Below are 115,343 nucleotides of genomic sequence, written 5' to 3' on the forward strand. Positions count from 1 at the left end.
CAAATGCCGGGAACTGTTAAATCTGGCTCTTTCCAGATGCTGTCAATCAACAAATGTGATAATTGTTAGGGGAAAGCTTCTTAATGCAAAATTTACTCTTGACAAGAGGTCACTTCATAACAGCGAGAGGAGTTTTATAAGAAACTAGCTCAGAAATATCCTTCTTGTCTATGCAAAGATCTGCTTAAACATGACATATCTCAGTCGGGAGAATTTGAAAAAGTTCTGAAGTCAGGATTACTTTTTGATTTTTGTCCATTACTGGTTTCTGATATTATAGAGATTTTACAAGAGATATAATGTGTGAAGTTTAACAATCGGAAATTGAAAAATATCGGAGGAATCTTAAATGAGTAACCAATCAGTATACACACGTATAAACCAGCAGCTCCGGAACCTGCTTGGTGCAACACCTTATCAGATTACTCAGCTTGCCAATGCATCTGCTCTTCTGGCGCAAAGCCTGGAAGATATTAACTGGGCGGGATTTTATCTTATGGAAGATGGTAAGCTGATTCTAGGGCCATTTCAGGGAAAGGTTGCCTGTATGGAGATCAAGATTGGAAGTGGTGTGTGCGGCACAGCGGTGGCAAGAGATGAGATTATGCTGGTGAGGGACGTGCACCAGTTTCCAGGACATATTGCCTGTGACAGTGCTTCGAATTCCGAGATTGTCCTTCCAATACATAAGAACGGGCATGTGATAGGGGTGCTGGATATTGATAGTCCGATTCTGGCAAGATTCGATGAAACGGACCGAGAAGGACTAAGTGAATTTGTGAGGATATTAGAGGAGAAGCTATAAAAATATGAAAACTTGTTTATGCTGTGGAGAGAAAATCTGTAAAGTAATCATAGGTGGCTGTTCTACGGGGCTAAAAGTGTAATAGAGGGAGCGTTAAATATACATATAGGACGGGCAAATAATGATTCTGTTCAACTCATCATGGAATTCTTCAAATAAATAGCCATTGTAGAATTATGCAGATTATGTTCAGATTTTGCTAAGCAAATGTCGCATTTATTGAACCTTATCTATAAGAGTGATAGATTGAATCTATAATAAATCTATAGAAGGGGGAATATTATGTTATCCGTTGTACAAACAATTAATGCCTATCTTTCAGATTACATTCTGGTATTTCTTCTTGTAGCTGTAGGATTATGGTATTCTATCAAAACAAAGTTTGTTCAGGTTCGGTATCTTGGGGCAGGACTGAAAAAAATCTTTGGTGATTTGTCATTCAAGGGTGGAAAACATGGTGGAGGAATGAGCTCATTTCAAGCCGTGGCAACAGCGATTGCAGCTCAGGTAGGAACGGGCAATATTGTAGGATCTGCAGGAGCTATCCTTACAGGTGGACCGGGAGCAATCTTCTGGATGTGGATAATCGCTTTTCTTGGAATGGCGACAATCTACGCAGAAGCAACGCTTGCCCAGAAGACAAGGATTACAGATGCAGATGGAAATATCCAGGGAGGTCCGGTATACTACATAACTACTGCTTTTAAAGGTGGACTCGGAAAGTTTCTGGCAGGATTTTTTGCAATTGCCATTATTCTTGCGCTTGGCTTTTTCGGTTGTATGGTACAGTCGAATTCCATTGGTTCTACTATTGAAACGGCATTCGGTATTCCGTCATGGATCGTGGGAGTTGTATTGGTCATCATCTGTGCGTTTATCTTCATGGGCGGTGTAGATCGTCTGGCATCCGTCACAGAAAAACTGGTTCCGATTATGGCGGCTGTCTTTCTGCTGGGTGCACTTGGGGTGTTGATCGTTCGTATTAAATATGTACCAGCGACATTTGCCATGATTTTCAAGTATGCTTTTGCACCGCAGGCAATTATTGGCGGCGGAGTTGGAGCAGCCCTGAAGGTAGCGGTGAGTCAGGGAGCAAAGAGAGGACTTTTTTCCAATGAAGCCGGTATGGGTTCTACGCCTCATGCACATGCACTTGCTCAGGTAAAGACACCGCATGAACAGGGGACGGTTGCTATGGCAGGTGTATTTATTGATACATTTGTTGTATTGACACTGAATGCACTGGTAATCATCTCCACATTGTATACGGCAGACGGTCCTTTGGCAGGAGGATATACAGGTTCCGTGGTAGATTCTCTCAATAAGGCTAACCTGGCACAGACAGCGTTCGGAGTCGTATACGGAGAAAAAATAGGTGCAGCATTTGTAGCAGTATGTTTGTTCTTCTTCGCTTTCTCAACGATTCTTGGATGGAATCTGTTTGCCAAGATTAATGTTAATTATCTCTTTGGCACAAAAGCAACGAAGCCATTTATGCTGATCGCGCTGGTGTTTATTTACCTGGGAACGGTAGCATCTAATGATCTGGTATGGGAACTTTCGGATATGTTCAACCAGTTGATGGTACTGCCAAATGCTATTGCACTGTTTGCATTGACGGGGATGGTAGTAAAAAGTCTTGGCAGTATAACTTCCAAGAATAAAAAGTAGACATTCTGAGAGAACAAAAAGCGATATTCAGGTATAATGATATGCCGGATATCGCTTTTTGTTTGCAATAAATTACGTTCTAAGAGAATGAAACCATTAATATGATGGTAAAATATATTTACAAACAATTAAATTAATGGTTTAATAGAAAAAGGAGGGATGCAATATGAATGAAAAGAATTATATTACTCCAGATGCGGTTGCTGGTGAAGAGATTAAAAATGTAAGAAACAGTCTGGGACTTACACAAAAAGAATTTGCCAATTTGATTGGCTGTTCCAAACCCACCGTTGAAAGATGGGAGACATCAAGCAGTCCTGTAAAAGGACCAATCGTGCTTCTGTTACAATATCTGAAAGATGATCCGGGGTATATTCAGAAGATAGAAGTTCCTTCAAAAGCATATCCTCTTAGGCTCTGGTACATGCATGATCAGACAGTATGTACAATTATTGATGTTGATGAGTCAAGACAGAGAATTCGAATTAAAAATTATGCAAAGCATATTATGTTTCGTGCATTTGGGAAGATAGAGGATCCGGATTATGATATGTATATGGATTTTATAGAATCCAGATGTTTCCCAAGAAGTAGAGATAAGATGAAGCTAATATTACAGGATCTGGATCTGCCGTTTTATGACCCATTGATGATCATAGAAAAGACGGAAGGAAGGATGGCAGAAGACCATTTCTGGATTCGAATTGAGAGGTAAAAAATGGTTGAATTATTTGAGCAGGACATGAAAACGAATGACAGACAGTCCTCCAAAGGAAATCAATTAAAATGGAAGAACAGAGGAATCTGGTATAAGGCAGATTATACAGGATATGAAGGTCTTGCAGAGTATGTAATCTCCCATTTGCTTGAAAAGTCGACTCTGGATTCTGAGGAATACGTTTTGTATGAATTAGAGCAGATGAAATACAAATCCACAGTTTACAATGGGGTAAGAAGCAAGGATTTTTTGCGAGAGGACTGGCAGATTATTACGCTGGAGCGACTTTTTTACAATTATTTTGGAGAAAGTCTTTATAAAGCAATATATCGGATTACAGATTATGAAGACCGGATGATTTTCCTGGTTGAGCAGATAGAAAGAATTACAGGTCTGAAAGAATTTGGAAAGTATATGAATAAACTATTTACACTGGATGCTCTTATTCTAAACGAGGATAGACATACACATAATATTGCAGTGCTGATGAATTCGCAAGGTGAGTTTGCATATTGCCCGATCTTTGACAATGGAGCAGGTCTGTTGTCAGATACGGCTATGGAATATCCTCTTGGTGAAGAAGTAGTGGTATTGATGCAGGATGTCAAAGCTAAGACGATATGCGAGGATTTTGATGTACAGTTAGATGTTTCAGAGAAATTATTCGGAGAGAATCTGAAGTTTCGTTTTTCGCATAAAGATATGGAAAATGTAATTGCAAATGTGGATATCTATTCGGAGGAAGAGAAAGGAAGAGTCATGGAGATTCTTCGGTTTCAGATGCGAAAGTACCAATATTTACAACAAGTATAAGAAATAAGCTGTCCTGAGGGAATATTAGAAATAATGGCGGAAGCATAGCACAGATAAGGTTATGCTTCCGCTGATTTATTTTTATTGCTCTGTATTCATACCCCGTCTTCTTATTCCTGCAAATATAGAACCGGAGATATTATGCCACACACTGAAGATTGCGCCGGGCAGTGTTGCCAGTGGATTGGCCGCAAAGTTGGCGGTTGCCAGAGACACAGCAAGTCCGCTGTTCTGCATGCTGACTTCGATGGCGATTGCGGTGGTGCGGGAATACTCTACTTTCAACAGCTTGGCGGCCAGAAGACCGATCCCCATACCGAAGAGGTTGTGGAGCATAACGACACCCAATACGAGAACTCCACAGCTTACAATCTTTTCTGCGTTGTTTGCTACGATACCGGAGATGATCATTACAATGGATACGACCGATATTAGCGGCAATATGTCGGAGATCTTCTGAATCTGCTTTCCGAACAGACTGCGCAGCAAGATTCCCAGAAGCACCGGAATCAGGATTACTTTTACAACGGACAGAACCATCGCCCAGAAGGAGACTTCGACCCAGGCGCCGGCAAGGCCGTATACCAGAAGCGGCGTCATCAGCGGTGCGGCCAGAGTGGATACGATGGTCATACCTACGGAAAGCGCCACATCTCCGCCGGCAATATAAGTGATTACATTACTTGCGGTGCCTCCCGGACAGCATCCGACAAGAATGACTCCGATGGCCAGATCCTGCGGCAAGTGGAATACGACTGCCAGAATCCATGCCACAAGAGGCATAACCGTATATTGTGCCACGCATCCGATGATGACTTCTTTGGGGCGAGAGAACACGACCTGAAAATCACCCATATGGATGGTCAGCCCCATGCCGAACATGGCAACGCCAAGAAATACAGAGGTATATCTAGTTGTCCATGCGAATCCGTCCTGCCAGAAAAATGCAAGTACGGAGAAAAAGATAATGATGACTCCAATATACTTCGTCAACAGGGAACTTAATTTGCCTATTTTATTCACGATATTTTCCATGGCTTAAACCTCGTAGCTGAAGTTATCGATCAGACGGGTCTTTCCAATGTAGACTGCCATGGCTACCAGTACGTCTTTTTCAACTTTTTCGACCGGCTGCATCGTCAGTGCATCTACCATGGAGACATAGTCGATTCTTGCCAGAGGTTCTGCTTCTATGATGGCACGCATCTCTCCAAGGACTTCGCTGGCATTTGCCTGTGGATGGATCACGTCCATTCCGCGGTGGACAGCTTTTGACAGGCAGAGTGCGGCTTTTCTTTCTTTTGCGTTCAGATAAGTATTTCTGGAGGATTTTGCAAGGCCGTCTTCTTCGCGGACGATCGGGCATCCGACGATCTGGATGTCAAAATTCAGATCCTGGACCATTTTCCTGATGATGGCAAGCTGCTGTGCATCCTTTTGCCCAAAATAAGCTTTGTCCGGTGTTACGATATGGAACAGCTTTGACACGACGGTGCAGACGCCTTTGAAATGAATCGGCCGGGTCTTTCCGCAGAGTGTCTCGGAGAGCAGGTCAATACTTACGAACGCATGTGGGTCATGGTACATCTCTTCCGGTTCTGGATTGAAGATTAAGTCGGCACCCAGACTTTCGCACAACTCGCTGTCTCGCTTGAGATCACGCGGATAGGCCTCTAAGTCTTCGTTTGGTCCGAACTGTGTCGGATTGACAAAGTCTGAGACTACAACGATATCATTTTCTTCACGGCATCGTCTGATCAGACTTGCATGTCCCTCATGAAGGAATCCCATGGTCGGAACCAGTCCGATGCTTTTCCCTTCCTGCTTCCATGCTTTGACCAGTTTTCTGGTTTCTTCCACTGTTTTTGTTACTTTCATGTTACATTCTCCTCTTTCTTGTATGAATTCGAAGATAGCCTCTTGCTGAGTTCGCCTTTGTATCACAAAAAAAGCACCTTCAGGGTATAGTACGACCCTGAAAATGCTGAATGATTATATCCTGTGGTATTTCCGGAGTCTTATTTCTTTCAAATATAAGCTCTTTAAATTGCCATGATATGGAATTGTGAAACATTGGTAAATCAGACAGAGTATAGTTTTGTTGCCAAATACTATCTCCGCCATCATTATAGAATTATTGTCTGGCCATGTCAATCAATCCCTGATACATTCTTTGGGTTGTTGGAACTGGAACATTAAGTTTTTTTGCTTCTCGTACAATATATCCACTGAATGTCTCTAATTCGGACATTTTTCCATTACAGATATCCCGCTGCAGGGAACTGGTGGCATCTTCCGCAAGCTCGTGGTAGAATCTTCGGATGATAGAATCAATATGAGCCTGTGTTACATGGACGTGCCTGGCTAATGCAACTTGATAAGCTTCATTTACCAGATCTTCATATTCTTTTGCTTTTACAGGATCGTTCCGAAGCTGGCCGATGGTGTTGTTATAATAGGCAGTTGTGACATTGTATGCGCAGTTTAAGATATATTTTCTCCAGATAGCCTGTTCAATATCAGGAGCAACTTTGTGATCAATATTGGCGCCGGATAAAAGGTCAGATACTGCCTGTACTGCCTGCTGCTGTGCAGCATCTGCATGAGGAATGCCGATATACAGGTTGGCGAAATCCCCTTGCTGTGTGATGGAGTAATCAGCGTTTGCAAAGGCTACGATATAGATAAGGGAATCTACAACAATGCCTTTGTGCAGAATACTTCGGATCCGGTCACCGGGATCTACGCCATTCATAACGGGAATGATCACTGTATGATCGGTTACCGCATGCTCCATACTGTGGCATACATCTTCCAGAGAGTAATTTTTTACACATACAAAGATATAATCCTGTTCTTCAAGATCTTCAATGGTCGTTACTTTTTCTGGCATTACGGTTATCTCTCCATGATAGTCGCTGTGGAGTGTCAGGCCGTTCGTCTGTAAGGATTCCAGACGCTGTCCTCTTGCTGCGAATGTAACATGTGGATAATGTTTTCCAAGCATACCGGCCATATATCCACCGACACCGCCGATGCCGATGACTGCAATTTTTTTATTTTCTGTCACTTCTTGATTCATATACCTTCCTCCCTGTCAATCGATTCATCTGTCATTTATTGTACTACAATGCCGATGTTGATGTACAGAAAAACATGAATTTGCTATATTGTGGAGTTTTTGTTCTTGTATGGAAGGTGTATTCCCGAATTGAAAGAAATAAGAATTAATGGTATGATAAATACATCTTTTATGAAAATAGTTCGTGACAGAAAGTAGGTTGAAAGATGATGACAAAGAAAGTAATTGTAGCCGGACATATTTGTCTGGATATTACACCGTTATTCCCAGAGCAAAAGGTTGAGAATATCGCAGATTTTCTGCTTCCGGGAAGATCAATAGAGACGAAGAATGTGGATGTACATACAGGTGGAGCAGTAGCGAACACTGGACTTGCCATGAAGATTCTGGGGGCCGATGTGTCTCTGATGGGTAAGGTGGGAGATGATCCATTTGGAGAGATGGTCCTAAGCATATTGAAGAAATATGATGCGGATCAGGGGATGATCGTTGCACAAGGAGAGGCAACGTCGAGTTCGATTGTCCTGGCAATTCCGGGGATTGACCGGATGTTCCTGCACAATCCTGGCGCGAATCATACATTCCAGCCGGAAGATATTCCAGAGAAGGACTTAGAGAAAGCTGCATTATTCCACTATGGATATCCATCGGTCATGGCTTCTATGTACAGAAATGAGGGAAGCGGTCTGGTCAGGATGATGAAGAAGGTTAAGGAAGCAGGAGTTGCCACCTCACTGGATCTGGCGGTGGTTGATGAGAATTCAGAGGCAGGAAGAGAAGATTGGAATAAGATTCTTAAGAAAGTGATTCCTTATGTGGATTTCTTCATCCCAAGTGTGGAGGAATTGTGTTTTATGCTTGATCGAAAGCTGTTTGCACAATGGAGAGAAAGAGCAAAAGGAAAAGAGATCACTTCTGTGCTGGATATAGAAAACGACGTAAAACCATTGGCTGATCTTTGCATGTCTTACGGAGCGAAAGTATTATTGATTAAGTGTGGAGCGACTGGAATGTATTACCGCACAGCTGAGAAGGATGTGCTGCAGCAAGTTGGAACGCGGGTGGAACTGGATCTGGAACAATGGGCTGACAAAGAAGGATTCGAGAAGAGCTTTGTGCCGGAATGTGTTCTGTCCGGGACAGGCGCAGGTGATACCAGTATAGCAGCATTCCTTACGGCTGTGCTGGAAGGAAGTTCACCTAAGGAGGCTGTTTCGCTCGCAGCGGCGGAAGGTGCTTCCTGTGTGACTGCATTTGACGCATTGGGAGGAATCCGCACACTGAATGAACTGCGAGAGAAGATTGCAGCAGGATGGGAAAAATACTAGAAGAGGTAGATAGGACATGAAGATTCCTAAGGAAAACAGACACAGAATTGTAATCATGCTGATTATATGTATTCTATTTCTGGCGCTTTTGACGGGAATCAGCGTTTTTCTGGAAAATAAACTGGAGATCAGAGAAAAAACAAGAGTAGATGATACCATATATCAGAAGCATATTGTTATGATCAGCGAAGAGCCGTCTGAGGAATTCTGGCTCTCCATCTATCAAAGTGCCAGAGAGGAAGGAAAGAAACAAGGAATATATATTGAAAATTTTGGAGAAAGACTTGTAGAAGATTATTCGACAGAAGAACTTTTTGAGATGACGGTCGCGGCGAAGGTTGATGGTATCATATTGAAAGCAGATGGAGGGGAAGGGCTGACAGGGCAGATAAAGAAGGCGGCAAAGGCTGGAATCCCTGTTATGACAATTCTGTCGGATGTGCCAGACAGTGAAAGAATCAGTTTTGTCAGCGGCAATGACTTTGCGACCGGCGAGTTGTATGGCGATGAGATTATTGAAGAGGTAGAGAATATATCGAATGAGCTGGGAAGAAAAGTAAGAGTTTCTGTGTTAGTTGATTCCAATAGAGAGCAGACGGCCCCGAACCTGATCTACTCGGGTATCCATGAAGCAACGGCTTCTGTCAGTGATAAGATGGAGTTTTCTGCAAGTGTCATTGATAATTCCGGCAAGTTTGAATCAGAAGAGACGGTAAGAAACCTGCTTCTGGATTCGGAACCGCCGGATATCCTGGTGTGCTTAAGTGCGGTAGACACGATCAGCGCCTATCAGAGTGTGGTGGATTATAACCGTGTAGGTCAGATCGTGATTGTAGGATATTATTCTTCGGAAGATACGTTGGAAGGAATTCAGAAAGGAATCATCAAGTCCAGTGTATTGATTAATGCACAGGATTTGGGAAAAACAGCTGCACAGGGAATGAGTGAGTATCTTGAAAAAGAATATGTGAATGAATATCTTACGGTTACACCAACGTTGATTACCAGAGAGAATGTGAAAGATTATATGGAAAAGGACGAATAATAGCAGATGAAAAGGAAGAGATCCATTCGTACAAAACTGTTGGAAGTGTTTGTAGTGATCATGGTGTTAGTATTTGTGCTGAATATATACTTGTCCTACAATCAAAATAGAACAGTTCACCAGATTGACAGTGTATACAGTAATAATATACAGTTGAATGATCTGTCGAATACGCTGGATGGGATTCAGTCGGCACTTTATCAGTATCTGAATACAAAGAGTTCAGATCAGCTGGAGGATTTTTACTCTTATACACAGGATTATAATAATATGATTGGTCAGTTGAATCACCAGACTGTGGACGACGACAATAAATTGATGGAAAAAAATATATATAATATGTCCCTGACTTATCTGGAAAAAGCGGATGATGCGGTAGAAGCAAAACGAGGACGTAACGTCAGCAAATATAATGACGATTATGGCGAGGCAAAAAGACTGTATGATTATCTTCAATCGTGTATTAACAGCTTGAATACATCGGTCTTTCTTGAAAGTTCTAATAATTATTCACTGCTGCGCACCTCACTGACATATTTGACCGGAATCAGTATGTTCCTGTTGTTTGCCGCGCTCTTGATTGCATTTACATGGATTTTTATTATGACAAGAAATATTACAAGACCATTGATCCAGCTTGCAGATGCGGCAAATGAAATTGCAAGAGGTAATATGGAAGTCGATTTCCCCATCGTGGAGACTGGGGATGAGATCACGACGGTGGCAAAAGCATGCAACAAGATGATAGACAGTATCCGTGTATATATTCAAAAGACAAAGGAAAATTATGAACGTGAAAATAAATTGATTGAGAATGAACTGATTATGAAGAATGAGTTGAAAGAAGCTCAATTAAAGTATCTTCAGGCACAGATCAATCCTCATTTTCTTTTTAACAGTCTGAATGCAGGAGCGCAGCTTGCCATGATGGAAGGGGCAGAAAAAGCATGCCTTTTTATTGAGAATATGGCAGATTTTTTTCGCTATAATGTACGAAAGATTGACAAGGATACAACGCTTCGGGAAGAGTTGAAGCTGGTAGATAATTATGTGTATATATTGAATGTAAGGTTTTCTGGCGACATTCATTATAGTAAGCAGATTGATGAGCGGTTCCTGGATACGGTCATGCCCAGTATGATTATCCAGCCTTTGATTGAGAATGCTGTCAACCATGGAATCCGTGAGATGGAAGGAAAAGGACGGATACAAGTAAGCGTATATAATAACGATAAAAATGTATGTATCAAGGTTGCGGATAATGGAGTTGGTATCGATCCGGAGATTGCGGATAAGATTCTCCGTGGAGAGAGTGCTCACAGCAACAGTGAGAGAGATTCGGCGGGAATTGGTATGGACAATGTCATCAACCGATTGCGCCGATATTATAATATGGAGCATGTGATTGATATTCGCAGGAGAGAGAATGGCGGTACAGAAGTAATATTATATATACAGAAGAGAGAGGGAGGAAAGAAAAATGATGCGGATCTTGATCTGTGACGATGAAGGAATTGTCCGGCAATCCCTGGAATTCATAATTCAAAAAAGCTTTGGTGATAAATGTGAAGTAGAATCGGCAAAAAACGGAAGAATGGCAATTGAACTGACAGAATCGTTTCACCCGGATATTGTATTGATGGATATTCAGATGCCTGGAATTAACGGGATTGAAGCGATGCAGGAAATCCGAAAAGAAAATAAAAATATTGTATTTATTGTGCTTACTGCTTATGACAAGTTCGAGTATACACAGAAGGCTATCGATATAGGGGTGATGTCTTATCTGACAAAACCGATCAACAGAGATACTCTTACAGAGACACTTAGAAAGGCAATGAAGCTGGTAAGAGAGCGGAAAGAGAAGGTACGAAATGACCTAAAGATTAAAGAAAAGCTGGAAGTTGTCATTCCGATGATTGAAAATGGCTTCGTATACAGTGTGTTGTTTGACGGACCGGGGAAGGAGATGAATCAGAATTATCGGGAACTTTTAAATATTGATACAGATTATGGATATGCGATGGTCATAGAATGTGGAGATGAGCTCCATAAAGGTGTGTTGTCCAATACTTTGGGTGCCGGAATCCGTCTGCAGAAGCATTATATGGTGATGCGGGAGATGCTCAAAGAGACGACCGGAGGAATTGTAGGTGCACTGATGGCCAATAAGGTGATTGTTCTGGTGCCAAGTGAGTTGGAGAAAGAAGAATATGATGAAAGGGTTGTTAAGATTGATAACATTCGAGGCATGCTGAGAAAGCTGGAGCAGCAGCTGGATCTGAAGTTCAAAGCAGGAATAGGCTCGGTGAAGAGATGGAATGAGGTCAATGAATCGTATCAGGAGGCACTGGATACAGAACGTCAAGGTGTTGGAAAAGTTACACATGCAAAGGATATGCCTGTGACTTGTGTATATGAAGAAGGATACCCGTATGAATTGGAAAAAGAACTTTTTGCTGCTATAGAAGAAGGAAATCGGGAGAAGACCAGAGAACGAAGCAAAGAGTTTGCTCTGTGGATGAAAAGCCAATCGGCAGAGATTACTGGAAGTATTCGTCTGAAAACAATAGAATTTGTACTGTGGGCAGAACATCTTGCATATATGCAAGGAGGAATGATGTATCGCTTCAGAGCCAGGGATGGATATTGGGAAAGCCTGATCTCTTTTCAGACCTATGATGAATTGACAGGATGGTTCGTGAAGAAAATGGAAGATGCGAGCAGCCATATCGCTATGAAGCAGCAGGAAAAGACGAATAGCGTAGTCGAAAAGGCCAAGGAATATATTGTAGAACATTTTTCCAAAGATTTATCTCTGGAGGAGATGGCCAAGGAACTGGGGATTAGTCCTTATTATCTGAGTAAGCTGTTTAAAGAATCGGAAGGCGTGAATTACATAGATTATCTGACAGGACTTCGAATAAAATATGCAAAAGAACAGTTGAATAACAGTGATAAAAGTATCAAAGAGATCTGCCATGAATCAGGATATGGTGACCCGAATTATTTTAGCCGTATATTTAAGAAATGGACAGGAGTAACTCCTACAGAGTACCGGGAAGGGAGATTGTCATGAAGAAAAGATGCATTGCAGTTCTGATGTGTATCATATTAACGGCAATGATGCTTAGCTCTTGTAATACGAAGGATCAGCATGAGGATAAAAATGAAAGTGAAGAAGAGAAGGAATTAAGAATCGGAATCACATTTGACACATTTGTGCTAGAGAGATGGACGAGAGACCGTGATGTGTTTGTGTCGACCGCGGAGAAGTTAGGGGCATCCGTTGATGTCCAGAATGCCAATGGAGACGTAGAAAAGCAGAAAGAGCAGATTCAGAAGTTTATTGAAGATGATATGGATGTGATCGTCATTGTGGCAGTTGACTGTTTTGAGATAACAGAAGAGGTGACAAAGGCCAGAAATGCCGGAATTGATGTTATTTCTTACGACCGATTGATTCAAGGATGTACAACGGATCTATATATTACTGTAGATAACGAAGCAGTTGGAGAACTGATGGCTGAGACAATGAACGAAAATCTTCCTGAAGGCGGTAACGTAGTCATGCTCTGTGGACCGGAGATGGACACCAATTCTGCGGATGTGGTGACGGGATTTAAGAAAGGAATCGGGGAAAGTAATCTGACGGTGGTGAAAGAGATATATGTGAAGTCTTGGACTCCGGAAAACGGATTCGCGGCAGCGAACGAAGCACTGTCTGATGCGGAAGATGTAGATGCAGTCATGTGTGGGAACGATGGCCTTGCGGGTTATGCAATCAAAGCATTGAGTGAGAAGCAGCTTGCGGGAAAGGTGGTTGTGACTGGACAGGATGCGGACTTGGAAGCCTGCCAGAGGGTAGTAGAAGGTACACAGACAATGACGGTATACAAACCGATTGAAAGGTTGGCGAAGGTTGCGGCTCAATGTGCAGTTAAGATGGCCAAAGGGGAAGCTGTGGTCGGAGAGGAAGTAGGAAGAACCGCAACGAAAAAGACACAGGATGGATATGAGGTTCCGTATTGGGCATTGCCTCCGATTGCCGTGACCGCAGAAAATATGGATGATGTGATCATTGATCTTGGGTTCCATCTAAGGGATGAAGTGTATCTGAATGTAGATAAATAAAAATAGCCTAGCATATTTTTAAATTGAGGATAGCGCAAAAAAGTGCTACCCTCAATTTTTTTGCCCGGTAACTTTCTGAATTTGTGCGAGCCTTTGCAAACATGTCCTGTCTGATAGTTGTTATAGTAATAATATCAAATAAATCGAATGGAGGAAAAAACTATGAAAAAAAGATTCAAAAAGCTGGTATCAATCGGACTTGTTGCAGTGATGGCATTCTCACTTGCAGCTTGTACAAGTGGATCTGACAGCTCAAGCTCAAGCGAAGAGAAAGAGACTTCTGCTGGAAGCGGTAAGATTGGTGTGGCAATGCCTACAAAAGATCTTCAGCGTTGGAACCAGGATGGCGAGAACATGAAGAAACAGTTAGAAGAAGCTGGATACGAAGTTGACTTACAGTATGCAAGTAACGACGTTGCAACACAGGTTTCTCAGGTTGAAAATATGATTTCTGGTGATTGTGATGCATTAGTGATCGCTTCTATCGATGGAGAGTCTCTTGGAACACCACTGAAAGGAGCTGAAGAAAAAGGAATCCCGGTTATCTCTTATGACCGTCTGATCATGAACTCTTCTGCAATTTCTTATTACGCAACATTTGACAATTATCTGGTAGGTCAGAAACAGGGCGAATATATTGTAGAAGCTCTTGATCTTGACAATGCAGATGGCCCATTCAATATGGAAATCTTCACAGGTGACCCTGGTGATAATAACTGTAACTTCTTCTTTGGTGGTGCTATGGACGTTCTTCAGCCATACATCGACGCTGGAAAATTAGTTGTTCAGTCTGGACAGGTTACAAAAGAAGAGTGTTCTACAGCTGACTGGTCAACAGAAAAAGCACAGTCAAGAATGGATGCAATCCTTGCTTCTAACTATGCAGACAAAGACCTTGACGTAGTTCTGTGTTCTAACGACTCTACAGCACTTGGTGTTGAGAACTCTCTGGAAGCAAACTACAATGGTGAATGGCCAATCATCACAGGACAGGATTGTGACAAACCAAACGTTAAGAATCTGGTTGCTGGAAAACAGTCTATGTCAGTATTCAAAGATACACGTAAACTTGCAGAGCAGACAGTTAAGATGGTTGATGCTATCATGAGCGGCGAAGAAGCTGAGACAAATGATAACGAGACATATGACAATGGAACAGGTGTCATTCCTTCTTACCTTTGCGAGCCTACAGTTGTAACAATCGACAACTACGAAGAGATGCTGCTTGATTCTGGATATTATACAGAAGCTGATATCAAATAGTTAGTAAGAAGTAAGCGTGAACGGGCAGGCGGGCAGATGTCCGCCTGCATTTTTGAAAGAAAGGGAGGGACACAATTGGCTAAGATTTTATTGGAAATGAAAAATATTACCAAGACTTTCCCCGGTGTAAAAGCACTTGATAACGTTAATCTGCAGGTAGAAGAAGGAGAAATCCACGCTCTTGTTGGAGAAAACGGAGCCGGTAAGTCAACCCTTATGAATGTATTGAGCGGTATCTACGCATATGGTACATACGAAGGTGACATTATTTATAACGGAGAAATCTGTAAATTTCATAATATTAAGGACAGTGAGGCAAAGGGAATCGTTATCATTCACCAGGAGCTTGCATTAGTTCCGGAGATGACGATCGGTGAAAATATGTATCTGGGCAATGAGCAGGGTAAGAAATTCGCCATTGACTGGAGCAAGACGTACGGAGAAGCGGATAAATATCTGAAACGAGTGGGATTACAGGAATCTTCCCGTACTTTGATCAAAGATATCGGTGTTGGTAAACAGCAGCTTGTTGAAATTGCAAAAGCACTTGCAAAAAATGCGAAACTATTAATCTTGGATGAGCCTACTTCTTCTCTGAATGAGTCAGATTCTCAGGCACTTTTGGATCTGATGCTGGAATTCAAGAAGCAAGGTATGACTTCGATTATTATCTCTCATAAATTGAATGAGGTTGCTTATGTAGCAGACAAAATTACAGTTATCCGTGACGGTTCCACGATTGAAACGCTGGATAAAAATAAAGATGTCTTTACAGAAGACCGAATTATCAAGGGAATGGTAGGACGTGAGCTTACAGACCGTTTCCCGAAGAGAGAGAATAAAAATATAGGCGAGGTGGCACTGGAAGTAAAGAACTGGACAGTGCACCATCAGGTATACACAGACCGTAAGGTCGTAAATAATGTATCAATGTATGTAAGAAAAGGAGAAGTTCTGGGAATCTCCGGTCTGATGGGTGCCGGACGTACAGAGCTTGCTATGAGTATCTTCGGAAAGAGCTACGGCAAGGATATCTCCGGTGAATTATATATTCATGGAAAAGAAGTAAAACTGCATTCCGTTCAGGATGCCATTGAACATAAGATTGCATACGTTACAGAAGACAGAAAAGGAAATGGATTGATCTTAAGTAATCCAATCCGTGTGAATACAACACTTGCAAATCTGGCAGGTGTAAGCAGTCACGGTGTCATTGATAAAGATAAAGAGATTGCCGTGGCAGAAGAGTACAGAGTAAAATTAAAGACAAAATGCCCGAGTGTTGAACAGAACGTAGGAAACTTAAGTGGTGGTAACCAGCAGAAAGTTCTCCTTGCAAAATGGATGTTCGCTGAGCCGGATGTTCTGATATTGGATGAGCCTACCAGAGGTATCGACGTTGGTGCAAAATACGAGATCTACTGTATCATCAACGAATTGGTAGCGGCGGGCAAATCCGTAATTATGATTTCTTCTGAGCTGCCGGAAGTTCTTGGAATGTCAGACCGAATTTATGTTATGAATGAGGGACGTATTGCAGGAGAATTAAGCGGCGAAGAAGCAACTCAGGAACTGATTATGGCAAGTATTTTGAAATCAAGCAAAGGAGAATAAATTATGAAGAGTGCGAATATTTCTACATTTTTAAAGAAGTATACAATGGTCATTGTACTGGTCGTTGTTACTTTATTCTTCACCTGGAAGACAGGCGGAAGAATGTTACTTCCACAGAACGTAAATAACCTGATTTCTCAGAATGCATATGTATTCATTCTTGCAACAGGTATGCTGCTCTGTATCCTGACTGGTGGTAACATCGACTTAAGTGTCGGTTCTATTGTATGTTTTGTAGGTGCCGTAGGTGCTACATTCATGGTAAATAAAGGAATGAATGTATTTGTGACCATCATTATTATGTTGGCTACTGGTCTTGCAATTGGTATATGGCAGGGCTTCTGGATTGCATATCGAAGAATACCTCCATTTATTGTAACTCTGGCAGGTATGTTAATGTTCCGTGGACTTTCCAATATCGTTCTGGACGGTTTTACAATTGCACCAATGCCGGAGAATTACCTGGCACTGTTTAATATGTACATTGTGGATTTCTTCCATGGTGACGGACTTAATATTACCTGTCTGTTGTTCGGTATCATTGTTGCGTTAATCTTTGTGGCAGTTACCTTCCGTGGAAGAGCAACAAAAGTGAAAAAAGGATACGCAGTAGGTCCTGCAAGCAGTGATATCATCAAATGTGCGATCATCAGTTTAGTTATCGTAGCATTTGCATGGAGACTTGCACAGTACAAAGGTATTCCGAATATCCTTCTCTGGATTGTAGTCATCGTATTGATCTATGGTTATATTACATCCAAGACAACGATCGGACGTCATCTGTATGCGATCGGTGGAAATGAAAAAGCAGCAGAACTGTCCGGTATCAATACGAACAAAGTATATTTCTTTGCATATGCTAACATGGGACTTCTGGCAGCAGTTGCAGCAATGGTAGTTATTGCCCGTCTGAATTCTGCAAACCCGACTGCAGGTGATGGCTACGAGATGGATGCTATCGGTTCCTGTTTCATCGGTGGTGCATCTGCATACGGCGGAAGCGGAACAATTCCTGGAGTTATCATCGGTGCTACTCTGATGGGTGTTATCAACTTAGGTATGTCTATCATGGGTGTAGATGCTAACTGGCAGAAGGTTGTTAAAGGTGCAGTATTACTTGCAGCTGTAATCTTCGACGTAGAATCTAAGAAACGTGCAAAATAATCTATAATAAATCTATTTTTTACAGGGACGTGGGCCTAAAAAGCTTACGGCCCTGTTTTTGACCCGAAAATTGTGTATAATATATGGTGTTAGTGTCAAAAGCCCACGACATCTTATATGAAAAACTATACATAATTGTAGGAGAAAGATAGAAACATGAAGAAAGTCGGGAGAATCAAATAATTCTCCCGACTTTGCAATACCCATTATTTTTCTAATAATTTCTTAGTTAATTTTTTAGCCTTCTTTTTACATTTGCCACAGGATTTGCTAACCTTGGTGGCCTTTTTGACTTCTTTAAATGAAGAGGCACCCTGATCTATGGCGCGGGCGATATCACCTTTGGTTACCTTATGACAAGGGCAGATAATCTTATCTGGATTCATATTAAAGTACCAGAGAAGGAGCTGAATATACACGTGCTCCAAGCTCGCTATCCAGCATATACAGGCTCTTCGGATCGTCTCCGAATAACTCGAACTTCTTAACCAGATTATCAGCATTCGTCTCTTCCTCGCCCTGCTCCTTAACGAACCAGTCTAAGAACTGCATGGTACGGAAGTCTTTTACAGAATAAGCCGCATCATAAATCGTATGAATCAGGCTGGTCACATACTGCTCATGCTTCAATCCTTCCGCAAGAACAGCCTTAGCACTTACCAACTCAACAGCCGGCTTGTCAATCGCTTCCAGTATAATCTTCTCCCCATTATTCTGCAGATACTGGATGAAAAGCATCGCATGGTCACGCTCCTCCTGCGCCTGGATCTTATACCAGTTACCAAATCCGTCCAATCCCTGGTCATAGTAATAGTTCGAAAAATCCAGGTACAAATATGCAGAATACAATTCCTTATTCACCTGCTGATTCAGCAATTCTACAACCTTTTTGTCCAACATGATAATATTCCCTCTTTCTGCTAATATTTATTTTCTTAAATAATAGCAGATTTTTTGTGCAAATTCCATATGGGGACGGGGGTTTTTTCATTTTCCTCCGTCCCAGATTAAAATATCCCTGTCCCCAATTCGATTTACCGTGTCACTTATTATAATTGAATTACCAGGAGGCAGTTGCGCAAGTGGAAGATATGATGTAAAATTGTCGGTATCTGGAAGTTGCACAAAAATTGTTGGAAGAATCTTAGTAGAAAGGAGCTGTGAACACATGCCTAATACAGAAGGTGCCTTGACAAAAGGTCCTATCTTGAATGTCCTGACCAGACTTGCATTGCCGATTATGGCTTCGGCTTTTTTGTCAACGGCCTACAGTATCATGGATATGGCCTGGGTCGGGCAGCTTGGCGGAGAAGTGCTTGCCGGAGTCGGCGTTGGCAGCATGTATATCTGGATGTCTCAGGGAGTGGTAACACTGCCGCGGATGGGCGGGCAAGTCTATATGGCGCAGGAACTGGGACGGGGGAATCGCAGAGAGGCGCAGGCATATGCGGCAGCTGCGATACAGTTATGTGTAATCTTAGGCATACTTTTCGGGCTGGTATGTGGGTTTTTCACAGAGTCTTTGGTGTCGTTTTTCCAACTGGAACATCAGGATGCAGTGAATGCGGCACATATCTATATTAAGATTGCCTGTGGATGGATTCTGTTTTCCTTTTTGGGGCTGGTGCTAACGGGCCTGTATACTGCACAGGGGAATTCCAAGACCCCCTTGAAAGCGAATTTCACAGGGTTAATGCTGAATATGTTATTGGATCCGGTCTTGATTCTGGGACCGGGGCCTTTCCCGGCACTGGGAGCTGCGGGGGCGGCAATCGCAACCGTTCTGTCCCAGATAGTCGTGGTGGGGGTTCTGGCAGCAGGCATGCGGCTGGACAGATCCGAGGCAAATGTTCTGAGAAGTGTAAATTATATCCGTAAGATAGATGCCTCCTATATGAAACGTGTATGCCTGATTGGTGGCCCCAGTGCGATTCAGGGGGTGGTCTACTGCATGATCTCCATGCTGCTTTCACGGATGGCAGGAATTTTTGGGGATATTGCAATCGCGGTTTTGCGAGTGGGTGGTCAGGTAGAGTCCATATCATGGAACGTTGCAAATGGATTTTCATCCGCGATGAACGCATTTGCGGCACAAAATTATGGCGCAGGGAAGATGGACCGCGTCAGAAAAGGATACCGAATATCTGTGATATCTGTGCTCGTCTGGGGAGGCCTGATCTCAGTAGTATTTCTTCTGTTCCCGAGAGAAATCTCCAGTATCTTTTTCCATCAGCCTGATGAGATTGTCATGTCTTCCCATTATCTTATGATTATAGGACTGGGAGAGGCATTTATGTGTCTGGAATTGATGTCAGTGGGAGCAATCTCAGGGCTTGGGAATACAAAGCTTTGCAGTATTATCAGCATAACATTTACCGCGATTCGCCTGCCGATTGCATGGATACTCTGTAAGACCGCGCTTGGATCAGATGGAATCTGGTGGGCATTTACCATTTCCAGTGTGCTGAAAGGGTTGATTTTCTGGAAAGCATTTTATGTAGAGACGTCCAAAAAGGAGCGTTGTCTTCACGAAAATTCTTCGGCTGGGAAGTAAAAGGTTGTGACAAAGATAGAATTGTGTTAATATAATAGAAGCAAAATAGCAAATATCAGTAAGTAAGAGAGGTGAGATTATGGACGGTAGTAGTGGTCGAAGTACAGACAAGGTATTCATATATTGTCAGAATTCCTGCGGCTATGGCCCGTTCGTATTCTGACTGATTTTGTTGTGAGAATTTATAGATGTATAGAACAGATGTAAGATATATGAGTACCATTGTCCGTTTCTAAAACTGTACTACATTGGCGCAAGGCGAGTGTGGAGCATGTCGTATTATAACTGACAATGGTATTTTTATGCCCATTTTTACTTATTATATGCTGTCTCCATGGCATTTGTATAAGGGTTATAGGTTGTCATGGCTTCTCTCCTTCGCTGCATTATTTGTCGCTGCGCATCAACTGGCTACAATGGTAGAAGCATTTTTCAAAGAAATCAATAGGTGCTTTCAAAGACAAGAAAATTTATTTATTTAAGCAAAAATGCTTAACAGAAGAAGGAATAGAGGGTAATTGCTTAAAATAATTAAGTGTTTACATTCGTTGACAGAAAATCTTCAAGATGTTATGATTTTACATATTATTTTTATAGTAGAAACAGATAGAAGAATGCAAAGATGCAGCCGGAAGACAGGCTGTGTCTTTTTTTGTTTTATGAACAGGACGCAGGTCTTTGTGCAGAATAATATCCTCAGGAAGGTATCAGAATATGAAACATCACGAATTGGATCCGGTGGACAGGACAATACTAAATATATTACAGAAAGAAGCGAAAAAGCCATTGAAGGAAATTGCAGAGTAGGTGTATCTGTCTACGCCTGCTGTCTCTGCAAGAATTGAAAAGATGGAACGGGAGGGATATATTCTGGGTTACCAGGCACAGGTTAATCCGCTGGCTCTGGGCTACCATATCAAAGCGCTTATCCATCTTGAGGTTCCGCCGGAAGATAAGGAAGAATTTTATCCATTTGTGAAGGCATGCCACAATGTGATCGAATGTAACTGTGTAACAGGAGAGTATTCGATGGTGCTAGAAGTCTTGTTTCCGGATACGGTTGAATTGGATCAGTTTATTGGAGAACTACAGAGGTTTGGACGGACAAAGACTTTGATCGTGTTTTCTACATCTGTAGAGCACCGGGGAATTGATGCTGAAAAAGAAATAAGAGGTTAGAAAGAGCTATATTTTGAATGTTTTGCAAGTTTTGAAATGGGAAGTTGCATATCAAAACGAAAAAGTCAGCTTTTCAACAATGTAAATACAATAAAAATGCAAGTATATATTGACATTTTTTCAATATATACGTAAAATAGCAGATAGTGACGCTACGAATGAATGAAGATACAGGAGGGAACCCCGATGACACCATATAGTCAGTTGAGTAAAGAAGAGTTATTAGCATTAAAAAGTGATCTGGAGCAGCAGTTTGAAGATATAAAGGGCAAGGGCCTGAAGTTAGATATGTCTCGAGGCAAACCGTCAAAAGCACAGCTTGATCTGAGCATCGGAATGATGGACGTTTTGACCAGTGAATCAGATCTGGTAAGTTCTGATGGCGTAGACTGCAGAAATTATGGAGTTCTCTGCGGAATCAGTGATGCAAGAAAATTATTGGCAGACATGTCTGAGGTGCCGGAGAGAAATATTCTTATCTATGGTAATTCAAGTCTGAATGTTATGTTCGATACCGTATCACGTGCTATGACACATGGTATTATGGGAAGTACTCCATGGTGCAAGTTAGACCATGTAAAATTCCTGTGTCCAGTACCAGGATATGACCGCCACTTCGCAATTACAGAATTCTTCGGAATTGAGATGATCAATATTCCGCTTCTGGAGACCGGACCGGATATGGATATGGTAGAGAAATTAGTAGCTGAGGATGATTCCATCAAAGGAATCTGGTGTGTACCGAAGTATGCGAATCCAACTGGAATATCCTATTCCGATGAGACGGTAAGAAGATTTGCAAGATTGAAGCCGGCTGCAGAGGATTTTCGTATTTTCTGGGACAATGCATATTCCATTCATCATCTTTACGATGATAAGAGAGATGTGATCCTTGAACTGTTAAATGAATGTATTAAGGCAGGTAACCCGGACATGGTTCTGAAGTTCATCTCCACTTCCAAGGTGTCATTCCCAGGATCCGGAATCGCCGCACTGGCAGCTTCTGAGGCAAATATTGAAGACGCAAAACAATATATGAAGTTCCAGACGATCGGGCATGATAAGCTGAATCAGCTGCGCCATGTACGCTTTTTCAAAGATATGCCGGGTATGTATGCACATATGCGTAAGCATGCGGATATCCTTCGCCCGAAGTTTGAGAAAGTAGAAGAAGTTCTGGAAAAAGAACTTGGCGGACTCGAGATTGGTACATGGACGAAACCACTTGGCGGATACTTTATCTCCTTTGATGCGATGGAAGGCTGTGCAAAAGCAATCGTTGCAAAGGTGAAGGAAGCAGGGCTTGTCATGACAGGTGCCGGTGCAACGTATCCATACGGAAAGGATCCAAAAGACAGCAATATCCGTATTGCACCATCTTTCCCGACGGTTGAGGAACTGGCAGTGGCAGCAGAGATCTTTGTTCTTGGTGTAAAACTGGTAAGTATTGACAAGTTATTGAGTGGAAAAAATTAATAGAAAGTTATTGAGAATATTATCCAGTAAAGAAACGGGTATTTATATTGACAGGATAATTAAAATTTGATATCCTCTGGGAAGTTAGAAACAACTAACTACCCTGGGGGATATTTTTGTGCAAATATTTTTTTACACACGAGTTAGCGATAACTAATTATCAATAATATGCAAGGAGAGAAGTGATGAAAAAGAGATGATGAAAAATCCAATAAAAATAATCTGGATGGCAGCAGGTGTGGTATTTCTGGGGATAGGAGCAGTAGGTGTTGCACTTCCGGTGCTTCCGACCACGCCGTTTTTATTGCTTGCTTCCTTTTGCCTGGCAAAGGGATCAAGAAGACTTCATGAATGGTTTGTAGGAACCAAATTATATCAGAACCATCTGGACAGCTTTGTAAGAAACAGAGCGATGACACTTAAGACCAAGCTAGGGATACTTTTCCCGGCATCTGCAATGCTTTTGCTGGCATTTGCGGCGATGCAGAATGTCTATGGCAGAGGATTCATCCTGTTTTTGATTCTATTCAAATATATCTATTTCTTTACATGCATCCGCACGATCAGGGAAGGGGCATAAAGGATAAGATGTCAGCAAAGAATAGTCAGCAAAAACGAGAAAAAGAAAAACAAGTTATAGATCAGATGATTGCCATATATTGCCGAAAGAATCATCGGCATCTGCACAAGGAGAATGGATTATGCAGTGCATGTGAAGAATTACGACGCTATGCAAGGATGCGGGTGGATCGCTGCCCATTCATGGAGACGAAGACTTTCTGCAATCAGTGCAAGGTTCATTGCTATCAGCCAAAGATGCAAGAAGAGATTCGAAAGGTCATGCGCTTCTCGGGACCGCGAATGCTTCTGTATCATCCGGGGATGGCAATCTGGCATATGATCAGTACGTTAAAGGGTTAAATATAGAAAAAGGACTTGCTTTTTGGCTTGTGGTATGGTACACTATCCTAGCGAATGGAAGTAGGTCTTTTTTTTATGCCTAAAATTAGGGTAGCCTCGCAAGCTACCAAGTAACAAGTTAATTTAGACAAACAAAGCGAGGTGGAAGTTGTGCGTACAAGAATCACATTGGAATGTACAGAATGCAAACAGCGTAACTACAACATGACGAAGGATAAGAAAGCTCATCCGGAACGCATGGAGACTAAGAAGTACTGTAAGTTCTGCAAGTCACACACATTGCACAAAGAAACAAAATAGTCGCTGCAAAGGAGTGGGTGTCATGAGCGATAAGACGCAGAAGAAAAGCTGGTTCAAAGGTCTTAGCAGAGAATTTAAGAAAATCATTTGGCCAGATAAGATGACAGTAGCAAAGCAGACGGCAGCAGTTGTTTCTGTAACCGTAGTTCTGGGTGCGATCATTGCGATCATTGATTTTATTGCCCAGTACGGAGTGGATTTATTAGTAAGATAACTGATAATCTGCACGCAAGAAAGGTGAGTTTATGTCAGAGGCAAAATGGTATGTAGTTCATACTTATTCTGGGTATGAGAACAAAGTAAAAGCCAACATTGATAAGACAATTGAAAACAGACATCTGGAAGATCAGATTCTGGAAGTTCAGGTGCCAATGCAGGATGTCGTTGAGATGAAGAATGGTGTCCAGAAGGCGACGCAGAAGAAGATGTTTCCAGGCTATGTTCTGATTCACATGATCATGAACGATGATACATGGTATGTTGTCCGCAACACAAGAGGTGTAACTGGGTTCGTAGGACCGGGATCTAAGCCGGTTCCGCTTACGGATGCAGAGATGGCATCGCTGGGAATCAGGGAAGAGAATATTGTCGTAGATTTTGAAGAGGGCGATACTGTTCAGGTAATTGCCGGTGCATGGGCAGATACAGTTGGAGTTATCCAGTCTATGAACATGCAGAAGCAGAGCCTTACCATCAATGTTGAATTATTCGGCCGTGAAACACCGGTTGAAATAAGTTTCGCAGAAGTTAAAAAGATGTAACTGCTATAAGCAGTGCACGGGTTACATTATTGGCTGCAGGGGAGCTCGCTCACCGACAGACATATAATGAAAACCGTATAGGGCGACAGCCCTCAGCGAGATGAAGCGCAGCGCAATCGAGCTGGCACTGTGGAATAAGTAAAACAAAAAAGTGGGAGGGACAAAGATTCCCGGGAGTACCACAAGGAGGTAATTAAAATGGCAAAAAAAGTAACAGGTTATATTAAATTACAGATTCCTGCCGGAAAAGCTACACCGGCACCACCGGTTGGTCCAGCACTTGGTCAGCACGGTGTAAATATCGTTGAATTTACAAAGCAGTTTAATGCAAGAACTGCAGATCAGGGAGATTTGATTATTCCTGTTGTTATCACAGTTTACAATGACAGAAGCTTCAGCTTCATCACAAAGACACCACCGGCAGCTGTTTTGATTAAGAAAGCCTGCAACATCAAATCTGGTTCAGGCGTTCCGAACAAGACAAAAGTAGCTACGATCACAAAGGAACAGGTAAGACAGATCGCAGAGACAAAGATGCCAGACTTAAATGCAGCAACAATCGAGAGTGCTATGAGCATGATCGAAGGAACATGCCGCAGTATGGGTGTTAAAGTTACTGAATAAACGTGTAAACAAGAATCGTGGGAGGGTTATCCCGACATTACCACAAGGAGGTTATTTAGATGAAAAGAGGAAAGAAATATGTTGAAGCTGCAAAAGCAATTGACAGAGGAACTCTCTATGATGTTGCAGATGCAGTGGCATTAGTTAAAAAGACTGCAGTAGCAAAATTCGATGAGACTATCGAAGCTCATATCAGAACCGGATGTGACGGACGTCACGCTGACCAGCAGATTCGTGGAGCAGTTGTACTGCCACACGGAACAGGTAAAAAAGTTCGTATCTTAGTATTCGCAAAGGATGCAAAAGCTGAAGAAGCTAAAGCAGCTGGAGCAGATTACGTTGGAGGAATGGAACTGATCGAGAAGATCCAGAAAGAAAACTGGTTTGAATTCGACGTTGTTGTTGCTACACCAGATATGATGGGTGTTGTAGGACGTATCGGTCGTGTACTTGGACCAAAAGGTCTTATGCCAAACCCAAAAGCTGGTACAGTAACAATGGATGTTACCAAAGCAATCCAGGAGATCAAAGCTGGTAAGATTGAGTACAGACTTGACAAGACAAACATTATCCATGTGCCATTAGGAAAAGCTTCATTTACTGAAGAACAACTTGCGGACAACTTCCAGACGCTGATCGATGCAATCAACAAAGCAAGACCTGCAGCAGTAAAAGGCCAGTTCTTAAAGAGCGTGGTTCTTACTTCTACAATGGGACCGAGCGTAAAAGTTAACCCATTAAAGCTTGTTTAAGAGATTGAAATAATCGAGTATATATGATGCCCCTGCCTATCGGCAGGGGCATTCAGACTGTAGACAAAGTCCCGGATGATAGTCCGGGCTTTTCTTATGTTTTAGTTATCCACAATTCTTTTTTAGAGAATTAATTTATCAAGAAAAAAGTGTATGTTATCCACGCGATAGTTTTATGTTGTCTATTCCCTTCATGGTATAATAATCTTAACAGGAGGGATTGCTTATGATGACAAGAGATGCTGATAAAAAAGAGAACAAATGCTCATGTTTTGTATGGATGACATGGTTCCTAGAGACCATCTTCTCCGAAAAATTGACAAAGCAATTGACTGGAACTTTATTTATGACTTAGTAGAAGATAAGTATTGTGCAGACAATGGACGACCAAGTTTGGATCCTGTCTTATTAATTAAAATCGTATTTATTCAGTATCTTTATGGGATTCGAAGTATGCGCCAGACAATCAAAGAAATTGAAGTAAATGTTGCTTACCGATGGTTTCTGGGTCTTGATATGTTAGATGGAGTCCCTCATTTTTCAACGTTTGGGAAAAATTATACACGCCGGTTTAAAGATACTGATCTGTTTGAACAGATTTTTTCGTATATCTTAGAAGAATGTATGAAACATCATCTAGTGGACACTTCTATTATTTTTGCAGATGCTACTCACGTAAAAGCTTGCGCAAACAGCAAAAAAATGAGAAAGCGGATTGCAAAACAAGAAGCTCTCTGGTATGAGGAAGAATTACAAAAAGAAATCAATGAAGATAGAAAAGCACACGGAAAAAAACCTTTAAAAGATAAAGATGATCATAACCAAACTCCACCTTCTACAGGCGGGAATCCTTCTAATGAAGAAGATGCCCTCCCGGAAGGAGCAAAAACACAAAAATGCAGCACAAGTGACCCAGACAGTGGGTGGTTTCGTAAAGGAGAACATAAACATGTTTTTGCATATGGGATTGAAACTGCTTGTGATAAACATGGCTGGATTCTGGGATATTCCATTCACCCTGGAAATGAACATGATAGCCGGACATTCAAGACACTTTATGACAAGCTACTATCATATCATCCGGAAATGATGGTCTTGGATGCAGGATATAAAACCCCGGCAATCGCACATCTCTTGATAGAAGACCAGATTGAACCATTGTTTCCATACAAATGTCCGCAAACAAAGAAAGGCTTCTTCAAGAAATATGAGTATGTATATGACGAATACTATGATTTGCGTAAAGAAACCATAGAGCGGATTTTCGGAACCGCAAAAGAACAACATGGTTTTCGATATACACAATATAAAGGAAAAGCGCGAATGGAAATGAAAGTCGGGCTTACATACGCATGCATGAATTTAAAGAAGCTGGCAAAAATCCTGGCAAAAAAGGAGCAGAAAGCATATGATATGTTGCACTCTTTAATAAAAGAAACGAGAAATTCCATTCATACAGAAAAGTTGGTGCTGGAGTTAAACTCCAGCACCAACTTTGTCTACAGTCTGAAATGGGGACGTAGTATTTTTCAAAAATACTACGTCCCCATTTGAAAAATTAACGGCTATAGTCGGAATATGGGCCGCTGAAAACGTGTCTTAAGTAAGCTACTGAATTTTTTGCGTCTACATCCAGCATTGCTTCGTCTTTGCAGAGGTCTCTCCAGACTTTGATGTCGCTTCCGACCTCTCCGCCTTTTAATACGAATGGCTCCATGACTACGTTCTTATCGTAACCGATGCGGCGAAGTGCCTGACCGATTTCAGCCCAAGGCATATTGCCTTTGCCAGGGCAGCGGCGGTTATTTTCGCCAACATGGAAATGTCCGAGTTTATCCCCAGCTGTCAGGATGGCATCAATCATGCTATCCTCTTCAATGTTCATGTGGAAGGTGTCGAGCATGACTTTTGCTGCAGGGACATCTACTTCTTCTACGAATTGTACGGCCTCTTTTGCTGTGTTTAACAGATAGCCTTCAAAGCGGTTCAAGACTTCCAGGCAATAGTCGACACCACATTCTCCGGCGATTTTGGCTACGGTACGAACATTTTTTACGCTACGTGCCCAATCGCTTTCTTTGTCAATTGGTTTGGAGTAATCCACTGGCCAGTAGGAGTAAATACCTCCGCCGATCGTGTGGATATCCATATATTCCAGCTTCTTTAAAATATCTGTGTAGAAGCTGATGGCATTTTTAATGACAGCCTCATCGGCAGAACCAAGATTCTCTGAAGCAGAAGGACCATAGCCTGCAGTTAAAATGACATCCTGAGCTTTTGCTTCGGATTTCAGGTCATCCATCTCTGCTTTGGTCATATCCTTGAGGGCAGCGCAGGAAATCTCTAATATATCAAATCCAAGAGATCTGACTTTTTTGATGTATTTTTTATAATCTGCAGCCCACTGCTTCTCCCAGTAAGCGAAATAAATTCCGTATTTCATGAAATATCCTCCTTTCTCGGTTTGAAAAAATTATTTTGTTACATATTGTTGCGCGAAATCTATTCTAATCATACTTTTTAAAAATGTATTTGTCAATATTGCTAATAAAGTTCTACAATTCAGTTGAGTAACAATGCGTAATATTATGCAATTTACACAAATACAAAAAGAGTTGCACAAACAATAGAGAGTAAAGTTACGTAAAACAAAAGAAATATTTACTTATCGATTAAAATTTGTTACTATAAATACTATAAAAATAAAAGGAAATGCATAGTAAGTCCGAGTGAGGGAGGGATCGCACATGAGAAATAAAAAAGCATTTTCAATTCGGGATATTGCTGCGCAGGCAGGTGTATCTACGGCTACTGTTTCACGTATTTTGAATCAGAAGGGCGGCTATTCCGGCGAAACAGAACAAAAAGTGTTGAATATTGTGCGGAACAGCTCTTATGAGCTTACGGATAAGACACGAGAAAAAGTCGTTGGGGTACTGATTCAGGATATTACGAATGAGTGGTTTACGAGTGTGGCGGCAGATCTGGAAGAACAGTTATATGAGAAAGGATATGCAGCATGTATTTATACAACAAGCGAGAGCATACACAAGACAGACTGGTACTTTGATGAGTGTATGCGGAGACGGTTTGCCGGGATCATCATTGTATCGCCGACGCCGGAAATTGCCAGAAAAGCCAGAAATGCGAATATACCGATTATTTTCATTGACCGGACCCCTGTCCGCAAGGAGGATATCATCAGTGTAGAATACGACCATTATCTGGGTGGATATATGGCGACAGAGCATCTCATACGAAAAGGTTGTAAAAATATTATGTTTCTAGGAAAGGAGCAGGATAATCCGGCTGTCGGAGCGAGACTTCGGGGGTATCTGGATGCTTTGGATGATTATAAGCTTCCGCAGTCAGAAAAGCTGATTGTTGCACTTAATGATAACTATCATCTGTATGATACGGCATATCGGCTTACCTATTATCTGCTGAAAAAGAAGCTGAATTTTGATGGAATCTTCTGTACCAATGACTTAAGAGCTTTTGGGGCATTGCAGGCGCTTCAACAAAATGGAATCAGAGTTCCGGAAGAAGTGAAGGTGATCGGTTACGATGATATTTCTCTGGCAAGGCAGTGTTATCCAGCGCTGACGACGATCCGGCAGAATACGGAAGAACTGGCAAGAAATACCGTTCAATTACTGATGCAGCTCCTGTTTGAGCCTGAAACAGTAAATCATTCACATGTGGTGCTTCCGGTCTCTCTGGTGGAAAGAGGAACGGCCTGAGAATCCGTACAAGCTTAAATGAATTTCAGAAAAATACACAGGAAACGGGAAAAACATTTGACAAACAGAAGATTCGATGCTATGATAATTATCAGTGACTGCCGAAGACAGCAGGTGCGAAAGCGTAAGTATTACAATCGCCTGCCGAGGAAAGTTAGATTCGAATTTGTGAATTATAACGCCTCTGTGTCTTTGGACATAGGGGTGTTTTTTGAATATTCCTTATAAGCAGTCGGACAAATAATATAAGGAGGTGCACCATTCGTGGCAAAAGTTGAATTAAAACAACCAATCGTACAGGCTATTGCAGATGACATCAAGGATGCAGCAAGTGTTGTATTAGTAGACTACCGCGGATTAACTGTTGCTCAGGATACAGAACTGCGTAAACAGTTAAGAGAAGCAGGAATCATCTACAAAGTTTGTAAAAACACAATGATGAAGAGAGCTTTTGAAGGAACTGATTTCGCAGCTTTAGACGAACACTTGGAAGGACCAAGCGCTATCGCAATTTCTAAAGATGATGCAACAGCTCCGGCAAGAATCCTTTGCAAGTTTGCAAAAGATGCAAAAGCCCTTGAATTAAAAGCAGGTGTGATTGAAGGTACAGTATACGATGTAGCTGGACTGACAGAATTGTCCAAGATCCCATCAAGAGAAGAGTTACTGTCCAAGTTACTTGGAAGCTTACAGTCACCTATTACAAATCTTGCTCGTGTTCTTAACCAGATCGCAGAGCAGGGCGGCGCTGAGAACTGTGTAGCAGCAGCTCCGGCAGAAGAAGCTGCAGAGGAGTAGAGCACTTATCGAGGTATTTTCGAGATTAGTGCGAACCCGTTCTTTGAACTTAGCGAGGTGTTATCGAGCTTAGTGAAAAGAACTTCATTTAAGAATTAAAAAAATAAAACAAAAATGGAGGAAAATAAAATGGCAAAATTAACAACAGCTGAATTTATTGATGCAATCAAAGAATTATCAGTATTAGAATTAAATGACTTAGTAAAAGCATGTGAAGAAGAATTTGGTGTTTCTGCAGCAGCAGGTGTAGTAGTTGCAGCAGCAGGCGGAGAAGCTGCAGCAGCAGAAGAGAAAGATGAGTTCGATGTAGAGTTAGTATCTGCAGGCGCATCTAAGGTTAAAGTAATCAAAGTTGTTCGTGAGATCACAGGACTTGGATTAAAAGAAGCTAAGGCAGTAGTTGACGAAGCTCCGAAGGTAGTTAAAGAAGCTGTTTCTAAGGCAGAAGCTGAAGAAATCAAAGCTAAACTTGAAGCTGAGGGTGCAGAAGTTAACCTTAAATAATCAAAAAGATGATTTTTCAAAGAGCTGTTCCAATTGGAATGGCTCTTTTTGTCTTTTTAGAAGAAGTGTTGTAAAATCAGAAAAATGGCTTGACAAACCCAATTTCAAATGATAATTTAATAATCAGTGATAGCATGTTACTTGTTTTTTTGAAAAACGAGGCATTAACTATACATAAATGTAAAAGATATTTATGTGTGTTAGTGCCTTTTTTTATACCATTTTTTATGGAATCTACTCTCTTACTGATGTACATAGATGTCTGAACGCAAAAAGGAAAAGGAGAAAAAAGATGAAAGACAAAGTTTTTGGTGTGCTACAGCGCGTGGGAAGATCCTTTATGCTCCCGATTGCTATCCTGCCTGTAGCCGGACTGTTACTGGGAATCGGTGGTTCCTTCAGTAACGCAACGATGCTCGCAACATATGGATTGGACGGAATCCTGGGTGAGGGAACCGTATTTAACGCCATTTTTCTGGTTATGAAGGATGCGGGAAATATTGTTTTTACGAATCTTCCGATTATATTTGCCATGGGTGTGGCGATTGGTATGGCGAAGAAAGAGAAGGAAGTTGCTGCTCTTGCGGCTGTTATCGCTTTCTTCATCATGCATGCATCCATTGGTGCGATGATTGAGATTGGCGGCGGAGCAGAGACCTTGCTGAATGGAGCGACAACATCTGTATGTGGAATTACATCTCTTCAGATGGGAGTGTTCGGAGGTATGCTCGTAGGACTTGGAGTGGCAGCTCTCCACAATCGTTATTACAAGATTGAATTGCCGCAGGTTCTTTCGTTCTTCGGCGGTACAAGATTTGTTCCGATCGTGTGTTCTTTGGTGTACACTGGAGTTGGTATCGCAATGTACTTTATATGGCCTGTTGTGCAGAGCGGAATCTACGCAATCGGTGATGTGGTATTGAATTCTGGGTATTTTGGAACCTGGGTCTATGGATTGATGGAACGTCTGTTGATTCCGTTCGGTCTGCACCATGTGTTCTATCTTCCGTTCTGGCAGACGGCATTAGGCGGCACACTAGAAGTTGCAGGACAGACGATTGAGGGTGCACAGAACATTTTCTTTGCACAGCTTGCAGATCCTGCGGTAGAGCACTTTGCAGTGTCTGCGACAAGATTTATGTCTGGTAAGTTCCCACTTATGATTTTCGGACTTCCTGGAGCAGCTTTGGCAATGTACAAAACAGCGAAACCGGAGAAGCGCAAAGAAGTAGGAGGCCTTCTGCTGTCAGCAGCGTTGACATCCATGCTGACAGGAATTACAGAACCATTGGAATTCACTTTCTTGTTTGTAGCACCTCTTTTGTATGGAATTCACTGTGTGTTTGCAGGACTTGCGTATATGTTGATGCACGTCTTTCATGTTGGAGTGGGAATGACATTCTCGGGCGGACTGATTGATATGTTCTTGTTCGGTATTCTTCAGGGAAACGCGAAGACCAATTGGATCTGGATCGTAATCGTGGGAATTGGATACTTTATTGTATATTACTTCCTCTTTGGTTTCCTGATTCGAAAGTTGGATCTGAAGACACCGGGAAGAGATGACAGTGAAGAAGTGAAGTTATATCGAAGAAGTGATGTGGAGGCAAGAAAGAAAGGGGAAGGTTCAGCGACAGGAACTGCTGTAGATGAATTGTCACAGACAATCTGTCAGGGTCTTGGAGGCAAGAAAAATATCTCAGATGTGGACTGTTGTGCTACCCGACTTCGCTGTACGGTCTATAAAGCGGAACTGGTGAATGACGCACTCTTGAAATCAACAGGAGCATCTGGAGTCGTTCATAAAGGAAATGGAGTACAGATTATCTATGGACCGAGAGTTACAGTTATTAAGTCTAATCTGGAAGATTATCTTGAGACAGCACCAGATGAAGAATATGTGGCTGATGTTCAGGAAGAGACGGTAAAAGAGAACCAGAATGAAGAAAAAGAACAGAAAGTTGTGAAGACGATCACCATCTCCAGCCCGGTAACGGGTGTGGCGGCTGATCTAGGGACGGCACCGGATGAGGCTTTTGCCGGAAGAATGATGGGCGATGGTGCGGTTGTGACACCGAAGGATGCATATGTGTGCGCACCGGAAGACGGAGAGGTGTGCTTTGTGTTCGAGACGAAGCATGCGGTTGGATTCCAGACAGATTCTGGAATTGGTCTTCTGATTCATATGGGAATTGATACCGTTAAATTAGAAGGAAATGGATTTGAAGTGTTAGTCGAGAACGGACAAAAGGTGAAAAAGGGTGAGCCGATGCTTAAGATGGATCTGGATTACCTGCAGGCAAATGCACCATCTATGGCATCACCGGTACTTTGTACGGAACTGGAGGAAAATCAGAAGATCCGCCTGTTGAAGGAAGGCGAAATTCAGGCGGGTGAACCGCTTTTTGCAGTGGACTTCTGCGAATAAAGAGAAAGTGTGAGTGGGGAAAAGTATGTACAGGATAAAAAAGGTGTTGGATCATAACACGATCATAGGAATTCAGACCGAGAATCATCAAGAATATCTTATTATGGGCAAGGGAATCGGTTTTGGAAAAAAGGTGAGTGAAAGAGTGGAGGCAAGAGAAGAAGATGCCATCTATTCTCTTCAGGCATCCACAGATCGTGGAGATGCCCGTGAACTGGTGAAAGAGATCTCGCCGGAATGTCTGGAGATTGCGAATGAGGTTCTGGATGAGGCAGAGAAAATATTTGGCAAGATTGACAGAAGTATACTTTTCCCCATGGCAGACCACATTGAGTTTGCAATAAAGAGAATGAAAAACGGTGAGCAGATCAGCAATCCGTTAACAGAAGATATCCGAATTCTGTTCCATATGGAATTCAAGGCTGCAAGCTGTATTGCACCGATCCTGGCAAGAAAAATGAATCTTCGGATCGATGAAGATGAGGTGGGCTATATTGCACTTCATATTCATTCGGCGATTGAAGATGAGAAAGTGTCGCAGGCTATGCAGATGGCGCGCGCAGTCCGGGAATGTATTTCGCTGGTGGAAGAAGAGATTGGAAGGCCAATCGATGTCATGTCGCTGTCTTACAATCGTCTGATGAATCATATACGATATATGGTTGCAAGGGCAATCAGTGGAGAGCAGCTTAAGGTGAACATGAATGATTACATGGGAATTAAGTTTCCACAGGCTTTCCGGACAGCGAAGGTTATCTGCGAGCGGGTTGGAAAAAGTCTGAAGTGTAATCTAAGTGAAGTGGAGATCGGATATCTGGCCATGCATATTGAAAGAGTAACAAGTGATGAACGAGAAAGTTCTGATAATAAATAGGAAAGAATAAAAACAAAAAGGAGATTAAAATTATGAAGACATTTAATTACGTTATTACAGATGAAGTGGGAATCCATGCAAGACCGGCAGGAATGTTGGTAAAAGAAGCAAAGAAATATGAATCACAGATTATGATCAAAAAAGGAGACAAGCAGGCCGATGTCAGAAAACTGATGATGTTGATGGGCATGGGGGTAAAATGTGGCGAAGAAGTCACTGTAGAAGTTAACGGCGCAGATGAAGAAGAGGCATGCGCAGCAATGGAAGCATTTTTCAGGGCAAACTTATAATCAGAAAAGACCAGAGGTAGCAGAGATGGAAGTTTATCAGGGAAAATCAATATTGAAAGGCATTGCCATAGGCAAGCTCTTCTTCTACCAGAAGGGAGAACAGTCCGTAAAGAGAGAGAAGATCCAGGATACTGCAGCAGAGCTCCGGAGATATGAAGCGGCACGGGAAGAAGCGATCGCACAGCTGAATGTTCTGTATGAGAAAGCAGTCAAAGAGGTAGGAGAGGTCAATGCAGCTGTCTTCGAGGTTCATGCCATGATGCTGGAAGATGATGACTATGTAGATTCTATAGTAAATATCATCGAAACACAGCAGGTCAATGCAGAATTCGCGGTTGCGACGACTGGGGATAACTTTGCTGCAATGTTTGCAGAGATGGATGATGATTATTTTAAAGCCAGAGCAGTGGATGTCAAGGATATATCCGAACGGCTTGTGAATGTCCTGAGTGGGAGAAATAATGGTGGGGATCTGGGAGCAGAACCTGTCATCGTTGTGGCGGATGACCTGGCACCAAGTGAGACGGTGCAGATGGACAAGGAGAAGCTGTTAGCATTCGTTACCCGCTATGGTTCTTCTAATTCGCACACGGCAATTCTTGCAAGAACCATGAATATCCCGGCGCTGATCGGAGTAGAGATTCAGGAAGACTGGAATGGAAAACTGGCAGTAGTGGATGGCTATGAAGGAAAACTATACATTGAGCCGGAAGAAGAAGTGCTTACAAAGATGCAGCAGAAGCAAAGAGAAGATCTGGAAGCCAGAGAATTGTTAGAGCAGCTCCGGGGAAAAGAAGATGTAACCCAGGATGGAAAGAAGATTCGTCTGTATGCGAACATTGGAAGTGTGAAGGATGTTGCTGGGGTGTTGGCCAATGATGCGGCCGGTATCGGCCTATTTCGAAGTGAGTTTTTGTATCTGGAAGCTGACGATTATCCGGATGAAGAGGCACAGTTCCAGGCATATAAGACGGTTGCAGAAAATATGGCGGGCAAAAAAGTGATTGTCCGGACGCTTGATATCGGTGCGGATAAACAAGTGGATTACTTCCATATGGAAGAAGAAGAGAATCCGGCTATGGGCTATCGTGCGATCCGCATCTGTCTGGATCGACCGGAAATATTCAAGACTCAGCTGCGAGCCCTTCTTCGTGCAAGCGCATATGGCAATATTGCAATTATGTATCCGATGATTATCTCCGTCGATGAAGTGAGGCAGATCAAGGCGATTGTAGAAGAGATTAAGCAAGAACTGGATACAAAAGAAATTCGTTACGGAGAAGTGGAGCAGGGGATTATGATAGAGACGCCGGCAGCGGTCATGATCAGTGATCTGCTGGCACAGGAAGTTGACTTCTTCAGTATCGGAACGAACGATCTGACACAATACACACTTGCGATCGACCGCCAGAATATGAAACTTGATAATATCTACGATGCACACCATCCGGCAGTGCTTCGTATGATTCAGACAACCATAGATAATGGACACCAGCATGGCTGCTGGGTAGGTATCTGCGGAGAACTTGGCGCAGATATGACATTGACAGAGACGTTCCTGAAGATGGGAATCGATGAACTGTCCGTATCACCATCATTCGTATTACCGATCCGTAAATTAATCCGGCAGATACGTCTGTAGCAGGGAGGAGGGGCGGGGTTTTTAAAAACCTCCGCCCCTTTTTTGAAAAAATAAAAAAAGTGATTGACAAGCTCGAAAAGTTTATGATATAGTAAAAAATGCGCTATTGTGGAAAGTTATACCGTGATATCGTTCGGAATCTAGTTAAAATATAAATGAGGAGTGAAACGTCAATATGGAGAAAAACAGAATTCGTCCTATCAAAAGTGGAAAAAGTTCACGCATGAGTTATTCCAGACAAAAAGAAGTTCTTCAGATGCCTAACTTGATCGAAGTCCAGAAGGATTCCTATCAGTGGTTCCTGGATGAAGGGTTGAATGAAGTATTTGATGATATTTCCCCGATTACTGATTACAGTGGTCATTTAAGCCTGGAATTTGTTGATTTCACTTTGTGTGAAAAAGACGTGAAGTACACAATCGAAGAGTGTAAAGAGCGTGATGCGACTTACGCGGCACCATTAAAAGTAAGAGTAAGACTTCATAACAAAGAGACAGACGAAATCAACGAGCATGAAATCTTCATGGGAGATCTGCCGTTGATGACCAGTACAGGTACGTTTGTAATTAATGGAGCAGAACGTGTTATCGTAAGCCAGTTAGTGCGTTCCCCAGGTATCTATTATGCAATTGCACATGATAAAGTAGGTAAGAAACTGTATTCATCTACTGTTATCCCGAACCGTGGTGCATGGCTGGAGTATGAGACGGATTCCAATGACGTTTTTTATGTACGTGTAGATAGAACAAGAAAAGTACCGATCACCGTGTTGATTCGTGCGCTGGGAATTGGTACAAATCCAGAGATTGTTGAACTCTTTGGAGAGGAGCCGAAGATCCTTGCAAGTTTTGAGAAGGATGCGGCTACAAACTATCAGGAAGGTCTTCTGGAATTATATAAGAAGATCCGTCCAGGCGAACCGTTGGCAGTGGACAGTGCAGAGAGTCTGATTACCAGTATGTTCTTTGATCCTAGACGTTATGACCTTGCAAAAGTAGGAAGATATAAATTCAATAAAAAGCTGGCTCTTAAGAACCGTATCTCTGGTCAGGTGCTGGCAGAGGATGCTGTGAGTCCAATTACAGGAGAAGTAATTGCAGAAGCCGGAACTAAGATTACCAGAGAACTGGCAGATCAGATTCAGAATGCAGCCATTCCATATGTATGGATCGAAAGACCGGAAGAAGAGAGAAATATTAAGGTTCTTTCTAATATGATGGTTGATCTTGCAGCAATCGTAGATATTGATCCGAAGGAAGTCGGAGTTACCGAACAGGTATATTATCCGGTTCTGGCAGGTATCTTGGAAGAGACCGCCGGTGATGTTGATGAGCTGAAAGATGCGATTAAGAGAGATATCCATGATCTGATTCCAAAGCATATCACAAAAGAAGATATCCTGGCATCTATCAACTACAATATTCATCTGGAATATGGTCTTGGAAATGATGACGATATCGACCACCTTGGCAACAGACGTATCCGTTCCGTAGGTGAGTTGTTACAGAATCAGTACAGAATAGGTCTTTCCAGACTGGAAAGAGTTGTCCGTGAAAGAATGACAACCCAGGATCTGGAAGGTATCTCACCACAGTCACTGATCAATATTAAGCCTGTTACAGCTGCTGTGAAGGAGTTCTTTGGTTCTTCTCAGTTGTCACAGTTCATGGATCAGAACAACCCACTGGGTGAGTTGACCCATAAGAGACGTCTGTCTGCTCTTGGTCCAGGTGGTCTGTCAAGAGACCGTGCCGGATTCGAGGTTCGAGACGTTCACTATTCACATTATGGAAGAATGTGCCCGATTGAGACACCTGAAGGTCCGAACATTGGTCTGATCAACTCTCTTGCCTGCTATGCGAGAATCAACCAGTACGGATTTATTGAGGCACCATATCGTAAGATTAATCATGATGATCCGGCCAATCCGGTCGTAACAGAAGAAGTTGTCTATATGACAGCTGATGAAGAAGATAACTATCATGTAGCACAGGCCAACGAGCCGTTAGATGCAGAAGGACATTTCATCCATAAGAATGTATCCGGTCGTTACCGTGAAGAGACACAGGAATATGAAAGAAGAATGTTCGATTACATGGACGTATCTCCAAAGATGGTGTTCTCTGTTGCTACAGCATTGATTCCTTTCCTGGAAAATGATGATGCGAACCGTGCGCTGATGGGATCCAACATGCAGCGTCAGGCAGTGCCTCTTATGATGACAGAAGCACCAGTTGTAGGTACCGGTATGGAAGAGAAGTCTGCGGTTGACTCCGGTGTATGTGTTGTTGCAGAAGCAGGCGGCGTTGTAGAACGCTCTACTTCTACAGAGATCACCGTTCGTCAGGACGATGGAAGTCTTAAGAAGTATAAATTAACCAAGTTCCTCAGAAGTAACCAGAGCAACTGTTATAACCAGAGACCGATTGTATTCAAGGGTGAACGGGTAGAAGCCGGTGATGTAATTGCTGACGGACCATCTACATCTAATGGTGAGATGGCTCTTGGTAAGAACCCTCTGATCGGATTCATGACCTGGGAAGGTTATAATTACGAGGATGCGGTATTATTAAGTGAAAGATTAGTACAGGAAGATGTCTATACATCTATCCACATTGAAGAATATGAAGCAGAAGCACGTGATACCAAGTTGGGACCAGAAGAGATCACTCGAGACATTCCGGGTGTTGGTGATGATGCCCTGAAGAATCTGGATGAGAGAGGTATCATCCGTATTGGTGCAGAAGTACGTGCCGGAGATATTCTGGTTGGTAAAGTAACTCCGAAGGGAGAGACAGAACTGACTGCAGAAGAGAGACTGCTCCGCGCAATCTTCGGTGAAAAAGCACGTGAAGTAAGAGACACTTCCCTGAAAGTGCCACACGGAGAATATGGTATCGTTGTTGATGCAAAGGTATTTACAAGAGATAATGGTGACGAACTGTCTCCGGGAGTGAACCAGTCTGTTCGTATCTATATTGCACAGAAGAGAAAGATCTCTGTTGGTGATAAGATGGCCGGACGTCATGGTAACAAGGGTGTCGTTTCCCGAGTACTCCCTGTAGAGGATATGCCGTTTTTGCCAAACGGACGTCCTCTGGATATCGTGCTGAACCCATTGGGTGTGCCTTCACGTATGAATATCGGACAGGTATTGGAGATCCACCTGTCTCTGGCAGCAAAAGCATTAGGATTTAACATTGCAACACCGGTATTTGATGGTGCAGATGAAAATGATATTATGGATACACTTGACCTGGCAAATGATTATGTAAATTTAAGCTGGGAAGAGTTCGAGGCAAAGCATAAGGAAGAATTGCTTCCAGAAGTGCTTCAGTATCTGTCCGACAATAGAGATCACAGAAAATTATGGAAAGGTGTTCCGATTTCCAGAGATGGAAAGGTTCGTCTGCGTGACGGAAGAACCGGAGAATATTTTGACAGCCCGGTAACTATCGGACACATGCATTATCTGAAACTGCATCACCTGGTTGATGATAAGATCCATGCACGTTCAACCGGTCCTTACTCACTGGTTACACAGCAGCCGTTAGGTGGTAAGGCACAGTTCGGTGGACAGCGTTTCGGTGAGATGGAGGTATGGGCACTGGAGGCCTATGGTGCATCTTACACATTGCAGGAAATCCTGACTGTGAAGTCAGATGATGTTGTCGGCCGTGTGAAGACTTACGAGGCAATCATTAAGGGTGAGAATATCCCAGAGCCAGGAATTCCAGAATCCTTCAAGGTATTGTTGAAAGAATTACAGTCTCTTGGATTGGATGTACGTGTACTGCGTGATGACAATACAGAAGTAGAGATCATGGAAACTGCCGATATGGGTGAAACTGATTTCCGCTCATTAATTGAAGGAGACAGAAGGTACCATCAGGATGATGATCTTGGGGCACATGGTTACACAGAACAGGAATTCCAGGGTGAAGAACTGGTAGATGTGGAAGAAGAGCCTGAAGATGATGACTTCGATATGGAATTTGAAGAAACTGATGACTATGGATATGACGATATGTCAGATAATGAATAGGAAGGGGTGCCAGTATGCCAGAAAACAATAAGGAACAAACATATCAGCCAATGACTTTTGATGCAATCAAAATCGGTTTGGCATCGCCTGAGAAGATTCTGGAATGGTCAAGGGGAGAAGTTACAAAGCCTGAGACAATTAATTATAGAACCTTAAAGCCAGAAAAAGACGGCTTATTCTGTGAAAGAATATTTGGACCTAGCAAAGACTGGGAATGCCACTGTGGTAAGTATAAGAAGATCCGCTATAAAGGTGTAGTCTGCGACCGCTGTGGTGTTGAGGTCACCAAAGCAAGTGTGCGTCGTGAGCGTATGGGGCATATCGCCCTTGCTGCTCCGGTATCACACATCTGGTACTTCAAAGGAATTCCAAGCCGTATGGGTCTGATTCTTGACCTGTCTCCGAGAACTTTGGAGAAGGTACTGTATTTTGCTTCTTATATCGTATTAGATAAAGGGGAGACAGATCTTCAGTATAAACAGGTGTTGTCTGAGCAGGAATATCAGGAAGCGAGAGAAAAATGGGGCAGTGCATTCCGTGTAGGTATGGGTGCGGAATCCATCAAAGAGCTCCTGGAAGCAATTGACCTGGATAAGGAATACAAAGAATTATCTGAAGGACTGAAAGGTGCAACTGGACAGAAGCGTGCAAGAATCGTAAAACGTCTGGAGGTCGTAGAAGCTTTCCGTGAGTCTGGAAATAAGCCGGAGTGGATGATCATGACAGCAATTCCGGTCATCCCACCAGATCTTAGACCAATGGTTCAGCTGGATGGCGGACGTTTCGCTACCTCTGACCTGAATGATCTGTACCGTAGAATTATTAATAGAAATAACCGTCTGAAACGCCTGCTTGAATTAGGCGCACCAGATATTATCGTTAGAAATGAGAAGAGAATGCTGCAGGAAGCTGTAGATGCTCTGATCGATAACGGACGTCGTGGACGTCCGGTTACAGGACCTGGTAACAGAGCTCTGAAGTCCTTGTCAGACATGCTGAAAGGTAAGTCCGGACGTTTCCGTCAGAACCTTTTGGGTAAACGTGTTGACTATTCTGGACGTTCTGTTATCGTCGTAGGACCAGAACTGAAGATTTATCAGTGTGGTCTTCCAAAAGAAATGGCAATTGAGCTGTTCAAACCATTCGTCATGAAAGAACTGGTTCAGAACGGAACTGCTCATAACATTAAGAATGCCAAGAAGATGGTAGAAAGAGTACAGCCAGAGGTGTGGGATGTACTGGAAGATGTTATCAAAGAACATCCGGTTATGCTGAACCGTGCCCCCACACTGCACAGACTTGGTATTCAGGCATTCGAGCCAATCCTTGTAGAAGGTAAGGCGATTAAGCTTCATCCATTGGTATGTACTGCATACAATGCCGACTTCGACGGAGACCAGATGGCTGTCCATCTTCCGTTATCTGTAGAAGCACAGGCAGAATGCCGTTTCTTACTGCTGTCACCAAACAACCTGTTGAAACCATCTGATGGTGGACCGGTTGCCGTTCCTTCACAGGATATGGTACTTGGTATCTATTATCTGACACAGGAAAGACCTGGGGCAAAAGGAGAAGGAAAAGCATTTAAGAGTGTGAATGAAGCAATCCTTGCTTATGAAAATGATGCCCTGACGCTTCACTCACGTATCAAAGTACGTGTATCTAAGACAATGCCAGATGGAACTGTGAAGACAGGAACCATTGAATCTACACTGGGAAGATTTATCTTTAACGAAATCATTCCTCAGGATCTTGGATTTGTAGACCGTGAAGTAGAAGGCAATGAATTACTGCTGGAGATTGATTTCCACGTAGGTAAGAAGCAGTTAAAACAGATCCTTGAAAAAGTTATTAACACCCATGGATCCACTGCAACCGCAGAAGTTCTGGATGCAGTAAAATCCATCGGTTACAAATATTCCACCAGAGCGGCTATGACCGTATCTATCTCAGATATGACGGTACCTCCGCAGAAGCCAGAGATGATTCAGAAGGCACAGGATACCGTGGATAAGATCACAAAGAACTTCAAGCGTGGTCTGATCACAGAAGAGGAGCGTTACAAAGAAGTTGTTGAGACATGGAAGGCAACGGATGATGCTCTTACAGAAGCACTGTTGTCTGGACTTGATAAATACAACAATATCTTCATGATGGCCGATTCCGGAGCCCGTGGTTCTGACAAGCAGATCAAACAGCTGGCCGGTATGCGTGGTCTGATGGCTGATACAACCGGTCGTACCATTGAGTTGCCTATTAAGTCAAACTTCCGTGAAGGTCTGGATGTATTGGAGTACTTCATGTCTGCTCATGGTGCTCGTAAAGGTCTGTCCGATACAGCGCTTCGTACCGCCGATTCCGGATACTTGACCAGACGTCTGGTTGACGTATCACAGGAACTGATCATTCACGAAATGGATTGTGTGGAAAAGGGTGCTGAGATTCCAGGAATGTATGTAAAAGCGTTCATGGATGGTAATGAAGAGATTGAAAGCTTACAGGAGCGTATTACCGGACGTTATCTGTGTGAAAATATCGTAGATAAAGATGGCAACATTCTTGTAAAAGCGAACCATATGGTAACACCAAAGCGTGCAGAGCTGATCATGAAGAAAGGTGTGGATGAGAACGGGGAACCACTGAAGAAGATCAAGATCCGTACGATTCTGACCTGTAGATCTCACAATGGTGTTTGTGCAAAATGTTACGGTGCTAACATGGCAACCGGTGAGCCGGTGCAGGTTGGTGAAGCAGTAGGTATTATTGCGGCACAGTCTATCGGTGAGCCTGGTACACAGTTGACCATGCGTACATTCCATACGGGTGGTGTAGCCGGTGATGATATCACACAGGGTCTTCCTCGTGTCGAAGAGCTTTTCGAGGCAAGAAAGCCGAAGGGTCTTGCAATCATCACAGAATTTGCAGGAAGAGCCACCATTAATGATACAAAGAAGAAACGTGAAATTATTGTAACCAATAACGAGACCGGAGAGTCAAAAGCATACTTGATTCCTTACGGATCAAGAATCAAGATTCAGGATGGTGTAGAGTTAGAGGCCGGAGATGAATTGACGGAAGGTAGTGTGAACCCACATGATATCCTTAAGATCAAGGGTCTGAGAGCTGTACAGGATTACATGATTCAGGAAGTGCAGCGTGTATACCGTCTGCAGGGTGTTGATATTAACGATAAGCATATCGAGGTCATTGTACGTCAGATGCTGAAGAAGGTTCGTGTGGAAGAAGCTGGTGATACAGAATTCCTGCCAGGAACTAATGTAGATAGACTGGAATTTGAAGATGTGAACGCGGCATTAATTGCAGAAGGTAAAGAGCCGGCAACAGGAGAGCAGATTATGCTTGGTATTACAAAAGCATCACTTGCAACGAACTCCTTCCTGTCAGCTGCATCCTTCCAGGAAACAACGAAGGTACTGACAGAGGCAGCAATTAAGGGTAAGATCGATCCGCTGGTTGGTCTGAAGGAGAACGTAATCATCGGTAAGCATATCCCGGCTGGTACAGGTATGAGAAAATATCGCGATATCAAGCTCGATACAGAGATGTCCATGGATGATGAAATTATGTTAGATGAAGACATGGATGATATGGAAGAAATGATTGATTTCGTAGAAGAATAAAAGATAAAAAGCGAGAAGCCATAAGGTTTCTCGCTTTTTTTGTGGAATATCGATGAGCCAAATACCGATCCTATTTCGTTATTGATAAATCTTATCGTTAACAATATTGACAATCGGTATCAATAAGAATATAACTCCAATGTAAATGATAATCAGTATCAAATCAAGAGGGATGAAATATGAGCCAGGAAGAAAAGGTTGAAGAAGTAATCAGCCAGTTGAAAGAAAAAGGTTATCGAATTACAGATCAGAGAAAGATGTTGCTTCGTATTATTTTGGCAAACGAATGTTCCTCCTGCAAAGAGATATATTTCGCCGCAAAGAAAATTGATGACAAGGTGGGTATTGCTACCGTCTATCGGACAATACAATTGCTGGAGGATATGGAACTGATTCATAAAGAAATGGTAGTGCGGATATAAGAGCCAAATAAGGAAGAAGGAGTGATTATGATGCCACTGACAATGTTAGGTTCAGGCGAAACCGCTTCGATTAAAAGAATCGGCGGACATGACGAAGTGAAAAAATTTCTGGAAAATCTGGGATTTGTGACAGGGGAACAGGTGAAGATTGTGTCGAGTAATGGAGGCAACATAATCGTTCAGGTAAAGGACTCCAGAGTTGCAGTAAGTAAAGGGATTGCGAATAAGATTATGATATAGGAGGAGAAGAGAGGATGCAGACATTAAGAGATGTGAAATGTGACCAGAACGTAAAGGTCGTGAAACTGCATGGTGAAGGAGCAACAAGACGCAGGATCATGGATATGGGAATCACAAAAGGAACAGGAATTTATGTCAGAAAGGTTGCGCCATTGGGGGATCCGGTGGAAGTGACTGTTCGAGGATATGAACTTTCCCTTAGAAAAGCAGACGCAGAGATGATTGAAGTAGAATAGATGAGTCGTACAGGAGGAATGAAAATGGGAGTAAGAATTGCACTTGCCGGTAATCCTAACAGTGGAAAAACAACATTATTTAATGCACTTACAGGCTCTAATCAGTTTGTGGGTAATTGGCCAGGAGTAACCGTAGAGAAAAAAGAAGGTAAGTTAAGGGATAACAAAGATGTCACCGTCATGGATCTGCCGGGAATATATTCCCTGTCACCGTATACACTGGAAGAAGTAGTGGCAAGAAACTATCTGATTACAGAACGCCCGGATGTGATATTAAACATTGTAGATGGAACCAACCTGGAACGTAATTTATATCTGACTACACAGTTGATGGAGCTTGGAATTCCAGTAGTGATGGCAATCAATATGATGGATGTGGTGAAAAAATCTGGTGACCAGATCAACACGAAGGAGCTTTCTGAAAAACTGGGATGTGAAATTGTAAGCATATCTGCTTTAAAAGGAGAAGGTGTAAAAGAAGCCGCAGCGAAAGCAGTAAAACTTGCAGAAAAGAAAGCATCTGCACCAGTCCATGAATTTGCAGCGGAAGTAGAATCCGTGTTAGATGAGATTGAAACCGTGCTGACGAATGTGCCGGAAGAGCAGAAGCGTTTCTATGCGATCAAACTTTTTGAGCGTGATGACAAGATTCAGGAACAGTTAAAACAGGCGCCTGATGTTGAAAATATTGTTGCAGCAGCTGAGAAAGCGTTTGACGATGATGCAGAAAGTATCATTACAAATGAGCGTTATGCATACATATCTTCTGTGATAGGTGACTGTCTGAAGAAGGCAAATAAAGAGAAGTTGACGACATCTGATAAGATTGACAGAGTCGTTACGAACCGTTGGCTTGCACTTCCTATTTTTGCTGTCGTTATGTGGATTGTGTATTATGTATCCGTTACAACAGTAGGAACTTTCGTGACGGATTGGACCAATGATGTGCTGTTTGGTGAGATCATTCCGCCGGCAATCGAAAGCTTCCTTGTAAGCATTAACTGTGCAGACTGGCTGCAGGGATTGATCCTGGATGGTATTGTAGCCGGGGTTGGAGCAGTGCTTGGATTCGTACCACAGATGCTTGTATTGTTCATCTTCCTGGCATTCCTGGAATCTTGCGGATATATGGCTCGTATAGCGTTTATCATGGACAGAATTTTCCGTAAATTTGGTTTATCCGGTAAGTCCTTCATCCCAATGCTGATTGGTACCGGATGTGGAGTTCCTGGAATTATGGCCTCTCGTACAATTGAAAATGAGCGCGACAGAAGAATGACGATCATGACGACAACTTTCATCCCGTGCGGAGCAAAATTACCGATTATTGCATTGATTGCAGGTGCATTGTTTGATGGAGCATCCTGGGTTGCGCCAAGTGCATATTTTGTGGGAATCGCTGCAATTATCTGCTCTGGAATCATTCTGAAGAAGACAAAGATGTTCGCGGGAGATCCGGCACCGTTTGTAATGGAGCTTCCTGCATATCATCTTCCAACTGTAGGAAATGTCCTTAGAAGCATGTGGGAAAGAGGCTGGTCATTTATCAAGAAAGCAGGTACCATCATCTTACTGTCTACGATCTTCGTATGGTTTACTTCAAACTTCGGCATTGTAGACGGACACTTTGGTATGGTAGATGATTTGAGCCAGGGATTTTTGGCAAATATCGGAAAAATCTTTGCATGGATATTCATTCCGCTTGGATGGGGAGACTGGAAAGCAGCCGTTGCGGCAATTACTGGTCTGGTAGCAAAGGAAAATGTCGTGGGTACATTCGGTATCCTCTATGGATTCGCTGAAGTAGCAGAAGATGGTTCTGAGATCTGGGGCACTCTGGCAGCAAGTATGACAACGATCGCAGCATATTCCTTCCTGGTATTCAACCTGCTGTGTGCACCTTGCTTTGCGGCAATCGGAGCGATCAAGCGTGAGATGAACAGTGCAAAATGGACCTGGTTTGCAATCGGATATCAGTGTGTATTTGCTTATGCAGTGTCATTGTGTATCTATCAGTTTGGCTCTCTCTTCACTGGTGGAGGAGTTGGAATTGGAACGATTGCAGCGGTTCTGGTAGTTATCGGATTCCTCTATCTGTTGTTCAGACCGTATAAAGAGAGCACTTCACTGAATATGAACATATCCAGCGTCAAGGCAAGAAAAGCAAAGGCATAATAAGAGGATTATTTAGATAGAAAGAAGGAGATTCTATGGCATTAGCAGTAAGCAGTATCGTGTCAACAACAATTGTAGGAGCTGTATTATTAGTAATTGTTGCGCTGATTATCAGAAGTATGTGGAAAAAGAAAAAATCAGGCGGAGGATGTGGCTGTGGGTGTAGCGGCTGTTCTGGACAGTGCCAGGGGAAAGATCTGGAGAAGGATAAGTTATAAGTGAATTATATCTTAAGAATAGACAGATGAAGCAGGATTATTATGATCCTGCTCCATCTGTCTGTTCAGTTAAAGTTTGGTTAGCATTCAGATGAATACAAAGACGTGTATCTCCCGGTGAGCTTTCAACAGATATTCCATATTCTATTCCTTCATATAATCGAATTTTATTATGAATATTGATAATTCCAATTCCTTCGGATCCATTAAATGAGGCATTGATATCCGCCGGGGCGTCTTGTGTCAGTATCTTATTCAATTCTATTAATATATTTTCATCAAATCCAATTCCATTGTCTTGCAGAAGAATATAAAGTTCTGAGCCTTTACGGTAAGCAGATATCTGAATCATTCCATTGTTCTCGATAGAATCCAATCCGTGAAAAATAGCATTTTCTACAAGTGGCTGAAGAATCATCTTAGGAATCAGACATTGCTTTGTATCATCATGAATATCCAGACTGTAGGAGATACGATCTTGAAACCGTACCTGAATCATGTAGAGATATTTATCAATAATTGTCAATTCATCATTCAGAGGGACCAGAAATGCTCCTTTAATAGAGTAGCGAAAAAGATCTGCCATATTAGTACATATTTGTGCAACCTCGGGTATGCCATGGATTAAAGAGATGCCTCGCATACATTGAAGCATATTATATAAAAAATGTGGATTAATCTGGCTTTGATAGGCATAAATCTGAGTCTGCTTTTTACTGATCTCCATTTCATAAAGCCGGGCCTGCGAAGTGATATTTTTTTGATTCAGTGAAGCGATTCTTGTAAGAAGAGCATTAATATGGGAAGCAATAGAGCCGATCTCATTATTCAGTTTTGTGTGAAGCTGAAGTTCGTGCTGCATATAATCGGTAGACTCGATTGCTTCGTTCAATTGATGAATCGGTTTGATAATTATATGGTGAACGGCAATTGAAAGATAAAGGATGCAGAAAAAGAGCAAAAATGCCAAGGCAATCAATAATTCGGATTGTTCGTCTTTGAATAGATGTAATTGCTCATTATAAATGGTGCCGGTAACAGACAGATTCGTATTCGGTATGTTTTCGATTTCATAAAAAAGTTCTTGGGTTGTAGCCTTAGAGAAGGAACTTTCGGGACTATTTGAATATAATATATTGCCTGTTGTGTCATCTGTGATATTTAGAGACATATCTGTTGTCGAGTTCACAAGCTGGTTCAAAGTATCTGTTTTACAGATAATAGCAATATTACCAAGATGTTTTCCAAAATCTTTTGAAAAAGTTGTCATATATATTGGGCTGAAATAGATCATATAAGGCGTATTTGTGACAGGTTGGATATAGAACTCAAAATAACTTTCGGTGTTTCTTTGTTCATCCATAAAATGTTCAACCGTAAAATCTTCCATATCAGCAGGAATATAACTGACCATACTTGTTGGAGAGTTCTTGTCCCAGACTATGATATCTACAAGACCAGGCGTATAGGAGTGTGCCATGCCGATCAAGGTGGAGAATGATTGCCGCTGTAATTGATGCGTATCTGTAGATGCACTTAACAGATAAGACTGGGTTTCTTCTTGCGAAGCAAATATAGTGGAAGTTTTTTTCATGCTGGTAGTCATGGAAACAATATTTATCTTGACATTCTCAATTGTTGAAGAGCAATATCCCTTTAAATTCTCAGTTTGTTCATCTAGCATCTGAAACATCGTATAGCTGCTGAATGCCAAAATGATAAGAAGATTCCGTATCTTTTCAATTGTGGTTTTACCTCTTACAGTGCCTGGGTTAGTGGCAACCGGAATTTTTTCTTTTATTAATGGGTGGAACGAATATCTATTTGCAAGTACTTTTATGAAAAGTTATGAGAACTGGACATTGCCTGTTGGTATTGCCAGTTTTCAAGGACAGTATACGACGAATTGGGGAACGCTTATGGCGGGTGCAGTTCTGATTACAATACCAGTTGTAATTTTGTTCTTGCTTTTGCAGAAGCATCTGGTAAGTGGAATGACTGCCGGTGCCGTAAAACAATAATGATAATGAAAGAAGGAAAAGAATATGGAGATTAAGCAGGTTCGAATGGGAATTGTTGGGGCTGGAACATGGGGCGAGACACACGCTTCAATCTATGCAGAGCATTTGTTCGCAGATCCAGTCGCTATCTGTGATATGAATGAACAACGGGCAAGGGAGATTGCAGAAAAATATGGTATTAGAAAAGTATATACAGATTATCATGATCTGGCAGCTGATGAAGAAGTAGATGCAGTTGCGATTGTAACCCCGGATTTTGCACATGCAGATATTGCTGTGGCAATGGCAGATGCAAAAAAGAATATTTTGATAGAAAAACCATTGGCAACGACAAGGGAAGACATTGCAAGAATCTGTGAGGCAGTGGAGAGAAATCAGGTACGCTGTATGGTGGATCTGCATAACCGCTGGAATCCTCCGTTCAATACGGCAAAACAAGAGATCTCTTCGGGTAAGTTAGGAAAGCCGTATACTGCCTATATTCGGCATAGTGATGTGAAGTGGGTAGCTACAGATATGCTTTCGTGGGCATCAAAATCATCTATTTTATGGTTCCTTGGAAGTCATAGCCTGGATTCGCTTAGGTGGCTGCTCGATTCAGAAGCAAAAAGAGTATACTCCGTAAAAAAAGAAGGAATTTTGAAAGAACTGGGAGTGGATACTCCAGATGTGTATTTAACAACGATTGAATTTGAAAATGGTGCAATCGCACATATGGAAAATGGATGGGTTACACCAAATGGAAATCGGAATATCAATGATTTTCGATGTAGTGTAATGTGTACAGAGGGAATGATCAGTTTGGATCTTTCCAGTCATAATCTGATAGAAGAAGTGACTGAAGAAAAGGCAAGTGTACCTGATATATTGGTGTCTAATATGGTCTTTGACAGGTGTAAAGGTTTATCGTATGAAAGCATCCGAGATTTTGTTGATCGTTTAGTAGATGGAAGAGAATTTCGTGTGACATTAGAAGATGCAAGAAAGACCGCATTGGCTATTATCGCTATACATGAATCAGCAGATACAGGAGTGCCGGTTGATATCGAATATTAACTTGATTATCTCACAATATAGTTTGTTTTTTGCTTTGTAAAGAAGGGGAGAGTTCATCTTCTCTTCTTTGCAGTTGCGATGTGTTTATTATAGAAGGAATATGTTAAAATAGATATCAGAAAGGGGTGGCCTACATGATTGACGGACATATTCATTATGCCAAAAGTATTGGTTTGGATAGATTACAGCATGTAATCCAAAAGTATCATTTCTCAGCAATTGCACTCCAGTGTATTCCAGGAGGAAATGGAATGGCTGTTGAGCAGGATGCATTTGAATTCAGGAAGAGCTGCAAAATTCCGGTGTATATATTTGGAGGCCTGGATCGGAGAATATATAGTCTACATCCTGATCGGATGCAGGAGGCGCTTCTTCAGGAAGCGGACAGGCTTATGAAGATCGGGTGTGTTGGAATCAAGATGCTGGAGGGAAAGCCGAATGTACGAAAGCAATATCCGATCCCAGATTTTGACAGTGCATTGTGGGAAGATTATTGGGAGTATCTGGAAGAAAAACAGGTACCTGTGTATATGCATGTGAATGATCCGGAGGAGTTCTGGAATCCGTTAGAAGTGTCAGAGTTTGCGAAAAAGGCTGGGTGGTTTTATGATTCCACTTATATCAATAATGAAGAACAGTATCGACAGATTTTGCAAGTGTTGGAAAATCATCCGAAGCTTCGCATTTTATTTCCACATTTTTTCTTCCTGTCTAAGCAGCTTGACCGACTTTCGGAGATATTAGACCGGTATCAGAATGTTTACATAGACATTACACCAGGAATAGAATTGTATTATAATCTGTCAGCACAGCAAGAGAAGGCAAAGCGATTTTTTGACAGATATCAGGAGCGGATTTGCTTTGGTACGGATATTGGCGCACGTGCAGTGATAAAAAAAGAACCCACATTTCTTTCTATAGAAGAGTGTGAATCCAGAATGCATCTGATTACGGGATTTCTTGAGACAAAAGGACCATATATTTTGAAACCGGATGGATATTATGTGGCGGGAAATGAGGAACGGCAGATGTGCAGCTTAGGATTACAGGAAGAAATCCTTGACAAAATATATGAGAAGAATTTTTTGAGATTTGCAGCAAAATGATGATAATGTAGAAGATAAATTGACTTTTTTTGTACAACAGTCTATAATAATCTCTAGTAGAAATCGGCAGAGATGGTCTGCCGGTTTCCTAACGTTTAATATTTAATATTAGAAAGGTTGGGGAAAATAATGGACCAAAACAAAGTGGCAAGAGTATTAAAATCAATGGAGGAACATGAGATCCCACAGATGATCGTATCAGATCCAGTGGCTATTTTCTATCTTACTGGAAAATGGATTATCCCAGGAGAAAGATTATTAGCATTATATCTGAATGTAAATGGCAATCATAAACTGGTAATTAATAAGCTGTTCCCACAGGAGAAGGATCTTGGAGTAGATCTTGTATGGTATGATGACATCGAAGACGGTGTTGAGATCTTAAGCAGATTTGTAGAAAAAGATAAAGTTATGGGTATCGACAAGACATGGCCGGCAAGATTCTTGATTCGTCTGCAGGAGCTGGGCGGAGGAAGCAAGTTTGTAAATGGTTCTCCGATCATCGACTATATCCGTATGGTAAAAGATGAAAAAGAACAGGAATTGATGAGAGAATCTTCCAGACTGAATGATATCGCTATGGAAAGATTAATCCCATGGGTTGTAAAAGGATTAACAGAAAGAGAACTGAATGCTAAGATTCGTGAGATTTATAAAGATCTTGGATGTGAGGATGTATCTTTTGATCCAATTACAGCATACGCAAAAGGTGCTGCAGATCCACATCATGTAACAGATGATTCCAAGGGAAAACGCGGTGATTGTGTAATCCTTGATATCGGAGCATTCAAAGACAACTATGCATCTGATATGACAAGAACAGTATTCATCGGTGAAGTATCTGACCGTGCAAGAGAAATCTATGATATCGTTGTAGAAGCTAACAGACGCGGTATCGAAGCTGCAAAACCAGGCAACAGAATGTGCGATGTTGACCTCGCTGCAAGAAATTACATAGAAGAAAAAGGTTATGGACAGTACTTTACACACAGAACCGGACACTCCATCGGTCTTGAAGATCATGAATTCGGTGATGTATCTTCTGTAAATGAAGATATCATCCAGGTTGGACAGTGCTTCTCTGTAGAACCAGGTATCTATATTGCAGAAGAAGGTATCGGTGTTCGTATCGAAGATCTTGTTATCATTACAGAAGATGGATGCGAAGTATTGAACAGCTTCACAAAAGATCTGATCGTAGTACCAGAAGAGTAGAATATCAGAGAGTATTATTAAAGAGCAGTCACTTGGTTGACTGCTCTTTTTGAAGTTATAGAGATAAAATTGTGAATTACAATTAATATAGCCCTGCCACTTTGCATCCCAGTAATACAAGAACGAGCAGGATACTTGGCTTGGCAATCTTACTTCCATTTTTCATAACAAGACCGGCTCCGATATATCCGCCCAACATATTGCAGGCGGCAGCGGCAAGACCGAGTGGAACCAGGACTTGTCCGTTGAATAAAAATACAACCAGCGAAGTAATATTTGTCGTCAGGTTGATGACCTTAGCCTGCGCGTTGGCTGTCTTAATACTTAATTTTGCAAATATTGTAAATGCAATGATCAGAAATGTTCCGGTTCCGGGGCCATAGAAACCATCATAACAACCAATGATAAAAGCAGCGAGTGTAGCTGTCAGGTAAGTACGTCGATCCAGTGTAATCTCGTCAGATCCTTCATCGTTGAACAGCTTCTTATTCAACACCAGGAAAGCGGATATGGGAAGAATGATAATTAACACATAAGATAATATTTTCTCCGGAATCATCAGGGAAAGATGAGAACCGATGAATGAACCGATAATTGCTGCAGCCACAGAAGGTATGGATAATCTCAGATTGATCAGACGATTGCGGGCAAATCGAAAAGTAGCAAGCGCCGTCCCAAAAGGAGAAGACATTTTATTAGTAGCCACTGCGGTGTGAGGAGGCAGCCCTGCAATCAGATAAGCTGGCAGAGAGATTAATCCCCCACCGCCGCCGATAGCATCCACAAGGCCTGCAAGGAATACGAGAGGACAGACGATTGCAAAAGTGTATATTGACAATTCCATGATAGGTTCCTTTCTATTGTAAAAATCTTACAAATCATTATTTTATAGTAAGAACACAGTAGAATCAAGCAGATATTATAGTCGTGAAAAAGTTCACATTTTATCAGGGTTATGTTACAATAACATACAAGCGAATTTTTTGAAACACAAGATCAGGAGGATAGGAATATGAACAGGGAACAAGCACATGATATCTTAATGAAATATATGAAAGGTGAGAATTATATTACCCATTCGTATGCGGTGGAAGCAATTATGAAGGGACTGGCGAAACGCCTTGCACCGGATGAAGTAGAATATTGGGGAATCGTAGGTCTTCTTCATGATCTGGATGAAGAGCAATGCGACTGGCAGCACGATCTGAGCGTGCATGGACCAACATCTGTAGAGATTCTGAAAAAAGAGGGAATTGATGATAAGGTATTGTTTGATGCAATCTGTGCACACAATCCAAAGAGTGGAGTAAAAGCAAAGACGAATCTTCAGTACGCAGTTCTGGCGGCAGACCCAATGAGTGGATTTGTGAAAGCTGTCGCACAGATTTATCCGGATAAGAAGATTGCAAGTGTAAAGCACAAATCCGTAATGAAGCGTTTTAATGAAATGCGGTTTGCAAAGGGTGCTAACAGAGATTATATGGAAGCGATTGAGTTTACCGGACTTAGTCTTGATGATTTAATTGACGTTGCGTTAGAAGAGATGGGCGCAATTGCAGATGTATTGGGATTATAATCAGAGATCCATGAAAAAAGTGATATTTACATTGCTGGTGATTCTGTGGATGGCTGTAATCTTTTCTTTTTCTGCAAAACCAGCGGATCAGTCTGAAGAGATGAGCCAGTCTGTAGGACGTAAGATTGGTGAGCTGTTTGAACCAGGCTTTGAAAAGTGGCCGGAATCCGAACAAATGGCTTATGCAGAACGGATTGACTATCCGGTCCGCAAATGTGCCCATGCTACAGAATATATCATTCTGGGAATTCTACTTATGGCAGTGGGTGAGAGTTATCGTATTGGCAAGAAGTTTCGGCTGGCTTTCGTGATTGGCGCAGCCTATGCCTGCAGTGATGAGATTCATCAGTTGTTTGTGCCCGGACGAAGCGGACAGGTCACAGATGTGTTGATTGACTGCACAGGATTGTTGGTCGGAATTATATTAGTACTGTTGATTCAGCACATATACAAATATATAACAAGAAACAAAAAACAATAGTGAAAAAATGTAAAAACCCTTGACAATAAGGGAAATTCGTAATAAACTGATTGAGCGTGCATTGGAATGCATAGTATTTTTTTGCGCGTAAATATTTACACATTAAGCAACTTATTATAATCGTAGGAGGTGAAAGAGAATGCCAACATTTAACCAGTTAGTAAAGAAAGGACGTCAGACATCTGTAAAGAAGTCTACAGCTCCAGCGCTTCAGAAAGGGTATAACTCTTTAAGAAAGAAGAGTATCGATGCATCTGCTCCTCAGAAGAGAGGCGTATGTACAGCAGTTAAGACAGCTACACCAAAGAAGCCTAACTCAGCACTTAGAAAGATCGCCAGAGTACGTCTTTCTAACGGTATCGAAGTAACAAGCTACATCCCGGGTGAAGGACACAACCTTCAGGAGCATAGCGTTGTTCTTATCCGTGGAGGAAGAGTAAAAGACCTTCCAGGTACAAGATATCATATCGTTAGAGGTACACTTGATACAGCAGGTGTTGCCAAGAGAAGACAGGCACGTTCTAAATACGGTGCTAAGAGACCAAAAGACGCTAAAAAATAATGCCTGAACAGTTAGTGAATGCGAGTGATAAACGAAGCATGAACTTAATGTGAGGGTAGTTCTTCGGAATGTAATGACGAGGAACTTCAGTATCTAATGTAGTCACAAACAGAACTATGATTAAGTAAGTTGCAGGTATATAGATTGTATGCCCAGCACTACACAGTATCATTAGAAAGACACATGTGAGTACCGATGAATTAATCAGAATGTTTAAGGAGGGAAGAACCGTGCCACGTAAAGGACATACTCAGAAAAGAGACGTATTAGCAGATCCATTATACAACAGCAAAGTGGTAACAAAACTTATCAATAACGTTATGTTAGACGGTAAGAAGGGTGTAGCACAGAAGATCGTATATGGAGCTTTTGAAAGAATCGCAGAGAAATCCGATAAGCCGGCAATCGAAGTGTTCGAAGAGGCTATGAACAACATCATGCCAGTACTTGAAGTAAAGGCAAGACGTATCGGAGGAGCGAACTACCAGGTACCAATCGAAGTCAGAGCTGACAGAAGACAGACTTTAGCACTTCGCTGGCTGACATTGTATTCTCGTAAAAGAGGAGAGAAGACAATGGAAGAAAGATTGGCAAATGAAATCCTTGATGCAGCTAACAACACTGGCGCATCAGTGAAGAAGAAAGAAGACATGCACAAGATGGCTGAAGCAAATAAAGCATTTGCTCACTATAGATTCTAGGAGGCAACAATGGCTGGAAGAGAATATCCATTAGAGAGAACTAGAAATATCGGTATTATGGCACATATTGATGCTGGTAAGACCACACTGACAGAGCGTATTCTTTACTATACCGGTGTTAACTATAAGATTGGTGATACTCATGAAGGTACTGCTACCATGGACTGGATGGAACAGGAGCAGGAAAGAGGTATCACAATTACTTCTGCAGCTACAACATGTCACTGGACACTGGAAGAAAACTGCAAGCCAAAACCGGGTGCATTAGAGCATCGTATCAATATCATTGATACCCCAGGACACGTTGACTTTACTGTTGAGGTTGAACGTTCACTTCGTGTACTGGATGGTGCAGTTGGTGTGTTCTGTGCTAAAGGTGGTGTTGAGCCGCAGTCAGAAAACGTATGGCGTCAGGCTGACACATACAACGTACCTAGAATGGCATTCATCAATAAGATGGACATTTTGGGTGCAGATTTCTACAATGCCGTTGAGCAGATTAAGACAAGACTTGGAAAGAATGCAATCTGTCTGCAGCTGCCAATCGGTAAAGAGGATGACTTTAAAGGAATCATTGATTTGATGGAAATGAAAGCTTACATCTATAATGATGACAAGGGTGATGACATTTCTATCGTAGATATTCCGGAAGATATGCAGGATGATGCAGAACTCTATCGTTCAGAGCTGGTAGAGAAGATCTGTGATCTGGATGATGATCTGATGATGGAGTACCTTGAAGGTAATGAACCATCTGTTGAAGATATGAAGAGAGTACTGAGAAAAGCAACTTGTGAATGTACAGCAGTTCCGGTATGCTGTGGTTCTGCTTACAGAAACAAAGGTGTACAGAAGATGCTGGATGCAGTTATCGAGTATATGCCTGCTCCAACAGATATTCCACCAATTCAGGGTGTTGATGAGGATGGAAATGAAATCGTAAGACATTCTTCTGATGAAGAACCTTTCTCAGCTCTTGCGTTCAAGATTATGACAGACCCATTCGTTGGTAAGCTGGCATACTTCAGAGTTTACTCTGGTACAATGAACTCCGGTTCTTATGTACTGAATGCAACAAAAGGTAAAAAAGAACGTGTTGGACGTATCCTTCAGATGCATGCCAACAAGAGAGCCGAACTGGACAAAGTATATTCCGGTGATATCGCTGCAGCAATCGGATTTAAGTTCACTACAACAGGTGATACGCTTTGCGATGAGCAGCATCCAGTAATTCTGGAGTCTATGGAATTCCCAGAGCCGGTTATCGAGCTCGCTATCGAGCCAAAGACAAAAGCTTCCCAGGGTAAACTTGGAGAATCTCTTGCAAAACTGGCAGAAGAAGACCCGACATTCCGTGCACATACAGATCAGGAAACAGGTCAGACGATCATCGCTGGTATGGGTGAGCTTCATCTGGAAATCATCGTTGACAGACTTCTTCGTGAGTTCAAGGTAGAAGCTAACGTAGGTGCTCCTCAGGTTGCTTACAAAGAAGCATTTACAAAACCAGTTGACGTTGACAGCAAATACGCAAAACAGTCAGGTGGACGTGGACAGTACGGACACTGTAAAGTTAAATTTGAACCAATGGATGTTAACGGTGAGGAGACATTCAAGTTCGAGTCTACAGTCGTAGGTGGAGCTATTCCGAAGGAATATATCCCAGCTGTAGGAGAAGGTATTGAAGAGGCTATGCAGTCTGGTATCCTTGGAGGATTCCCGGTTGTTGGTGTTAAGGCTAACGTATACGATGGTTCTTACCACGAAGTCGATTCAAGTGAAATGGCATTCCACATTGCAGGTTCTCTTGCATTCAAGGATGCTATGAAGAAGGCATCTCCGGTACTTCTTGAGCCTATTATGAAGGTTGAAGTAACAATGCCGGAAGAGTACATGGGTGATGTTATTGGTGATATCAACTCACGTCGTGGACGTATTGAAGGTATGGACGATCTTGGCGGTGGTAAGATTGTTCGTGGATACGTTCCATTGTCAGAAATGTTTGGATACTCTACAGATCTTCGTTCCAGAACACAGGGACGTGGAAACTACTCAATGTTCTTCGAGAAATATGAGCCAGTTCCGAAATCTGTACAGGAAAAAGTATTATCAACCAAAAATGATTAATTAAATGTTAAAAAGGCTTGAAAAACCGTATGATTTGAAATATAATCAGAGATAGCCGAGCAAACGTAAATTATTAAATATGCCTTTGAAGGCGCTATAATAAGGAGGATATTCAAAATGGCAAAAGCTAAATTTGAAAGAACAAAACCACATTGTAATATCGGTACCATTGGTCACGTTGACCATGGTAAAACAACTCTGACAGCTGCTATCACAAAAGTTCTGTCTGAGAGAGTAGAAGGAAACGCTGCTGTAGCATTCGATAACATCGATAAAGCTCCAGAAGAAAGAGAACGTGGAATCACAATTTCTACAGCTCACGTTGAGTATGAGACAGCTAATCGTCACTATGCACACGTTGACTGCCCAGGACATGCTGACTACGTTAAGAACATGATCACAGGTGCTGCACAGATGGATGGAGCTATCCTTGTTGTAGCTGCTACTGATGGTGTTATGGCTCAGACAAGAGAGCACATCCTGCTTTCTCGTCAGGTAGGTGTTCCTTACATCGTTGTATTCATGAACAAATGTGATATGGTTGACGATGAAGAACTTCTTGAATTAGTAGAAATGGAAATCCGTGAACTGTTAGACGAGTATGAGTTCCCAGGAGATGATACTCCAATTATCCAGGGTTCTGCTCTGAAAGCTCTTGAAGATCCATCTGGAGAATGGGGCGACAAGATCATGGAACTTATGGATGCTGTAGACAGCTACATTCCAGATCCACAGCGTGCAACAGATCAGCCATTCCTTATGCCTGTAGAGGACGTATTCTCTATCACAGGACGTGGAACAGTTGCTACTGGTAGAGTAGAGCGTGGTGTTCTTCATGTATCTGACGAAGTAGAAATCGTTGGTATTCACGAAGAGACAAGAAAGACTGTTGTAACAGGTGTTGAGATGTTCCGTAAGCTTCTTGATGAGGCTCAGGCTGGTGATAACATCGGTGCACTTCTTCGTGGTATTCAGAGAACTGAAATCGAAAGAGGACAGGTTCTTGTTAAACCAGGTTCAGTAACATGCCACAGAAAATTCACAGCTCAGGTTTACGTTCTGACAAAAGATGAAGGTGGACGTCATACTCCATTCTTCAACAACTATCGTCCACAGTTCTATTTCAGAACAACAGACGTAACAGGTGTCTGCAACCTTCCAGAAGGTGTAGAGATGTGTATGCCTGGTGATAATGTAGAGATGACAATCGAACTGATTCACCCAGTTGCTATGGAGCAGGGACTTCGTTTCGCTATCCGTGAAGGTGGACGTACTGTAGGATCAGGACGTGTTGCTACAATCATCGAGTAATACAATCTGAATATAGATTTGTTATCGTAAGATAACGTTGTGTCCAAACGTAAGATACCCGTAGAACTTCGGTTCTACGGGTTTTTCTGTTGCCTGGAAATATATAAAAGGGCGGAAAAGAATAACGAACAGCGTAGAAAAACGGTTGCCGGGAGAGTATCCTGACAACCGTTTGTGATAACAGAATGATAACAAAATCTTAAATTAAACCAACTAAAGAACTTTCGTGAAGTATTGCAGATGGATTATATTTTTCTATAAGTGAATTTATAATTAGACGATTTCCGGCACTGATTTTGGGACTTAATGTAATTTCCATTTGTGCGTAAGCATTTTCGTCTAGGGTTAGATCATAAAAAGGAAAAGTTTGTTTGGCTTGACCAAGTAAAATCTTGGTACTGGTTGTTTGAAATTCTTGAATTGATTTATCAACTGCCTGATTTAGATTTAGAGGCATGAGTAATAAAATATATCGCCATTCGTGTTGGAAGGCCCAATGGATATTCTTATGCTTACCAAGATTACCTAAAGCAATACTAAATTTATCACCGTCTTGGGTTAATAACTTAGGATATAGCTTGTCTGAATCAGAAGTATATTCAACTTTATGTAAAATGTTATTACCCAATGCTCCAGGAGCTATAAATCCGTTTTTGAGCATATCTGCAATAGGAATTATAGATTTTAAATAAGATCCATTTGAATTATCAGTTACCGTTTGATGTGTAACCTCCGATATTGACGAAGGTGTATTTTCAAATTCTTTAAATGGATTTGCTTTTAATTTAATTCTTACTCCGGAACTTAGAGAACTATACATTTTCCACATAGGGATATTCTCTGTTTCATCATCAGTCCAAGAACTTATATAGCAAAATTGACCAGCATTTTTTAAATCAAATGCTTCTTTTTCTTGAAGATCATCCATTTGATCTAAGGAAGTTAATCTAAACGTGTGGTTTGCTAAAATTAATGCAAGAGTTTCAATACTTGTATAATGATATAAATAATCAGGTGTGTTTTGCAAAATGATTCAATACCTCCTTATGTCAGATTATATGTCTTGATGTCATTGCCTTCAGTACCCTTCTTAACGATGGTATGACAACCTATCGTGGTTCCCATAGCACGCAGTTTCCATTCATCCTGGGTAGCGTTCAACTTATCTAGTTCTGCCTGTCTTTTATCTTCATCTTCAATAGCTAATATTTCAGCTTTTTCCTTTTCATAGACATTTTTAAATTGACACCATTTCCTGAAAAAGTCCTGCATTGTAGGATTTTCGAATGTCAGTGCAACCTTCTGCTCAGGTGTTTCAGCAAGTGAGAGGTTCACCGAATCATCAATAGAAAACAACAGAGAGAGTACATCTCCGACTGTTTCAATATTAAAATCCAGAAAAACACTTACATTTAATCCCAGTGCAGTTGCAATCTTTTCTAACTGATCCGGTTTCGGATTCCGGATTCCCAGTTCATATTTTCTGATTGTTCCTACGTTAATGCCGGACAGCTCGGCTAACTGTATCTGACTGTATCCTCTAAATTCCCGGAATGCCCGGATTTTTTTGCCAACCATAATGCTGCCTCCTTAATAATATTTGTGCTTCTATTCTAGCACAAAAGTGAATGATACAAAAGAGTGAGATTTAACAAATTGCCGATACGCAAGCAATAGGTATGGAATGGAAAAAATAAATTCGCAAATGTTTATTGACAAATTCACAAAAGTGAATTATTATAAGAGAACAACGAAAGAGTCACAAAAGTGACTGGAAAGGAGGACGCTATGAGAACTAATTATATGATGACTGTTGATGATGTCATGGAAGAATTAGGCGTGAAACGCAGTAAAGCATATTCCATTCTGAAGCAGCTTAATGATGAACTGGCAAAGGAAGGATATGTGGCAGTTCGTGGAAAGATTCCACGTCCCTACTGGGAAACAAAATTTTATGGATGCTCTCAGAGAGCAGTGTGAAGGAGGTTTTAAGATGTCAGCTTACAAGGACAAAACACAGGGAACCTGGTATGTGAGCTTCAGCTATATTGACTGGACAGGTAAGAAAACGCAGAAGCTGAAAAGAGGGTTCAAGACAAAGAAAGAAGCATTGAATTATGAAAAGGAATTCATAAGAAAGACTGCAGCGGATATGAAAATGGAGATGAACAGTTTTATTCAAGTCTATTTTGAAGATAAAAAGAATGAACTGAAAGAAAATTCAATCCGTAACAAGCAGCACATGATGAACAAGCACATTGTTCCGTATTTTGGAACAAGAAAAATGAATGAGATCACACCGGCAGAGATTATCCAGTGGCAGAACACCATTCAGGAAAAAGGTTACAGCAAGACTTATGAGCGTATGATTCAGAATCAGTTAAATGCACTGTTTAATCATGCACAGAAAATTTACAATCTGAAGGAAAATCCATGTAAGAAAGTAAAAAAGATGGGGAAATCGGATGCTAATAAGCTGGAATTTTGGACGAAAGCAGAATATGACAGCTTTATCGCCGGGATTGAGCCAGAGAGTGAGGATTATCTGATATTTGAAATCCTGTTCTGGACAGGAATCAGGGAAGGAGAACTTCTGGCATTGAGTCTTTCAGACTTTGATATGAGTGGTAATCTTTTGCATATCAATAAGACTTATAACCGGATCAGGAAAAGAGATGTGATTGATACTCCAAAAACAGAAAATTCAGTCCGTACCATTGATATTCCTAATTTTCTTAAAGAAGAGGTGCAGGAGTATGCGAAGAAGCATTATGGATTTCCGGAAAATCAGCGGTTATTTCCGATTGTGGCGAGAACACTGCAGAAACGGCTTAAGAAGTATGAAGCATTGACCGGTGTAAAACCAATCAGAGTGCATGATATCCGTCACAGCCATGTAGCATATCTGATTTATCAGGGTGTAGAGCCACTGATCATCAAGGAAAGACTGGGGCACAAAGATATTCAGATGACATTAAACACTTATGGTCACCTGTATCCGTCACAGCAAAAAAAGGTAGCTGAGATGTTGGACAACAAACGTTAAATATGGAGGAAAAGACACATGAAAACAAAGAAAGTAGTCAGAAAAATATTTGATACGCTCAATTATAGTAAGAAGCTGAAGATAAGTTCCATTTTACCGGATCGAGATTCGGATTATGCGATTCTTCTTGAATTAGAGGATGGAAGCAAATTTGAAATTATCATTATCCCAACAAGGAGATTCGTATAAGGAGTGGAACTATGGCTACTAACAGACAAAAAGAAAAAGCCCAGACAAAATATCTGAGCAAGTTCTCTGATAATCAGATTCACTGATATATCATCTTGGCAGATTCAGTATATCACGAATTGAACGATACAACAATTCCCGAATATCTGTTCATCAGAGACTTGTCCGGAGGGGCAGGAGGTAGAAGTGACATTATTTGAACAGGTAAAAGAATGTGTGACAGCCAGACAGGCTGCGGAGCATTACGGGATTAAAGTAAAAAGAAATGGAATGGCGTGTTGTCCGTTTCATAAAGACCGACACCCAAGTATGAAGGCCGATAAAATATATCACTGCTTTGCATGTGGAGTGGGCGGTGATGCGATAGATTTTACAGCAAGGTTATTTGGAATATCACAGTATGAAGCTGCGAAAAAGATGATAGAAGATTTTGGACTGGATATAAAAATCGAAGACAGAAACAAATACAAAAGGATGCACCAAAGCAGGAATACTTTGATATCAAAGAAACCTAAAGTTGTGATGATCAGAGAAAAACTGGAGCAGTGGTTGAAACATGCAACAGACGTGCTGATCAGATATCTGAAATGGATTCAGTTCTGGAAAGAGATTTACAAACCAGAACCAGATGAAGAGTGGCACGAATTATTTACGGAGGCATTGGCAAATGAAAGAAAGATAAATGACTATCTGGACGTGCTGATGTTTGGAACAGGAGAAGAGATTGTAGAGTTTTTCAAGATGAAGAGAAGGGAGGTTGAAAAAATTGAAGAAAGAATTAACGAATATCAGCGAGAAGTCCTTGATGGAATTAGAAGATATTGTGAACGAGGAAATGCTTACAACAGAAGATGTCAATAATATGTTGGAGCATACGGATAAAGGAAGAACAAAGCAGACAATTAGAAATTGTGTAACCGTACTTCAAAATGATCCGGTATTGAAAAAAGCGATTAAACGAAATGAACTTTCTGGAAGGATGGACATTGTAAAAGAGGTTCCCTGGGAGCGGAGGAATAACAGTCCTACGGTTACAGATACTGATGAAAATAATTTGAAGATGTATCTGGAAGAAAATTATGAACTGACAAGTGAGCGTGTGATCAAAGCAGGAATAGATATTGTTTCCAATGAAAATAAATATCACCCAATTAGAGATTATCTGGAGAGTCTGGTCTGGGACGGAATTCCAAGAATAGAAAATATGCTTCCACATTTTCTGGGAGCAGAAAAGAGCAAATATACAATCGGAGTAATGAAAATGCACATGCTGGCAGCGATTTCAAGAATTTATGAACCGGGAATAAAATATGATATTATGTTGTGTTTGGTTGGGAGTCAGGGAGCCGGAAAGTCCACATTTTTCAAATATCTAGCGATAAAAGAAGAATGGTTCAGCGACAATCTGGATCATTTGGATGATGAAAATATTTACAGAAAACTGCAAAATCACTGGATTATCGAAATGGGAGAAATGAAGGCAACTATCACAGCAAAGAATATTGAACAGATAAAATCGTTTCTGAGCAGACAGAAAGAAACTTATAAAGTACCTTATGAAGTTCACCCGGAAGACAGACCGAGACAGTGTGTATTTTGCGGTACTTCAAATGATTTGAATTTCCTTCCGCTGGACAGAACCGGAAACAGAAGATTTGCTCCGGTGATGACAGATATGTCGAAAGCAGAAGTTCATATTCTGGACAATGAGGCAGAGAGCAAAGCCTATATCGAACAGGCTTGGGCAGAGGCAATGGTACTGTATCGACAGGGAAATGTGTTCTTAGGATTTACAAAGGAAATTGAGGAAGAGGCAAAGCGTCTGCAGAAAGAATTTATGCCGGAAGATACCAATGCCGGAATCATACAGGAATTTCTTGATGACTACGATGACGATTATGTATGTACAAGAATTCTGTTCGATGAAGCGCTACATCGAACCGGAGAAATGAAACAGTGGGAAGGTAAAGAAATTGCCAATATTATGAACAATGCGATTGTAGGCTGGAAACCACATGGTACACATCGATTCGGAAAGGAATATGGAATACAGCGGTCATGGAAACGGATGAAAGATTCGGTGAAGAAAGATAAAGACGGATTTATAGAAGTACCGGAACAGTTGGAAATACCGTTTGAGTAAAGATTATTGTAAACGATGTAAACGGAACTTGAAGAAAAAACTTAAAACGTTAACTTTTAAAATCTTTTGAACTCCGTTTACAAATTTCGTTTACAGACTGGAAAGGAGCAGAAAATGATGAAACAGGGAAGATTAGGATATAACAGCAGCAATGGAAGATATGGATTATTATCATCAGATTTATGGATTGATACAGGATTTCACTGCGGAGAAGGACTGGAAGTGCTGGTAGATGATGAATGGGTACAGACCAGAATGGAGATGAATCTGGCAAGAGAATGGTATCTGGTGGGAACACCTTATTGTGGAGATTTGGAATATGTGCAGGCGAGGATACCAGAATAAACAGATCTATGATCCACTTCGGTCGGTGCAGAACAGACGTCCATAAGGACGTTATGCCCCCGGCAGGGCGCAAGGGGACTTTTGATGGACGGTACGGCTGTCGAAAGTGCTTTTGCGTTACTTTTGACAAAAGTAACAAAACCGCCGTATCCGGCGAAAATTTCTTAAATATCGCCATAACTGGCGTAAATAAAAATTATGTGCCATGTCTGGCACTCGAGTAGAAAAGAGGTGAGAAAATTTATGATGAAACGGACAATCAGTGGCATGATCGGAGCCGGTTCACTGGCTCATAACAGACGGGATTTTGTAGCAGAAAATGTAGATCCGGACAGAGTGCAATTGAACATTTGTTATAAGAATGAGAATCTGAAAGAAGTTTATAAGGAACTGTTTGACGATGCTACGGAGAGATACAATGTCGGGAAAAGAAAGGACCGGCAGATTGCAAATTATTATGAAAAAATCCGACAGAGCAAACAGGAAAAGTTGTTCCATGAAGTGATATTCCAGATTGGAAATCGAGAGGATATGGCAGTGGGAACAACAGAAGGAAATCTGGCTGTAAAGGTATTGGACGAATATATGAAAGATTTCCAGAAGCGGAATCCGACACTTCGGGTATTTAGTTGCTATCTGCATCAGGACGAAGCTACTCCGCATCTGCATATTGACTTTGTTCCTTATGTGACCAACTGGAAGGGAAAAGGAATGGATACCAGAGTTTCACTGAAGCAGGCATTGAAAAGTCTTGGATTCCAAGGTGGAAATAAGCATGATACAGAACTGAATCAGTGGATAAATCATGAAAAAGAAGTGCTGGCAGAAATCGCAAAGCAACATGGAATTGAATGGGAACAGAAAGGTACACATGAAGAGCATCTGGATGTTTACAATTTCAAGAAGAAAGAGCGTAAGAAGGAAGTGCAGGAACTGGAACAGAAAAAGGAATATCTGACAGCGGAGAATGAAGGATTGACTTCTCAGATTGCGGACGCAAGGGCAGATATTAAATTACTGGAAGAAGAAAAAATTCAGTTCCAGAAAGATAAAGAAACAGCGGAAAGACGTGCTGAGAAAGCAGAAACGGAATTGAAAAAACTGGAGGACAGAAGAGAATTCCTGCAACCGGTGATGGATAATGTCAGTAAGGAAATAAAAGAATATGGAATGATCAAAACATTTTTGCCGGAAGCTACAGCATTGGAACGTGCGGTAACTTATCGGGATAAGAAAATAAAACCCTTGTTCATTGAAATGAAGAATAAAATTGGTGCGATGGCTGCACAGGTTAAAGAACTTACCAGAGAAAGAGATAAGTGGAAAAGTAAGTTTCAGAAGAAAAAGCAGGAGCACGAGAACACTAAAAAGGAACTGGCAGAAGTTCAGAAGGATTATCAGAAATTATCCGGTGAGAAAGAAATTCTGCAGGGAATTGCAGACAGATATAACCGACTTTTACGCATGTTGGGGAAAGATATGGTAGAACGACTGGTGCAGGACGATATCCGGATGCAGGCGGAACTTGAAGCGAAAAAGCAGAAAGAACAAATGCCGAAAAAAATAAGTGATCGCATACCATGGGCGAAAGAACAAAATGAAGAATACAATGCACAGATAAAAAAGAACAAAGCAAAATACAGAGGAATGGAGTTGTAAGAATATGAAGAAACAGATTTATGATGAAAAGAACGGACTGAGCTACACATTGCATGGAGATTATTATCTGCCGGATCTGGAAATCAATGAGGAAGAACCTACATATGGGAAATATGGAATAATGCGAAAACAGTTTCTGAAGGAACACAGGAGTGCAAGGTATCAGTATCTGGTACTTACCGGGAAATTGACGGAGCATTTGAATCAGGTCGATAAAGAAGCGAGAGAAAAAGTTGAAATGCTGGTGGAACAGATGGCTGAGCAGTGGGGCGTGACAGAAAAACTGAAGATGCAGGATCAGATGGAATGGGTTAGGAAAATGAATAATATTCGTAGCAGAGCAGTAGAGATTATAGATGTAGAATTGATTTGTGTTTAGGAGGACAAAGCGGCAGATATAATGTTAAAAGTAATTGCGTGCGCACGCATATTGTATTATAATACTGGTGGTTAGGAGGAATATATCTATGAAACTATTAAAATGGCTTTCAGTAACAGACCGATTTTACAAAATCTATTTGGATAAACAGCTTGCCCCCTTTGGAATCAACAACAGCCAATATATGTTTTTGATTAAAATCTGTCGTTCGCCTGGCATTTTACAGGATTCTTTAATGGATATGTTTTATGTTCATCCGAGCAATATTGTACGGACAGTTGCGGCATTAGAAAAGCAGGGAATGATTATGCGTTCCCCAAATGATAAGGATAAGCGGACGTGTAAGCTGTATCCTACGGAACGTGCGCTGTCTGTAATTGATGAGATACAGACGGTATGTGAAAAGACAGAAGCTCTTTTATTGCAAGGCTTCAGGGAATCTGATAAAAACCTCTTTATTGATTTGCTGATTCAGGCAGGTGAAAATATTACAGCGGAACTCCGTATAGAAAGAAAGGGGGATGAATTTAATGACTGAGAATCCCCTAGGATATGAAAAAATTTCAAAACTGTTGAAAGATTTTGCCATTCCCAGTATTATGGCGTCTCTTGTCGGCTCAATCTACAATATTGTGGATCAGATTTTTATTGGTCAAGGGGTCGGTTATCTGGGAAATGCAGCAACCAATGTTGCCTACCCGTTCTCTACCATCTGCCTTGCTATTGCACTGCTGGTTGGAATTGGCAGTGCTTCCCGTGTTTCCCTCTGTCTTGGACGCAAAGAGCCGAAAGCTGCCGCTAAAGCAGCGGGAAATGGTATTGTTCTGATGGGGATTTTCGGAATTATTTATTTGTTGGTTGGTGAAGCTTTTCTGTCTTTGCTCCTAAAGGCATTTGGGGCAACGACAGATGTATTTCCATATGCAAAGCAGTATGCCAGCATAACATTGATTGGAATGCCGTTTCTTATTGTAACGAATGGTATGAGCAATTTGATTCGAGCAGATGGAAAACCAAAGTATTCAATGGTTTGCATGGTTATGGGAGCTATTATCAATACCATTCTTGACCCTATTTTTATTTTTGCTTGCGATTGGGGGATTGCCGGCGCAGCTTGGGCAACAGTTATTGGGCAAATTTTTTCCTTCATACTCGCACTCCGTTATCTATGGCGTTTCCAAACAATCCATTTTGAAAAAGAGTCGTTTTTATTGGACATCAAAGAAAGTATGAAAATTTGCAGCATGGGAATCAGCAGCAGCTCAAACCAGATTGCAGTTACCGTGATTCAAATCATTCAGTACAATTCGTTGACTTATTACGGCGCATTAACAAAATATGGAACAGATATTCCATTAGCTGCTTGCGGAATCGTTATGAAAACAAATGCCATAATCCTTGCGATTGTTGTAGGAATCTCGCAGGGAACACAGCCGATTATCGGCTTCAACTATGGGGCAAGGCAATACCATCGTGTACGGGAGGCTTACCTGCTTGCGGTAAAATGGAACCTTGTTGTTTCCACAATTGCTTTCATCGCATTTCAATTTTTCCCGCAATCTATCATTTCGCTATTCGGAGATGGGGACGAGCTGTATTTTGAATTTGCTGTTTTGTTCATGCGTACCTATCTTTTCATGGTGTTGGTAAATGGTGTGCAGTTGCTTTCTTCCAGTTTTTTTACCGCAATAGGAAAATCGTTAAAAGGTGCTCTGTTGGCATTAACAAGGCAGACCTTTGTGTTGATTCCGCTTACCCTGCTGCTCCCGCTTCGTTTCGGAATTATGGGAGTATTGCTTGCGGGACCTGTTGCTGATTTTTCAGCGTTTATGCTATCTGTTGTACTGGTGGGTATAGAATTAAAAAAACAAAAAAATGACATGTAAACAACAGCCCTATGTGAAAACATTCTTTTTCCGCCGTTAAGTAATCAAGAAGCAAAAACTTAAAAACCGTTGCGATAAATTTTATAAATTTAGTAGGATAATATTTAGAAGTAAGGATTGAGAAAAATATGGAAACTATAAAATGGGTTCTATGTCCTATCTGTGGAAATAAAACCCGAACGATAATGCAAGAAGATACCGAATTAAAGAACTTTCCACTCTACTGTCCGAAGTGTAAACAGCAAACACTTAACTGATCTTGCAAAACGGAGAAAAACAGTAATTATAGCAACACATAATGCTAATATTGCAGTTGGCACACTTCCGTATATTAGTATACTAAGAACTCATGAGAATGGAGTATATAAAACGTATATTGGTAATCCTTTTTATGATGAACTTAGAAATATAAATGATGAAACAGACACTAAAAACTGGACTCAAGAAAGTATGCATACTCTTGAGGGCGGTAAAAATGCATTTTATGATAGGAAGGATATTTATGAATCAGGAAAGTAAAGTGATTAATGTACATTTGGAGAAAAGAGAAAATAAAGATTATTTAGTATTTGGCTTTGAAGAAGTTGCAGAAGTATGTCTTAATGATGATGAGAGTCAAAATAATTTGAAAAGTATATTTGTAAAGTTACTTACGGAGATTACAAAGTATCCAATTGAATTACAGTTTTTGGAAAAACCAGAATATAAAACAGGATTATATATAGATGTGTGTAAAGAATATATAAAAGATTTAAATAAAGAGATTACGAATGTAAGAAAAAATATGCCAGAAAAACTAAAAATACAGTGATAACACCATGATAACAAAAATTCCGGAAAACCACACGGACACAACGGAAAATCCGGATTTTTCCACACAAATCACATAAAAAATCACTATTCGTATACCGCAATACACCGGTCTGATATCGTGAAGGTGGTAGAACAGTTGGATCAGGCCGTGTTGCTACAATCATCGAGTAATCATAGCTTGTTATCATAATTGATAAGTAATTTAACCCCAGAAGTTTCGACTTCTGGGGTTTTTTATCAAAGGGAGAATAATTTTGGATATAAATACTATTTTATTTGATTTGGATGGAACTTTACTTCCGATGGATCAGGAGAAGTTCGTAAATGGATATTTTAAGATGCTTGCTGCAAAACTTGCTCCTTATGGCTATGAACCACAACAGTTGATCAATGCGATCTTAGCAGGAATAAAAGCTATGATTAAAAATGATGGCAGCCAATTGAATGAAGATGCTTTCTGGAAGAGATTTGTTGAAATATATGGGGATAAGGTCCTTGCAGACAAGCCTGTTTTTGAAGACTTCTATAAGAATGAATTTCAGGATGCCCGTTCATTTTGCGGATTTAATCCAAAAGCTGCAGAGACCGTCCGTTTGTTGAAAGATAAGGGATACCGAGTGGTACTTGCTACCAATCCGCTGTTTCCATCCATAGCAACAGAAAGCAGAATTCGATGGGCAGGGCTTGAACCGTCAGAGTTTGATCTATACACTACTTATGAAAATACATCCTATTGCAAACCAAATCTGGATTATTATCGTGATATTTTGAAGCGAATCAATTGTAGACCAGAGGAGTGTCTTATGGTAGGAAATGATGTGGGAGAGGACATGGTCGTAGAGGCACTGGGAATGCAAGCCTTTTTGCTTACAGATTGCCTGATCAATACACAGAAGAAGGATATTACGGCTTATCCCCACGGAAGTTTTGAACAATTACTTAGCATGCTTTGATTTTTATAGTTAATGAAAGCGACTGATGTTTATCGCATCAGCCGCTTTTGAGTTTATAACATCAACCCCATAACATACAGATCGAAATATTCGCCATTGATCAGGGTAGTATTCTTTAAACGTCCCTCAATTTCAAAACCGAATCTTTCGTATAATTTTACAGCCACTTCGTTATCACAGCGTGTGTCTAACTGAATTCTGGTGGTAATTCCATTTCCTTTACAGAAATCAATCAACTGACGGATAATTTCGCTTCCGATTCCTTTTGCCTGGTATTTCTTCGCAACAACGATGCCAAGTTCTCCTTGATGACGGGCCTTTATCTTATTTCCTGAATGAATGGTTCCAATTTCGGCGATTTCATCCCCATCCATTGCAAGAATCATGATGCTGGCTGGCTGTTCTTTTGTAGACAGAATGTCTTCTTTCTGACCAGCCTCATCCATAGGATATTCATCCTTTTCAAAACTCAAGAATGTCGTTTCTCCACCAACGTAATTGTAGAAATCTACAATCTTTTTTGCATCCTCAAGCTCTGTTCCCGATATACAATGTGTAATGTACTTTCCATATGTTTTCCCTCCTAATGCATATTGCTTCCTAACAAGATTACAGGATATTTTCTGGAAAGCTGCAATTGAATTCATATAGGATAGAAGATATAATTATGAATAGAATAAAGAGGTGCAAATTGTATGGATAAATGTAACATTAGGGGAGAAATAAATCCGGAAATTCTAATAATTGGAGCTGCGATTCTGGATATACTTGTACGACCGGTTGGTGTGGACGTTTTCCGCGTAGGATCTTATAATGCAGAAGATATTCGAATGTCTGTAGGGGCAGATGCACTAAATGAAGCAACTATCCTGGCTAAAATGGGAAAACGTGTGGGCCTGGAGACTGTAATTGGAAAAGATAAAGCGGGAAAGTTGATACTAGATCATTGTCGGGAACAGGGAATTCTGTTAAGAGCTGATAGTGTAAGGGAAGGATTATCGACAGGAATTAATGTGGTTCTGGTGGAAGAGGATGGAAGACGTAGCTTTTTGACGAATCCTCATGGAAGTCTTCGGAAGCTTCGGTTGGAAGATATTCCTGTGCCGTTTCCAGAAAGTGCGAAGATTGTATGTTTTGCCAGTTTATTTGTTTTCCCAGAAATAAGAACGAGAGAATTAGAGATTTTATTTGCACAAGTGAAAAAGCAGAATAAGATTCTATGCGTAGATATGACAAAATGCAAGAATCATGAGACGGCAGAAGAGATGGAACCAGCGCTTAGATATGTGGATTATCTATTTCCAAACGATGAAGAAGCGCTGCTTCTGACTGGGCAAAAATCAGTAGAAGAATCGGCAGAGGTGCTTTTGAATGTTGGAGTAAAACAGGTAGTTATTAAATGCGGTGCAAGAGGATGTTATATCAGAACAGCGCAGGAGAAAATGTGGATTCCAGCAGCAGAAGGCGTGAAATGTGTGGATACCACAGGCGCAGGAGACAGTTTTGCGGCTGGATTTATCTATGCTCTTTCCGAAGGACAGAATCTGGAAGGCTGTGCACGGTATGCTAATATATGTGGTGGTAAAGCGGTAGAAGTTATTGGCGCCACTGAATGGATAACTGAACGGATATAAGAAAGGAGGCGTGCAAATTGGAATATACACATGAAATTATTATGCCTAATGATGATATCCCTTTTAAAATGTTCCTATTCGAAGGAAAAGATGGTAATTACGTGCGCCAGAAACATTGGCATAGATCTGTAGAGATATTCGCACTGTTTGAAGGAGAACTGGAATTCTACATTAACGAAATTCGTTATCCCCTGCAGCCCGGAGAATTCATGCTGGTCAATTCCAATGAGATTCACTCTATCCTGTCACCGAAAAAGAACCAGACAGTCGTTCTTCAGATACCACTTGCTACCTTTGAGAAATATTACACCGATGAACGCTTCATATATTTCTCCCATAGCTCCAGACTTCAGGATGAAGAAGTCATGCGGTTGATTCGAGAAATGTATCTTGCCTATCAAGAGAAAAAATGCGGGTATGGGCTAAAAGTACAGAGCCAGTTCTATATGCTGGTCTATCTTCTGGTGACAAAATACCGAAAAACAGAAGTGAATGAAGACTTAATACGTCACAATAAAAACCTTAACAAACTATCCGCAATCACAAGTTATATGAAAGAAAACTATAAAAAAGAATTATCACTGGAAAGCCTGGCAAAAACCTTCGGATATTCTCCGACATATCTGTCAAGAATGTTTCAGAAATACGCCAAGACCAATTATAAGACATGCCTGGACAATATCAGGCTAGAACACGCGACAAAGGATTTGATGAATACAGAGATCACAATCGGAGAGATTGCATTCAACAACGGATTCGCTAACAGCAAAGCATTCGCAAAAGTATTTCAGGCGAAATACGGCATGCTGCCAAGTGAGTTTAGAAAGTGTAAAATGGGGACGTAGTACTTTTACAAAGTACTACGTCCCCATTTTACACTTTCTACCTCAAAAAGGACAAGAATTTGCCATAAACAGGCTAATTATTTGGTTGTAAGATCAAAAAAAAGTTGATAAAATGACATTAAGAAACATGAGGAAAATAAACAAAGAAAAGAGGAGAGATAGTATGGAGATTCGGAAGGTAACAGATGCATCTTTTGGTGTCTATGGAAAGGTACTGGAGGGGTATGATTTTTCTGGGCTTTTGAAGGAAATGGAACATACTCCATGTCCGATGGACGAAGTAATCTATGTTCCGTCTGTGGAAGGCCTGGAAGCGCTGGCTGTGGCAAAGGATCTGACTGAGAGCGAATATGGCGGATTGCCAATTCAGATTGGGTACTGCAATGGCAATAATAAGAAGTTGAATGCAGTTGAATATCATCGTTCTTCAGAAGTAGATATTGCTGTAAACGATTTGATTCTTTTGATCGGAAGACAGCAGGATATTGAAGCTGATTTTACATATGACACTGCAAAGATTGAGGCGTTCTATGTGCCGGCAGGTACAGCAGTTGAATTATATGCAACAACTCTTCATTATGCACCATGTTCAGCAGGAGAAGACGGATTCCGTTGTGTAGTTGTATTGCCAAGGGATACAAATCTTGAATTGAATTTCACGCCTGGCAAAGATGGAGAAGATAAGTTGATCACTGCAAGAAATAAGTGGCTCATCGCCCATGAAGATGCCAAGATTGAAGGTGCCTTCAACGGATTAAAAGGCGAGAACATCACACTGTAGAAGATTATCAGAGAATAAAAGCAGAAACAAAAAAATTAAAAAATAAAAAAGGTAAAGGAGCGTAATTATTATGAATAACATGCCAGAATTAAAAATCGGAGTTGTAGCAGTAAGCCGTGACTGTTTCCCAGAGAGTCTTTCTGTAACAAGAAGACAGAATTTGATGAAAGCTTATACAGAAAAATATGGTTCAGAAGGAATCTATGAGTGCCCAATCTGTATCGTAGAGAGTGAAATTCACATGGTACAGGCTTTAGAAGATATCAAAGCAGCAGGATGTAACGCATTAGTTGTATATCTTGGAAACTTCGGACCAGAGATCTCTGAGACATTACTTGCAAAACATTTTGACGGACCAAAGATGTTCATTGCAGCAGCAGAGGAATCCGGAAATAACCTGGTTCAGGGACGTGGAGATGCATACTGCGGAATGCTGAATGCAAGTTATAACTTACAGCTTCGTAATATCAAAGCATACATCCCAGAATATCCAGTAGGAGATGCTGAGGATTGTGCAGATATGATTCATGAATTTGTACCAATTGCAAAAGCAATCGTAGGTTTAAGCAATCTTAAGATCATCAGCTTTGGACCAAGACCGCTGAACTTCTTAGCATGTAATGCTCCAATCAAACAGCTTTACAACCTGGGCGTTGAGATTGAAGAGAACTCTGAGCTTGACCTGTTCGAAGCATTTAATAAACATGCCGGAGACGAGAGAATCCCTGCAGTTGTAAAAGAGATGGAAGAAGAACTTGGCGCTGGAAATAAGAAACCGGAAATCCTTGCAAAACTTGCTCAGTATGAGCTGACATTGAAAGATTGGGTTGAGGATCACAGAGGATATCGTAAATACGTTGCAATTGCTGGAAAATGCTGGCCTGCATTCCAGACACAGTTTGGATTCGTTCCATGCTATGTAAACAGCCGTCTGACTGCACAGGGAATTCCAGTATCTTGCGAAGTTGACATTTATGGTGCATTAAGTGAGTTCATCGGAACTGTAGTAAGTAATGATACTGTAACACTTCTTGATATCAACAACAGTGTACCAAAGGATATGTACGAAGAAGATATCAAAGGAAAATATGACTACACACTTCAGGATACATTTATGGGATTCCACTGTGGAAATACAGCATCCAGCAAATTATCTTTCTGCGAAATGAAGTACCAGATGATCATGGCAAGAGCACTTCCAGAAGAAGTAACACAGGGAACTCTGGAAGGAGATATCAAGCCAGGAAATATTACATTCTTCCGTCTGCAGAGCACAGCAGATAATAAACTCCGTGCTTACATTGCTCATGGTGAAGTGCTTCCAGTTGCAACACGTTCTTTCGGAGCAATTGGTGTATTCGCAATTCCAGAGATGGGAAGATTCTACCGTCACGTACTGATCGAAGGAGGATTCCCACATCACGGAGCAGTTGCATTTGGACATTTCGGAAAAGCATTATTTGAAGTATTCAAATATATCGGTGTTCCAGTAGAAGAGATTGGATACAATCAGCCGGCAGGCGTAAGATACCCAACAGAGAATCCTTGGAGATAATCACAGAAGGATATAGGAGGAAATCGTATGTTGTATATCGGAGTAGATCTCGGAACGTCAGCAGTGAAACTGTTGCTGATGGATGGAGATGGAAATATTAAGAAAATTGTTTCAAAAGAATATCCGTTATTCTTCCCACATCCAGGCTGGTCAGAGCAGAAACCAGAGGACTGGTTTGCACAGTCTATGGAAGGAATCAAAGAACTGACTGCAGAATGCAATAAAGAAGAAGTTGCAGGAATCAGTTTTGGCGGACAGATGCACGGATTGGTAGCATTGGACGAGGATGACAATGTCATCCGTCCGGCTATTCTGTGGAATGACGGAAGAACAGGTGAAGAGACGAATTACCTGAACGAAGTGATCGGTAAGGATAAGCTGTCTGATTATACCGCCAATATTGCATTTGCAGGATTTACAGCTCCGAAGATCCTCTGGATGAAGAAACACGAACCGGAGAATTTTGCAAAGATCAGTAAGATCATGCTTCCGAAAGATTATCTTGCATATAAGTTGTCAGGTTCCTTTTGCACGGATGTATCAGATGCATCAGGTATGCTTCTTATGGATGTGAAGAATCGTTGCTGGTCGAAAGAAATGATTGATATCTGCGGCATCACAGAAGAGCAACTTCCAAAATTATATGAAAGTTATGAAGTCGTAGGAACCCTGAAACCTGAGATTGCAGCAGAGTTAGGATTTTCCACAGATGTAAAGGTTATTGCCGGAGCAGGAGATAATGCAGCGGCAGCAGTAGGTACTGGAACTGTTGGAGATGGAATGTGTAATATTTCTCTTGGAACCTCCGGAACTATCTTTATTTCCAGCAAGAACTTTGGTGTAGATGAGAATAACGCTTTACATTCATTTGCCCATGCAGATGGTAACTATCACCTTATGGGATGTATGTTAAGTGCTGCATCCTGCAATAAGTGGTGGAATGAAGAGATTCTGAAGACAAAGGATTTCGCAGCAGAGCAGGCTGGAATTACAAAATTGGGTGAAAACAATGTATTCTATCTTCCATACCTGATGGGAGAGCGTTCTCCACACAACAATCCAGATGCAAGAGCAATGTTTATCGGAATGTCTATGGACACCACCAGAGAAGATATGACCCAGGCAGTGCTGGAAGGTGTTGCTTTCGGTCTTCGTGATTCTCTGGAAGTTGCAAGAAGCCTTGGCATTAAGATTGAACGTACCAAGATCTGCGGCGGCGGTGCAAAGAGCCCTCTCTGGAAGAAGATGATCGCCAATATCATGAATCTGAAGGTGGATGTCATCGAAAGTGAAGAAGGTCCGGCACTCGGAGGTGCTATGCTGGCAGCAGTAGGCTGCGGCGAATATCCAGATGTAGAGACTATTGCTAAGAAGATTGTAAAAGTAGTGGATACAGTAGAGCCAGAACCGGAATTAGTTGCAAAATACGAAGAACGTTATCAGAAGTTCAGAAAGATTTATCCAACTGTAAAAGAACTGTATTAAGTCAAAAGGGGACGTAGTATTTTTCAAAAATACTACGTCCCCTTTTTGCCTTTTTTGTTTCCTTCAGAGTAACATTATGTTAGAATAGTAGAAGTGTAAAATGAACTGAAAAAAGGAAATGTGATGAGGAGGAAACATGATGGAAAGTAGGAAGATCATCCAGATCGAAGACAAGGTACCGGTTCAATTATTAATACCCCTTAGTATTCAGCATATGTTTGCAATGTTTGGGGCATCTGTACTGGTACCATTTTTATTTGGCATCAATCCGGCAATTGTATTGTTCATGAATGGTGTGGGTACGTTGTTATTCATTGCCATTACAAAAGGAAAAGCGCCGGCATATCTGGGATCAAGTTTTGCATTCCTTGCGCCTGCAGGAATTGTTATCAGTGAGATGGGATATCAGTATGCATTGGGAGGCTTTGTTGTTGTAGGTTTTTGTGGATGTATTCTGGCGTTGATCATCTATAAATTCGGCTCTGATTGGATTGATATTGTACTTCCACCGGCGGCTATGGGACCGGTAGTAGCGTTGATCGGTCTGGAATTATCAAGCAGTGCGGCCAGCAATGCGGGGTTATTAGATGAAAAGATCAGTTCCGGTAATGTTATTGTATTTATGGTAACCTTGGGAGTAGCAATCTTTGGAAATATTTTATTCCGGGGGTTTTTATCGGTTATTCCGATTCTGATTGCGGTTATCGCAGGTTATGTAACGGCGCTTTGCTGTGGAATGGTAGATTTTACCGAAGTAGCAAATGCAGCTCTTTTTGAACTTCCGAATTTCCAGACTCCGAAATTCAACTTAGAAGCAATTCTGATCATCCTGCCGGTTATTCTGGTTATTGCATCAGAACATATTGGACATCAGGTGGTGACTAGTAAGATTGTCGGAAAAGACTTGCTAAAGGATCCAGGACTTCACCGCTCCCTTCTGGGGGACAACCTCTCTACAATGATCTCAGGTCTGATCGGTTCTGTACCGACTACGACATATGGAGAAAATATTGGAGTTATGGCAGTTACTAAGGTATACAGTGTAAGAGTCATAGCAGGTGCAGCTGTATTGTCCATTGTCTGTTCATTTGTAGGTAAATTATCGGCACTGATCCAGACTATTCCGGGACCGGTAATTGGAGGAATCTCTTTCTTACTGTATGGTATGATCGGAGCATCCGGTATTCGTATCCTGGTAGATTCTCAGGTAGATTATGGAAAATCCAGAAATCTGATCCTTACATCGGTTGTATTTGTAACAGGCCTTTCTGGAATAGCCGTACAGTTTGGAAATGTACAGCTGACAGGTATGGTACTGGCATGTGTAGTAGGTATGATTTTGAGTCTTGTGTTCTATATTTTGGATAAGTTAAAATTGACGAACGATAGAGATGATTAAAAAGGAATAAGGTAAAATCTGTGGAGGAGCATATGCTCCTCCCTTTTCGTTTTCCAATATGTCCATACTGACATCCATTTAATCTTTTGATTATCAAAAAAATTACAGAGTGCGCTCCAAAAGTATTGCAATTTGTCGAAAGAAGTGGTAATATGAATACTGTTTTGAAAGAAGAATTTAGCAGAGTAAAGTGATATAAGGCCAAAGGAGACCGATGTATATGACAGGTGAAGATCTATTGGAGAGATTACTGAAATCTTATCAGTCAAGCTATGATATAGAGAAAGCCTATGATATCAACGGGGATATATATGATGCACATGCGAGCTTCAATGTGACCAGCGCAAAATATGTCCTTGTTAAGAAGGCAGAATTGTGGCGGGCAAATTGTTTTGAACATGTGTTTTTCAGGGTTCTGGACCAATTGAGCGTTGAAGATATAGAGAGATATCGTGAGCAGGTTGTTTCTTACATAGAACCACAACTAGTACGCGGCGGAAAAAAATGTCCAGAAAAAGACCATATGTATACTTATATGACAGGAATTTTCATCGCAGAGAATGGGGTTACAGACGAAGTTAAGAAAATGGTGAAACGATTCAGTTATGTGAAGAATTATCGCTTTACGATTCGAGGCTACAGTGAAGTAAGGCTGCTTGTCTTCGATCTGAAGAATAAGAAGATCTTTGGCAATCGTGCTGCCAAGGATCTGGTAAAGGGCTATAGTAAGGCTGGAGTCATCTGACCTTATTGGCAATATAGACAAAACCATTACAGTCATAATAAAGGAATGAGGAGGAATTAAAATGAATGGTATTGCAGTATTAGTAATTGGCATTGCAATCCTTGTCGTTGCTTATCTTACATACGGCAAATGGCTTGCAAAACAATGGGGAATCGATCCATCAAGAGAAACGCCTTCACACACAGAAGAAGACGGCGTGGATTACGTTCCGGCAAAAGCACCTGTATTAATGGGACATCATTTCTCATCTATCGCAGGAGCAGGTCCTATCAATGGACCTATTCAGGCAGCAGTATTCGGATGGGTTCCGGTACTTCTGTGGGTATTGATCGGAGGTATATTCTTCGGTGCAGTTCATGACTTTGGTGCATTATTCGCATCTATCCGTCACAAAGGTCAGTCAATCGGTGAAGTTATTGCCGACACAATGGGTTCTAAAGCAAAGAAGTTATTTATTATCTTCTCTTACCTTACACTGATCCTGGTAGTAGCTGCTTTTGGCTCTATCGTAGCAAATACATTTATGGCAACTTATACAGAGAGCGGAGCTGTTGATTATGCGGCAAGTGCAGCAAATGCAACAACTGCTATGATCTCTATTCTGTTTATCCTGATTGCGATTGCATTTGGTTTTCTGGTATACCGTCGTAATGCCGGACTTGGATTATCTACAATCATTGGTGTAGCAGCAATCGTTATCTGTATGGCAATCGGATTAAACTGGCATCCAATCTACTTAAGCAACAAAGCATGGATGATTATTGTAGGTATCTATATTCTTGCTGCATCTGTTGCACCAGTATGGATTCTGCTTCAGCCACGTGATTATCTGAGCTCATTCTTGCTTTACTTCATGATGATAGTTGCAGTTGTTGGTATCATCGGCTGTGGTCTGACTGGCGGCGCGCATATGGATATTCCGGCATTCACAGGATTTGTAGATACCGTTGCTCCGACAGGAAGCTCTCTGGGATATATGTTCCCGGCATTGTTCGTAACAATCGCCTGTGGTGCAATCTCCGGTTTCCACTCACTGGTTGGATCTGGTACAACAGCAAAGCAGCTGAACAACGAGAAAGATGCACAGCCAATTGCATACGGTGGTATGTTGATCGAATGTGCACTTGCAATCATTTCTCTGTGTGCAGTAGGTTATATCTGGGCTAATTATGCATCAGGTGAGACCGTTACTCCTACCGTAGTATTTGCAACAGGTATCTCTAAGATGCTTGGTTCTATTCCAGGACTTGCAGGAACAGAAAAGATTGCTTACACACTGTTAGTCCTTACTGTATCTGTATTCTGTCTGACATCCCTGGATACAGCAACGCGTCTTGCTCGTTATATGTTCCAGGAATTCTGGCTTGAGCCTGGACAGACCTACAAAGATGTAACTGGATATAAGAAAGTTCTTACAAACCCATTCGTAGCAACACTGATTACAGTTGTACTTGGAATTGGTCTTGGACTTACAGGATATGCAAATATCTGGCCTCTGTTCGGTGCTTCTAACCAGCTGCTTGCAGCACTTGGATTACTTGCAGTTGCAACATGGCTTGGAAAGGCAGGAAAGAACAACAAGATGTTCTTGTTCCCAATGGCATTTATGCTTATCGTAACACTTACTTCTCTGTTCTTCACATTGAAGTCTAACTTCGCTGGTATTGCAGCAGGAGTAGAAGGCGTTACTTGGTGCTATGTACGTGCAATCCTTGCTGCATTGTTAATGATTCTTGCAGTGATTCTTGCAGTAGATGGTATTAAGACAATGGCTAACCAGAAAAAAGAAGCTTAATTGAAGATATAAAGAAAAATAAAACTCTATGCAGATTGATAAAATCATTCGCATAGAGTTTTTTTAATAAGTGGAATTATTGATTTCCGTGTATGAGTTTGTCTAATAAACCGTACAACACTTTTTCCACAGAATCAGTAGTATATGTTGCAAAATCAGATATTCCCGGTGCTCCGGTGTTCATTGCATAACTGATACCGGCAAACTGTAACATCTCAGCGTCATTATATTGATCTCCGAACGCCATACATTCTTCTGGTTTTACATTAAAGTGGCGGGCAAGTTCTGCAAGTGCAGATCCCTTGTTGGCATTTGGAGCAATGAAATCAATCCAAGTATAACCAGAAGTAACAACCTTAATTTCATCAGAAAATAAATCTCGGCAATATGTCCAGATATCATCTGTTCCATTATAGTCACAGACGGCAATTTTTAGAAAAGGTTCCTGGATCTGAGATAAGTCATCAACGACGCATGTATTATAACATAAGCCATTTTTGACGTGATCGATAAATGCAGTTGATGTTGATTCGACATAACAAGTAGATTCACAGGGAAGAAGACAGTGGCAATTGCCGTATTCTTTTATTGCCCGAAAGATTCGTAGTCCAAGTTCTCGATCGATTAATCCTCTGGAAATAACCTTGCCATCAGAGATGCATAAAGAACCATTTTCTGCAATATAGGAAATATCGTCCTGAACCGGAGCGAAGATATTTCGTAAATTATAGTATTGTCGGCCGCTGGCAGCAATAAAATGTATATCCATTTCTTTTAATTGGCGTATAATGTCATAGATATTAGGATTCAGATTCTGGCTCTCCTCTTTTAATAGGGTTCCATCTACGTCACTGGCAATTAGTCTGATCATATTATTCTCTCCTTGTAAAGTAAAACTGTTATTTTAGAACCATTTTTATTATATCTATGTCGCTGAAAAAATCAATGCTTTTCTATTTACAGGAAAAAATGGCTGTGTTATGATATCACTACTTAAGTTATATTTCAGATATCTAATTATTTCTCGCCGTAAGGCATCTTATTTTCGGAACTTTAGATCAAAGAATTTCCAATGAAAATTAAAAAACAAGTAGGAGGATGTTTATGAGTAAAACAACAGGACAAATAGGCGTATTCGGGGATTTAAAGACCCGAGAACAGGTGATGCACGAAATCAGAAATAACCATACAGTATATGTAGAATTCCTTGATTTAAATGAAGATTTTCAAGAACATTTTGTGCAATTTTGTATGGGCATCAGAGGAGTAATGATGACTTACGATTCTTTTTTTAAAAAGATATTTGATGTAGAGACACATCCAGAGCGATTGTCAGATTTTATTAGTTGTATTGTGGGGAAAAAACTCAGAGTAAAAAGAGCGCTTCCCAAAGAACAGTGTAGAATATCAGAAAAAGGTTCTCTCTTAATAATGGATATTCTTGCAGAGACAGATGAAGGAGAATTAGTAAATGTAGAAATTCAGAAAATCGGATATCTCTTTCCAGGACAGAGAGCAGCATGTTATGCAGCAGATATGATTATGCGCCAGTATGAACATGAAAAAAGTATCCAGGGCGAGAAATTCGACTATCGTGATATGAAAAAATCTTATACGATCGTTATCATGGAACATAGCAGTAAAGAATTCAAAGAATATAAAAGTGATTATGTTCATCATGGAAGCTGGAAATTCGATACTGGTTTACAACTGGAGTTGTTATCAGAATTTTATTTTGTATCTCTTGATATTTTTTTAGATATAGAAGATAATAAAAAGGAAGAAGATAAGATGAGTGAGTTAGAGACATGGCTATATTTTATTGGATCAGATAAGCCAGAACATATTCGAAAAGTATTAGCCAGTGATCCAAAGTTCAAAGAAATGTATCGAGAGATTGTATACTTTCGATATCACCCAAAGGAGGCGATACGGATGTTTTCAGAGGCGTTGAAAGTGCTAGATGAAAATACGACAAAGTACATGATTGAGGAAATGAGACAGGAGTTGGAAGACAATCTGCAAGAGTTGCTGAATGTTCAACAGAAATTGATGGAGACAAATGAAGAACTAACGGAGAAAAATAAAGAGTTAACAGAAAAGGGCAAGGAACTAACAGAAAAGGATAAGGAATTAACGGAAAAGGATAAAGAGCTGGAAGAAAAGAACCGCGAAATTGAAAAACTACGCCAATTGTTATTAGAGAAAGAATAGGTATAATACGACAGAGAGGCTGCACATCAATGGATGTGACAGCCTCTTTGCCGACTTTGTGTGCAGAAAAGTCATGACATCTTTTCTGCATGGAGGATACACTATTAACTATTATAAGCGTTTAAAAAGATAGATTTAATGTCTGTGACAGATGCCTCTTTCGGATTATCAGAGATACAAGTATCGGAAACTTTCATACCAATCGGTATCTGATTTGCATCGAGAAGAAGACCCAAACCAACGATAGGTTCTTTGCGGTTTTCTTTTGATGGTCCTTTTCTTCTGAAATCATCTTCCTTATCGATTTCAAAATAGAAGTTGGTGCAGTCGAAGTGATGTTGACAACATCAGAAGATGGTCTGCAGTAGTGGGATTTCCTTGCTGGTTGGCGCATATCCTTCTGACATAAAGTCTTCCAGATATCCCATATCACGTCTGACGTATTGCAGCTGCTGACGCAAAGCCCTGCGGATCTTCTTTACCGTACGTTTTTTACACTTGGCAAATGCCAGATAATCTTTCCTGGCTTTCCTGCGATAGCGACGCGGCAACGGCAGACCATATGCTTTATGGAATCTGTAAATGATGGCTTCCAGTTTTTCTCTTGCCTCGTTCAGTAAAGAAACATCCTGCGGATATCTGATATTTGCAGGAGCACAGGTGGCATCCAGAAGCAATGTACCTTCGGTTTCAGGCTCCTCTTCCGCATGGGTATCTGATGAAGAGCTTCCCCCTCCCGATAGTGGCTTTGGATGATCGTCATTATCCTGCTTTTTATTCAGAGCATCCAACATGTATTCGTTGACTTCCGCTATCATTTGAGCGTTAATTCTCTTACGGAACAGCACCAACGTGCTTGCATCAAATGGTGGTGTTTCCTAATACCCCGGCAGCCCGATAAAGTACTGCAAATACGGGTTTTCTGTGATCTGCTCAACCAGTTCCCGGTCAGAATACTGGAACTTTGTCTGTATGATCAGGGCGCCAAGTGCTGTACGAAGCGGCTTTGCAACATTTCCAGTCTTTACTTTAAAAAGTCTGGAATACTTCTTTTCAAAAACATCCCACGGGATGGCATCAGCCATCTTGATCCAGCGGTTGTTCGGATTCATATGAAGCCCCAGTGGCTGATTAAAATCCAGAAAAGAAAATGTGACTTACCAACTTCCTTGTACATGAATTTCAGCTCCTTCTATATGGTTTTCTGCAGAAAAACTGCAAGAAAAATAAACTCAAAATATTGAAAACCTTGCAATTATTTTACCACATAAGGAACAGAAAATCAGTATTTTCAAGCTTTTGACTATTAATCAGCAGACACTACCTAACTACATTCAATACCAACATAAACAAATCTGCTGGCTTTTAAATTTTATCTGCAGATACATTCCTCTCAAACAGTGGGCTTTCGATGATTCCTATTCTCCCAAGTATCAAAAGTTCAAGATTGATAAACTTCCTGTCATCAAAACCTTTATCTGGTGCTATGTCAAGAAAAAGTACAAGTTAAAAATGACTTTTTCTTGACATAGCACCAACTACCTCTATCTTTTACAATACATTGCAATAAAATACAATAGATTAAAGCTAACAAGTTGACATAAAAAAGCAGATTTTATGCGACCTGCAAGTATTGTTTCTATAATTCAACTGTCAAACTCCCGTACTAAATCCTAAAGACGGGGCTTTTTATGGTATAGTGAATCTCCCGAAATAATAAATGTTGTTGTGTTGAAAATTAAATTCTGACACATTATAATATAAAAAGATATTAATATGAATGGAAGAGAGGATCAATCATAATGAAAATAGGAATAGGTAATGACCATGCAGCTGTAGATATGAAAAATGAGATTGTAAAGTATCTGGAAGAGCTGGGGCATGAGGTGGTCAATTACGGAACAGATACCCATGAAAGCTGTAATTATCCTGTATATGGTGAGAAGGTAGCCAGAGCGGTTGTGGCACAGGAAGTGGATCTTGGAATCCTGATCTGTGGAACGGGAGTAGGCATCTCGCTGGCGGCCAATAAAGTAAAGGGAATCAGGGCTGTTGTATGTTCAGAGCCTTGCACGGCAGTATATTCCAAGCGTCATAATAATACGAATATTCTGGCGTTTGGTGCAAGAATCATTGGAGTAGAACTGGCAAAACAGATTGTAAAAGAATGGCTTGAGGCAGAGTTTGAAGGCGGACGCCATCAGACGAGAGTGGACATGATCATGGCGATTGAAGATAAATAATACAAACAGGGGGCAGGTAATGTTTTATTACCTGCCCCCTGTTAAATAGGATATGTATTTTTTAGAATTTGATTGCTACTTTAAAATCACCATATTTTCCAGTTGCATATTCAAATGCTTCTTCCCATTTTTCGACTGGGAAATAGCGGCTTACTACGCCGTCTGTTTTCAGATTGCCATTGGCGATATTTTCGATAACGAACGGATAGCAGTAAGGACTGAGGTGAGAACCAAGCACATCCAGTTCTTTGTTGTCCCCGATCAGTGTCCAGTCAACAGTTGTTGGTTCCCCGAATACACTGAATTCTACAAAACGTCCGAGCTTACGGATGACTTGAAGTCCCTGCACAACGCTGGATGGATGGCCGGTAGCTTCGATATAGATGTCGCATCCATATCCGTCGGTAAGATCTTGAATGGCTTTGACAACATCCATCTTTCCTGGATTCATAACGATATCTGCACCAAATTCTTTAGCTTTTTCCAATCGTTCCTCTTTCATGTCGAGAACAATGAGTTTGGCCGGATTCATCATATGTGCATACGTGATCATTCCCAGACCAAGAGTTCCGGCGCCAGAGATTACAACAACATCCTCAACGGTAATCTGTGCACGGTCAACAGCATGTTTTGCGCAACCATAAGGTTCAATCAACAGAGCATCTTCCAGCGGCATATCAGCGGGTACCCTGTGAAGGACGGCATTCTTCGGATAACGGACATACTCTGCCATGCCTCCGTTATTTTCCTTCTGGAAACCAAAAGTCGCGTGTGGCTGACACATCCAATAGCGGCCGGTTTTACAGAATTTACATTTGCCGCATGGAACGATCTGGTCAGCGATGATGCGGTCACCCAAATCATATTCTGTAACATTTTCGCCTTTTTCAACTACGATTCCAAGAAATTCATGACCCGGAATAAATGGAGGGCGAACCCATTTTTCATGTGTTTCATCTCCCCAGGTCGAATTACCGTGATAACATTTCAAATCTCCTGCGCATATACCGCAGCCTTCTGTCTTTATGATAATATCATCGGGTCCGCATTCCGGAACGGGATATTCAGGCTCATATCTGTAATCTCCCTTGTTATAAGCGACAAGAGCTTTCATTGTTTTGGGCAAAGTGCTCATAATCAATTCCCCCAATATAAAATTATAATCTTATGAAATTATTCTTCCATGTTAATGATAACTTTCATAGCTTTATCTTTCTGCTGGTCAATGGTATCGTAACCTTTCTTAAAGTCTCTGAATCCGAAACGGTGTGTGATCAAAGATTCGAATTCGATCTTTCCGTCAGCAACTAATTCAATCGCTTTCTTGAAGTCCTCTTCACGGTACATTGCGCTTCCGAGAAGTGTCAGCTCATGATCCTGAACAGCTGCCATATCAACGGTAGCAAGATCGCCAAATACACCAACGATTACAATGTGGCTGCCTTTTCTTGCGTATTCAATTGCCTGTTTTGTTGTCGGATTGATACCGATGCATTCGAAGATAACATCTGCACGGTCTTCTCCGCAAGCCTCGATAATAGCCTCTAACAGATCTTTTTCGTTTGGATTAACAGCTGTAATACCGCATTTTTTTGCAGTTTCGCGTCTGTATGTACTTAATTCAGACAGAAGAACGACTTCCGCACCCAGTGCCTTTGCTGTCTGGGCAACAAGGTTTCCGATTGGGCCTCCGCCTAATACAACTGCTTTTTTGCCGGTCATATCAGCAGAAAAACGGCGTACAGCATGTACTGCAACTGCCAGAGGCTCGATCATTGCACCGTGATCCCAGGACATCTCTTCTGGAAGAACAAGTGCTTTTTTGGCGTCTACAACAAAGTAATCACTTGCCATACCAGTGGTCTGGAATCCCATAACTTTTAAGGTCTCACAGTCATTATACAGACCATGTGTACAAGGATAGCATTTACCGCACACAACCTGTGGCTGGATCGTTACTTTATCTCCGACTTTGCAGTTTGTAACTTCGCTTCCTACTTCAACAACTTCAGCAGATACTTCATGTCCTTGGACAACTGGATAGCTGGTATATGGATGTTTTCCGTGATTTACATGAATATCAGAACCGCAGATGCCGATTCTTTTCATCTTAATCTGGATCTGGTCCGGTTTTACTTCAGGGACATCAACTTCCTGATATACAATTTTTCCAGGTTTCGTCATAATTGCTTGTGTCATTTTTGCCATAATATCTACTCCTTTTCATTTTGAATTCTATACGATTAATTGTTGTTATATTATAACATAGTCCTTCGCCGTTAACAAGTACGTATAGGTAAAAATAACCTTGAATACAAGAAAAAAAGGAGAAAAACTATTGATTTTTCACAGTATAATATTATAATATCATTACAAAGGTATATTTATGGCAAAAATATATTTTTCTCTTGCGAAGGAATCCCAATGTGATATACTAAATATAGTGTATTTGTGGGAAAAGCGAGGAGGAGATGAGATGTTAAACAAGACTGATAGGATCGATAAGTCGATTCCGATTCCTCTGTATTTTCAGTTAAAAAAATTAATATTATCGGAGATCAAAGAGGGTAACTACAGAAGCGGTGAATTAATTCCGACTGAAAAAGAAATCAGTGATGCGTTTCAAATCAGTCGGACAACTGTCAGACAGGCAATTACGGAATTAGTCCAGGAGGGCTGGCTTTATCGTGTGAAGAGCAAAGGAACATTTGTGGCACAGCCAAAGATTTCTCAGGATTATATCCGTAAGATTGAAAGTTTCAATAACCAGATATTCCGTCTGGGCATGACTCCGAGTACAGAGGTCCTTGAATTGAAGACGATGAAAGGAACAGAGGTAAAAGATGTGGTACTTGAGGCGTTGGAACTCACAGAAAAAGATGAAGTGATTTTTTTGTATCGGAAGAGGATGGCAGATGGGGAGCCTATTGTAACCAGTAAGACATATCTTCCGTATAAAGAATGTTCGTTTTTGCTGAATCATGATCTTAATACGGAGCAGTTATACAGTATCCTTTCGGAAAAAGAAGAGAGTAGGATCTTCCGTATTGAGCGTACCATAGAGGCAGTGGAGGCAAAGACAGAAGATGTGAAGCTGCTGGATATGAAACGGGGAAAGCCGATTCAGTTTTTTGTTTCGGTCGGTTATAATGCGTTTGGCAAGCCTATTGAATATACCTTGTCAAGATACCGCGGTGACCGCAATAAGTTTGAAGTGACCGTATTTCCAGAGAATAAGAGGTAAAAAGGAGGAACATTATGGCAAAGTATATCTTGGCACACGATCTGGGGACTTCAGGAAATAAAGCAACGCTGTTTTCCGAAGATGGCAGCCTGATCCGTAGTGAAGTATTTCCTTATGATGCCCACTATTTTAATGATACATGGGTAGAGCAAAATGCAGACGACTGGTGGAATGCTGTGTGCAAGTCAAGCAGTAATCTGATTCATTCAACAGGGGTAGATCCGAAAGACATTGGTGCTGTTAGTTTCAGCGGACAGATGATGGGATGTCTCTGTGTAGACAAGAATGGTAAGCCGTTGAGACCATCCATTATCTGGGCAGATCAGAGAGCGCAAAAGCAGGTCGCACAGATTGAAGAACACATCAGCCAGCAGGATTTCTACCATATTGTCGGGCATAGAAATACCGCATCATATGGAATCCAGAAATTGATGTGGGTACGTGACAATCAGCCGGATATATATGAACAGACCTATAAAGTTCTGAATGCAAAAGATTATATTACATTTAAGCTGACCGGAAAGTTCTATACAGAACCATCTGATGCAAATAGTTTTGCATGTTTTGACCTGAATACATTCCAGTGGTCAGAAGAACTGATTCAGTATGCCGGAATTGACCCGGATAAATTACCAGAGATCAAACCATCCACATTTGTTGCCGGAGGCGTGACGAAGGAGGCCGCAGAAGCAACCGGTCTTGCAGAAGGAACACCGGTAGTTTTGGGTGCCGGAGATGGAGTTGCTGCGAATGTCGGCTGTGGTTCTATTGCACCGGGTAAGACTTATTGTTGTATGGGAACCTCTGCATGGATTACCACAACTGCAGAAAAACCGATCTTTGATGACCAGATGAGAACAGTTACATGGGCACATGCAGTTCCCGGACTGTATGCACCGAATGGAACGATGCAGTATGCCGGCGGCTCTTATAATTGGGTAAAGAATACGATCTGCACAATGGAGGCTTATAAAGCAAAAGAGAATCATACTTCTCCATATCAATATATGAATGAGTTGATTGAAGAAAGCCCGGTAGGTGCAAATGGAGTTATTTTCCTCCCATATCTGCTCGGAGAACGTGCGCCAAGGTGGAATGCAGATGCAAAGGGCGCATGGCTTGGTATGAAGCCTGAGACAACCAGAGGAGATATCTTAAGAAGTGTTCTGGAAGGTGTTACCATGAACCTGTCTGTATGCCTGGATATTCTGCGTACACAGATCGATATTGATGAGATCACTGTTGTAGGCGGAGGTGCAAAGGGCGCTGTATGGCGTCAGATCATGGCTGATGTATATAATGCCAGGATTCAGGTGCCGACCCTTCTGGAGGAAGGAAGTTCTATGGGAGCTGCTGTTATCGGCGGAGTCGGAGCAGGAATCTTTAAAGACTTTACGGCGATCGACAAGTTTGTTAATATCGACTGCGTTCAGGAATCGAATCCGGAAGCTGTAAAGGCATATATGCCAGTGAAAGAAGCATTTGAAGAGTATTATTTCGCATTAGAAGATACGTTCAGAAAACTGGCGAAACACGTATAAAAAGAAACATATTGATTAACAGATCAGAACGTTGATTCCGTGAGAACGATAATAGTTCAGATATTGTGAATCGACTTTCGAATCTGTAATTACATTAGGAATTTTTGTCAGACTGCAGAGCTGTGAAAAAGTTCTCTTTCCGAATTTACTATAATCGGCAAGGAGATAACAGTTTCTGCAGTTTTTGATTAGAAAATTATAGATAGAGGTGCGTGAACGATGTGTAATAGAATAGCCAAATTCAAAATCAATCCCGTCAACGGTAAAAAAAGCTTTGTCAAAAGATATCTGGCTGACGAGTTCGGCAGTGTATTCACCAAAAGTTTCAATAAAATGAGCGCTGTAATTGATGCTTCCGCCTAAAAGTAAGACAGAAACATTCGGAGATGAAGAGAATTCAACGACTGCATTGATGTTGGTCGTCACGATCGTAAGATCTGGGATATTTTTGATCTCTCTGGCAAGAAGCGTACAGGTTCTTCCGGAACCTAGAAAAATATGGTCGCCAGGATGAATGAGGTTTGCAGCAACCTTTGCGATATGAGTTCTTTCTTTTGCGTATAAATCAGGAATATCGCTTTGATTCACGATATTCCCTGTAACAGATTTATGCGCTTTTTTTGCACCACCATGCATTTTTATAATTAATCCGTCCTGGCTCATGGCATTTAAATCACGCCTTACAGTAGCAATGGAGGAAGATGTAAGGTCGCACAGCTCATGGATGGATGCTGACTCATGTTCATTAAGATAATTTAAGATTAATTTTGTTCGCTCAGGTGCATGCATAAAAACCTCCGGATTAATTTCTTATTTATTTACGATATAAGGACATTCCTTTCCGCTGAGGACGTCAATCAGATTTTTAATAGCGGCATTTGCCATATTATCCGTAGCTTCTTTTGTATGAGCTCCAGTATGAGGTGTCACAACTACATTGTCCAGTTCGAACAATGGAGATCCTGTCGGGGGCTCGATTTCAAAAGCATCCAATCCGAGACCGCCGAGTTTTCCTGCTTTTAATGCTTCGTAAGCAGCGTCTTCGTCAATAATTCCACCTCTGGAAGTATTGATCAGGATAGTTGTCGGCTTCATTTTGCTGATAGCATCCTTATTGATCATGTGTTTTGTGGAATCCAGCAGAGGAAGGTGTAAGCTGATGACATCTGCCTGCTCTACAACTTCATCAAAAGTACATACGGTAATATTATTCTCTTTACAATATGCCTCGTTGATAAATGGATCATACGCAATCACGTTCATTTCAAATCCTTTGGCACATCTTGCAACAACTTTACCGATGGCTCCAAGCCCCATAATACCAATGGTCTTGCCCTTTAATTCCATTCCGGTTGAACGAACCCACTCGCCGTTGCGTGTAGAGTTGTTCAAGTATGTGATTCGTCTTGCAACGGAAAGGATCAGAGAAAATGCCAGCTCACCAACTGCTTCTGCATTTACTCCAGGAGTGTTTGTAACGGGGATTCCTTTTGCTTTTGCAGCTGCGATATCTACGCGGTCAAAGCCTGCTCCGTAACGGGAGATGATTTTCAGGTTTTCGCAGGAATTGATTACTTTTTCGGTTACAAAATCAAGACCGGCAACATATCCGTCGCAATCTTTTAATAATGGAATCAATTCATCTTCAGTCAGCGGGCGGCCCAGTTCGTTGAATACAAGATCATCAGAAAATTCACGAAGAATTTCCAATGCCTTAGAACCTTTGGCGGGCTGTAAAGAAGTCGGGGTTACTAATATTTTCATAAATTGTTTCCTCCTTATTATTTTGTCACGAGTGAAACAGCTTCTTTTGTTAATCGGGTAATCTCTGCAAAGTCGCCTGCATTGATCAGGCTGTCTTTTACCATCCAGCTTCCTCCGCATGCGATGATTTTATCAAATGCGAGGAAATCTAGGATGTTTGAAGCGTTGATACCGCCGGTCGGCATGAATTTCATGGTAGGGAATGGAGCAGCCAGTGCTTTAATTGTATCCAGACCGCCATACTGCTTTGCCGGGAAGAATTTTACAAGTGGCAGACCGTATTCCATGGCAATCATAACTTCAGATGGAGTACAGGTTCCCGGGAATACCGGGAGATTGTTTTCCAGAGCAAATTCTACGACCGGGCGGCTGATTCCGGGAGATACAAGGAAAGAAGCACCTGCATCCAGAGCACGTTTTGCCTGCTCTACGTTGACAACAGTTCCTGCTCCGACCATCATTTCCGGAAATTCTTTTTTCATAATCTTAATAGATTCTTCAGCGGCATCTGTACGAAATGTCACTTCAGCTACTGGAAGTCCGCCTGCACATAATGCTTCGCCAAGAGGCTTTGCATCAGCTACGCGGTCTAATTTTACAACTGGTACAATTTTCTTTTCTGCAACTTGTGCTAATAAATTTGTTTCGCTCATGGTATATTCTCCTTGTCATAATGTTACTGGGTTAATACTTGTGCCGGATTCTCGACAGAGATCAGATGTAAGATCTCTTTGGAAATTCCTGACGCAAGTAAAGACTCGTTGAATGTTCTGAGGATGTAATCCAGTCCGATTGCACTGCTGTCATAGGCTTTGAGCCTTGCTCTGGTAGTGTCCAGAGAATAGAGCAGTTTATACTGATAACCTGCGTCAATAAGTTCTCGGAACAGACCAATCTCATGTTCGTCGCTGTGATACTTAAAACGTCCTATGGTATCGAATTCTAGGTAGGATCCGTTCTTCAGGATATCCTTATGCATTGTAATATCCTTACAGGCTCTGTCCATGTGGCAGAAGATCAGGTCTTTTGCTGCAACGCCGAGACTCAGAAGATAATCCTGCAGTGGACGAGGATCCGTTCCCTGTTCAATATGGATCATAATGACCCGGTCTGTGCGAAGAGAAGCTCTCGCAGCTGCCAGGAACATTTCTTTGTACCGAGAGCTTAATTCTTCGGTGTCGTAAGCGGTCTTAATAATTCCAGCTTTTGCATCGCATTGTATTGTGGGAAATGCGAGGTCGGCATCGATGAACATGCCCTCGGTTAATTCCCGCACGAACAATTCTTCCAGATCGGATGCGGGAAGGGTATATATCCAATGATTTTCAGGGTAAAATGTTAACTTGTGAAAACCAGTGGAAGCAATAATGTGTACACCAGATTCTTCGGAGAGTTTCCGAAACTCAGGTGCCATGCGGTTACATCCGCATGGCTGAGCTTCTATAAGAGAGTTTCCGCCGAAATGATGATACTGATTTAATTCTTCAAGGCTTTTAGCCATATCGTCAATACATAGAGCAGGATTGATCTCAAAAGATCTTCCCTTGCTTAAGGCAATGTGTTCATGACACTGGCAGAAGCCAAGTTCTTCTGGTGCAATGATTCCGGTAACGGTCGTGATCTCTTTCATATTGTATGTACCTATTTCCAACGTGGGTTGTCAATTACTGCTGGTGCACCGTCTTTTTCAACGATTAATTTATGATAACCCTTTGTTTCAATTGTTCCATAATCATGGCCGGCATCTGCAGCAAATGTATAGAACATAACCAGAGGTTTTTTGCCGGTGTTGACAGATCTGTGAGCATAACGTCTCGGAACGTAGATGGCCTCGCCCTTTTTCAGTGGAAGTTCAATGGTGTCACCTTCTGGGTTTTCCATGACCATGTAACCTTCTCCGTCCAAGGTGTAATATACTTCTGCGGTTTCCAGAATTGTGTGGAAATGTCCCTTTGTCATATAATATTCATTTCCAACGGTTCCGGGATAAAGGATTGTTGTTCCGAATGCAAGGTCTCCGGCTCTTTCCGGGCATCCCAGCTCGTGGAATTCATAGATCAGAGGATCTCCGTCTTTGAGGAGCTCTTCAGCAGCTGCTGTATCGCAGTACATATCTTTCATCTGTGATAAGTATCTTTTTGTGGTTTCGGCAGTTTTAGAAAAACCAGTTTGAAGATCAAAGTCTACAAGAAAACTGGTATCCCAGTTAAAATTATTCATAATAGCCTCCTTATGATTTTGCAATTCTGCTTAATTCGTCTAATAATTCTCCCTTGATTTCAATATGGAAGACTTCTGCGATTACCTGTGTCCATCCATGAATAAAGTAGATCCAGCCGTCTTCTACATGGAGACGCTTTTCCTCAGCCTGAGCTTCAGCCTGACGTTTGAAGAGAAGATCGCCGCGGTAGTTGATTTCCCATACAAGGCTGTCTTCCGGGAATACGCAGTCATTAGTAAGCGGAGAACCCGGGCCGTCTTTGCCGAGTCCGGTAGCATTTACGATCAGAGAATGTGGTTTTAACTGAGCCAGTGTCTTGTCGTTATCTGCCGGGGTAGGATTAAGTACATATTCAAAATGAATCTTTGGATTGATTCCTTCCAGAATTGCTTTGGCAGATTCCAGTCTTGGAAGACTTCTGTTAGCGATAATAATATTCTTTGGAACGTTGTCTCCAAATTTTTCCTGTGCAAAATAAACAGACATAGCAAGGGTACTTCCGCCGGCGCCAAGAAGTAGCACATCTCCATCATAATCTGTCCAGTAATTCTCAGGTACAAAATTCTCAAGAGCCAGTCCGCTGGAGATTGGATCTTTTGCATGTGCACATAATTTTCCGTCTTTCTTAGAGATAGAAGAAACCTCTCCTAATTTTTCTGCATATGGATCAATATATTCGAATAAGTCTTTGCAGGTGTTAAATAAATCAATCTTGTGTGTGGTTACCAGAGCGCCCATAGAAAGAGGGTCGTTCTTAATGAAATTTACTGCTTCACGGTATTCTTCAGCAGAAGAATGCGGAGCAAAATCAATTCCTTTGATAACAGCATCATTTAATCCAAGTGCTTTTGCCCATTTTGGGAAAACCTTCATAATGGATGACTGTCCTGTTGTTACTCCAATAAAATATAAGGTTGGAGCGGTTGCTTTCTCATAAACATTTGCCATTGGTCAAATCTTCCTTTCATAATAATGATAATGGATTTGTTGTAACATTTCGTTGCGAGCCAGGTGTAAGATGTATCAATATGTTATAACATAGTAACATTGTAATACTGAATTGATTTATTGTCAATAGAATTAACAAACATGATATTGACAAACGGATTCTAATGTTATAACATAACTACATAATAAAAACTAATCTGATGTGAAAAGGAGAGATAGCTATGAATGCATTGGAAAAATTATTTTCATTGGAAGGAAAAACTGTCATTGTTACTGGCGGAGCACAGGGAATCGGAAAAGTAGTAGCAACCCGTCTGGCAGAAGTTGGAGCAGATGTTGTAATCTTTGATTTACAGGAAGAAAAAGCGAAAGCAGTTGCTGGCGAGATAGCAGAATCTACCGGAAAGAAAACGGCAGCATATGCTGTTGATGTAACAGATGAAGCACAGGTTAAGGAAGCAATCGACAAAGCAGATGCAGAGATGGGCGGCCTGGATCTTCTGTTTAATAACGCAGGAATCGTTATCCATAAATCTGCATATGATGTTACACCTGCAGAATGGAGAAAGGTTATTGATGTGAACCTGACAGGTGAGTATATCATGGCAACCACATTTGCAAGATATCTGAAAGGCAATGGCAAGAAAGGTGCGATCTGTAATACAGCATCTATGTCCGGACATATTGTTAACTGGCCTCAGGAGCAGGCTTCTTACAACGCATCAAAAGCTGCTGTTATCCAGATGACCAAATCTCTTGCAGTGGAATACTGTAAAGATGGAATCCGTGTAAACTGCATCAGTCCAGGATATATGTATACAGAACTTTGCTGCAATGTGAATCCGGATTGGCAGGAAAGATGGATGGATCTTACACCTTACGGAAGATATGGAAAACCGGAAGAACTCTGTGGAGCAGTTATTTATCTTCTGTCTGATTCTGCATCCTTTACATCTGGAACAGATCTTGTTGTTGATGGATGCTTCACATGCGTATAAAACTAGGGGAGTGTTATGATCATCGACGGTAATGAAAAAGAAAAAGCTGCAATGGCGGAAATTCATAATAATAACAGGGAAGAGGGGTATAGGCTGCAGGAGGAATTCGTCAGTGAATTCCGAAAAGAGTATGCAGACAAAGACCACTGTCCATGTACAAAAGCATGCAGATACCATGGCAATTGCAAAGAATGTGTAGCGATACACCGCGCACATCAGGAACATGTTCCGGTTTGTATGAGGCCGTTAATGAATGCTAAGATTAAGATTTTATCAGAATTGACGGAACATACATATTGTGAAAATTGAAATGTGAGATCATATTTATTTCTTGATATTTTGCCGTTAATTTTAGAATGCTGCTGTAAAACAGATGATGTAAAATCTGCGTTACAGCAGCATTTTTTTGCGTGCAAAAGACATTGTAAATATTCTACAAAAATAAAAAAGCGTCAAAATGAGCGAAAGTGATAAAAGGTCAAAATATAGTCAAAACATAAGAAACATATACAAAAAATAGAAAAAATATGGCATGGTAAATAGAAAATATAATGAATAATTTGAAAAAACGTTATTTATTTAACGGTAAAATGCATAAAAAAGAAAACGAAAAGTAGGAAATAATTGTTGACAACTCTGAAGTAATGTTATAACATAACGATATAAGTTGGCGCGAAGTCATAACAAAAAAAGGAGGAAATGATATGAAGAAAAAGTTATTGAGCGTATTGCTGTGTGCAGCAATGGTAGCAACAATGGCAGTAGGATGCGGAAGCAGCGACAGCTCTTCTGAATCAAGTGATGATGCAGCTGCTGAAGAAGATGGAGGAGAAAGCAAAGAGTTTAAAATTGGTATTGCAATGAAGACTCAGGATGGTCCTTACTTTGTAGCATTGACCAAGGGCATTCAGGAGAAATGTGCAGAACTCGGTCTTGTTGAATCAGCAGATGATGTTGTTGTACTGAATGCTAACATGGACGTAGCAAAACAGTCTGAAAACTTTGAGACATTTATCTCTCAGAAATACGATATGGTATTCTGCGATTGTATTGACCCAGATAACGTAATCGCTGACGAGCAGTCTTGCTACGATGCAGGTATCCCGGTAATCAATATTGACTCTGGTGTTAATGATGGAAGCTACTGTGTAACAACAGTATATTCTGACAACAAACAGAATGGACGTCTGTGTGGAAAATCTTTTGCAGAGTCTATGGGCGATGAGGAAATCTACTCTATCATGTTATCAGGTGAAAAAGGAAACGTTGCTGGTAACGAAAGACGTCAGGGACTTATCTGTGGTGTTCTTGAACAGAGATTAGGCATTTCTGAAGAAGAAGCTTGGGAACTTACAGCAGAAGCTGATGACGAATTACTGAACAAAGGTTCTTATACAAATGAAGAAGCTAAGTTCACAATCGCTGGACAGGGCTGGGGCAACTGGACTGTTAACGATATTCTGAACGATGCAAATGACCTTGTTGTTAAGACAAAAGGCAAATTAAACACAATGTTTGCAGAGAACGACCAGATGTTATTTGGTGGTATGCAGGCAGCTGATGATGCTGGTCTTACAGGTATCCACTATGTAGCAGCAGCTGACGGTGCTCAGGAAGCATATGACTACATCAATGGAACAACAGAGTGCAAGTCTGGTGAATACTACTGTACAGGTGAGAACTCTCCAGTTCAGGTAGCAATCACAGCTGCAAATATTGCAAAAGAGATCTTAGTTGATGGAAAAGATCCAGAAAGCTATGACGAAATTACATTAACAGAAGCTATCTGTGTAACAAAAGATAACGTTGACGAGCGTTATGAATTCGGCTTCTAAATCTTAAAACATAATTTAGGTCCTCCTTTAACGAGGAGGACCTTTTTTCGAAGTATTAAAGAAGGTAATTAAGGAACGATAAATACTATTTGGAGGTGAGTGCATGGAAGAGCAATGTAAATATAAACTTGAAATGCGGAATATCACAAAGCACTTTGGGGGAGTAAAAGCTCTTACAGACGTTTCTTTGAAAGTGGAACCGGGCGAGATTCACGCACTTATTGGTGAGAATGGTGCGGGAAAATCTACGTTGATGAAGATCCTGTCTGGTGCATATCAAAGAGACAGTGGGCAGATTTTTATAGATGGAAAAGAAGTAAAGATTACGAACCCAAAGGAATCTAAGGACTTGGGTGTTGCTATTATTTATCAGGAATTCATGCTCGCTCCCGATTTGACAGTTGCAGAGAACATTTTTATTGACAGGCTTTCTGCAGGAAAAGTAGCTATTAATTGGAAAAAGTTGAGAGCAGATGCAAAAGAACAGCTTGAAAAACTGGGATTCGGAGATATTGATCCGAATGCAAAATGCGGAAGCTTGAGTGTTGCTTATCAGCAGGTTGTTGAGATATGTAAATGTCTTACAAGAAATGCGAAAATATTAGTTTTTGATGAACCTACAGCGGTTCTTACGTTTTCTGAGATCAGAAAATTATTTGAAGTTATTAATAAACTGAAAGATGAAGGTGTAAGTATTATTTATATTTCCCATCGTCTGGAGGAGATTTTTGAACTAAGCCAGCATATTACAATTTTGAAAGATGGTACATATGTAGATACGGTTGATACAGATAAGTTTGATAAGCAGAGACTGGTTAACCTGATGGTCGGACGTGAAATGACAGATATGTATCCGGAAAGGCATGCAAAGATTGGTGATGTTGTATTAAAAGTAGAAGATTTGCATGCAGGCAAGTTAGTCCAGGGTGTAAGTTTCGAAGTAAGAGCTGGAGAAGTACTCGGATTCAATGGTCTTGTTGGAGCAGGAAGAACGGAAACCATGAGAGCTATTTTTGGAGCCGATAAGAAAGAATCTGGAAAGGTTTACTATTTTGGAAAAGAAGAAAACTGGAAGAGTCCGGGAGAGGCAATTAAGGCAAAATTCGGATATCTGCCGGAAGACAGAAAGAAACAGGGACTTTTGCTTGAACAGAGTATTCGTATGAATACAACGCTTGCTTGTTTAAATAAAGTTGCCAAGAGTGGAATTATTAACCATAGCGCAGAAAAGAAGTTTGTAAAAGATACTTTGGCAAGTATCCAGACAAAGTATGGAAATACAGAAGACAATGCAAACAGCTTATCTGGTGGTAACCAGCAGAAAGTAGCTCTGGCAAAATGGGTTGCTGCTGACTGTAAATGTATCGTATTTGATGAACCTACCCGAGGCGTCGATGTAGGTGCTAAAACGGAGATTTATAAAGTAATGAACACCCTTGCAGAGCAAGGTGTTGCAGTTATTATGATTTCGTCAGAAATGCCGGAAATCATTGGTATGTGTGACCGGGTTATGGTTATGCGTAATGGAAAGATATCCGGTGAAGTTCAAAAAGATGAACTTACTGAAAACACGCTGATTAAATTTGCTATGGGGGTTTAATTATGGAAAAAAAGAAATTTAATGTTAAAGACTTTTTAATTGATAACAATACGTATGTGATTTTTGTTGTATTATTTATAATCTGTGCATTTATGTCAGATACATTCCTGCAGTCAACAAACCTGATCAACATCTGTCTGCAGCAGGCAGGACCGATCCTTGTTGCACTTGGTATGCTGTTTGTTATCCTGACAGGTGGTATCGACCTTTCTGTAGGTGCTGTAACAGCTTTGTCATCCTGTAGTGCATATGTGCTGATGCGTGACCATTCTGTTGCATTTGGACTTGCATTCCTGGTTGCGATTCTTGTTGGTCTTGCAATGGGATTGTTAAATGGTATCCTTGTTGCTTATGGTAAGATGCAGGGATTCGTTACGACGCTGGCTACATTGTCTATTGGAAATGGTGCTGCCCTGATTGTGTCACAGGGTGCTCCTGTAAGATGTTCTAATATCCCGGCAGTTGGTGCTCTGGCAAGTAAAGATTATGGATATCCAATCGTAATCGGATGTATCATCATCATTATCATCATGGCACTGATTCAGAAATATACAGCATATGGACGTATCGTAATTGCATGTGGATCTAACAGCACAGCTGTACAGCTTGCTGGTATCAATGTTAAGAAATATGTATGCTCTTGCTATGTTGTATCTGGTCTGCTTTCTTCTATCGCTGGTATGTTCATCGCATCCAGAACACAGACAGCAGCTTCTACCCTTGGTAAAGGCGGAGAGCTGGATGCTATCGCATCTTGTGTAATTGGTGGTGCCAGCCTGGCAGGTGGTAAAGGTAATGTTGTAAAAGCTGTTATCGGTGCTCTTATCATGGCTCTGATCAGTAACATTATGAACCTGAAAGGTGTACCTGCTTATCCACAGGAAATCGTAAAAGGATGTATCATTATCGCAGCTGTATTACTTCAGATTTCTACAGACAGAACAGACAGTGCTGTATAAGATTGATCATATTACTACAACTAAAAAGAACCGGCCTGTGCGCAATGTCATTAAGTTAATATTGTGGATTGGGTGGTCTAAAAGAAATCAAGCAGGAAAGTATAGAGTCTTTCCTGCTTTTTCTGTGTTTAGCGTATGTCAATAAGACAGATTCTCATCTGCCTAAAATTAGTTGTCTACTTTTTGGTTAATTTATGCTACTCTATATAAGAAACCATGAAATACCCTTGCTGTTAGTTTTCGTTCACGATGCCTCTCAGGTCTTACAGGTATAATATTTCTCGATATAATGGTTTCCAAATCGGGTGATGTTGTTTTCCCTTGATAGAATAATCTACACACATGTACTGCAACTGAAAAATTAGCTTGATAAGTGTATTTTCTTTGTTTCTTTTCAATGACTACGTGCGAGGTAATCATTTCTGCAAAGTTATACATTATCAGATGTGCGTAGATTTCTTGATGGATACACATCACCTTTTTTGAGTGAAAATCCAACATGCCAATTGTATATTTTATATCTCGAAAGGATGTTTCAATCCCCATCGTGAAGCGTATAATTCTTTAAGTTTATTTGGTGGATACGCATCTGAATCTAGATTTGTAAGCACTGTTTCATAAAGTTCATCCGTTACTTTAAATCTAACGATTCTAAAATTAAGCGTATAAAATTCAGTGGGATCATGTTTTCTTAACTTTTGAGGCAAATAATCGAATGTAACCGTACTTGGAATGAACCTATAATGATTTTTATCTTTGAACAGTTCTTTTGTTTCTTTCGTCTGTTTTCGTGTCAGCTTTAACGAAATATTTTTGTCAAACTCATCAAGTTTGGGAAGAACTAATCCTTCTTTAATACCAGTTCTTCCGTCTTTGATTCGGATTAAAAAATACCAGCCTTTTTCTTGAATGTGAGCCATGTTATTGTATGATTCATAGCCACGATCTGCTATAACCAACGCTTTTCTAATATTCGAGCGATCAACCATCTTCTGTAATGCACTATGTTCATTCCAATCAATACGACCCTGAATTATTGCATCCGTATATATTTTTTGCTTTAAGTCAAAAAGTGCATTTAGGTGAAGTAGATTGTAAGGCTTTTGACCATTAGCTCCTGGATGAAATGACGATAAGTCATCAGGATTTGTTGCTATCTGAATATCGGAGCCATCGACTGCTAATACACGCATTTTGGAATCATTATTCTTAGAAATGCTTGAAGTAAAGCCATCGAAAATGGTTTTAAAAGCTTCAGCTTTAATCTTAGAACGTTGTTGAACAAACGCCGATGCAGTTGGGAGATCTGGTTTGGAATCAAACGCATCAATTAATTCTTTTGTAAGACTTCCACTTTCCATACCAATAATAGTTTTAACAACTATTTCGAATGGAAGTTTTCGTTTCCTTGAAAAATTTCTGCTTGAATCTATGCAGAAATCGTCTGATTTTTCTGCTACGGCTTTTATTTCCGATAATAAAAGCTTCTTTAAACACTTAGGTTTCATATGCTTCCTCCTTGCAATCAAGATTCTCTTAATTACAAGGGCCGCTTTCGCTACCTCATTATCATTCAATAGCGAAAGCGGCCGCATATCTTTGGATTCCTGTCAAGCTTTTTTGAGAAAAAAAGACCCCAGTATTATTTCTAATACTGAGATCTTAATTCGTCATCTTAACTTAATGACATTAGGCCTGTGCGGCTGGTTCTTTTTTTGGGCATAAAAATAATAAAATAGATATGTCTGACAGAGCGAAAACTGCGAAAGCCTTAAAGTCCTTTGTAGTATCTTCCGACAGCATCTGCTGCTTTGACAATGTTTTTCAGCATTTCATTTGTGATTTCATAAGGCTCTCTTACCAGTTCTGGTAAAGAAGCGTTATCTGCGATCAACTGAAGGTTCTCTTCGGTCAATTCAACCTGCAGGTCTTCAAGCGTTGTCGGAAGGCCGACTTCCATACAGAAAAGAACATATTCTTCTACGACATCGGAAGGAGCATTTTCTGCAACCAGTTCACATAATGTACCAAAAGCAACTTTTTCACCATGAAGAGTCTTAGTTCCGTTTGGCGTAGCGGTGATTCCATCACCAACAGCATGAGCGCATGCACATGCTGTGTTCTCAAAACCGAGTCCGCTCATCAAAGTATTAGCTTCGATTACAGATTCCAAGGCTTCGGTAACAACGTGCTGTTCATTGGCAATCTTTGCGGCAACGCCATATTCCAGAATGGTATCATAACATAACTGAGCAATTGCCATAGATACTTTTGTACGGCGGAAAGTACCTGCTTCCTGACAGATATAGTTCGGGCTGTTGGAAGCGGCGTTAGCCTTAGCTTCAAATAAAGTAGCCATTGCATCTCCCATACCGGATACAAGGAAACGAACAGGAGCGTTTGCGATAATTTCGCTGTCAATGATTACGATATCAGGGCTTTTTACATAATTGATCGCATGAGAATGTTCATGATTCTCTTTGTAGATAACGGAAAGAGCACTGGTCGGCGCATCTGTAGAAGCACTGGTCGGTACAATTACAACCGGCAGTTTTAATGTATTTGCCACACCTTTTGCAGTGTCCAGAGTTTTGCCGCCACCGATCCCCATGATAATTTCGGCGCCTTCTTCGGCTGCTTTTTGTGCAGTTGAAGCGATTCTCTCTTCCGTAACCTCATGATCAAAAGGAACACTTGTGAATTTTGCATCCTTCTCTTCGTATTGTTTCGTCAGGACCGGAGTCAGACTGTCAAAAAAGAATGGATCAATAATTGCGAAAACTTTTGTACCATATTTCGCAGTATGGATTGCCAGGCGATTAATTTCTCCTGGGCCTTGAATGTATCTTCCGGGAGAACCGAAAGACATAGTTCTTGATGCTGGCATAGTAAAACCTCCTATAAATTTATGTAATAACATTATTATGTAATGTAATAATAACATAAAAAAGAGGATCTGAAAACATTATTTGTACAAATATACTAGACAAAGCCATCTTATCAATGATAAGATATAACAAAGTAACAATGTAGTGACATTATTATTAAAAGAACGGAACGAAAATCATAGCAGGAGGTTTGATAAAATGAAAACAGTAATCATAAACAAAGACGGCACCTTGGCGGTTAAGGAGGTGCCAAAACCGAAATACGGACCGAAGCAGGCATTGACAAAAACGATTGCGAACGGTATCTGTGGTACGGATGTGCATCTGATGATGAAAGCATTTAAGGGTGTTTCCGAGGATATGTATCCGGTTATGCTGGGTCATGAAAATGTTGGAGAAGTCGTAGAAGTAGGATCGGAAGTAAAGGGATTGAAAGTCGGCGATAAAGTACTTCTTCCATTTGTAGATGAGGACAGAGAGCATCTGGGACCTTACGGCTCTGCCTGGGGAGCACTGAGTGAGTATGGGGTTGTCAATGATGCGGCTGCGTATGAAGAAGGGGAAGTGCCAGATCTGGCAAAGGCACAGAGAGTGCTGCCGGATGATATTGATCCGGTGGATGCTGTCATGATCGTCACTTTAAGAGAAGTATTGAGCAGTGTGAAATATTTTGGCATAAAAAAAGATCAACCGGTCGTAATCTTTGGATGTGGTCCGGTTGGACTTACATTTATTAAAATGTGTAAATTAGTCGGAGCAGATCCTGTAATTGCTATTGCGCGAAATGAGTCTAAGAGACAGAATGCATTGGATGGCGGAGCAGATATCGCATTGAACAGTAAAGAGTGTGATATCACAAAAGAGATTCGTACAATGTTCCCGTCAGGAGTTCCTTACGTGATTGATGCTGTTGGTTCTGAAGAAGTAGTCAATGATGCAATGGGCTTGATCTGTGACAGAGGCGAGATCTGCTGCTATGGTGTTCCAAGAAAAGAAGAGATGCATGTTGATTTCAGCAAAGCTGATTATAACTGGGTCATCAATTTTCAGCAATTCCCTCGTAAAGATGAGGAAGCAGCAGTTCATGATCAGATCATTCAGTGGATTCGCGAAGGAAAGATTAATTTAAAAGATTATATATCTGATTATTTTACATTTGACAACGTAATAGAGGCATATGATAAGGCAATGAATAAAGAAGTCCTCAAAAAAGGAATCGTCGTATTCCGGTAGATGATATTTAAATGAACCCTTTGCGCTTGACGTGTGAACAATGAAAAGGTTATAAATGATATGAAGACAAGATAAAGGACTAGAGGAGGGCGCATGGAAGGAATTATATTTGATGTGGATGGAACCTTGTGGGATTCGACGAGAGAAGTTGCGGTTTCCTGGAACCGTGCGATTCGTGAACAGTCGAATCTTAATGTAGTTCTGGAAGCGGAGGAACTGAAAAAAGAATTTGGTAAGCCGCTGGAAGAGATCATGGAAGATCTGTTTCCGGAGCTTACCGTGGAGGAGAGAGAACAGCTTGCAGAGCATCTATATCGATACGAGAACAAATGGGTAGAGACAGCACCGTGTATCCTGTACGATAAGATGCCCGAGACCATCCGTGAATTAAGCAAAAAATATAAGCTGTTCATTGTCAGCAACTGCCAGTCCGGTTATATAGAAGCCTTTCTGAAAAATACCGGATTGGGAGAGTATATTACAGACTATACCTGCCCCGGAGATACTGGCAAGCTAAAAGGCGAGAACATTCGCATTATTATGGAAAGAAACCAGATCCAAGATGCAGTATATGTGGGAGATACTCAGGGAGATGCCAATGCATGCAAAGAAGCCGGTGTTCCAATGATATATGCGGCATATGGATTCGGACAGGTAGAAGGAGAATATCAGACCATCCATTCTTTTGAAGAACTGTTAAAAATGGGGACGTAGTAAAATTGCATTTTACTACGTCCCCATTTTTACTTTATTTTACATAAAATAGTTGATTTATGTTGGGTTTGGTGGTAATATCTAATGGAAAACAACATAAAACAAATAAAAACGACTAAAAAAGAGGTGATTTGATGTTGGCAATCGAGAGGAGAAATGAGATTTTAGAGAAGCTGCAGCATGAGAAGCGTGTTGTGGTAAGTGAATTGAGTCAGTACTATCAGGTGACGGAAGAGACGATCCGCAGGGATCTGGAGAAGCTGGAGAATGACGGGCTTGTGATTAAGAGCTATGGAGGCGCTGTCCTGAATGAACAGACTGTCTTTGGGCTGCCTTTTAATGTGCGGAAGAACCAATGTGTTGTGGAGAAGAAAAAGATTGCCGGAATTATTGCAGAGATGGTTCAGGATGGGGAGGCGATTATGCTGGATGTCAGTTCTACAGCTGACTATATAGCAAATGGTCTGAAAGAGAAGAAGAATCTGACCGTTATTACGAATTCTGTAGAAATTATTGTAGATTTATTTGATATGCCGGAATGGACGGTTATTTCTACGGGAGGCGTATCCCGTGCAAAGTCTTTTGCGCTGGTAGGACCTAACACAGATCAGATGATCAGTTCTTATCATGTAGACAAGGCCATCGTATCCTGCAAGGGGTTAAATCTGGAAGCAGGAATCACGGATTACGATGAGCAGGACGCAAGCAGCAAGAGAATGATGCTTCGGGCAGCGAAAGAGAGGATTCTGGTAGCAGATCACACGAAATTCGATGCGACTGCGTTTGTAAAAGTCGCAGACTGGTCTGATATTACCAGGATTGTAACAGACCAGAAACCGTCGCAGCAATGGCTGGATCAGTTTGAACAGTATCAGATAGAGTGTATATATCCTGACAGATAAGGATAGGAAAGGAAATGGATAAGGTTATGAAAGATATCATGAGGGACATGATTGCAAAACGAAAAGCTGGTATGAATTGTGGGGTTCCATCTTATTGCACAGCAAACCGGCTGGCGATTGAAGCTATTCTGGAACAGGCAAAAAGATTTGATGATTATATCCTGATTGAAGCGACAGCAAATCAGGTAAATCAGTTTGGTGGATATACAGGAATGAAACCAGAAGATTTTAAAGAGTTTGTATACCAGATCGCTGATTCAATTGGTTTTCCAAGCGAGCAGCTGGTGCTTGGCGGAGATCATCTTGGCCCTTTGACATGGGCAGGACTTCCGGAAGAAGAGGCAATGGCAAATGCTGTGGAACTGGTAAAAGAGTTTGTACTTGCAGGTTTTAAAAAGATTCACCTGGATACAAGCATGAAGCTTGCAAGTGATCCGACAGATGAGATGTTGAGTGATGAAGTGATCGCGGAACGTGGTGTAACATTATACCAGGCCTGTGAGGAAGCCTATCAGGAATTGCTGAAGTCCAATCCGGATGAAGCAAGACCGGTATTTGTGATTGGAAGTGAAGTCCCGATTCCGGGAGGTGCTCAGGAAGAAGAGGATACGATCTCTGTCACCAGACCGGAAGCATTTGAAAGAACAGTTCAGGTATATCAGGAGACCTTTCAAAAACACGGCATTTCAGATGCATTTGAAAATATCATTGGTGTTGTTGTACAGCCCGGAGTTGAATTCAGTGACAGCGGTGTCTTCCAGTATGACCGGGCAAATGCAAGAGAATTATGTGCTGCATTGAAAAAGTATGACGGGATAGTCTTTGAAGGCCATTCTACCGATTATCAGACGCCAGATAGTCTCAAGCAGATGGTAGAAGACGGAATCGCGATTCTAAAGGTGGGACCTGCGCTTACATATGGACTGAGAGAAGGAATTTTCGCATTAAGCATCATGGAAAAGGAACTGGTAGCGGAAGAAGACCGTGCAGACTTTATGGAAGTTATGGAAAAAGTAATGCTGGATTCTCCGGAAAACTGGCAGAAGCATTACCATGGATCGGAGGAGGAGAAGCGACTGGCAAGAAGATACAGCTTCTCAGACCGCTGCCGTTATTATATGAATACAGATGAAATGCAGACCGTAATTCAGAAATTATTCGATAACCTTAATGCGGCTGGAATTCCGATGAATATGCTGCATCAATACATGCCGCGTCAGTATACGAAGGTTCAGAAGGGTGTCCTGAAGCTGGAAGCGTCAGCTCTGGCAAAGGATTGTGTCGTAACAGTTGTCGAAGACTATAATTATGCGGTAAAATATAATTATATGATAGCAAATATATTTGCATAACAGAGGAGGATAAGATATGTCATTAGTTACATCAAAAGAAATGTTATTAAAAGCGCAGCAGGGCGGATATGCAGTAGGAGCATTCAACGTGGAAAATATGGAGATGGTAAAAGCCGTCATTGCAGCAGCTGAGGAATTAAATGCTCCCGTCATGCTTCAGACAACGCCATCCACTGTAAAATACGGTACGCTGGAAACATATGTGGGAATCGTCCGGGCGGAGGCGGAAAAGGCATCTGTTCCGGTTGCGTTGCATCTGGATCATGGAAATAGTTTTGAGCTTGCAGTACGGGCAATCAAAGAAGGGTATACATCTGTGATGATTGATGGATCCGGACTGGGCTTTGAAGATAATATTGACGTGACCAGACGTGTCGTTGCGGTTGCGGCTCCGAATAATATTCCGGTAGAAGCAGAACTTGGAAAAGTCGGCGGAAAAGAAGACGATCTTGAAGCAGATGGAGATACCAATACTGATCCGGCACAGGCGGCAGAATTCGTGGAAAGAACAGGCGTTGACTCCCTGGCTGTGGCTATCGGAACTGCACATGGATTCTATGTGGGAACTCCTGTGCTGGATAAAGAGAGATTGTCCGAGATCCGCAAAGTAGTAGATATTCCACTGGTTCTTCATGGAGCATCGGGGTTATCGGATGAAGATGTAATGGATTGTGTAAAACGTGGAATCTGCAAGGTTAATTTTGCAACAGAGCTTCGCGTAGCATATACAGATGCTGTGAAGGCATTATTGAAAGAAAAACCAGAAACATTTGATCCAAAAGCATTTGGCAAGGTTGGTATTCCGGCAGTAAAAGAACTGGTGATGAGTCGTATGAAGGTGTGCGGATGCGATCATAAAGCCTAAGAAGCAGAAAGAGGTTAAGTATGAAAGAATTGTTATTGGGAATTGATATTGGAACCAGTGCCTGTAAGATTGCAGTATTTCGAAAAAATGGAGAAGTAGTTGCGACTGCCAATGGAAATTATAATGTATATTATCCGAAGCCGGGATATGCAGAGCAGAATCCGGATGACTGGTGGGAAGCAGTGTGTAAGGCTACGAAAGAATGCATTCAGAAGGGAAATATTAATCCGGCGGATATTGTCGGAATTGGTGTAGATGGACAAGGATGGTCTGCAATCCCAATTGATAAGCAGGGGAATGTTCTGACCAGAACTCCTATCTGGATGGACACCAGATCAAGCGATATCTGTGACAGGCTGAATCAGGAGATCGGGAAAGAAGAGATCTTCCGGGTAAGTGGTAATTCGTTGACAGCACCATATACAACAGGAAAGGTTTTGTGGTATAAGGAACATCTGCCGGAAGTATATCAGCATACGGACAAGATCTTGCAGTCTAATTCGTTCATTGGCTATCGTTTGACTGGAAAGACTTCTCAGGACATCTGCCAAAGCTATGGATGGCATTGTTTTGACATGGAAAAGGGTGCCTGGGATGATGATATGAGAAAAGCTATGGGAATTCCGGAAGGATTTCTTCCAGAAATCAGCCCCTGTCATGCAGTAATCGGGACAGTTACAAAAGAAGCGGCAGAACAGAGCGGCCTGGTAGGAGGAATTCCGGTTATTGCAGGAGCACTGGATGCCGCATGCGGTACTCTGGGTGCCGGTGTTCTGCACAATGGAGAGACTCAGGAGCAGGGCGGACAGGCAGGAGGAATGAGTATCTGTATTGACAGTTATAAGGCAGATCCAAGATTGATACTGAGCTATCATGCAGTTCCGGATTGCTGGATCCTTCAGGGAGGAACGACTGGCGGCGGAGGCGTCATGCGCTGGCTGGAAAGACAATTTGCTGATTATGAGAGGGCAGTGGCAAAAGAGATTGGAAAGAGTTCACTGACACAGTTTAATGAGATTGCTGAAAAAGTAGCGCCGGGTTCTGACGGGTTGATATTCCTGCCATATATGTCCGGGGAAAGAACGCCAATCTGGGATCCGAATGCAAAAGGTGTATATTATGGCTTGGATTTCAGTAAGACGAAAGGTCATTTTGTGCGGGCTGCAATGGAAGGAGTTGCATTTTCTGTCAGACATAATCTGGAGGTGGCAGAAGAGGCCGGTGCATCAGTAGAGGTGCTAAGAGCAATGGGCGGAAGTGCAAACTCACTTCTCTGGACACAGATTAAGTCTGATATTACAGGAAAACCGATCGTTGTGCCGGATTGTGATACGGCAACAACGCTTGGTGCAGTGATGCTGGCCGGTGTCGGAGTTGGACTGTATAAGGATTTCCAGGAGGCGGTGGATCTTACCGTGTCTGTAAAGAGAGAGCACACACCGAATCCAGAAGTGAAAGAAGTATATGATAGAAACTATGAAATTTATCTTGAGTTGTATGAAAATTTGAAAGAAACAATGCAGAAATCAGGAGGTAAGTAAAGTGAAAGCAGCAGTTGTAGTTAAAAACGAAGTTGTAGAGTATCAGGAAATTGAAGAACCAAAGGTAGAGCCGGGTACCATTAAAGTAAAAGTAAAAGCATCTGGTATCTGCGGCTCCGATATCCCAAGGGTGTTACATAACGGAGTTCATTTTTATCCAATCGTGCTGGGGCATGAGTTCGCAGGAGATGTTGTAGAAATAGGTGAAGGCGTAGAGAATATCAAGATTGGTGACAGGGTGTCCGGAGTACCGCTTCTTCCATGTATGAAATGTGATGACTGTCAGAAAGGAAATTATTCGCTGTGTAAAAATTACAGTTTTATCGGTTCCAGACGCCAGGGAAGTAACGCAGATTATGTGGTCATTCCTGCAACGAATGCAATCGTATTTGACAAGAGCATTCCATATGAACAGGGTGCAATGTTCGAGCCTTCTACTGTTGCACTGCACGGACTGCGCTGCAATGATTACCAGGGCGGTGAATATGTTGCAGTTCTGGGAGGCGGAACGATTGGTATGTTCACCATGCAGTGGGCAAAGATCTTCGGCAGTAAAAAGGTGGTTATATTTGATATCAGTGAAGAGCGTCTGGAGATGGCAAAACGTCTTGGCGCAGATGAAGTGATCAATACACTGGAAGAGGATTATATGGACAAGGCAATGGCTATTACCGGCGGCAAGGGATATGCCTACGTATTTGAGACCGCAGGACAGCCTGTGACGATGCGAATGGGATTTGAGGTGGCTGCAAACAAGGCACATGTATGTTTCATTGGAACGCCTCACGTAGATCTGACATTTACGCCTGCAATGTGGGAAAATATGAACCGTAAAGAATTCAAACTTACAGGCTCCTGGATGTCATACAGTGCACCATTCCCGGGAAAAGAGTGGGAACTGACGGCACATTATTTTGCGACAGGAGAGCTGAAATTCGACCCGGCATTTGTATTTAAGAAGATGCCAATGAGCCAGGCACAAGAGGCATTTGATATGTATAAGACTCCTGGACTGGTACAGGGTAAGATCCTTTTGGTAAATGAGGATTAATTCAGCCGGATAAAAGGAAGAATGTATGGATCATCAGAAGAGGTCTGCCGGAATTGGCAGGCCTCTTTTTAGGGATGGAAAACTCTATAAGCAGATGTGTTGTAAGATTTTATGATCCAGGGGAATAAACGTTGCTATTCTTCAAGGAAAACGCTATAATATTAAATAGTGTTTGACAGCAAATCGGGGAAACGAAAATATGAAAAAGGAAGGTATAGTGATGAGTTACGAAAAATTGAATGAAAAGATCCTGGAGATGAAGGATGAGATGCTTGACAGTATCCGGGAAAGCGTTGCAGTCTGCAGTGTGAAGGGGGAACCGGAACCAGATGCACCTTATGGAAAGGAAGTAAAACAGGCACTGGATCATGCACTGGCACTTGGGGAAAAGATGGGATTTAGGACCGGAAATATTGACAATCGTGTCGGCTATATTGAGTATGGCGAAGGCGAAGAGATGGTCGGCGTTCTAGGACATCTGGATGTTGTTCCGCTGGGAGAAGGATGGGTTCATGACCCACTTGGGTGTGAAGTACAGGATGGAAAGATGTACGGACGCGGCGTTCAGGATGATAAAGGGCCGACGATCGGAGCTTTTTATGCATTAAAAGCGATCAAGGATCTGGGACTTCCGCTTGACAGAAGAATCCGTGTACTGTTCGGATGTGATGAAGAATGCGGATCTTCCTGCGTAGAACATTATATCAAAGTGGGAGGAGAACTCCCGACAATCGGATTTACACCGGATGCACAGTTCCCCGCAATCTTCTGTGAGAAAGGTCAGACTTTCTGGTACATTTCCAAAAAAGTAGAAGAAGCACCGGAAATTAAGGTATTATCTATTGAAGGCGGCGTGGCAAAGAATGTTGTGACACCAAAATGTACGCTGGTAGCTGAAGGAGATCTTGTTGTAGAAGAAAAAGATTATATTACAGTTGAAAAGAAAGATGGAAAGACTATCGTAACAGCAGAGGGACTCAGTGCGCATGGAAGTACACCAGAACTTGGAAAGAACGCAGCAGTCCGTCTGTTTGATGCTCTGAAAGGCAACTGCTTTGGCGGAGATCTTCAGAAGATGATTGATTTTATCATGGAAAAAGTTGGCTGGGAGACAAATGGTGCTTCTCTTGGTATTGCTTCTGAAGATGAGGAGACCGGTAATACGACTGTAAATCTCGGAATGATTAAGTATGACGGTCAGGAACTTCAGTTTACACTGGATATCCGTTATCCAAAGAATATTTCAGAGGAGACGGTTGTTGCAAATGTGACGAAGAATATCGAAGCTTATGGGCTTGAAGTGGAAAATGAACTTCATAGTCTTTTGTATGTGCCGAAGGACTCCGAGCTGGTTCAGAAGCTGACGAAGGTATATTGTGAGGAAACTGGAGATACTGATGCACAGCCAATTGCAATCGGAGGAGGAACTTACGCAAAATCATTTAAGAATATGGTGGCATTTGGACCAATCTTCCCAGGCGAAGAAGAAGTCATCCATGCGCCAAATGAGTTTGCAGTAATCGACAATCTGGTACGTTCGATCCAGATCACGGCAGCAGCAATGTACGAACTTGCACAAAAATAAAACTTATAATAGAAGAGGAGAAATCGAAATGAACGAGAGAATTCGCAGAGTATTGGAAAAAATGGAAAAGAAAGGACTGACCCAGCTGATCGTATCCGATCCACTGAGTATCTGTTTTCTGACAGGAATTATGGTAAATCCGGGAGAGAGATTGTATGCGCTGTTACTTAGAACGAATGGAAAGCATACGTTATTCCTGAATTACCTGTATTATGTATCAAACACAGGATTCGAGGAAGTATGGTTCAGTGATATGGATGACCAGATTGGCGTTCTCATGGAGCATATTGATACAGAAAATACGCTTGGCATTGATAAGACATGGCCGGCTCGTTTCCTGATTCCGCTTCAGGAGCGTTGTCCAAATATGAAGACAGTATGGGGATCTGACTGTGTAGATGATGTCCGTGCAGTAAAGAATGAAGAAGAGATTGCAATCATGAAAGAAGCTTCTGTGATTAATGATTCTGTTATGGAAAAAGCAGCAGCATTTATCAAAGAAGGAATGACAGAGAAGGAAATTGCAGATTATATTGATTCTGAATTCTTTGCAGCTGGAGCAAGCGGAGTAAGCTTTGATACAATCGTATGCTTCGGTCCAAATGCCGCAGACCAGCATCATACACCGAGTGATACCAGAACTCTGAAAGCCGGAGAATGTGTGCTGATCGATATGGGTTGTGTATGGAAGGGCTACTGCTCAGATATGACAAGAACATTCTACTGCAAATCTGTTGACGATGAACAGGCAGCAATTCATGATCTGGTGCGCACTGCAGTTGAGAAGGCTGAGGCAGTGATCAAACCGGGCGTTCGTTTCTGTGATATCGATGCGCAGGCAAGAGATCTGATCGATGAAGCTGGATACAGCGAATACTGGAAGATTCGTCTTGGACACTTTATCGGACAGGAAGACCATGAGTACGGAGATGTAAGCCCAATTAATAAAAATGTTGCAGAGCCGGGAATGATCTTCTCTATTGAGCCAGGAATCTACATTGAAGGAAAATACGGTGTACGTGTAGAAGATCTTGTACTGGTAACAGAAGATGGACATGAACTTCTGAATGCAGTTGATAAGAAGTACAGAATCGTAGGATAATACATATTTAACATATTTTAATTTAAGGCATATCTTAACATGAAGAATATTATTTCGGAGTGTAAAGATATGCCTTATTCAATTATGTTAGATGCAGGCCATGGCGGACGTGATTTTGGGGCTGTATACAATGGGCGTCGGGAAAAAGATGATAATCTACGTCTGGTACTGGCAATCGGAGAGATCCTGCAGAATAATGATATTGATGTAGAGTACACGCGGACAACAGATGTCTATGAGACTCCATATGAAAAAGCAATGGAGGCTAATAATGCAGGAGTGGATTTCTTTATTTCGATTCATCGAAATTCATTTCCAACAGATAATGAAGTGTCAGGAGTGGAAAGCCTTGTGTACAGCCTTACAGGATTAAAATATCAGATGGCGCAGGAGATTAATGATCAATTAGAGACGATAGGATTTGTGAATCTCGGAGTCAAGGCGCGGCCGAATCTGGTCGTGCTTCGTAAGACAGAGATGCCGGCAGTACTGGTGGAAGTAGGATTTATTAATTCAGATATAGATAATCGGCTGTTTGATGAGAATTTCGAAGAAATCGCACAGGCAATTGCATCCGGCATTTTGGATACACTGAATTTTGCAGGTGTGATACAGGAGAATAATTACCGTGTCCAGGTGGGAGCATTTCGCAATCGTACTTATGCAGAAAGATTATTAGATGAACTGATGGAGCAGGAATTCCCGGCTTATATTAACGATTCTGGACCATATTATCGTGTCCAGGTGGGTGGATATGAGAACTTGAATGAAGCTGCCGATATGGAGCGTCGCCTGAAGCGGGCTGGGTATCCGACAGTAATTGTAAAATGAATTAGTGTCAGGACAGAATAGATTTTACACAAATTTTTCACGAATATTTTTGGAACTTAACATTTTTTTCTTATAATGCACTTGAAAGAGAAGTAGATAGTGAGCTTTTAGGAGGATTCGTGATGAGAGAATTATGGAACGTTGTTAATAAAATATTTGGTGAAGATTCTGCGATAGGTGCATTTCTGGCGGTCAATATTATCTGCTGGACCATAGGAACATTGGTGTTGGGGCTGGTATTTTGTGTGATAACAGGAACGGTTGTAGGCACATGTATTACCAGACTTATGTGCGCGGCAATTTATGCAGGAATTATTATGGGACTTTTCGGAGGAATATTTTTCTTAATGCGTAGGCAGTCATAATTTAAATTAAGATTTTTCATTCATAAATATAGTTGTAATAGTTAATAGTAAAAAGGGCTGGTTTTGAGTAGAATTCAAG

Annotated in this window: 110 protein-coding genes, 4 pseudogenes and 1 other annotated feature; of the genes and pseudogenes, 89 read left to right on the forward strand and 25 right to left on the reverse strand. The window is 41.3% G+C overall.

Going from position 1 to position 115,343, the window contains the following annotated elements:
• The first annotated feature begins 349 nt into the window (after positions 1–349).
• From JQM81_RS00685 to JQM81_RS00700, 4 genes are all read left to right on the forward strand, one after another.
• On the forward strand, positions 350–805 hold the full coding sequence (locus tag JQM81_RS00685; RefSeq protein ID WP_235231557.1) for a GAF domain-containing protein: 456 nt from the start codon (positions 350–352) through the stop codon (positions 803–805).
• 282 nt (positions 806–1,087) lie between these two features.
• Complete coding sequence (locus tag JQM81_RS00690; protein ID WP_235231558.1) at positions 1,088–2,476, forward strand: alanine/glycine:cation symporter family protein; 1,389 nt, start codon at positions 1,088–1,090, stop codon at positions 2,474–2,476.
• A gap of 166 nt (positions 2,477–2,642) precedes the next feature.
• The gene (locus tag JQM81_RS00695; protein WP_235231559.1) at positions 2,643–3,191 is read left to right on the forward strand and encodes a helix-turn-helix domain-containing protein; all 549 of its coding nucleotides are present in this window, start codon (positions 2,643–2,645) and stop codon (positions 3,189–3,191) included.
• Between the two features lie 3 nt (positions 3,192–3,194).
• Positions 3,195–4,007: a hypothetical protein gene (locus JQM81_RS00700; protein WP_235231560.1), complete on the forward strand. Its 813-nt coding sequence runs from the start codon at positions 3,195–3,197 to the stop codon at positions 4,005–4,007.
• Between the two features lie 81 nt (positions 4,008–4,088).
• Here JQM81_RS00700 and JQM81_RS00705 read toward each other — a convergent pair whose 3' ends face one another.
• From JQM81_RS00705 to JQM81_RS00715, 3 genes are all read right to left on the reverse strand, one after another.
• Positions 4,089–5,042 (reverse strand): bile acid:sodium symporter family protein, encoded by a 954-nt coding sequence (locus JQM81_RS00705; RefSeq protein WP_235231561.1) that lies wholly within the window; start codon positions 5,040–5,042, stop codon positions 4,089–4,091.
• 3 nt (positions 5,043–5,045) lie between these two features.
• Positions 5,046–5,885: a pantoate--beta-alanine ligase gene (gene panC, locus JQM81_RS00710; RefSeq protein WP_235231562.1), complete on the reverse strand. Its 840-nt coding sequence runs from the start codon at positions 5,883–5,885 to the stop codon at positions 5,046–5,048.
• 256 nt (positions 5,886–6,141) lie between these two features.
• Entirely contained in the window at positions 6,142–7,089 is a 948-nt protein-coding gene (locus JQM81_RS00715) for a ketopantoate reductase family protein (RefSeq protein WP_235231563.1), read from the reverse strand.
• A 209-nt stretch (positions 7,090–7,298) separates the two neighbouring features.
• On the opposite strand from JQM81_RS00715, the gene JQM81_RS00720 reads away from it, so the two are divergent.
• From JQM81_RS00720 to mmsB, 8 genes are all read left to right on the forward strand, one after another.
• Positions 7,299–8,417 carry a carbohydrate kinase family protein gene (locus tag JQM81_RS00720; protein WP_235231673.1) on the forward strand — a complete coding sequence of 373 codons (1,119 nt, stop codon included), beginning with the start codon at positions 7,299–7,301 and terminating at the stop codon, positions 8,415–8,417.
• Between the two features lie 16 nt (positions 8,418–8,433).
• Positions 8,434–9,462 carry a sugar ABC transporter substrate-binding protein gene (locus JQM81_RS00725; protein WP_235231564.1) on the forward strand — a complete coding sequence of 343 codons (1,029 nt, stop codon included), beginning with the start codon at positions 8,434–8,436 and terminating at the stop codon, positions 9,460–9,462.
• A 6-nt stretch (positions 9,463–9,468) separates the two neighbouring features.
• Positions 9,469–10,965, forward strand: coding sequence for a sensor histidine kinase (locus JQM81_RS00730; RefSeq protein WP_235231565.1), 1,497 nt, complete (start codon positions 9,469–9,471; stop codon positions 10,963–10,965).
• A complete protein-coding gene (locus JQM81_RS00735; RefSeq protein WP_235231566.1) occupies positions 10,943–12,541 on the forward strand; it encodes a response regulator in 1,599 nt (532 codons plus the stop codon). Before JQM81_RS00730 ends, JQM81_RS00735 begins: the two co-directional genes overlap by 23 nt.
• A complete protein-coding gene (locus JQM81_RS00740) occupies positions 12,538–13,596 on the forward strand; it encodes a sugar ABC transporter substrate-binding protein (RefSeq protein ID WP_235231567.1) in 1,059 nt (352 codons plus the stop codon). The genes JQM81_RS00735 and JQM81_RS00740 overlap by 4 nt, the downstream gene beginning before the upstream one ends.
• Before the next feature lie 162 nt (positions 13,597–13,758).
• Positions 13,759–14,859 carry a multiple monosaccharide ABC transporter substrate-binding protein gene (chvE, locus tag JQM81_RS00745; protein ID WP_331473004.1) on the forward strand — a complete coding sequence of 367 codons (1,101 nt, stop codon included), beginning with the start codon at positions 13,759–13,761 and terminating at the stop codon, positions 14,857–14,859.
• Positions 14,860–14,934: 75 nt separating this feature from the next.
• Complete coding sequence (gene mmsA, locus JQM81_RS00750) at positions 14,935–16,473, forward strand: multiple monosaccharide ABC transporter ATP-binding protein (protein ID WP_235231568.1); 1,539 nt, start codon at positions 14,935–14,937, stop codon at positions 16,471–16,473.
• Complete coding sequence (gene mmsB, locus JQM81_RS00755) at positions 16,474–17,637, forward strand: multiple monosaccharide ABC transporter permease (protein WP_420370565.1); 1,164 nt, start codon at positions 16,474–16,476, stop codon at positions 17,635–17,637. It abuts the gene before it with no gap.
• A 206-nt stretch (positions 17,638–17,843) separates the two neighbouring features.
• On the opposite strand, the gene JQM81_RS00760 is transcribed toward mmsB, so the two are convergent.
• Positions 17,844–18,023, reverse strand: a complete 180-nt coding sequence (locus JQM81_RS00760) for a (2Fe-2S)-binding protein (protein ID WP_235231570.1) — start codon at positions 18,021–18,023, stop codon at positions 17,844–17,846.
• A gap of 1 nt (position 18,024) precedes the next feature.
• Positions 18,025–18,537, reverse strand: a complete 513-nt coding sequence (locus tag JQM81_RS00765) for a ferritin (protein ID WP_235231571.1) — start codon at positions 18,535–18,537, stop codon at positions 18,025–18,027.
• 268 nt (positions 18,538–18,805) lie between these two features.
• Here JQM81_RS00765 and JQM81_RS00770 point away from each other — a divergent pair, with 268 nt between their 5' ends.
• The 11 genes and pseudogenes from JQM81_RS00770 to JQM81_RS00820 all read left to right on the forward strand — a co-directional run bounded on the left by JQM81_RS00770 (position 18,806) and on the right by JQM81_RS00820 (position 27,684).
• Positions 18,806–20,191 (forward strand): MATE family efflux transporter, encoded by a 1,386-nt coding sequence (locus JQM81_RS00770; protein WP_235231572.1) that lies wholly within the window; start codon positions 18,806–18,808, stop codon positions 20,189–20,191.
• 729 nt (positions 20,192–20,920) lie between these two features.
• Positions 20,921–21,370: pseudogene (locus tag JQM81_RS00775) on the forward strand (Lrp/AsnC family transcriptional regulator).
• 186 nt (positions 21,371–21,556) lie between these two features.
• A complete protein-coding gene (locus tag JQM81_RS00780; protein WP_235231573.1) occupies positions 21,557–22,846 on the forward strand; it encodes an aminotransferase in 1,290 nt (429 codons plus the stop codon).
• Between the two features lie 196 nt (positions 22,847–23,042).
• On the forward strand, positions 23,043–23,426 hold the full coding sequence (locus JQM81_RS00785) for a YbaN family protein (protein ID WP_235231574.1): 384 nt from the start codon (positions 23,043–23,045) through the stop codon (positions 23,424–23,426).
• 8 nt (positions 23,427–23,434) lie between these two features.
• Positions 23,435–23,767: a nitrous oxide-stimulated promoter family protein gene (locus JQM81_RS00790; RefSeq protein ID WP_235231575.1), complete on the forward strand. Its 333-nt coding sequence runs from the start codon at positions 23,435–23,437 to the stop codon at positions 23,765–23,767.
• 150 nt (positions 23,768–23,917) lie between these two features.
• Positions 23,918–24,067, forward strand: a complete 150-nt coding sequence (gene rpmG / locus JQM81_RS00795; protein WP_083262913.1) for a 50S ribosomal protein L33 — start codon at positions 23,918–23,920, stop codon at positions 24,065–24,067.
• 22 nt (positions 24,068–24,089) lie between these two features.
• The gene (secE, locus tag JQM81_RS00800; protein WP_235231576.1) at positions 24,090–24,281 is read left to right on the forward strand and encodes a preprotein translocase subunit SecE; all 192 of its coding nucleotides are present in this window, start codon (positions 24,090–24,092) and stop codon (positions 24,279–24,281) included.
• A gap of 31 nt (positions 24,282–24,312) precedes the next feature.
• Complete coding sequence (nusG, locus tag JQM81_RS00805; RefSeq protein WP_235231577.1) at positions 24,313–24,828, forward strand: transcription termination/antitermination protein NusG; 516 nt, start codon at positions 24,313–24,315, stop codon at positions 24,826–24,828.
• A gap of 198 nt (positions 24,829–25,026) precedes the next feature.
• A complete protein-coding gene (gene rplK / locus JQM81_RS00810; RefSeq protein WP_235231578.1) occupies positions 25,027–25,452 on the forward strand; it encodes a 50S ribosomal protein L11 in 426 nt (141 codons plus the stop codon).
• A gap of 59 nt (positions 25,453–25,511) precedes the next feature.
• Entirely contained in the window at positions 25,512–26,204 is a 693-nt protein-coding gene (gene rplA / locus JQM81_RS00815) for a 50S ribosomal protein L1 (protein ID WP_235231579.1), read from the forward strand.
• A gap of 220 nt (positions 26,205–26,424) precedes the next feature.
• Positions 26,425–27,684 (forward strand): annotated as a pseudogene (locus JQM81_RS00820) (IS1182 family transposase).
• Positions 27,685–27,762: 78 nt separating this feature from the next.
• On the opposite strand, the gene JQM81_RS00825 reads toward JQM81_RS00820, so the two are convergent.
• Positions 27,763–28,647 (reverse strand): sugar phosphate isomerase/epimerase family protein, encoded by an 885-nt coding sequence (locus tag JQM81_RS00825; RefSeq protein ID WP_235231580.1) that lies wholly within the window; start codon positions 28,645–28,647, stop codon positions 27,763–27,765.
• A 304-nt stretch (positions 28,648–28,951) separates the two neighbouring features.
• Between JQM81_RS00825 and JQM81_RS00830 the strand changes: the two genes are divergently transcribed.
• The 14 genes from JQM81_RS00830 to JQM81_RS00895 all read left to right on the forward strand — a co-directional run bounded on the left by JQM81_RS00830 (position 28,952) and on the right by JQM81_RS00895 (position 47,460).
• A complete protein-coding gene (locus JQM81_RS00830) occupies positions 28,952–29,947 on the forward strand; it encodes a LacI family DNA-binding transcriptional regulator (protein ID WP_235231581.1) in 996 nt (331 codons plus the stop codon).
• Positions 29,948–30,030: 83 nt separating this feature from the next.
• Positions 30,031–30,167 (forward strand) — a sequence feature (ribosomal protein L10 leader region).
• A 44-nt stretch (positions 30,168–30,211) separates the two neighbouring features.
• Positions 30,212–30,745 (forward strand): 50S ribosomal protein L10, encoded by a 534-nt coding sequence (gene rplJ, locus JQM81_RS00835; RefSeq protein WP_235231582.1) that lies wholly within the window; start codon positions 30,212–30,214, stop codon positions 30,743–30,745.
• A gap of 129 nt (positions 30,746–30,874) precedes the next feature.
• Entirely contained in the window at positions 30,875–31,249 is a 375-nt protein-coding gene (gene rplL, locus JQM81_RS00840; protein WP_235231583.1) for a 50S ribosomal protein L7/L12, read from the forward strand.
• 292 nt (positions 31,250–31,541) lie between these two features.
• The gene (locus JQM81_RS00845; protein ID WP_235231584.1) at positions 31,542–33,677 is read left to right on the forward strand and encodes a PTS transporter subunit IIABC; all 2,136 of its coding nucleotides are present in this window, start codon (positions 31,542–31,544) and stop codon (positions 33,675–33,677) included.
• A 25-nt stretch (positions 33,678–33,702) separates the two neighbouring features.
• Positions 33,703–34,551: a PRD domain-containing protein gene (locus tag JQM81_RS00850; protein WP_235231585.1), complete on the forward strand. Its 849-nt coding sequence runs from the start codon at positions 33,703–33,705 to the stop codon at positions 34,549–34,551.
• Between the two features lie 32 nt (positions 34,552–34,583).
• Positions 34,584–34,841: an HPr family phosphocarrier protein gene (locus tag JQM81_RS00855; RefSeq protein WP_235231586.1), complete on the forward strand. Its 258-nt coding sequence runs from the start codon at positions 34,584–34,586 to the stop codon at positions 34,839–34,841.
• 25 nt (positions 34,842–34,866) lie between these two features.
• The gene (gene ptsP, locus JQM81_RS00860) at positions 34,867–36,483 is read left to right on the forward strand and encodes a phosphoenolpyruvate--protein phosphotransferase (RefSeq protein ID WP_235231587.1); all 1,617 of its coding nucleotides are present in this window, start codon (positions 34,867–34,869) and stop codon (positions 36,481–36,483) included.
• A gap of 175 nt (positions 36,484–36,658) precedes the next feature.
• Positions 36,659–40,528 carry a DNA-directed RNA polymerase subunit beta gene (locus JQM81_RS00865; protein ID WP_235231588.1) on the forward strand — a complete coding sequence of 1,290 codons (3,870 nt, stop codon included), beginning with the start codon at positions 36,659–36,661 and terminating at the stop codon, positions 40,526–40,528.
• Positions 40,529–40,542: 14 nt separating this feature from the next.
• The gene (gene rpoC, locus JQM81_RS00870) at positions 40,543–44,169 is read left to right on the forward strand and encodes a DNA-directed RNA polymerase subunit beta' (protein WP_235231589.1); all 3,627 of its coding nucleotides are present in this window, start codon (positions 40,543–40,545) and stop codon (positions 44,167–44,169) included.
• A 179-nt stretch (positions 44,170–44,348) separates the two neighbouring features.
• A complete protein-coding gene (locus tag JQM81_RS00875) occupies positions 44,349–44,591 on the forward strand; it encodes a Fur family transcriptional regulator (protein WP_235231590.1) in 243 nt (80 codons plus the stop codon).
• 27 nt (positions 44,592–44,618) lie between these two features.
• Positions 44,619–44,831 carry a FeoA family protein gene (locus JQM81_RS00880; protein WP_235231591.1) on the forward strand — a complete coding sequence of 71 codons (213 nt, stop codon included), beginning with the start codon at positions 44,619–44,621 and terminating at the stop codon, positions 44,829–44,831.
• 14 nt (positions 44,832–44,845) lie between these two features.
• Entirely contained in the window at positions 44,846–45,067 is a 222-nt protein-coding gene (locus JQM81_RS00885) for a FeoA family protein (RefSeq protein ID WP_235231592.1), read from the forward strand.
• Positions 45,068–45,091: 24 nt separating this feature from the next.
• On the forward strand, positions 45,092–47,242 hold the full coding sequence (feoB, locus tag JQM81_RS00890; RefSeq protein WP_235231593.1) for a ferrous iron transport protein B: 2,151 nt from the start codon (positions 45,092–45,094) through the stop codon (positions 47,240–47,242).
• Positions 47,243–47,277: 35 nt separating this feature from the next.
• On the forward strand, positions 47,278–47,460 hold the full coding sequence (locus tag JQM81_RS00895) for a FeoB-associated Cys-rich membrane protein (protein ID WP_235231594.1): 183 nt from the start codon (positions 47,278–47,280) through the stop codon (positions 47,458–47,460).
• 40 nt (positions 47,461–47,500) lie between these two features.
• On the opposite strand, the gene JQM81_RS00900 is transcribed toward JQM81_RS00895, so the two are convergent.
• Positions 47,501–49,153 carry a sensor histidine kinase gene (locus JQM81_RS00900; RefSeq protein ID WP_235231595.1) on the reverse strand — a complete coding sequence of 551 codons (1,653 nt, stop codon included), beginning with the start codon at positions 49,151–49,153 and terminating at the stop codon, positions 47,501–47,503.
• A gap of 22 nt (positions 49,154–49,175) precedes the next feature.
• On the opposite strand from JQM81_RS00900, the gene JQM81_RS00905 reads away from it, so the two are divergent.
• The 4 genes from JQM81_RS00905 to JQM81_RS00920 all read left to right on the forward strand — a co-directional run bounded on the left by JQM81_RS00905 (position 49,176) and on the right by JQM81_RS00920 (position 52,858).
• On the forward strand, positions 49,176–49,481 hold the full coding sequence (locus tag JQM81_RS00905) for a carbohydrate ABC transporter permease (RefSeq protein ID WP_235231597.1): 306 nt from the start codon (positions 49,176–49,178) through the stop codon (positions 49,479–49,481).
• 24 nt (positions 49,482–49,505) lie between these two features.
• Positions 49,506–50,537, forward strand: a complete 1,032-nt coding sequence (locus tag JQM81_RS00910; RefSeq protein WP_235231598.1) for a Gfo/Idh/MocA family protein — start codon at positions 49,506–49,508, stop codon at positions 50,535–50,537.
• 134 nt (positions 50,538–50,671) lie between these two features.
• Positions 50,672–51,643, forward strand: coding sequence for an amidohydrolase family protein (locus JQM81_RS00915; protein ID WP_235231600.1), 972 nt, complete (start codon positions 50,672–50,674; stop codon positions 51,641–51,643).
• Positions 51,644–51,772: 129 nt separating this feature from the next.
• Entirely contained in the window at positions 51,773–52,858 is a 1,086-nt protein-coding gene (locus JQM81_RS00920; RefSeq protein ID WP_235231602.1) for a M24 family metallopeptidase, read from the forward strand.
• An 82-nt stretch (positions 52,859–52,940) separates the two neighbouring features.
• On the opposite strand, the gene JQM81_RS00925 is transcribed toward JQM81_RS00920, so the two are convergent.
• Positions 52,941–53,702, reverse strand: a complete 762-nt coding sequence (locus tag JQM81_RS00925) for a sulfite exporter TauE/SafE family protein (RefSeq protein ID WP_235231604.1) — start codon at positions 53,700–53,702, stop codon at positions 52,941–52,943.
• Between the two features lie 168 nt (positions 53,703–53,870).
• Here JQM81_RS00925 and JQM81_RS00930 point away from each other — a divergent pair, with 168 nt between their 5' ends.
• The 6 genes from JQM81_RS00930 to tuf all read left to right on the forward strand — a co-directional run bounded on the left by JQM81_RS00930 (position 53,871) and on the right by tuf (position 59,616).
• Complete coding sequence (locus tag JQM81_RS00930; protein WP_235231605.1) at positions 53,871–54,434, forward strand: HD domain-containing protein; 564 nt, start codon at positions 53,871–53,873, stop codon at positions 54,432–54,434.
• A gap of 10 nt (positions 54,435–54,444) precedes the next feature.
• On the forward strand, positions 54,445–54,915 hold the full coding sequence (locus tag JQM81_RS00935) for a VanZ family protein (RefSeq protein WP_235231606.1): 471 nt from the start codon (positions 54,445–54,447) through the stop codon (positions 54,913–54,915).
• 139 nt (positions 54,916–55,054) lie between these two features.
• Positions 55,055–55,477, forward strand: coding sequence for a 30S ribosomal protein S12 (rpsL, locus tag JQM81_RS00940; RefSeq protein WP_235231607.1), 423 nt, complete (start codon positions 55,055–55,057; stop codon positions 55,475–55,477).
• 230 nt (positions 55,478–55,707) lie between these two features.
• Positions 55,708–56,178, forward strand: coding sequence for a 30S ribosomal protein S7 (gene rpsG, locus JQM81_RS00945; RefSeq protein ID WP_235231608.1), 471 nt, complete (start codon positions 55,708–55,710; stop codon positions 56,176–56,178).
• 9 nt (positions 56,179–56,187) lie between these two features.
• Positions 56,188–58,305, forward strand: a complete 2,118-nt coding sequence (gene fusA / locus JQM81_RS00950) for an elongation factor G (RefSeq protein ID WP_235231609.1) — start codon at positions 56,188–56,190, stop codon at positions 58,303–58,305.
• A gap of 117 nt (positions 58,306–58,422) precedes the next feature.
• Positions 58,423–59,616, forward strand: a complete 1,194-nt coding sequence (tuf, locus tag JQM81_RS00955; RefSeq protein ID WP_235231610.1) for an elongation factor Tu — start codon at positions 58,423–58,425, stop codon at positions 59,614–59,616.
• Between the two features lie 199 nt (positions 59,617–59,815).
• Here the strand turns inward: tuf and JQM81_RS00960 are convergent, their stop codons facing one another.
• Both JQM81_RS00960 and JQM81_RS00965 read right to left on the reverse strand, forming a co-directional pair.
• A complete protein-coding gene (locus JQM81_RS00960; protein WP_044925423.1) occupies positions 59,816–60,643 on the reverse strand; it encodes a DUF2971 domain-containing protein in 828 nt (275 codons plus the stop codon).
• Positions 60,644–60,660: 17 nt separating this feature from the next.
• Positions 60,661–61,194 carry a helix-turn-helix domain-containing protein gene (locus JQM81_RS00965; RefSeq protein ID WP_044925421.1) on the reverse strand — a complete coding sequence of 178 codons (534 nt, stop codon included), beginning with the start codon at positions 61,192–61,194 and terminating at the stop codon, positions 60,661–60,663.
• Between the two features lie 210 nt (positions 61,195–61,404).
• Here JQM81_RS00965 and JQM81_RS00970 point away from each other — a divergent pair, with 210 nt between their 5' ends.
• The 13 genes from JQM81_RS00970 to JQM81_RS01030 all read left to right on the forward strand — a co-directional run bounded on the left by JQM81_RS00970 (position 61,405) and on the right by JQM81_RS01030 (position 71,029).
• Positions 61,405–61,596 (forward strand): helix-turn-helix domain-containing protein, encoded by a 192-nt coding sequence (locus JQM81_RS00970; protein ID WP_009243123.1) that lies wholly within the window; start codon positions 61,405–61,407, stop codon positions 61,594–61,596.
• 13 nt (positions 61,597–61,609) lie between these two features.
• The gene (locus JQM81_RS00975) at positions 61,610–62,662 is read left to right on the forward strand and encodes a site-specific integrase (protein WP_235231611.1); all 1,053 of its coding nucleotides are present in this window, start codon (positions 61,610–61,612) and stop codon (positions 62,660–62,662) included.
• Between the two features lie 18 nt (positions 62,663–62,680).
• Positions 62,681–62,851 carry a hypothetical protein gene (locus JQM81_RS00980; RefSeq protein WP_165854697.1) on the forward strand — a complete coding sequence of 57 codons (171 nt, stop codon included), beginning with the start codon at positions 62,681–62,683 and terminating at the stop codon, positions 62,849–62,851.
• Positions 62,852–63,037: 186 nt separating this feature from the next.
• The gene (locus tag JQM81_RS00985) at positions 63,038–63,712 is read left to right on the forward strand and encodes a CHC2 zinc finger domain-containing protein (RefSeq protein WP_044925415.1); all 675 of its coding nucleotides are present in this window, start codon (positions 63,038–63,040) and stop codon (positions 63,710–63,712) included.
• Complete coding sequence (locus JQM81_RS00990; RefSeq protein WP_044925412.1) at positions 63,657–64,994, forward strand: virulence-associated E family protein; 1,338 nt, start codon at positions 63,657–63,659, stop codon at positions 64,992–64,994. The genes JQM81_RS00985 and JQM81_RS00990 overlap by 56 nt, the downstream gene beginning before the upstream one ends.
• A gap of 117 nt (positions 64,995–65,111) precedes the next feature.
• The gene (locus JQM81_RS00995) at positions 65,112–65,339 is read left to right on the forward strand and encodes a DUF5348 domain-containing protein (RefSeq protein ID WP_055066584.1); all 228 of its coding nucleotides are present in this window, start codon (positions 65,112–65,114) and stop codon (positions 65,337–65,339) included.
• Between the two features lie 243 nt (positions 65,340–65,582).
• On the forward strand, positions 65,583–66,998 hold the full coding sequence (locus JQM81_RS01000; RefSeq protein ID WP_328282583.1) for a plasmid recombination protein: 1,416 nt from the start codon (positions 65,583–65,585) through the stop codon (positions 66,996–66,998).
• A gap of 4 nt (positions 66,999–67,002) precedes the next feature.
• Complete coding sequence (locus JQM81_RS01005; RefSeq protein ID WP_075671337.1) at positions 67,003–67,377, forward strand: TnpV protein; 375 nt, start codon at positions 67,003–67,005, stop codon at positions 67,375–67,377.
• 88 nt (positions 67,378–67,465) lie between these two features.
• Positions 67,466–67,915: a MarR family winged helix-turn-helix transcriptional regulator gene (locus JQM81_RS01010; RefSeq protein WP_055056235.1), complete on the forward strand. Its 450-nt coding sequence runs from the start codon at positions 67,466–67,468 to the stop codon at positions 67,913–67,915.
• Positions 67,908–69,263, forward strand: a complete 1,356-nt coding sequence (locus JQM81_RS01015; RefSeq protein WP_330384686.1) for an MATE family efflux transporter — start codon at positions 67,908–67,910, stop codon at positions 69,261–69,263. Before JQM81_RS01010 ends, JQM81_RS01015 begins: the two co-directional genes overlap by 8 nt.
• Before the next feature lie 128 nt (positions 69,264–69,391).
• A complete protein-coding gene (locus JQM81_RS01020) occupies positions 69,392–69,520 on the forward strand; it encodes a cysteine-rich KTR domain-containing protein (protein ID WP_080786855.1) in 129 nt (42 codons plus the stop codon).
• Positions 69,521–69,765: 245 nt separating this feature from the next.
• Positions 69,766–70,074 (forward strand): hypothetical protein, encoded by a 309-nt coding sequence (locus tag JQM81_RS01025; RefSeq protein ID WP_044921757.1) that lies wholly within the window; start codon positions 69,766–69,768, stop codon positions 70,072–70,074.
• Positions 70,075–70,330: 256 nt separating this feature from the next.
• Entirely contained in the window at positions 70,331–71,029 is a 699-nt protein-coding gene (locus tag JQM81_RS01030) for an HAD family hydrolase (protein ID WP_235231615.1), read from the forward strand.
• A gap of 53 nt (positions 71,030–71,082) precedes the next feature.
• On the opposite strand, the gene JQM81_RS01035 is transcribed toward JQM81_RS01030, so the two are convergent.
• Complete coding sequence (locus tag JQM81_RS01035) at positions 71,083–71,589, reverse strand: GNAT family N-acetyltransferase (RefSeq protein WP_328282585.1); 507 nt, start codon at positions 71,587–71,589, stop codon at positions 71,083–71,085.
• A gap of 135 nt (positions 71,590–71,724) precedes the next feature.
• On the opposite strand from JQM81_RS01035, the gene JQM81_RS01040 reads away from it, so the two are divergent.
• The 8 genes from JQM81_RS01040 (at position 71,725) to JQM81_RS01075 (ending at position 81,268) form a co-directional block, all read left to right on the forward strand.
• Positions 71,725–72,663: a carbohydrate kinase family protein gene (locus JQM81_RS01040; RefSeq protein WP_235231616.1), complete on the forward strand. Its 939-nt coding sequence runs from the start codon at positions 71,725–71,727 to the stop codon at positions 72,661–72,663.
• Positions 72,664–72,680: 17 nt separating this feature from the next.
• Positions 72,681–73,508 carry an AraC family transcriptional regulator gene (locus JQM81_RS01045; protein WP_235231617.1) on the forward strand — a complete coding sequence of 276 codons (828 nt, stop codon included), beginning with the start codon at positions 72,681–72,683 and terminating at the stop codon, positions 73,506–73,508.
• Positions 73,509–73,671: 163 nt separating this feature from the next.
• Positions 73,672–74,289 (forward strand): DUF4867 family protein, encoded by a 618-nt coding sequence (locus tag JQM81_RS01050; RefSeq protein WP_235231618.1) that lies wholly within the window; start codon positions 73,672–73,674, stop codon positions 74,287–74,289.
• 70 nt (positions 74,290–74,359) lie between these two features.
• A complete protein-coding gene (locus tag JQM81_RS01055) occupies positions 74,360–75,844 on the forward strand; it encodes an L-fucose/L-arabinose isomerase family protein (protein WP_235231619.1) in 1,485 nt (494 codons plus the stop codon).
• A gap of 27 nt (positions 75,845–75,871) precedes the next feature.
• A complete protein-coding gene (gene xylB, locus JQM81_RS01060; protein WP_235231620.1) occupies positions 75,872–77,329 on the forward strand; it encodes a xylulokinase in 1,458 nt (485 codons plus the stop codon).
• A 139-nt stretch (positions 77,330–77,468) separates the two neighbouring features.
• On the forward strand, positions 77,469–78,728 hold the full coding sequence (gene uraA / locus JQM81_RS01065) for a uracil permease (RefSeq protein WP_235231677.1): 1,260 nt from the start codon (positions 77,469–77,471) through the stop codon (positions 78,726–78,728).
• A gap of 220 nt (positions 78,729–78,948) precedes the next feature.
• Entirely contained in the window at positions 78,949–79,473 is a 525-nt protein-coding gene (locus tag JQM81_RS01070) for a hypothetical protein (protein ID WP_235231621.1), read from the forward strand.
• Between the two features lie 61 nt (positions 79,474–79,534).
• Complete coding sequence (locus JQM81_RS01075; protein ID WP_235231622.1) at positions 79,535–81,268, forward strand: carbon starvation protein A; 1,734 nt, start codon at positions 79,535–79,537, stop codon at positions 81,266–81,268.
• A 76-nt stretch (positions 81,269–81,344) separates the two neighbouring features.
• Here the strand turns inward: JQM81_RS01075 and JQM81_RS01080 are convergent, their stop codons facing one another.
• Complete coding sequence (locus tag JQM81_RS01080; RefSeq protein ID WP_235231623.1) at positions 81,345–82,139, reverse strand: HAD family hydrolase; 795 nt, start codon at positions 82,137–82,139, stop codon at positions 81,345–81,347.
• 233 nt (positions 82,140–82,372) lie between these two features.
• Between JQM81_RS01080 and JQM81_RS01085 the strand changes: the two genes are divergently transcribed.
• Positions 82,373–83,482, forward strand: a complete 1,110-nt coding sequence (locus JQM81_RS01085) for a PD-(D/E)XK nuclease family transposase (protein ID WP_235231624.1) — start codon at positions 82,373–82,375, stop codon at positions 83,480–83,482.
• A gap of 140 nt (positions 83,483–83,622) precedes the next feature.
• On the opposite strand, the pseudogene JQM81_RS13860 reads toward JQM81_RS01085, so the two are convergent.
• The 3 genes and pseudogenes from JQM81_RS13860 to JQM81_RS01095 all read right to left on the reverse strand — a co-directional run.
• A pseudogene (locus JQM81_RS13860) lies at positions 83,623–83,817 on the reverse strand (IS1634 family transposase); the annotation flags it as partial.
• Positions 83,818–83,829: 12 nt separating this feature from the next.
• A complete protein-coding gene (locus JQM81_RS01090) occupies positions 83,830–84,300 on the reverse strand; it encodes a hypothetical protein (RefSeq protein WP_235231625.1) in 471 nt (156 codons plus the stop codon).
• Positions 84,301–84,360: 60 nt separating this feature from the next.
• Positions 84,361–84,594, reverse strand: a complete 234-nt coding sequence (locus JQM81_RS01095; protein ID WP_235231627.1) for a transposase — start codon at positions 84,592–84,594, stop codon at positions 84,361–84,363.
• A 193-nt stretch (positions 84,595–84,787) separates the two neighbouring features.
• On the opposite strand from JQM81_RS01095, the pseudogene JQM81_RS13775 reads away from it, so the two are divergent.
• Both JQM81_RS13775 and rpiB read left to right on the forward strand, forming a co-directional pair.
• Positions 84,788–84,994, forward strand: a pseudogene (locus tag JQM81_RS13775) (transposase); the annotation flags it as partial.
• Between the two features lie 290 nt (positions 84,995–85,284).
• Positions 85,285–85,725, forward strand: coding sequence for a ribose 5-phosphate isomerase B (gene rpiB, locus JQM81_RS01105; RefSeq protein ID WP_235231628.1), 441 nt, complete (start codon positions 85,285–85,287; stop codon positions 85,723–85,725).
• A gap of 61 nt (positions 85,726–85,786) precedes the next feature.
• On the opposite strand, the gene JQM81_RS01110 is transcribed toward rpiB, so the two are convergent.
• Both JQM81_RS01110 and JQM81_RS01115 read right to left on the reverse strand, forming a co-directional pair.
• Positions 85,787–86,860 (reverse strand): alcohol dehydrogenase catalytic domain-containing protein, encoded by a 1,074-nt coding sequence (locus tag JQM81_RS01110; RefSeq protein WP_235231629.1) that lies wholly within the window; start codon positions 86,858–86,860, stop codon positions 85,787–85,789.
• Positions 86,861–86,898: 38 nt separating this feature from the next.
• Positions 86,899–87,924 (reverse strand): zinc-dependent alcohol dehydrogenase, encoded by a 1,026-nt coding sequence (locus JQM81_RS01115; RefSeq protein ID WP_235231678.1) that lies wholly within the window; start codon positions 87,922–87,924, stop codon positions 86,899–86,901.
• Between the two features lie 277 nt (positions 87,925–88,201).
• Between JQM81_RS01115 and JQM81_RS01120 the strand changes: the two genes are divergently transcribed.
• Both JQM81_RS01120 and xylB (JQM81_RS01125) read left to right on the forward strand, forming a co-directional pair.
• Positions 88,202–88,969, forward strand: a complete 768-nt coding sequence (locus JQM81_RS01120; RefSeq protein ID WP_235231630.1) for a GntR family transcriptional regulator — start codon at positions 88,202–88,204, stop codon at positions 88,967–88,969.
• 14 nt (positions 88,970–88,983) lie between these two features.
• Complete coding sequence (gene xylB / locus JQM81_RS01125) at positions 88,984–90,510, forward strand: xylulokinase (protein ID WP_235231631.1); 1,527 nt, start codon at positions 88,984–88,986, stop codon at positions 90,508–90,510.
• A gap of 15 nt (positions 90,511–90,525) precedes the next feature.
• Here the strand turns inward: xylB (JQM81_RS01125) and JQM81_RS01130 are convergent, their stop codons facing one another.
• The 6 genes from JQM81_RS01130 to JQM81_RS01155 are packed head-to-tail and all read right to left on the reverse strand — an operon-like array spanning position 90,526 to position 95,443.
• On the reverse strand, positions 90,526–91,299 hold the full coding sequence (locus tag JQM81_RS01130; RefSeq protein ID WP_235231632.1) for a DeoR/GlpR family DNA-binding transcription regulator: 774 nt from the start codon (positions 91,297–91,299) through the stop codon (positions 90,526–90,528).
• Between the two features lie 21 nt (positions 91,300–91,320).
• Complete coding sequence (locus tag JQM81_RS01135) at positions 91,321–92,274, reverse strand: phosphoglycerate dehydrogenase (protein WP_235231634.1); 954 nt, start codon at positions 92,272–92,274, stop codon at positions 91,321–91,323.
• 17 nt (positions 92,275–92,291) lie between these two features.
• Positions 92,292–92,927 carry a bifunctional 4-hydroxy-2-oxoglutarate aldolase/2-dehydro-3-deoxy-phosphogluconate aldolase gene (gene eda, locus JQM81_RS01140; RefSeq protein ID WP_235231637.1) on the reverse strand — a complete coding sequence of 212 codons (636 nt, stop codon included), beginning with the start codon at positions 92,925–92,927 and terminating at the stop codon, positions 92,292–92,294.
• Positions 92,928–92,950: 23 nt separating this feature from the next.
• Complete coding sequence (locus tag JQM81_RS01145) at positions 92,951–93,904, reverse strand: phosphotriesterase (protein ID WP_235231639.1); 954 nt, start codon at positions 93,902–93,904, stop codon at positions 92,951–92,953.
• Positions 93,905–93,915: 11 nt separating this feature from the next.
• A complete protein-coding gene (locus JQM81_RS01150; RefSeq protein WP_235231640.1) occupies positions 93,916–94,494 on the reverse strand; it encodes a glucose-6-phosphate isomerase family protein in 579 nt (192 codons plus the stop codon).
• A gap of 10 nt (positions 94,495–94,504) precedes the next feature.
• Positions 94,505–95,443, reverse strand: coding sequence for a shikimate dehydrogenase family protein (locus JQM81_RS01155; RefSeq protein WP_235231641.1), 939 nt, complete (start codon positions 95,441–95,443; stop codon positions 94,505–94,507).
• A 221-nt stretch (positions 95,444–95,664) separates the two neighbouring features.
• Here JQM81_RS01155 and JQM81_RS01160 point away from each other — a divergent pair, with 221 nt between their 5' ends.
• The 5 genes from JQM81_RS01160 (at position 95,665) to JQM81_RS01180 (ending at position 100,835) form a co-directional block, all read left to right on the forward strand.
• Positions 95,665–96,441, forward strand: a complete 777-nt coding sequence (locus JQM81_RS01160; RefSeq protein ID WP_235231642.1) for a glucose 1-dehydrogenase — start codon at positions 95,665–95,667, stop codon at positions 96,439–96,441.
• Positions 96,442–96,456: 15 nt separating this feature from the next.
• Positions 96,457–96,750: an LPS biosynthesis protein gene (locus JQM81_RS01165; protein WP_235231643.1), complete on the forward strand. Its 294-nt coding sequence runs from the start codon at positions 96,457–96,459 to the stop codon at positions 96,748–96,750.
• A gap of 395 nt (positions 96,751–97,145) precedes the next feature.
• On the forward strand, positions 97,146–98,276 hold the full coding sequence (locus JQM81_RS01170; protein ID WP_235231644.1) for a substrate-binding domain-containing protein: 1,131 nt from the start codon (positions 97,146–97,148) through the stop codon (positions 98,274–98,276).
• A gap of 103 nt (positions 98,277–98,379) precedes the next feature.
• Complete coding sequence (locus JQM81_RS01175) at positions 98,380–99,876, forward strand: sugar ABC transporter ATP-binding protein (protein WP_235231645.1); 1,497 nt, start codon at positions 98,380–98,382, stop codon at positions 99,874–99,876.
• Positions 99,877–99,878: 2 nt separating this feature from the next.
• Positions 99,879–100,835 (forward strand): ABC transporter permease, encoded by a 957-nt coding sequence (locus JQM81_RS01180; RefSeq protein WP_235231646.1) that lies wholly within the window; start codon positions 99,879–99,881, stop codon positions 100,833–100,835.
• 515 nt (positions 100,836–101,350) lie between these two features.
• On the opposite strand, the gene JQM81_RS01185 is transcribed toward JQM81_RS01180, so the two are convergent.
• Both JQM81_RS01185 and JQM81_RS01190 read right to left on the reverse strand, forming a co-directional pair.
• A complete protein-coding gene (locus JQM81_RS01185) occupies positions 101,351–102,343 on the reverse strand; it encodes an IS4 family transposase (RefSeq protein WP_235231647.1) in 993 nt (330 codons plus the stop codon).
• Positions 102,344–102,606: 263 nt separating this feature from the next.
• Positions 102,607–103,722, reverse strand: a complete 1,116-nt coding sequence (locus JQM81_RS01190) for a glycerol dehydrogenase (RefSeq protein ID WP_235231649.1) — start codon at positions 103,720–103,722, stop codon at positions 102,607–102,609.
• Positions 103,723–103,921: 199 nt separating this feature from the next.
• Here JQM81_RS01190 and JQM81_RS01195 point away from each other — a divergent pair, with 199 nt between their 5' ends.
• The 11 genes from JQM81_RS01195 to JQM81_RS01245 all read left to right on the forward strand — a co-directional run bounded on the left by JQM81_RS01195 (position 103,922) and on the right by JQM81_RS01245 (position 115,264).
• Positions 103,922–104,956 (forward strand): zinc-dependent alcohol dehydrogenase, encoded by a 1,035-nt coding sequence (locus tag JQM81_RS01195; RefSeq protein ID WP_235231650.1) that lies wholly within the window; start codon positions 103,922–103,924, stop codon positions 104,954–104,956.
• A 93-nt stretch (positions 104,957–105,049) separates the two neighbouring features.
• Positions 105,050–105,670, forward strand: coding sequence for an HAD family hydrolase (locus tag JQM81_RS01200; protein WP_235231651.1), 621 nt, complete (start codon positions 105,050–105,052; stop codon positions 105,668–105,670).
• Between the two features lie 134 nt (positions 105,671–105,804).
• Positions 105,805–106,572 carry a DeoR/GlpR family DNA-binding transcription regulator gene (locus JQM81_RS01205; protein WP_235231652.1) on the forward strand — a complete coding sequence of 256 codons (768 nt, stop codon included), beginning with the start codon at positions 105,805–105,807 and terminating at the stop codon, positions 106,570–106,572.
• A 14-nt stretch (positions 106,573–106,586) separates the two neighbouring features.
• Entirely contained in the window at positions 106,587–107,924 is a 1,338-nt protein-coding gene (locus JQM81_RS01210) for a class II D-tagatose-bisphosphate aldolase, non-catalytic subunit (RefSeq protein WP_235231653.1), read from the forward strand.
• A 16-nt stretch (positions 107,925–107,940) separates the two neighbouring features.
• A complete protein-coding gene (locus tag JQM81_RS01215; protein WP_235231654.1) occupies positions 107,941–108,789 on the forward strand; it encodes a class II fructose-bisphosphate aldolase in 849 nt (282 codons plus the stop codon).
• A 20-nt stretch (positions 108,790–108,809) separates the two neighbouring features.
• The gene (locus tag JQM81_RS01220; RefSeq protein WP_235231655.1) at positions 108,810–110,330 is read left to right on the forward strand and encodes a xylulokinase; all 1,521 of its coding nucleotides are present in this window, start codon (positions 108,810–108,812) and stop codon (positions 110,328–110,330) included.
• Position 110,331: 1 nt separating this feature from the next.
• Entirely contained in the window at positions 110,332–111,381 is a 1,050-nt protein-coding gene (locus JQM81_RS01225) for a galactitol-1-phosphate 5-dehydrogenase (protein WP_235231656.1), read from the forward strand.
• 220 nt (positions 111,382–111,601) lie between these two features.
• Positions 111,602–112,966, forward strand: a complete 1,365-nt coding sequence (pepV, locus tag JQM81_RS01230; RefSeq protein WP_235231658.1) for a dipeptidase PepV — start codon at positions 111,602–111,604, stop codon at positions 112,964–112,966.
• Positions 112,967–112,994: 28 nt separating this feature from the next.
• Positions 112,995–114,068, forward strand: a complete 1,074-nt coding sequence (locus JQM81_RS01235; protein WP_235231659.1) for a M24 family metallopeptidase — start codon at positions 112,995–112,997, stop codon at positions 114,066–114,068.
• Positions 114,069–114,137: 69 nt separating this feature from the next.
• A complete protein-coding gene (locus JQM81_RS01240; RefSeq protein WP_235231660.1) occupies positions 114,138–114,899 on the forward strand; it encodes an N-acetylmuramoyl-L-alanine amidase in 762 nt (253 codons plus the stop codon).
• A 122-nt stretch (positions 114,900–115,021) separates the two neighbouring features.
• Positions 115,022–115,264 (forward strand): hypothetical protein, encoded by a 243-nt coding sequence (locus JQM81_RS01245; protein WP_235231661.1) that lies wholly within the window; start codon positions 115,022–115,024, stop codon positions 115,262–115,264.
• Positions 115,265–115,343 lie beyond the last annotated feature (79 nt).

This window comes from Faecalicatena contorta, from assembly GCF_021531895.1.
Classification (GTDB): Bacteria; Bacillota; Clostridia; order Lachnospirales; family Lachnospiraceae; genus JAFBIX01.

What these genes read in the sequence shown, in the direction of transcription:
- JQM81_RS00685 (WP_235231557.1), top strand. Translation starts at nt 350, where the DNA reads ATGAGTAACCAATCAGTATACACACGTATAAACCAGCAGCTCCGGAAC.
- JQM81_RS00690 (WP_235231558.1), top strand. Translation starts at nt 1,088, where the DNA reads ATGTTATCCGTTGTACAAACAATTAATGCCTATCTTTCAGATTACATT.
- JQM81_RS00695 (WP_235231559.1), top strand. Translation starts at nt 2,643, where the DNA reads ATGAATGAAAAGAATTATATTACTCCAGATGCGGTTGCTGGTGAAGAG.
- JQM81_RS00700 (WP_235231560.1), top strand. Translation starts at nt 3,195, where the DNA reads ATGGTTGAATTATTTGAGCAGGACATGAAAACGAATGACAGACAGTCC.
- JQM81_RS00705 (WP_235231561.1), bottom strand. Translation starts at nt 5,042, where the DNA reads ATGGAAAATATCGTGAATAAAATAGGCAAATTAAGTTCCCTGTTGACG.
- panC (WP_235231562.1), bottom strand. Translation starts at nt 5,885, where the DNA reads ATGAAAGTAACAAAAACAGTGGAAGAAACCAGAAAACTGGTCAAAGCA.
- JQM81_RS00715 (WP_235231563.1), bottom strand. Translation starts at nt 7,089, where the DNA reads ATGAATCAAGAAGTGACAGAAAATAAAAAAATTGCAGTCATCGGCATC.
- JQM81_RS00720 (WP_235231673.1), top strand. Translation starts at nt 7,299, where the DNA reads ATGACAAAGAAAGTAATTGTAGCCGGACATATTTGTCTGGATATTACA.
- JQM81_RS00725 (WP_235231564.1), top strand. Translation starts at nt 8,434, where the DNA reads ATGAAGATTCCTAAGGAAAACAGACACAGAATTGTAATCATGCTGATT.
- JQM81_RS00730 (WP_235231565.1), top strand. Translation starts at nt 9,469, where the DNA reads ATGAAAAGGAAGAGATCCATTCGTACAAAACTGTTGGAAGTGTTTGTA.
- JQM81_RS00735 (WP_235231566.1), top strand. Translation starts at nt 10,943, where the DNA reads ATGATGCGGATCTTGATCTGTGACGATGAAGGAATTGTCCGGCAATCC.
- JQM81_RS00740 (WP_235231567.1), top strand. Translation starts at nt 12,538, where the DNA reads ATGAAGAAAAGATGCATTGCAGTTCTGATGTGTATCATATTAACGGCA.
- chvE (WP_331473004.1), top strand. Translation starts at nt 13,759, where the DNA reads ATGAAAAAAAGATTCAAAAAGCTGGTATCAATCGGACTTGTTGCAGTG.
- JQM81_RS00760 (WP_235231570.1), bottom strand. Translation starts at nt 18,023, where the DNA reads ATGAATCCAGATAAGATTATCTGCCCTTGTCATAAGGTAACCAAAGGT.
- JQM81_RS00765 (WP_235231571.1), bottom strand. Translation starts at nt 18,537, where the DNA reads ATGTTGGACAAAAAGGTTGTAGAATTGCTGAATCAGCAGGTGAATAAG.
- JQM81_RS00770 (WP_235231572.1), top strand. Translation starts at nt 18,806, where the DNA reads ATGCCTAATACAGAAGGTGCCTTGACAAAAGGTCCTATCTTGAATGTC.
- JQM81_RS00780 (WP_235231573.1), top strand. Translation starts at nt 21,557, where the DNA reads ATGACACCATATAGTCAGTTGAGTAAAGAAGAGTTATTAGCATTAAAA.
- JQM81_RS00785 (WP_235231574.1), top strand. Translation starts at nt 23,043, where the DNA reads ATGATGAAAAATCCAATAAAAATAATCTGGATGGCAGCAGGTGTGGTA.
- JQM81_RS00790 (WP_235231575.1), top strand. Translation starts at nt 23,435, where the DNA reads ATGTCAGCAAAGAATAGTCAGCAAAAACGAGAAAAAGAAAAACAAGTT.
- secE (WP_235231576.1), top strand. Translation starts at nt 24,090, where the DNA reads ATGAGCGATAAGACGCAGAAGAAAAGCTGGTTCAAAGGTCTTAGCAGA.
- nusG (WP_235231577.1), top strand. Translation starts at nt 24,313, where the DNA reads ATGTCAGAGGCAAAATGGTATGTAGTTCATACTTATTCTGGGTATGAG.
- rplK (WP_235231578.1), top strand. Translation starts at nt 25,027, where the DNA reads ATGGCAAAAAAAGTAACAGGTTATATTAAATTACAGATTCCTGCCGGA.
- rplA (WP_235231579.1), top strand. Translation starts at nt 25,512, where the DNA reads ATGAAAAGAGGAAAGAAATATGTTGAAGCTGCAAAAGCAATTGACAGA.
- JQM81_RS00825 (WP_235231580.1), bottom strand. Translation starts at nt 28,647, where the DNA reads ATGAAATACGGAATTTATTTCGCTTACTGGGAGAAGCAGTGGGCTGCA.
- JQM81_RS00830 (WP_235231581.1), top strand. Translation starts at nt 28,952, where the DNA reads ATGAGAAATAAAAAAGCATTTTCAATTCGGGATATTGCTGCGCAGGCA.
- rplL (WP_235231583.1), top strand. Translation starts at nt 30,875, where the DNA reads ATGGCAAAATTAACAACAGCTGAATTTATTGATGCAATCAAAGAATTA.
- JQM81_RS00845 (WP_235231584.1), top strand. Translation starts at nt 31,542, where the DNA reads ATGAAAGACAAAGTTTTTGGTGTGCTACAGCGCGTGGGAAGATCCTTT.
- JQM81_RS00850 (WP_235231585.1), top strand. Translation starts at nt 33,703, where the DNA reads ATGTACAGGATAAAAAAGGTGTTGGATCATAACACGATCATAGGAATT.
- JQM81_RS00855 (WP_235231586.1), top strand. Translation starts at nt 34,584, where the DNA reads ATGAAGACATTTAATTACGTTATTACAGATGAAGTGGGAATCCATGCA.
- ptsP (WP_235231587.1), top strand. Translation starts at nt 34,867, where the DNA reads ATGGAAGTTTATCAGGGAAAATCAATATTGAAAGGCATTGCCATAGGC.
- JQM81_RS00865 (WP_235231588.1), top strand. Translation starts at nt 36,659, where the DNA reads ATGGAGAAAAACAGAATTCGTCCTATCAAAAGTGGAAAAAGTTCACGC.
- rpoC (WP_235231589.1), top strand. Translation starts at nt 40,543, where the DNA reads ATGCCAGAAAACAATAAGGAACAAACATATCAGCCAATGACTTTTGAT.
- JQM81_RS00875 (WP_235231590.1), top strand. Translation starts at nt 44,349, where the DNA reads ATGAGCCAGGAAGAAAAGGTTGAAGAAGTAATCAGCCAGTTGAAAGAA.
- JQM81_RS00880 (WP_235231591.1), top strand. Translation starts at nt 44,619, where the DNA reads ATGATGCCACTGACAATGTTAGGTTCAGGCGAAACCGCTTCGATTAAA.
- JQM81_RS00885 (WP_235231592.1), top strand. Translation starts at nt 44,846, where the DNA reads ATGCAGACATTAAGAGATGTGAAATGTGACCAGAACGTAAAGGTCGTG.
- feoB (WP_235231593.1), top strand. Translation starts at nt 45,092, where the DNA reads ATGGGAGTAAGAATTGCACTTGCCGGTAATCCTAACAGTGGAAAAACA.
- JQM81_RS00895 (WP_235231594.1), top strand. Translation starts at nt 47,278, where the DNA reads ATGGCATTAGCAGTAAGCAGTATCGTGTCAACAACAATTGTAGGAGCT.
- JQM81_RS00900 (WP_235231595.1), bottom strand. Translation starts at nt 49,153, where the DNA reads ATGTTTCAGATGCTAGATGAACAAACTGAGAATTTAAAGGGATATTGC.
- JQM81_RS00905 (WP_235231597.1), top strand. Translation starts at nt 49,176, where the DNA reads ATGATAAGAAGATTCCGTATCTTTTCAATTGTGGTTTTACCTCTTACA.
- JQM81_RS00910 (WP_235231598.1), top strand. Translation starts at nt 49,506, where the DNA reads ATGGAGATTAAGCAGGTTCGAATGGGAATTGTTGGGGCTGGAACATGG.
- JQM81_RS00915 (WP_235231600.1), top strand. Translation starts at nt 50,672, where the DNA reads ATGATTGACGGACATATTCATTATGCCAAAAGTATTGGTTTGGATAGA.
- JQM81_RS00920 (WP_235231602.1), top strand. Translation starts at nt 51,773, where the DNA reads ATGGACCAAAACAAAGTGGCAAGAGTATTAAAATCAATGGAGGAACAT.
- JQM81_RS00925 (WP_235231604.1), bottom strand. Translation starts at nt 53,702, where the DNA reads ATGGAATTGTCAATATACACTTTTGCAATCGTCTGTCCTCTCGTATTC.
- JQM81_RS00930 (WP_235231605.1), top strand. Translation starts at nt 53,871, where the DNA reads ATGAACAGGGAACAAGCACATGATATCTTAATGAAATATATGAAAGGT.
- JQM81_RS00935 (WP_235231606.1), top strand. Translation starts at nt 54,445, where the DNA reads ATGAAAAAAGTGATATTTACATTGCTGGTGATTCTGTGGATGGCTGTA.
- rpsL (WP_235231607.1), top strand. Translation starts at nt 55,055, where the DNA reads ATGCCAACATTTAACCAGTTAGTAAAGAAAGGACGTCAGACATCTGTA.
- fusA (WP_235231609.1), top strand. Translation starts at nt 56,188, where the DNA reads ATGGCTGGAAGAGAATATCCATTAGAGAGAACTAGAAATATCGGTATT.
- tuf (WP_235231610.1), top strand. Translation starts at nt 58,423, where the DNA reads ATGGCAAAAGCTAAATTTGAAAGAACAAAACCACATTGTAATATCGGT.
- JQM81_RS00965 (WP_044925421.1), bottom strand. Translation starts at nt 61,194, where the DNA reads ATGGTTGGCAAAAAAATCCGGGCATTCCGGGAATTTAGAGGATACAGT.
- JQM81_RS00970 (WP_009243123.1), top strand. Translation starts at nt 61,405, where the DNA reads ATGAGAACTAATTATATGATGACTGTTGATGATGTCATGGAAGAATTA.
- JQM81_RS00975 (WP_235231611.1), top strand. Translation starts at nt 61,610, where the DNA reads ATGTCAGCTTACAAGGACAAAACACAGGGAACCTGGTATGTGAGCTTC.
- JQM81_RS00980 (WP_165854697.1), top strand. Translation starts at nt 62,681, where the DNA reads ATGAAAACAAAGAAAGTAGTCAGAAAAATATTTGATACGCTCAATTAT.
- JQM81_RS00990 (WP_044925412.1), top strand. Translation starts at nt 63,657, where the DNA reads ATGGAATTAGAAGATATTGTGAACGAGGAAATGCTTACAACAGAAGAT.
- JQM81_RS00995 (WP_055066584.1), top strand. Translation starts at nt 65,112, where the DNA reads ATGAAACAGGGAAGATTAGGATATAACAGCAGCAATGGAAGATATGGA.
- JQM81_RS01000 (WP_328282583.1), top strand. Translation starts at nt 65,583, where the DNA reads ATGATGAAACGGACAATCAGTGGCATGATCGGAGCCGGTTCACTGGCT.
- JQM81_RS01005 (WP_075671337.1), top strand. Translation starts at nt 67,003, where the DNA reads ATGAAGAAACAGATTTATGATGAAAAGAACGGACTGAGCTACACATTG.
- JQM81_RS01010 (WP_055056235.1), top strand. Translation starts at nt 67,466, where the DNA reads ATGAAACTATTAAAATGGCTTTCAGTAACAGACCGATTTTACAAAATC.
- JQM81_RS01015 (WP_330384686.1), top strand. Translation starts at nt 67,908, where the DNA reads ATGACTGAGAATCCCCTAGGATATGAAAAAATTTCAAAACTGTTGAAA.
- JQM81_RS01020 (WP_080786855.1), top strand. Translation starts at nt 69,392, where the DNA reads ATGGAAACTATAAAATGGGTTCTATGTCCTATCTGTGGAAATAAAACC.
- JQM81_RS01025 (WP_044921757.1), top strand. Translation starts at nt 69,766, where the DNA reads ATGAATCAGGAAAGTAAAGTGATTAATGTACATTTGGAGAAAAGAGAA.
- JQM81_RS01040 (WP_235231616.1), top strand. Translation starts at nt 71,725, where the DNA reads ATGGATAAATGTAACATTAGGGGAGAAATAAATCCGGAAATTCTAATA.
- JQM81_RS01050 (WP_235231618.1), top strand. Translation starts at nt 73,672, where the DNA reads ATGGAGATTCGGAAGGTAACAGATGCATCTTTTGGTGTCTATGGAAAG.
- JQM81_RS01055 (WP_235231619.1), top strand. Translation starts at nt 74,360, where the DNA reads ATGAATAACATGCCAGAATTAAAAATCGGAGTTGTAGCAGTAAGCCGT.
- xylB (WP_235231620.1), top strand. Translation starts at nt 75,872, where the DNA reads ATGTTGTATATCGGAGTAGATCTCGGAACGTCAGCAGTGAAACTGTTG.
- uraA (WP_235231677.1), top strand. Translation starts at nt 77,469, where the DNA reads ATGGAAAGTAGGAAGATCATCCAGATCGAAGACAAGGTACCGGTTCAA.
- JQM81_RS01070 (WP_235231621.1), top strand. Translation starts at nt 78,949, where the DNA reads ATGACAGGTGAAGATCTATTGGAGAGATTACTGAAATCTTATCAGTCA.
- JQM81_RS01075 (WP_235231622.1), top strand. Translation starts at nt 79,535, where the DNA reads ATGAATGGTATTGCAGTATTAGTAATTGGCATTGCAATCCTTGTCGTT.
- JQM81_RS01080 (WP_235231623.1), bottom strand. Translation starts at nt 82,139, where the DNA reads ATGATCAGACTAATTGCCAGTGACGTAGATGGAACCCTATTAAAAGAG.
- JQM81_RS01085 (WP_235231624.1), top strand. Translation starts at nt 82,373, where the DNA reads ATGAGTAAAACAACAGGACAAATAGGCGTATTCGGGGATTTAAAGACC.
- JQM81_RS01090 (WP_235231625.1), bottom strand. Translation starts at nt 84,300, where the DNA reads ATGATAGCGGAAGTCAACGAATACATGTTGGATGCTCTGAATAAAAAG.
- JQM81_RS01095 (WP_235231627.1), bottom strand. Translation starts at nt 84,594, where the DNA reads ATGAATCCGAACAACCGCTGGATCAAGATGGCTGATGCCATCCCGTGG.
- rpiB (WP_235231628.1), top strand. Translation starts at nt 85,285, where the DNA reads ATGAAAATAGGAATAGGTAATGACCATGCAGCTGTAGATATGAAAAAT.
- JQM81_RS01110 (WP_235231629.1), bottom strand. Translation starts at nt 86,860, where the DNA reads ATGAGCACTTTGCCCAAAACAATGAAAGCTCTTGTCGCTTATAACAAG.
- JQM81_RS01115 (WP_235231678.1), bottom strand. Translation starts at nt 87,924, where the DNA reads ATGACACAAGCAATTATGACGAAACCTGGAAAAATTGTATATCAGGAA.
- JQM81_RS01120 (WP_235231630.1), top strand. Translation starts at nt 88,202, where the DNA reads ATGTTAAACAAGACTGATAGGATCGATAAGTCGATTCCGATTCCTCTG.
- xylB (WP_235231631.1), top strand. Translation starts at nt 88,984, where the DNA reads ATGGCAAAGTATATCTTGGCACACGATCTGGGGACTTCAGGAAATAAA.
- JQM81_RS01130 (WP_235231632.1), bottom strand. Translation starts at nt 91,299, where the DNA reads ATGCATGCACCTGAGCGAACAAAATTAATCTTAAATTATCTTAATGAA.
- JQM81_RS01135 (WP_235231634.1), bottom strand. Translation starts at nt 92,274, where the DNA reads ATGAAAATATTAGTAACCCCGACTTCTTTACAGCCCGCCAAAGGTTCT.
- eda (WP_235231637.1), bottom strand. Translation starts at nt 92,927, where the DNA reads ATGAGCGAAACAAATTTATTAGCACAAGTTGCAGAAAAGAAAATTGTA.
- JQM81_RS01145 (WP_235231639.1), bottom strand. Translation starts at nt 93,904, where the DNA reads ATGAAAGAGATCACGACCGTTACCGGAATCATTGCACCAGAAGAACTT.
- JQM81_RS01150 (WP_235231640.1), bottom strand. Translation starts at nt 94,494, where the DNA reads ATGAATAATTTTAACTGGGATACCAGTTTTCTTGTAGACTTTGATCTT.
- JQM81_RS01155 (WP_235231641.1), bottom strand. Translation starts at nt 95,443, where the DNA reads ATGGCAAATGTTTATGAGAAAGCAACCGCTCCAACCTTATATTTTATT.
- JQM81_RS01160 (WP_235231642.1), top strand. Translation starts at nt 95,665, where the DNA reads ATGAATGCATTGGAAAAATTATTTTCATTGGAAGGAAAAACTGTCATT.
- JQM81_RS01165 (WP_235231643.1), top strand. Translation starts at nt 96,457, where the DNA reads ATGATCATCGACGGTAATGAAAAAGAAAAAGCTGCAATGGCGGAAATT.
- JQM81_RS01170 (WP_235231644.1), top strand. Translation starts at nt 97,146, where the DNA reads ATGAAGAAAAAGTTATTGAGCGTATTGCTGTGTGCAGCAATGGTAGCA.
- JQM81_RS01175 (WP_235231645.1), top strand. Translation starts at nt 98,380, where the DNA reads ATGGAAGAGCAATGTAAATATAAACTTGAAATGCGGAATATCACAAAG.
- JQM81_RS01180 (WP_235231646.1), top strand. Translation starts at nt 99,879, where the DNA reads ATGGAAAAAAAGAAATTTAATGTTAAAGACTTTTTAATTGATAACAAT.
- JQM81_RS01185 (WP_235231647.1), bottom strand. Translation starts at nt 102,343, where the DNA reads ATGAAACCTAAGTGTTTAAAGAAGCTTTTATTATCGGAAATAAAAGCC.
- JQM81_RS01190 (WP_235231649.1), bottom strand. Translation starts at nt 103,722, where the DNA reads ATGCCAGCATCAAGAACTATGTCTTTCGGTTCTCCCGGAAGATACATT.
- JQM81_RS01195 (WP_235231650.1), top strand. Translation starts at nt 103,922, where the DNA reads ATGAAAACAGTAATCATAAACAAAGACGGCACCTTGGCGGTTAAGGAG.
- JQM81_RS01200 (WP_235231651.1), top strand. Translation starts at nt 105,050, where the DNA reads ATGGAAGGAATTATATTTGATGTGGATGGAACCTTGTGGGATTCGACG.
- JQM81_RS01205 (WP_235231652.1), top strand. Translation starts at nt 105,805, where the DNA reads ATGTTGGCAATCGAGAGGAGAAATGAGATTTTAGAGAAGCTGCAGCAT.
- JQM81_RS01210 (WP_235231653.1), top strand. Translation starts at nt 106,587, where the DNA reads ATGGATAAGGTTATGAAAGATATCATGAGGGACATGATTGCAAAACGA.
- JQM81_RS01215 (WP_235231654.1), top strand. Translation starts at nt 107,941, where the DNA reads ATGTCATTAGTTACATCAAAAGAAATGTTATTAAAAGCGCAGCAGGGC.
- JQM81_RS01220 (WP_235231655.1), top strand. Translation starts at nt 108,810, where the DNA reads ATGAAAGAATTGTTATTGGGAATTGATATTGGAACCAGTGCCTGTAAG.
- pepV (WP_235231658.1), top strand. Translation starts at nt 111,602, where the DNA reads ATGAGTTACGAAAAATTGAATGAAAAGATCCTGGAGATGAAGGATGAG.
- JQM81_RS01235 (WP_235231659.1), top strand. Translation starts at nt 112,995, where the DNA reads ATGAACGAGAGAATTCGCAGAGTATTGGAAAAAATGGAAAAGAAAGGA.
- JQM81_RS01240 (WP_235231660.1), top strand. Translation starts at nt 114,138, where the DNA reads ATGCCTTATTCAATTATGTTAGATGCAGGCCATGGCGGACGTGATTTT.
- JQM81_RS01245 (WP_235231661.1), top strand. Translation starts at nt 115,022, where the DNA reads ATGAGAGAATTATGGAACGTTGTTAATAAAATATTTGGTGAAGATTCT.